This window comes from Paraburkholderia fungorum (assembly GCF_003610895.1).
GTDB lineage: Bacteria > Pseudomonadota > Gammaproteobacteria > Burkholderiales > Burkholderiaceae > Paraburkholderia > Paraburkholderia fungorum_B.
The window spans coordinates 114,452-197,443 of record NZ_MCAS01000009.1 but is presented as its reverse complement, the minus strand read 5'-3'; the positions used below and the strand labels follow the sequence as shown (position 1 = coordinate 197,443).

The 82,992-nt window shown below is 62.4% G+C and carries 69 protein-coding genes, 3 tRNA genes and 1 pseudogene (1 of these 73 running past the window's edge); 32 read left to right on the top strand and 41 right to left on the bottom strand.

The window, feature by feature from the left end; translation table 11 throughout:
• The first annotated feature begins 81 nt into the window (after positions 1–81).
• Entirely contained in the window at positions 82–1,221 is a 1,140-nt protein-coding gene (locus tag BCY88_RS11090) for an IS481 family transposase (protein ID WP_120344283.1), read from the top strand.
• Between the two features lie 188 nt (positions 1,222–1,409).
• Here the strand turns inward: BCY88_RS11090 and BCY88_RS11085 are convergent, their stop codons facing one another.
• From BCY88_RS11085 to BCY88_RS11075, 3 genes are read right to left on the bottom strand one after another with little or no spacing between them, the layout of a single operon-like run.
• On the bottom strand, positions 1,410–2,465 hold the full coding sequence (locus BCY88_RS11085) for a Gfo/Idh/MocA family oxidoreductase (protein WP_120344282.1): 1,056 nt from the start codon (positions 2,463–2,465) through the stop codon (positions 1,410–1,412).
• On the bottom strand, positions 2,465–3,481 hold the full coding sequence (iolG, locus tag BCY88_RS11080; RefSeq protein ID WP_120344281.1) for an inositol 2-dehydrogenase: 1,017 nt from the start codon (positions 3,479–3,481) through the stop codon (positions 2,465–2,467). The genes BCY88_RS11085 and iolG overlap by 1 nt, the downstream gene beginning before the upstream one ends.
• Positions 3,474–4,355 carry a MurR/RpiR family transcriptional regulator gene (locus BCY88_RS11075; RefSeq protein WP_120344280.1) on the bottom strand — a complete coding sequence of 294 codons (882 nt, stop codon included), beginning with the start codon at positions 4,353–4,355 and terminating at the stop codon, positions 3,474–3,476. Before BCY88_RS11075 ends, iolG begins: the two co-directional genes overlap by 8 nt.
• Before the next feature lie 277 nt (positions 4,356–4,632).
• Between BCY88_RS11075 and BCY88_RS11070 the strand changes: the two genes are divergently transcribed.
• The 8 genes from BCY88_RS11070 (at position 4,633) to BCY88_RS39530 (ending at position 14,690) form a co-directional block, all read left to right on the top strand.
• On the top strand, positions 4,633–5,679 hold the full coding sequence (locus BCY88_RS11070; protein WP_120344279.1) for a sugar ABC transporter substrate-binding protein: 1,047 nt from the start codon (positions 4,633–4,635) through the stop codon (positions 5,677–5,679).
• A 281-nt stretch (positions 5,680–5,960) separates the two neighbouring features.
• Positions 5,961–7,136, top strand: a complete 1,176-nt coding sequence (locus tag BCY88_RS11065; protein WP_120344278.1) for an ABC transporter permease — start codon at positions 5,961–5,963, stop codon at positions 7,134–7,136.
• 13 nt (positions 7,137–7,149) lie between these two features.
• Positions 7,150–7,974, top strand: a complete 825-nt coding sequence (locus BCY88_RS11060; RefSeq protein WP_120344277.1) for an ATP-binding cassette domain-containing protein — start codon at positions 7,150–7,152, stop codon at positions 7,972–7,974.
• 66 nt (positions 7,975–8,040) lie between these two features.
• Positions 8,041–10,110, top strand: a complete 2,070-nt coding sequence (locus tag BCY88_RS11055; RefSeq protein WP_259461365.1) for a bifunctional 5-dehydro-2-deoxygluconokinase/5-dehydro-2-deoxyphosphogluconate aldolase — start codon at positions 8,041–8,043, stop codon at positions 10,108–10,110.
• Positions 10,107–12,080: a 3D-(3,5/4)-trihydroxycyclohexane-1,2-dione acylhydrolase (decyclizing) gene (gene iolD, locus BCY88_RS11050; protein WP_120344276.1), complete on the top strand. Its 1,974-nt coding sequence runs from the start codon at positions 10,107–10,109 to the stop codon at positions 12,078–12,080. The genes BCY88_RS11055 and iolD overlap by 4 nt, the downstream gene beginning before the upstream one ends.
• A 24-nt stretch (positions 12,081–12,104) precedes the next feature.
• Positions 12,105–13,031, top strand: a complete 927-nt coding sequence (gene iolE, locus BCY88_RS11045) for a myo-inosose-2 dehydratase (protein WP_120344275.1) — start codon at positions 12,105–12,107, stop codon at positions 13,029–13,031.
• The gene (gene iolB, locus BCY88_RS11040; protein ID WP_120344274.1) at positions 13,028–13,828 is read left to right on the top strand and encodes a 5-deoxy-glucuronate isomerase; all 801 of its coding nucleotides are present in this window, start codon (positions 13,028–13,030) and stop codon (positions 13,826–13,828) included. Before iolE ends, iolB begins: the two co-directional genes overlap by 4 nt.
• A gap of 649 nt (positions 13,829–14,477) precedes the next feature.
• A complete protein-coding gene (locus tag BCY88_RS39530; RefSeq protein WP_147408510.1) occupies positions 14,478–14,690 on the top strand; it encodes a hypothetical protein in 213 nt (70 codons plus the stop codon).
• Here BCY88_RS39530 and BCY88_RS11035 read toward each other — a convergent pair.
• From BCY88_RS11035 to BCY88_RS10995, 9 genes and pseudogenes are all read right to left on the bottom strand, one after another.
• A complete protein-coding gene (locus BCY88_RS11035) occupies positions 14,680–17,106 on the bottom strand; it encodes a hypothetical protein (RefSeq protein WP_404935685.1) in 2,427 nt (808 codons plus the stop codon). The two genes, BCY88_RS39530 and BCY88_RS11035, sit on opposite strands and share 11 nt — an antisense overlap.
• Positions 17,107–17,585: 479 nt before the next feature.
• Entirely contained in the window at positions 17,586–18,299 is a 714-nt protein-coding gene (locus tag BCY88_RS11030; RefSeq protein ID WP_120344272.1) for an ABC transporter ATP-binding protein, read from the bottom strand.
• A complete protein-coding gene (locus BCY88_RS11025) occupies positions 18,296–19,048 on the bottom strand; it encodes an ABC transporter ATP-binding protein (RefSeq protein ID WP_120344271.1) in 753 nt (250 codons plus the stop codon). The genes BCY88_RS11030 and BCY88_RS11025 overlap by 4 nt, the downstream gene beginning before the upstream one ends.
• Positions 19,045–20,283 carry a branched-chain amino acid ABC transporter permease gene (locus BCY88_RS11020; protein WP_259461366.1) on the bottom strand — a complete coding sequence of 413 codons (1,239 nt, stop codon included), beginning with the start codon at positions 20,281–20,283 and terminating at the stop codon, positions 19,045–19,047. Before BCY88_RS11020 ends, BCY88_RS11025 begins: the two co-directional genes overlap by 4 nt.
• A 43-nt stretch (positions 20,284–20,326) precedes the next feature.
• Positions 20,327–21,265 (bottom strand): branched-chain amino acid ABC transporter permease, encoded by a 939-nt coding sequence (locus BCY88_RS11015; RefSeq protein ID WP_120344269.1) that lies wholly within the window; start codon positions 21,263–21,265, stop codon positions 20,327–20,329.
• A 4-nt stretch (positions 21,266–21,269) separates the two neighbouring features.
• On the bottom strand, positions 21,270–21,719 hold the full coding sequence (locus BCY88_RS11010; protein WP_120344268.1) for an acyl-CoA thioesterase: 450 nt from the start codon (positions 21,717–21,719) through the stop codon (positions 21,270–21,272).
• A 3-nt stretch (positions 21,720–21,722) separates the two neighbouring features.
• A complete protein-coding gene (locus BCY88_RS11005; protein WP_120344267.1) occupies positions 21,723–22,253 on the bottom strand; it encodes an NUDIX domain-containing protein in 531 nt (176 codons plus the stop codon).
• 66 nt (positions 22,254–22,319) lie between these two features.
• Positions 22,320–22,430, bottom strand: a pseudogene (locus tag BCY88_RS11000) (threonine aldolase); the annotation flags it as partial.
• 174 nt (positions 22,431–22,604) lie between these two features.
• Positions 22,605–23,900, bottom strand: a complete 1,296-nt coding sequence (locus tag BCY88_RS10995) for a YbfB/YjiJ family MFS transporter (RefSeq protein ID WP_120344298.1) — start codon at positions 23,898–23,900, stop codon at positions 22,605–22,607.
• A gap of 119 nt (positions 23,901–24,019) precedes the next feature.
• Between BCY88_RS10995 and BCY88_RS10990 the strand changes: the two genes are divergently transcribed.
• Positions 24,020–24,931, top strand: a complete 912-nt coding sequence (locus BCY88_RS10990) for a LysR family transcriptional regulator (RefSeq protein WP_120344266.1) — start codon at positions 24,020–24,022, stop codon at positions 24,929–24,931.
• A gap of 86 nt (positions 24,932–25,017) precedes the next feature.
• Here BCY88_RS10990 and alaS read toward each other — a convergent pair whose 3' ends face one another.
• Positions 25,018–27,642: an alanine--tRNA ligase gene (gene alaS, locus BCY88_RS10985; protein ID WP_120344265.1), complete on the bottom strand. Its 2,625-nt coding sequence runs from the start codon at positions 27,640–27,642 to the stop codon at positions 25,018–25,020.
• Positions 27,643–27,946: 304 nt separating this feature from the next.
• On the opposite strand from alaS, the gene BCY88_RS10980 reads away from it, so the two are divergent.
• The gene (locus BCY88_RS10980) at positions 27,947–29,167 is read left to right on the top strand and encodes a CaiB/BaiF CoA transferase family protein (RefSeq protein WP_120344264.1); all 1,221 of its coding nucleotides are present in this window, start codon (positions 27,947–27,949) and stop codon (positions 29,165–29,167) included.
• Between the two features lie 193 nt (positions 29,168–29,360).
• Here the strand turns inward: BCY88_RS10980 and BCY88_RS10975 are convergent, their stop codons facing one another.
• Entirely contained in the window at positions 29,361–29,921 is a 561-nt protein-coding gene (locus tag BCY88_RS10975) for an RBBP9/YdeN family alpha/beta hydrolase (protein ID WP_120344263.1), read from the bottom strand.
• 156 nt (positions 29,922–30,077) lie between these two features.
• Positions 30,078–31,847 (bottom strand): gamma-glutamyltransferase, encoded by a 1,770-nt coding sequence (ggt, locus tag BCY88_RS10970; protein ID WP_120344262.1) that lies wholly within the window; start codon positions 31,845–31,847, stop codon positions 30,078–30,080.
• 409 nt (positions 31,848–32,256) lie between these two features.
• Between ggt and BCY88_RS10965 the strand changes: the two genes are divergently transcribed.
• Entirely contained in the window at positions 32,257–33,966 is a 1,710-nt protein-coding gene (locus BCY88_RS10965) for a glutamine--tRNA ligase/YqeY domain fusion protein (RefSeq protein ID WP_120344261.1), read from the top strand.
• A 329-nt stretch (positions 33,967–34,295) separates the two neighbouring features.
• Positions 34,296–35,189: a transporter substrate-binding domain-containing protein gene (locus BCY88_RS10960; protein ID WP_259461364.1), complete on the top strand. Its 894-nt coding sequence runs from the start codon at positions 34,296–34,298 to the stop codon at positions 35,187–35,189.
• A gap of 71 nt (positions 35,190–35,260) precedes the next feature.
• On the opposite strand, the gene BCY88_RS10955 is transcribed toward BCY88_RS10960, so the two are convergent.
• Positions 35,261–35,710, bottom strand: a complete 450-nt coding sequence (locus BCY88_RS10955; protein ID WP_120344259.1) for an NUDIX hydrolase — start codon at positions 35,708–35,710, stop codon at positions 35,261–35,263.
• Positions 35,711–35,792: 82 nt separating this feature from the next.
• Positions 35,793–36,182 (bottom strand): RT0821/Lpp0805 family surface protein, encoded by a 390-nt coding sequence (locus BCY88_RS10950; protein ID WP_120344258.1) that lies wholly within the window; start codon positions 36,180–36,182, stop codon positions 35,793–35,795.
• A gap of 280 nt (positions 36,183–36,462) precedes the next feature.
• On the opposite strand from BCY88_RS10950, the gene BCY88_RS10945 reads away from it, so the two are divergent.
• Positions 36,463–36,702, top strand: coding sequence for a hypothetical protein (locus BCY88_RS10945; protein ID WP_120344257.1), 240 nt, complete (start codon positions 36,463–36,465; stop codon positions 36,700–36,702).
• 34 nt (positions 36,703–36,736) lie between these two features.
• Here BCY88_RS10945 and BCY88_RS10940 read toward each other — a convergent pair whose 3' ends face one another.
• Positions 36,737–38,143 carry a cytochrome-c peroxidase gene (locus BCY88_RS10940; protein ID WP_404935686.1) on the bottom strand — a complete coding sequence of 469 codons (1,407 nt, stop codon included), beginning with the start codon at positions 38,141–38,143 and terminating at the stop codon, positions 36,737–36,739.
• A 330-nt stretch (positions 38,144–38,473) separates the two neighbouring features.
• Here BCY88_RS10940 and BCY88_RS10935 point away from each other — a divergent pair, with 330 nt between their 5' ends.
• Both BCY88_RS10935 and BCY88_RS10930 read left to right on the top strand, forming a co-directional pair.
• Positions 38,474–40,057 carry an acid phosphatase gene (locus tag BCY88_RS10935; RefSeq protein ID WP_120344255.1) on the top strand — a complete coding sequence of 528 codons (1,584 nt, stop codon included), beginning with the start codon at positions 38,474–38,476 and terminating at the stop codon, positions 40,055–40,057.
• A 347-nt stretch (positions 40,058–40,404) separates the two neighbouring features.
• Positions 40,405–40,788, top strand: coding sequence for a DUF427 domain-containing protein (locus BCY88_RS10930; RefSeq protein WP_120344297.1), 384 nt, complete (start codon positions 40,405–40,407; stop codon positions 40,786–40,788).
• 68 nt (positions 40,789–40,856) lie between these two features.
• On the opposite strand, the gene BCY88_RS10925 is transcribed toward BCY88_RS10930, so the two are convergent.
• Both BCY88_RS10925 and BCY88_RS10920 read right to left on the bottom strand, forming a co-directional pair.
• Positions 40,857–40,930: transfer RNA gene (locus tag BCY88_RS10925), tRNA-Arg, on the bottom strand.
• 313 nt (positions 40,931–41,243) lie between these two features.
• On the bottom strand, positions 41,244–42,074 hold the full coding sequence (locus BCY88_RS10920) for an undecaprenyl-diphosphate phosphatase (protein ID WP_120344254.1): 831 nt from the start codon (positions 42,072–42,074) through the stop codon (positions 41,244–41,246).
• Positions 42,075–42,728: 654 nt separating this feature from the next.
• Here BCY88_RS10920 and BCY88_RS10915 point away from each other — a divergent pair.
• The 3 genes from BCY88_RS10915 (at position 42,729) to BCY88_RS10905 (ending at position 45,017) form a co-directional block, all read left to right on the top strand.
• On the top strand, positions 42,729–43,661 hold the full coding sequence (locus tag BCY88_RS10915; protein WP_120344253.1) for an aldose epimerase family protein: 933 nt from the start codon (positions 42,729–42,731) through the stop codon (positions 43,659–43,661).
• Between the two features lie 181 nt (positions 43,662–43,842).
• Positions 43,843–44,562 (top strand): peptidoglycan DD-metalloendopeptidase family protein, encoded by a 720-nt coding sequence (locus BCY88_RS10910; protein ID WP_120344252.1) that lies wholly within the window; start codon positions 43,843–43,845, stop codon positions 44,560–44,562.
• A gap of 128 nt (positions 44,563–44,690) precedes the next feature.
• Positions 44,691–45,017, top strand: a complete 327-nt coding sequence (locus BCY88_RS10905) for a hypothetical protein (RefSeq protein ID WP_120344251.1) — start codon at positions 44,691–44,693, stop codon at positions 45,015–45,017.
• Between the two features lie 856 nt (positions 45,018–45,873).
• Here BCY88_RS10905 and BCY88_RS10895 read toward each other — a convergent pair.
• The gene (locus tag BCY88_RS10895) at positions 45,874–46,602 is read right to left on the bottom strand and encodes a pentapeptide repeat-containing protein (protein WP_120344249.1); all 729 of its coding nucleotides are present in this window, start codon (positions 46,600–46,602) and stop codon (positions 45,874–45,876) included.
• Positions 46,603–46,710: 108 nt separating this feature from the next.
• On the opposite strand from BCY88_RS10895, the gene BCY88_RS10890 reads away from it, so the two are divergent.
• Positions 46,711–47,019 carry a DUF2288 domain-containing protein gene (locus BCY88_RS10890; RefSeq protein WP_120344248.1) on the top strand — a complete coding sequence of 103 codons (309 nt, stop codon included), beginning with the start codon at positions 46,711–46,713 and terminating at the stop codon, positions 47,017–47,019.
• A 50-nt stretch (positions 47,020–47,069) separates the two neighbouring features.
• Positions 47,070–48,419: an MATE family efflux transporter gene (locus tag BCY88_RS10885; RefSeq protein WP_120344247.1), complete on the top strand. Its 1,350-nt coding sequence runs from the start codon at positions 47,070–47,072 to the stop codon at positions 48,417–48,419.
• A gap of 201 nt (positions 48,420–48,620) precedes the next feature.
• On the opposite strand, the gene BCY88_RS39825 is transcribed toward BCY88_RS10885, so the two are convergent.
• Positions 48,621–48,782, bottom strand: a complete 162-nt coding sequence (locus tag BCY88_RS39825) for a hypothetical protein (RefSeq protein ID WP_183081335.1) — start codon at positions 48,780–48,782, stop codon at positions 48,621–48,623.
• Between the two features lie 154 nt (positions 48,783–48,936).
• Between BCY88_RS39825 and BCY88_RS39820 the strand changes: the two genes are divergently transcribed.
• The 4 genes from BCY88_RS39820 (at position 48,937) to BCY88_RS10870 (ending at position 50,934) form a co-directional block, all read left to right on the top strand.
• Complete coding sequence (locus BCY88_RS39820) at positions 48,937–49,110, top strand: hypothetical protein (RefSeq protein WP_183081334.1); 174 nt, start codon at positions 48,937–48,939, stop codon at positions 49,108–49,110.
• A 94-nt stretch (positions 49,111–49,204) separates the two neighbouring features.
• A tRNA-Pro gene (locus BCY88_RS10880) sits at positions 49,205–49,281 on the top strand.
• A gap of 200 nt (positions 49,282–49,481) precedes the next feature.
• The gene (sixA, locus tag BCY88_RS10875; RefSeq protein ID WP_120344246.1) at positions 49,482–49,940 is read left to right on the top strand and encodes a phosphohistidine phosphatase SixA; all 459 of its coding nucleotides are present in this window, start codon (positions 49,482–49,484) and stop codon (positions 49,938–49,940) included.
• Between the two features lie 181 nt (positions 49,941–50,121).
• Positions 50,122–50,934, top strand: coding sequence for a GNAT family N-acetyltransferase (locus tag BCY88_RS10870; RefSeq protein ID WP_120344245.1), 813 nt, complete (start codon positions 50,122–50,124; stop codon positions 50,932–50,934).
• Between the two features lie 99 nt (positions 50,935–51,033).
• On the opposite strand, the gene ppx is transcribed toward BCY88_RS10870, so the two are convergent.
• Positions 51,034–52,659, bottom strand: coding sequence for an exopolyphosphatase (gene ppx, locus BCY88_RS10865; protein ID WP_120344244.1), 1,626 nt, complete (start codon positions 52,657–52,659; stop codon positions 51,034–51,036).
• A gap of 202 nt (positions 52,660–52,861) precedes the next feature.
• Here ppx and ppk1 point away from each other — a divergent pair, with 202 nt between their 5' ends.
• Positions 52,862–54,925: a polyphosphate kinase 1 gene (gene ppk1 / locus BCY88_RS10860; RefSeq protein ID WP_120344243.1), complete on the top strand. Its 2,064-nt coding sequence runs from the start codon at positions 52,862–52,864 to the stop codon at positions 54,923–54,925.
• A gap of 91 nt (positions 54,926–55,016) precedes the next feature.
• Here ppk1 and phoR read toward each other — a convergent pair whose 3' ends face one another.
• From phoR to BCY88_RS10800, 11 genes are all read right to left on the bottom strand, one after another.
• Positions 55,017–56,330 carry a phosphate regulon sensor histidine kinase PhoR gene (gene phoR / locus BCY88_RS10855; RefSeq protein WP_120344242.1) on the bottom strand — a complete coding sequence of 438 codons (1,314 nt, stop codon included), beginning with the start codon at positions 56,328–56,330 and terminating at the stop codon, positions 55,017–55,019.
• 36 nt (positions 56,331–56,366) lie between these two features.
• A complete protein-coding gene (phoB, locus tag BCY88_RS10850) occupies positions 56,367–57,068 on the bottom strand; it encodes a phosphate regulon transcriptional regulator PhoB (RefSeq protein ID WP_028199153.1) in 702 nt (233 codons plus the stop codon).
• Between the two features lie 26 nt (positions 57,069–57,094).
• Positions 57,095–57,799 (bottom strand): phosphate signaling complex protein PhoU, encoded by a 705-nt coding sequence (gene phoU / locus BCY88_RS10845; protein WP_028199154.1) that lies wholly within the window; start codon positions 57,797–57,799, stop codon positions 57,095–57,097.
• A gap of 28 nt (positions 57,800–57,827) precedes the next feature.
• Positions 57,828–58,676 (bottom strand): phosphate ABC transporter ATP-binding protein PstB, encoded by an 849-nt coding sequence (gene pstB / locus BCY88_RS10840; RefSeq protein WP_120344241.1) that lies wholly within the window; start codon positions 58,674–58,676, stop codon positions 57,828–57,830.
• Between the two features lie 17 nt (positions 58,677–58,693).
• A complete protein-coding gene (pstA, locus tag BCY88_RS10835) occupies positions 58,694–59,590 on the bottom strand; it encodes a phosphate ABC transporter permease PstA (RefSeq protein ID WP_120344240.1) in 897 nt (298 codons plus the stop codon).
• Positions 59,587–60,588, bottom strand: a complete 1,002-nt coding sequence (gene pstC, locus BCY88_RS10830) for a phosphate ABC transporter permease PstC (protein WP_120344239.1) — start codon at positions 60,586–60,588, stop codon at positions 59,587–59,589. The genes pstA and pstC overlap by 4 nt, the downstream gene beginning before the upstream one ends.
• 165 nt (positions 60,589–60,753) lie before the next feature.
• A complete protein-coding gene (pstS, locus tag BCY88_RS10825; RefSeq protein WP_120344238.1) occupies positions 60,754–61,785 on the bottom strand; it encodes a phosphate ABC transporter substrate-binding protein PstS in 1,032 nt (343 codons plus the stop codon).
• Between the two features lie 374 nt (positions 61,786–62,159).
• A complete protein-coding gene (glmM, locus tag BCY88_RS10815; protein WP_120344237.1) occupies positions 62,160–63,518 on the bottom strand; it encodes a phosphoglucosamine mutase in 1,359 nt (452 codons plus the stop codon).
• Between the two features lie 29 nt (positions 63,519–63,547).
• The gene (folP, locus tag BCY88_RS10810; RefSeq protein WP_120344296.1) at positions 63,548–64,447 is read right to left on the bottom strand and encodes a dihydropteroate synthase; all 900 of its coding nucleotides are present in this window, start codon (positions 64,445–64,447) and stop codon (positions 63,548–63,550) included.
• A gap of 83 nt (positions 64,448–64,530) precedes the next feature.
• Complete coding sequence (gene ftsH, locus BCY88_RS10805) at positions 64,531–66,420, bottom strand: ATP-dependent zinc metalloprotease FtsH (protein WP_054036261.1); 1,890 nt, start codon at positions 66,418–66,420, stop codon at positions 64,531–64,533.
• A gap of 189 nt (positions 66,421–66,609) precedes the next feature.
• A complete protein-coding gene (locus BCY88_RS10800) occupies positions 66,610–67,272 on the bottom strand; it encodes an RlmE family RNA methyltransferase (RefSeq protein WP_120344236.1) in 663 nt (220 codons plus the stop codon).
• Positions 67,273–67,454: 182 nt separating this feature from the next.
• Between BCY88_RS10800 and BCY88_RS10795 the strand changes: the two genes are divergently transcribed.
• Positions 67,455–67,985 (top strand): YhbY family RNA-binding protein, encoded by a 531-nt coding sequence (locus BCY88_RS10795; protein ID WP_120344235.1) that lies wholly within the window; start codon positions 67,455–67,457, stop codon positions 67,983–67,985.
• Between the two features lie 138 nt (positions 67,986–68,123).
• Here the strand turns inward: BCY88_RS10795 and BCY88_RS10790 are convergent, their stop codons facing one another.
• From BCY88_RS10790 to gloB, 7 genes are all read right to left on the bottom strand, one after another.
• Positions 68,124–68,633: a DUF4149 domain-containing protein gene (locus BCY88_RS10790; protein WP_120344295.1), complete on the bottom strand. Its 510-nt coding sequence runs from the start codon at positions 68,631–68,633 to the stop codon at positions 68,124–68,126.
• A 20-nt stretch (positions 68,634–68,653) separates the two neighbouring features.
• Positions 68,654–69,130: a transcription elongation factor GreA gene (gene greA / locus BCY88_RS10785; protein ID WP_120344234.1), complete on the bottom strand. Its 477-nt coding sequence runs from the start codon at positions 69,128–69,130 to the stop codon at positions 68,654–68,656.
• Positions 69,131–69,281: 151 nt separating this feature from the next.
• Complete coding sequence (gene carB / locus BCY88_RS10780) at positions 69,282–72,536, bottom strand: carbamoyl-phosphate synthase large subunit (protein ID WP_120344233.1); 3,255 nt, start codon at positions 72,534–72,536, stop codon at positions 69,282–69,284.
• A 164-nt stretch (positions 72,537–72,700) separates the two neighbouring features.
• A complete protein-coding gene (gene carA / locus BCY88_RS10775; protein WP_120344232.1) occupies positions 72,701–73,855 on the bottom strand; it encodes a glutamine-hydrolyzing carbamoyl-phosphate synthase small subunit in 1,155 nt (384 codons plus the stop codon).
• 428 nt (positions 73,856–74,283) lie between these two features.
• Complete coding sequence (locus tag BCY88_RS10770; RefSeq protein WP_120344231.1) at positions 74,284–75,525, bottom strand: MFS transporter; 1,242 nt, start codon at positions 75,523–75,525, stop codon at positions 74,284–74,286.
• 201 nt (positions 75,526–75,726) lie between these two features.
• The gene (locus BCY88_RS10765; protein WP_120344230.1) at positions 75,727–77,421 is read right to left on the bottom strand and encodes a transglycosylase SLT domain-containing protein; all 1,695 of its coding nucleotides are present in this window, start codon (positions 77,419–77,421) and stop codon (positions 75,727–75,729) included.
• Positions 77,422–77,578: 157 nt separating this feature from the next.
• Entirely contained in the window at positions 77,579–78,370 is a 792-nt protein-coding gene (gene gloB / locus BCY88_RS10760) for a hydroxyacylglutathione hydrolase (RefSeq protein WP_120344229.1), read from the bottom strand.
• Between the two features lie 19 nt (positions 78,371–78,389).
• On the opposite strand from gloB, the gene BCY88_RS10755 reads away from it, so the two are divergent.
• The 5 genes from BCY88_RS10755 to BCY88_RS10735 form a co-directional block, all read left to right on the top strand.
• Positions 78,390–79,250: a class I SAM-dependent methyltransferase gene (locus BCY88_RS10755; protein WP_120344228.1), complete on the top strand. Its 861-nt coding sequence runs from the start codon at positions 78,390–78,392 to the stop codon at positions 79,248–79,250.
• Positions 79,247–79,693 carry a ribonuclease HI gene (rnhA, locus tag BCY88_RS10750; protein ID WP_028199171.1) on the top strand — a complete coding sequence of 149 codons (447 nt, stop codon included), beginning with the start codon at positions 79,247–79,249 and terminating at the stop codon, positions 79,691–79,693. Before BCY88_RS10755 ends, rnhA begins: the two co-directional genes overlap by 4 nt.
• Before the next feature lie 78 nt (positions 79,694–79,771).
• Positions 79,772–80,506 carry a DNA polymerase III subunit epsilon gene (gene dnaQ, locus BCY88_RS10745; RefSeq protein ID WP_120344227.1) on the top strand — a complete coding sequence of 245 codons (735 nt, stop codon included), beginning with the start codon at positions 79,772–79,774 and terminating at the stop codon, positions 80,504–80,506.
• A gap of 48 nt (positions 80,507–80,554) precedes the next feature.
• Positions 80,555–80,629, top strand: a tRNA-Val gene (locus BCY88_RS10740).
• Positions 80,630–81,142: 513 nt separating this feature from the next.
• Positions 81,143–82,992, top strand: the 5' portion of a protein-coding gene (locus BCY88_RS10735) for an ABC transporter ATP-binding protein (protein ID WP_120344226.1). It continues 28 nt past the right edge of the window; 1,850 of the gene's 1,878 nt are visible here — the first part of the coding sequence; the start codon lies at positions 81,143–81,145; its stop codon lies beyond the right edge, outside the window.

Here is an 82,992-nt window from a genome sequence, read left to right as displayed (position 1 = left end):
GTGTATGGACCGGGGACATGGGTAACAGGTGTGCGGGGACATGGGTAACACTCTGGGCGAGTGAATCGCCTGGAGCCGGTCATGCCCTGGAACCCGAGAGACACCATGAATCTGCGTCTGGAATTCGTCCATCTGGCCTTGCAGGAAGGCGCCAACCGTCGTGAGCTGTGCCGACGCTTCGGCATCAGTCCGAAGACCGGCTACAAGTGGCTCGGGCGCTACGCGCAGGGCGACACGACGACGTTGACAGATCACTCACGCCGCCCCCAGCAGAGTCCGGCACGCACGCCCGCGTGCGTCGAGCAGCAGGTGCTCGAACTGCGGGGGGCGCATCCGGCCTGGGGCGGGCGCAAGATCAGCCGTCGCCTGCGCGACCAGGGTCACACGGGCGTACCCGCTCCCAGCACCGTGACGGACATCCTGCATCGTCATGGGCTGATCGATCCGTGCGCCTCCGACGCGGCCACGCCCTGGCAGCGCTTCGAACATGCGCAGCCCAACGACCTGTGGCAGATGGATTTCAAGGGCTGGTTCGACCTGCAGGATGGACGGCACTGTTCGCCCCTGACCCTGCTGGACGATCATTCGCGCTACAGCGTGACGCTCGATGCCTGCATCTGCACCGACACCCGGACCGTGCAGCATCATCTGGAGCGCACGTTCCGCCGCTACGGTCTGCCGTTGCGCATCAACGCGGACAACGGTTCGCCGTGGGGCAGCCCCAGCCAGCCGGGGCAACTGACCGAACTGGCCATCTGGCTCATCCGGCTGGGCGTGCGACTGTCCCACAGCCGGGTGGCCCATCCGCAGACCAATGGCAAGGAGGAGCGGTTTCACCGCACGCTGAAGGCCGAAGTGCTCACCGGCCACCATTTCAGGGACCTGAACAGCGCCCAGCAGGCGTTCGATGCGTGGCGCACGGTCTACAACCACCAGCGTCCACATCAGGCGCTGGACATGGCAACCCCGGTCACGCGATACCGGCCCAGCCCCCGGGCGTATCCCGAGATCCTGCCGCCCATCGAATATGGTGACAACGATCTCGTGCAGCGCGTGAAGTGGAACGGTGAGCTACGCTTCAGGAACCGGCGATTCAAGGTATCGAACGCCTTGCACAACCTGCCCGTGGCCATCCGCGAGCGCGCCGGTGAAGAGAACTGCTACGACCTGTTTTTTGCGCATTACCGTTTCGGAACCATCAACCTGAACCAGCAGGAATGAGCGGATCATGTGTTACCTATGTCCCCGCACACCTGTTACCTATGTGTCCGGCCTATACACGGCGGCAAAGAAAGTAAGTGCCGCCCCGCACAGGGGCAACGCTAATAGACCACTAACACAACAAGGAAAGGCCAACGCCACAAAAACCACACCCAAACCGCCGCCCAGGCAAAAAAAAACCTCAGTAATTACAAAACCACAGCCTCCCCACTCTGCAATGACAACCGCAACGCCATCCCAATACGAGTCGCTTCAAGCGCATCGGCGAGCGTCGCCCCGGCCTGCGCACCAGCACTGGCGCCAACCTGGCCTTGCACAGAGGCAACAAACTCCCGTGCCTCATACAAAAACGCCTCCTCGAACCGATCGAAGAAGCTCGGCGTGCATTCATTGCGAATACCCATCGCATCATAAATCTCGACACGATTCGACCGCGGATTGCGACCGATCGCCAGCGCACCCGCGGTACCTATCACTTCGCTATGCGTATCATTCCCATGCGCCTGCGTGCGCGACGCATAGAACATTGCGAGCTTGCCATCCTCGAATTCGCAGATCGCCACGCCGTTATCCACGTCGCCGAATTCACGCAGCCCTTCGTGCAACGCAACCGCGCCCGCCGCGAACACGCGTTTGGCACGCGGCCGCCCAAGCAGCCAGCGCGCCACGTCAATATCGTGCACGGTACAGTCCAGAAAAATCCCCCCCGACGTCGCGGCGAAACGCACGAAGAACCCGTCATCATCGTTCTTGTCGGTCGTTTGCGAACGCACCAGGAAAGGCCGGCCAATCGCGCCAGCCTGGATCTTGTCAAATGCGTCCTTGTAACTCGGGTCGAAGCGCCGCATGAACCCAATGGTCGCCCGCAGATGCGGATAGCGCTCAGCCTCCGCCAACACGCGCTGGCACTCGTCGAGATCCAGCGAGAGCGGCTTCTCGCAGAACACATGTTTGCCGGCGCGCAACGCATCGATAATCTGCTGCGCGTGCAACGACGACGGCGTCACGAGCCACACCGCGTCCACCTCGCGATCGGCCAGCAGGTCCGCATAATCGTCATAAAGACGCGGTTCGGGCAAGGTTTCGCGCGCCCATGCCCGCTCCTCTTCCAGCGGACTGCACGCAGCCACGAGCGCCGCCCCCGGCACGCGATACGCGAGATTTTCCGCATGCCGCTTGCCCAGCCGCCCCAAACCGACCACCCCCAGGCGAAGCCGCCCACTCCCAGACGAAGCCGCGCTCATCACAATGCCTCGCCAAGTTTCACCGCGCGGCCCTCGCGCCACGAGCGCGTCGCGGCGTCGGCGAGTTCAAGCGCTTTCAGACCGTCGGCAACCGTGGTTCGCACCGGTTTGCCGTGCGTGACCGCATCGAAGAAATGCGCGATTTCCAATGCGTACGCCGCGCGATAACGCTCAAGGAAAAACGCCTCGGGCACGTCGCTCGATACTTCGGTTCGCGAATAGGCGGTGACTTCCGTCGGCCGCACGTTGCCCGCCTGCAGCATGCCCGTGCTGCCGAGCACCTCGAAGCGCTGGTCGTAACCATAGGCTGCGCGACGCGCAGTGTTGATCTGGCACAGCCGCCCACGCTTCGTGCGAATCGTCACGGCGGTCGAGTCGATATCGCCCGCGTCAGCAATTGCCGGATCGGAAAGGCAACTGCCGGTGGCGTGCAACGTGTCGGCTTCGTCGTCGAGAATCCAGCGGAAGATGTCGAAGTCGTGAATCAGCATGTCCTTGAAAATGCCGCCCGAGTGTTTGATGTACTCGACCGGCGGCGCGCCCGGATCACGGCTTGTCACCACCAGCATCTCCGGCGTACCGATTTCGCCCGCATCGATGCGCGCTTTCAATGCGGAAAAAGTCGGATCGAAGCGGCGCTGAAAACCGATCATGCAAACGACGCCCGCACGCTCGACCGCCTCGGCGCACGCACGCGCGCGCTCCAAAGTCAGATCGACCGGTTTCTCGCAGAACACATGTTTCTTCTGCGCGGCCGACTTCATGATCAGATCCGCGTGCGTGTCCGTGCTCGAACAGATCACCGTCGCGCCGATCGACGCATCGCCCATCGCACCATCGATGTCCGCGACCTGCGCGCCGTGCTCGGCGGCGAGTGCCGCAGCCGCCTCGCGATTCACGTCGACCACATACTTGAGCCGCACGCCTGGCTGCCGTGCAAGATTCGCCGCATGAATCTTGCCGATACGTCCCGCACCGAATACCGCTACGTCGATCGTCTTTACCGCCTCAGTCATCGTATCCTCCAGTCTCTTTGGATTCTTCCACGTTCAGTTCGAGCTTGTACGCGAGCGCGATAAACAACGCCTGGCACAAACAGATCGTGCTGGTCAGCGAGCGGAACGCAAACGCGCTGCCCTCTTTTACATACAGTTGAGTGGTGGCGTAGCGCGCCAGCGGAGAAAGTTGGCTATCCGTAATAACCAGGGTCTTGGCCTGGTGATGATGCGCGACACGCAGGCAATACTGCGTTTCCTTGCCATAAGGCGCGAAACTGATCGCGATCACCACGTCGCCCTTCTTCACGCTGCGAATCTGTTCGCGGTACATCCCGCCGAAACCGGACACCAGGTGCACGCGCTTTGGCGTGTGCTGCAGGGCGTAGACGATATAACTCGCCACCGGAAACGAACGCCGCACGCCGATCACGTAGATGTTGTCGGCCTGCTGCAGCATCTTCACGGCTGCATCGAACTGCTGATCGTCGAGACCGGCTTCGAGTTCTTCGAGTCCGCCACGCGAGGCCGCGATGAATTCGCGCGCCACCGCGCCACCCGATAAGGCGCCGGGTTTCTCGTCGATCAGCTTGCGAATCCGCTGCTGATAGCTCGGCGAGGATGTTCCCTGCCCGGTATAGGCCTGGCGAAACACCGACTGCAAATCGGAGAAGCCAGAGAAACCGAAACGCTGTGCAAAGCGCACCACCGCGGACGGATGCACGCCGCAGCTCGCGGCGATATCACTGGTGCGATCCACCATCACGCTCGAACGATGCTGCTCGATATACGTCGCGACATTCTTCAACTGACGCGGCAGCGTCTCGTAGTTTTCCGCGATGCGCTGCATCAATTCTTCGACGCTCGGCAAGTCTTCGGTGCTCTCTTCCGCCATGGCTCTCTCTTCGTTGCTTTATTGCAGTGCGCAAAGGGTTTTCAACGCGCGCCGCACAGACTCCTGACGCTGCCGATTATAGGCAGGCGCCACGTCAAATGGAATGTATTTTCCATTTTTATTTGTCATGAAATTTTCATTGCAACGCTTCGGAAGATGGCCTAATCTTGATCGTGAGCGATGGTGCATCGGCTGACGCATGCCGCAACGCATGCAATTGGAAGGCCGCCCGCCAGACGCTCCCTTCAATAACGACAGACCGAGAAAGGTGGAGACAATGAGACTTTGCAAGGGCAAGGCTACGCTCAGGATTCTGGCGACGGCATTGACGTTGGCGATGGGATTCGGTGCGGCATCGGCCGCCCGCGCGGCTGACGCTCACTTCGTGCTGATCAGCCACGCGCCGGATTCGGATTCGTGGTGGAACACCATCAAGAACGCCATCAAACAGGCCGACGAGGATTTCAACGTCGAGACCGACTACCGCAATCCGCCGAACGGCGACATCGCCGACATGGCGCGCCTCATCGAACAGGCGGCCGCGCGCAACTACGACGGCGTGATCGTCTCGATCGCTGACTTCGACGTGCTCAAGAGCGCGATCTCCAAGGTCACGGAGAAACACATCCCGCTCGTCACGATCAACTCCGGTACGGAAGAGCAAAGCGCGCAGCTCGGCGCCATCATGCACGTCGGCCAGCCTGAATATGCGGCCGGCAAAGCGGCGGGCCAGAAGGCGAAGGCGGCGGGCATCAAGTCGTTCCTGTGCGTCAACCACTACGCAACCAACCCGGCTTCGTTCGAACGCTGCCGAGGCTTTGCCGACGCGATCGGCGTCGACTTCAAGACCTCCACGCTCGACGCCGGCCAGGACCCGACCGGTGTGCAATCGAAAGTGAGCGCGTATCTGCGCAATCACCCGAACACCCAGGCGGTGCTGACCCTCGGTCCGCTGTCGGCGGCGCCGACGATCAAGGCGCTGCAGCAGATGGGCCTCGCCGGCAAGGTCTGGTTCGCGACGTTCGATTTCGACAGTGACATCGCAAAGGGCATTCAGGACGGCACGATCCAGTTCGCGATCGACCAGCAACCCTACCTGCAAGGCTATATCCCGGTCGCCGTACTGGCGATCGTGAAAAAGGAGCACACCACAGATCCGGCGAAGATTCGCCAGATCCTGCAGGCCAATCCGAAGTTCCAGCAGCGTCTCACCACGTATGGCCTGCAGCCCGCCTATGGGCCGCGCAATATCGGTTCAGGCCCGGGCTTCATCACCAAGGCCAATATCGACAAGGTGATCAAGTACGCCGGGCAGTATCGCTAACCCGTTTCGCCGGAAGTGCGGATACGGGAGAACCGTTCCGGCAGGTATGAAGAAAGTGGATGCGGCCGGCCGCGACTGGCCCGGCCGCCCCACGCCCGCGTTCGTTACGTTTTACGCGCACGCTACGTGTGTTTTACGTGCGCTCTACGTGCGCTTTACGTGCGCTTTACGTGCCGCTTTTACGTGCCGCTTTTACGTGTATTACGCGCCATGGGCGTCCGATCCGGTCCACCGCGGGCCGATCGCGACTGCCATCCCCAGGCGCATCAAGGAGAGCTTCAATGGGCGTAGCCAACCCCTTCCATCCTCATCCCCGCAAGCAGCCCCCTTCCAGCAGTGACGGGGCGCCTACGTCCGGCGGTACGCCTGCGTCGGCCGATGAACGTGTGCGGCAGGAATCGTGGTTCCGGCATCTGCTGAACCGTCCAGAGTTCGCCGCCCTCGCGGGCACCGTGATGGTGTTCCTCGTGTTTGGCGTGGCGGCCGGCGGCTCCGGCATGTTCAACCTCGACGGCGTGATGAACTGGTCGCAAGTGGCCGCTTATCTCGGCCTGATCGCAGTCGGCGCATGCCTGCTGATGATTGCCGGCGAGTTCGATCTGTCGATCGGTTCGATGATCGGCTTCTCCGGCATGATGGTCGCGCTGCCCACGATGTATTTTCACTGGCCGATTGCGTTGTCGATCCTGTTTGCGTTCGCCGGATCGATGCTGCTCGGCGCTCTCAACGGCTATCTGGTGATGCGCACGCGCTTGCCGTCGTTCATCGTGACGCTGGCGTTTCTGTTCATCCTGCGTGGGCTCACCCTGGCGCTGTCGGTCATGTTCGCCGACCGCACGATCATCTCGGGCGTGGGCGACGTTGCCGCTCACGACTGGTTCGCTCATACCTTGTTCCAGGGTGTCGCGTTCAAGGGTCTGTTCGTCTGGCTCGGCCACATCGGCGTCGTGAAGCTGCTCGACAACGGCAATCCGCTCGTGCCGGGCATTCCGAAAGTGCTGCTCTGGTGGTTCGCGCTTGCCGCGGTCTGCGCGTTCACCCTCGCCAAGACCCGTTTCGGCAACTGGATTTTCGCAGTCGGCGGCGACGCCAACGCGGCAAAGAATGTCGGCGTGCCGGTACGGCGCGTGAAGATTTCGCTGTTCGTGCTGACCGCGTTCTGCGCGTGCCTGTTCGCCGTGCTGCAAGTGTGCGACATCGGCTCGGCTGCGGCCGACCGTGGGCTGCAAGCCGAATTCGAAGCCATCATCGCGGCGGTGATCGGCGGCACGCTGCTCACGGGCGGCTACGGTTCGGTGATCGGCGCCTGCTTCGGCGCGCTGATCTTCGGTGTCGTGCAGATCGGCATCACCTACACGAATGTCGACTCCGACTGGTTCCGCGTGTTCCTCGGCGTGATGCTGCTGATCGCCGTACTGTTCAATCACTACGTGCGCCGCCGCGTCGCGCAATCGTAACGGGGAGACGACCATGTCCGACATGAATACCGTGAGCGCCTCGGCGCAACCGCAGGACGACGTGATCCTCGCGCTCGAAAACGTCAGCAAGTATTTCGGCCAGGTCATCGCGCTGAGCGGCGTGACGTTGCGCCTGAAGCGCGGTGAGGTGCATTGCCTGCTCGGCGACAACGGCGCGGGCAAATCGACGCTGATCAAAACGCTGGCCGGGGTGCATCAACCCTCTTCCGGCCAGTATCTGGTCGACGGCAAACCCGTGCAGTTCGAATCGCCCAAAGACGCGCTCGATCTCGGCATCGCCACCGTCTATCAGGATCTCGCGCTGGTGCCGTTGCTTTCGGTTGCACGCAACTTCTTTATGGGCCGCGAGCCGCAGAAGAAACTGTTCGGCTTCATCAACGTGATGGACCTCGAAACCAGCGCGACCACCGCGCGCGACAAGCTTGCCGAGATGGGCATCAACGTGCGCGATCCGCATCAACCGATCGGCACGATGTCCGGCGGCGAGAAGCAATGTCTGGCGATCGCGCGGGCGATTCACTTCGGCGCGCGCGTGCTGATTCTCGACGAGCCGACCGCCGCCCTTGGCGTCAAACAGAGTTTCAACGTGTTGAAGCTGATTCACACCGCGCGCGCGAAAGGCATCTCGGTGATCTTCATCACGCACAACGTGCATCACGCGTATCCGATCGGCGACTCGTTCACGCTGCTCAATCGCGGCAAATCGCTCGGCACGTTCACGAAGGACACCATCAGCAAGGACGAAGTCCTCGACATGATGGCCGGCGGCGCCGAAATGCAGAAGATGATCGGCGAGCTCGACGGCGCGACGATCTGATTTATTCGCGCGGGTTGGCGGCGCTTACCGCGCCTCGGGCCCGCGCTCAGCTCTTCAGGAATATTCATGGCTCATTCCAGCACATCCAGCGGGACCGGAATCGGCAACGCGAACGGCATTGGCTCCACGTCCGCCTCGGCGGCGGCCAGCCGTTTCGCGCCGGACCGCGGCCGCGACATCATCTGTCTTGGCCGTCTCGCAGTCGATCTGTACGCGCAGCAGGTCGGCGCGCGGCTCGAAGACGTGTCGAGCTTCGCGAAGTATCTCGGCGGTTCGTCGGCGAATATCGCGTTCGGTTGCGCACGGCTCGGACTCGCGTCGGCGATGCTGGCGCGCGTCGGCAACGATCACATGGGCCGCTTTCTGACCGAAACCTTGACGAAGGAAGGCTGCGACGTCAGCCATGTACGCGTCGATCAGGAGCGCCTGACGGCGCTCGTTCTGCTCGGCCTGAAAGATCGCGATACGTTCCCGCTGATCTTCTATCGCGAGAACTGCGCGGATATGGCCGTGGATGAAGCGGACTTCGACGAGGCGTACGTGGCGTCATCGAAAGCACTGCTGATTACCGGCACGCACTTTTCGACCGAGCAGGTGAATCGAACCAGCCGCCGCGCACTGGATTACGCACGGCGCAATAACGTGCGCACCGTGCTCGATATTGATTATCGTCCTGTGCTGTGGGGTCTCACCGGCAAAGCGGACGGTGAAACCCGCTTCGTCGCGAGCGAAGGTGTGACAGCGCATCTGCAGCGCATTCTGCCTTTGTTCGATCTGGTGATCGGCACCGAGGAGGAGTTCCGCATCGCCGGCGGCAAAACCGAGCTTGTCGACGCACTCGCGATGGTGCGCGCCGTGACGCCGGCCACCCTGGTCCTGAAGCGCGGGCCGATGGGCTGCCAGATCATCGACGGCAACGTGCCCGCATCGCTTGACGATTTGCCGGTTCATGGCGGCGTCGAGGTGGAAGTGCTGAACGTGCTCGGCGCGGGCGACGCCTTCGCCTCCGGTTTTCTGTCCGGATGGTTGCGCGATCAACCGCTCGACGCGTGCGCGCGTGCGGCGAATGCCAGCGGCGCACTGGTCGTCTCGCGTCACGGCTGCGCCCCCGCGATGCCGACGCCCGCCGAACTCGACTACTTCCTGCGCGAAGCCAAGGCCGATCCGCAACGCATGCGCCGCCCCGACCGCGATGCGACGCTCGCACGGCTGCATCGTGTCTCCCCGGCCCGCAAGCAATGGGACGAAGTACTCGGTTTCGCGTTCGACCACCGCAACCAGTTCTTCGAACTCGCGCAACAGACCGGTGCCGATGAGGCACGTATCGCACAACTGAAGAGCCTGTTTGTCGAGGCCGTCGCGCAGACAGAGACCGCTCTGGACTTACAGGGCCGCATCGGCATATTGAGCGATGACCGCTACGGCCAGGACGCCCTGAATGCCGCCACCGGCCGCGGCTGGTGGATCGGCCGGCCGGTCGAGCTGCCCGGCTCCGTGCCGTTGGTATTCGACCACGGCCGCTCGATCGGCACCACGCTGATCGCCTGGCCGCAGGAACACATTGCCAAGTGCCTCGTGCAATTCCATCCCGACGAACCGGTCGAACAGCGTCTCGAACAGGAAGCCCAACTGCGTGCGCTTTACGACGCGACGCAGGCAAGCGGTCACGAATTGCTGCTCGAAGTGATTCCGCCGAAGCACGCGCATCTGCCGCAGGCGCCGGACATCGTCTATCGTGCCTTGAAGCGGCTGTACAACATCGGCATCTACCCGGAATGGTGGAAGCTCGAACCGATGGACGCCGCGCAATGGCAAGCCGTCGACGCGCTGATCGCCGAGCGCGATCCGTATTGCCGGGGCGTGGTGCTGCTCGGTTTGTCGGCGGGTGTCGAGCAGTTGGACGAGGGTTTTCGCGCGGCGGCGCAATCGGCCACATGCCGCGGCTTTACCGTGGGCCGCACGATCTTTCACGAGCCGAGTCACGCCTGGCTCGCCGGTGAGATCGGCGACGATGAACTGATTGCGCGCGTGCGCCACACCTTCGAAACACTGATCGCGTCGTGGCGCGCCACGCGCGGAGCGACACACGCGCAGCCCACCACGGCGAGCCACGCACATCAGGAGCAGGCGGCATGAACCAGCGTGTATTGCATCATGACGCGGCGTCCGCCAACGACGCCACCCAGACATCAGCACCGTCGGGCGGCACCGTGCGCCTGACGACCGCTCAGGCGCTGGTTCGCTACCTCGCGGCACAACGCGTCACGACCGAAGACGGCACCGGCACCGAGCCGCTTTTTGGCGGCGTGTTCGCGATCTTCGGACACGGCAATGTGGCCGGCATGGGCGAGGCCTTGTATCAGCATCGCGAAGCGTTGCCCACACTGCGAGCGCATAACGAGCAGGCGATGGCGCACAGCGCGATCGCCTATGCGAAAGCGCATTTCCGGCGCCGCATGATGGCCGTCACGACCTCGATCGGACCGGGCGCGACCAATCTGATCACTGCGGCCGCGCTCGCGCATGTGAACCGTCTGCCCGTGCTGCTGCTACCCGGCGATGTATTCATCTCGCGCGCGCCCGATCCGGTGTTGCAGCAGGTCGAGGATTTCCACGACGGCGGCGTCTCCGCTAACGATGCCTTCAAACCGGTGTCGCGCTACTTCGATCGCATCGTGCATCCGGCGCAATTGCTCAATGCGCTGCCGCGCGCGTTGCGTGTGCTCACCGACGCCGCGTTATGCGGTCCCGTCACGCTCGCGCTGCCCCAGGACGTGCAGGCCCAGGCATGGGACTTCCCGGCCGACTTCTTTGCGCCGCGCCTCGTCACATTTCACTCCCCCGCGCCGCGCGCCGAAGATATCGACGCAGCGGTTGCCCGTTTGCGCCGCGCGAGGCGTCCGCTGATCGTTGCAGGGGGCGGCGTACTTTATGGCCGCGCGACAGATGCGCTGCACCGCTTCGCCGCCGCACACGGCATTCCGGTGACGGAAACGCAGGCGGGCAAGGGTTCGCTCGCGTGGAACGATCCGCTGAACGCCGGCGCGTTGGGCGTGACCGGCTCGCCCGCCGCCAACGCGCTTGCTCATGATGCCGATTGCGTGCTCGCCATCGGCACACGCCTGCAGGACTTCACGACCGGTTCGAATACCCTGTTCACGCAGGCCGACGTCATCGGCATCAACGCGAATCCGTTCGACGGCCTCAAACATCGCGCGCGGGTGGTCGAAGCGGACGCACGTCTTGCGCTCGACGCGCTCACCGAATCCCTCCAGGGCTGGCACGCGGAGCGCACATGGACCGCGCGTGCGCACAAGCTCGCGGCGAGCTGGCGCGATACCGTGAGTACGCTCACGCATGCGCCACAACGCGACACCGTCCTGCCGTACGAAGGCGACGTGATCGGCGCGGTGCAGCGCTCGAACGCGCGTTCCGCGACTGACGACATCGTCGTTTGCGCAGCGGGCACCTTGCCGGCCGAATTGCACAAGCTATGGCGCGCGGCCAAACCGGGTGCCTATCACGTCGAGTACGGCTACTCGTGCATGGGCTACGAAATCGCCGGCGGCCTCGGCGTGAAACTTGCGCGGCCGGCACGTGAAGTGATCGTGATGCTCGGCGACGGCAGCTATCTGATGATGAACAGCGAGATCGCCACGTCGGTGATGATCGGTGCGAAGCTGATCGTGGTGGTGCTCGACAACCGCGGCTACGGCTGCATCAACCGTTTGCAGCAGGCCTGCGGCGGCGCGCCGTTCAACAACCTGCTCGACGACTGCATGCAGGGGCCGCTCGGCGCGCCGAAAATCGACTTCGCCGCGCACGCGCGCGCGCTCGGTGCGCAAGCTGAACATGTCGCGAACATCGCCGAACTCGAAAGCGCCCTGCAACGAGCTCGCGCGGCCGATCGCACCTACGTGATCAGTATCGACACCGACCCTGCCCGTACCACCAACGAAGGCGGCTGGTGGTGGGAAGTCGCCGTGCCCGAGGTATCGGCGCGCGACACCGTGCGCGCCGCGCGTTCGCAATACGACGCGCAGCTCGCCGCACGCACCGCACCGGCCGATCCCGGCGACCGCCCCCGCCATATCGACAATGAATGAGCGACAACGAATGAGGATGCTCGCATGACTGCTTTCGACGTACGTATCGGCATCAATCCCTTGTCGTGGATGAACGACGACCTGCCTTCGCTCGGCGGCGAGACACCGCTTGAGGTCGCGTTGACCGAAGGACGCCAGATCGGCTACCAGGGGTTCGAACTCGGCAACAAATTCCCGCGCGAACCGCAGGCATTGAAGGCGCTGCTCGCCCAATACGATCTGGCCTTGGTATCCGGCTGGTACTCCGGACGACTCGCGCGACGCAGCGTGGCAGAGGAAATCGCCTCGGTCGGCCCGCATCTCGAGCTGCTCGCGCAGAACGGCGCGACCGCGATGGTCTACGGCGAAGTGGCCGATTCGATCCAGGGCGCGCCGCAACCGCTGTATCAGCGTCCCCGTTTTTTCAGCGAAGCGCAGTGGGCCGCGTATGCCGCGCGCGTCGACGAATTCGCGCGTTATACGCTGAGCCGCGGCGTGCGGCTTGCGTACCACCACCACATGGGCGCCTACGTCGAAACACCGGCTGACGTCGATCAGTTGATGTCGCGCACGAGCGATGCCGTCGGCCTGCTGTTCGACGCAGGGCACATTACCTTCGCCGGCGGCGATCCGCTCGCGGTTCTGGACAAACACATTGGCCGCGTATGTCATGTGCACTGCAAGGACGTTCGACCGGCGGTGATGAAGTTGGCGCGCAATCGCAACTGGAGTTTTCTCGACGCCGTGATTAATGGCGCGTTCACGGTTCCGGGTGACGGCGCGGTGAACTTCCCGGCGATTATCGATCGATTGAAACGGCACGGCTATCGCGGCTGGCTGGTGGTTGAAGCGGAACAGGACCCGGTGGTTGCGCCATCGTTCGAATATGCGCAGAAAGGCTTCAGAACGCTGCGATCATTGGTCGATGCACCGCTCGACGCCACTGGCAAGACTGAGCAGGAGGCAGCATGAGTTTATTGGTGAAGGCACAGCGCGAGGGCCAGACGATCGCGCGGGTGACGCCCGAGTCGGCGTGTTGGCGGTATGTGGGATTTGCTGCTTACCGGTTGAGCACGAGCGAAGTTGTTCACGTGTTCGAGCCATCGCGGGAGGTTTGTATTGTGGTGCTAACGGGCGCAGTGGATATTGAAACTGCCGACGCCACATGGAGTTCACTGGGCTCGCGCGATAGCGTGTTCGAGGATGCCGCGCCGCATGCGTTGTATTTACCGCCTGGCGTGCGGGCGACGGTTCGCGCCTGTCGCGATGCCGAGATTGGCGTGGCGAGTGCGCCGGCCAAGGGTGAGTATCCGGCGAGGTTGATCGAGCCGTCTACGATGAAGCGCTCTACGCGCGGGAAGGGGCTGAATACGCGCTATGTATGCGATATTCTTCCGCAGACTGAGCTTGCGGAGTCGTTGCTGGTGGTTGAGGTTCGGACGCCGGGCGGGCATGCGTCAAGCTATCCGCCGCATAAGCACGATACGGACAATGTGCCTCATGAGAGCTCGCTCGAAGAGACTTACTATCATCGGCTCGATCCGCCGCAGGGGTTTGCGTTTCAGCGCGTGTACACGGATATGCGGGATATCGATGAGTCGATGGCCGTTGAGAATCACGACGTCGTGATGGTGCCGCGTGGGTATCATCCGGTTGTTGTTCCCTATGGGTATGAGTCTTATTATTTGAATGTTATGGCTGGAGGGCAGCGGGTTTGGCATTTTCGCAATGATCCTGCGCATGAGTGGATTATTGATAAGGATGGTTGATGGAGGGGGGGGTTTTTGCCTGCGCGGCGCTTTGGTTGTGCTTTTATGGCGTTGGCCTTTCCTTGTTGTGTTATTGGTCTATTGGTGTTGCCCCTGTGCGGGGCGGCACTTACTTTCTTTGCCGCCGCAAAGAAAGATAAGCAAAGAAAGCGGCTCACACCGCCAGCTCATAAGTGGGTCCCCTAGCTTGGAGGGGGCAGTGGTGCATCTGGAATCTGTGTTCTCGCACACTTCGCTCCGGTGACAAGGGCGTCATACTTCCGGCGGCGCTGCGCGCGCCGAACGGTCCTTCATGAAACCACCCGCCAAGCTTTTGTTCCCACGGGTTGCCTAGGTCCCTGATTCGTCGTTACGCCGTTGCTTCGCGCCGCGCGATAACTCAGTCGCCGCGGTGAATGCAGCGCATCGCCATTTCATTTCAAGCGGGGGGCGCCAATGAGTGCGGGAGGGTATCGCCGAGGCGAAGCCGATGGCTCCCACCGAACTCAACCGAAGCCTCCCGGTTTCCCATGCAGACCCATCCGCGACGCACGCAGTGCGGAGTGGGAGCGGATGAGCCCCGTGTCGCTAACGTGGAGTGTGCGAGAGCACGGATTCCAGATGCACCACTACCTTGGCTGTGCGGGGGATCCGCTTATGAGCTGGCGGGGTGAGCCGCTTTCTTTGCTTATCTTTCTTTGCGGCGGCAAAGAAAGTAAGTGCCGCCCCGCACAGGGGCAACGCCAATAGACCACTAACACAACAAGGAAAGGCCAAAGAAGTAAGCGCACAGCCAAAACAGACCAATAACAAATCAAGAAAAGGCCAACACCACAAAAACAACAACCAAAGCGCCGCCCAGGCAAAAAAAACTACTTCCTAACAGCCAGATCAACCTCCAACCCTCCATCCTCCCCCATCCTCACCGTCCCTTTAGAAACATCCCTCCGATACCCGTAAAGATCAAACCTCATCACCCCAGGATTAGAACTATCCTTAATAAAAGTCCTGGCATTCGTGACCAACGAATTAAACATCTTCACATCACCAGACTCGATCCACACAAAGCTCTTCGCCGCGCTGGCAGGCGGCCTCGCAGCCACAACCGAACTATCCCGCTTGAACTTCAACACCAACCCCTCATCCGTCACCGTCGCACTAGCCAGCCGCCCCTGCAAAACCGGCGGCGGAAACACGGTGTACTGATCGAACACCAGCTCGTTACCCTTTAACGCGACACCCTTGCGCGTAAAAGGCGTCAAGGACGCCAAAGGAATATCCAACGCCCGCAACAAACCCGCCTGCGGCACCCCCAGCACCTTCACCGAGGTCGGCTCATAGACGAGATGCCGCTCATCCTTCGCCATGATCGTGCCGCTCATCGTCGTGGGCAGCCACACGCCAGGAAAGTGATTCCACAACTTGATCCCGCCCGTGACCTCCAACTTGCCGTCCACCGGTTTCAGTTGCAAATCGTTCAGCGAACGCGGCTCGTAGTCGAGCAGGTAATCGTTGAACAACGCCGCCATCGCGGGCCACGGTTCGACCACTTCGCCGCCAATGATGCGAATGTCGTACTGGTCAGGATCGTCGAGATCGACCGGTTGGCCCGGCTTCTTCGGCACCATCTGCGCATCCAGCGAACGCACATGAAAACCAATCCGCCCCGATACGTAAAAGTCGACATTCTCGACGTGAATCAAGGGCGCAGGTCCCAGCGAGTGACGCTCGTCGCCGATCGCAGAACCGGGTGTCGCCATGCTCTGGCCGGAAAACGCCGCTCGTGTGCCGACCGGAATCGCGCGCGCAACGGAAGCGGTCCGCAAAGTCTGCGGCACGTGCTGCCACACAAGACGCGCCTGCGCGAGCGACGCCTGTTGCGCACGAATGAAGCTGTCGTTAAAACGCGCGCCCGCGCTGCCGATCTGCATGGGCGCATCCTTAGCAGCACTGGCTAACGTCGGATACGACGGCAGGTGCACGTCCAGAGCGCCCGCTTCGTCGAAGGTGAAGTAGCCGGCCGCCATCTGGTCGCGGTAGTGGTAAAGGTCGAGCACGAACGGCGCGTTCGTATCGAGCGGGGTCAGCGCCATGTCGATGTTCATCGGCATCGAACGCATGAACTTCACGTCGCCGCCTTGCACCAGCATGCCGCGCGGCGGCATCGTCGCGGGCCAGTCGATCTTCTGCACCGTATGGTCGTCGAGCGTGAAACGCACGCCCGCGGCACTCGTGTCGATCCGTGTGATCGTCATGCGCAATGCGGGCGGCGGCGTGAGCCTGGCCACCTGCATCACGACGTCGTCGCCGTCGAGACGCGCGATCGGCGTGTTCACTTTCAACAGGTCGGCCATCTTCACGTGAGCCGCCTGCATCAGCTTGTCGGCACCGACGCCGGCCACTTCGACGTGATCGGCATGGAACACGAGTTCGTCGGCGTTGCGCATCGACAGCGAGCCAGTCAGCACGATCGGCACCCAGCTGTCGCGATGCATTTCGCCGGTGATGCGCAACGTGCCGCCATCCTGAGGCACGACCCGCATATTGCGCAGCGGCGAGCCCTGATACTGGAACAGGTACCGGTCGAAAATCGCCGTGAGCCTGGCGCTGTCGAGCGTGACGTCGCCACGGTGGACGTTGATCGTCACGCTGGTCGGATCGTCGAACACGATCGGCTGGCCGGCGCGTGCGGGCGTCAGCGTCGCGGCCATATCGTGAATCAGAAAGCCGATATCGCCGGTCACGCGAAAATCGACGTCGCGCGCAAACATCAACGACCCGTCGATGCCGGAATCGCGCAGCGTCAACGGACGGCTACGCTTCTCGCTCATGCCGCTCGCAGACGGCACACGCGCGGCGACACGCTGTTCGGCGGCCAGTTGTCTGGCCTTGGCAAGTTCGAGCGAAGGACGCGACGCGGAAGCGGGCTGATCGGCGCTCGCGGTGGCAGCGCCGGTGGTGGTGCCGGTGAGGTTGGCGGCATTGGTGGCGACGCCCGCATCCGGCTGCGATTTTGCGGTCAGCGGACTATCGTTGTTGCTCACGGCGTTCGCGCTGCCGCTCGTTTGCGTCGACGGCGCGGATGCCGCGTCGCCGGTCGAAGAACTCGCATCGGCGCAGGCGGACATCAGCAGAGCGGCCGTCACCAGCGCGGCGCCCGTTCCCGCGCGCGTACGCCACGTTTCTCCAAGCCGCGCGCGCGCCATTCGAAGCGGCCACCTCCCTTGAAGCAATCGCGGCGAAGGCCCTTCCTCCACGCGATTAGCCGATGCTTCGCCCAATGCGCCTGTTCTTTTCATGATGTCTCCTCCTTGAGCCGCGGTGCGTCTTGCGCGCGTCCGGCATGGCATGGTTGGCCGCACATACGCCGGCTTTAAACACCATGCCGCCGTTGCGCGCCTTTAACCCGATTGTCTTGATTTGTCGGCGCGTTGCCGACAAGATTTCTGGAGGACGCTCACCAAACGATCAAGCGTTTGAATCGCTACAGCGAATCATTGAAGAGCCCCACGCACCGGGCTTGAGCGGGTGACGCGCAAACGGGATTCAAACGGCACCCCGGGAGCGATCTGGACGCGTGGCGAGGCGTGCGCGCCTTGCGCGGCACCTGATGTCTACGTCAGGACACCAAATCGCTCGCCATTTCGAATGCGGCGCTGCAATAAAACGCGATCCGATGCGCACAGGTTGATCTGACACGTGGCGCAGGCTGGCGCGCCAACAATACGCTAGCGGCATAGCGATCGGGACCCGTCACGCAAACTGCGGCAAGCCTCGGCTAACCCACGCCGAGCCATTCCTGCATCACATCCGGCCGCTTCACAAACGACGCGAGCGCGTCGTCGAAAACAATTTCGCCATGCCCCATCACCGCAACCCGGCTGGCGATGTCTTGCGCGATCACCAGCCGCTGTTCGATCAGCAGCATCGCCACGCCACGATCGCGCAGCGTCCGCAGGCACTGTGCGACCTGCCCCATCACCTGGCCGGCCAGACCCTCGCCGGGTTCGTCGATCACCAGCAAGTCGGGGTCGCCAAGCAGCGCCCGGGCGAGCGTCAGCATCTGCTGTTCGCCGCCGGATAACGCACCGGCGCGCGTGCGCCTTCTTTCGCGCAGGACGGGGAACAGTGCGTAGGCGTCATCAAAGCTAAAGCGCGGAATGCGGCCGCGCGCACGCGGTGCCACACCGAGTTGCAGATTCTCGTGGACACTCAGCGTCGGGAAAACGTCGCGATGTTCGGGTACGTAACCGAGCCCCAAGCAGGCGATCTCGAAGGTGCGCAGGCCGCCGAGGGCATGCCCCGCAAAACGCAACTGACCCTCGCTGCGCACGAGCCCCATGATCGCGCGCGCCAGCGTCGAACGCCCGGAACCGTTGCGCCCGACGAGAGCAACGACTTCCCCTGCCGCGATCTGCAACGTGACGCCATGCAGAGTCTGGCTTGCGCCATACCAGGCGTTCAGTTGCCGGATGTCGAGCAAGGCGGTCATGCAGGGAAGCCGTCGCCAAGATAAGCGACGCGCACCGCGCTGTCCGCGCGAATCGCCGCCGGCGTGCCGGTCGCGATGATGCGGCCTTGCACCAGCACCGAAATGCGGTCGGCGATCGCGAACACGGCGTCCATGTCGTGTTCGACCATCAGGAGCGTGCGCCCCGCGGTGGTCGCGCGAATCAGTTCAATGGCGCGCGCCGCCTCGGCGCGATTCATGCCGGCGGTGGGCTCATCGAGCAGCAAGGTGTGCGCGCCGCCCGCGAGCGCGAGACCGAGGTCGAGTGCACGCTGCCCGGCATAGCTCAGTGTGCCGGCGAGGCTCTCCCGCCGCGCGCTCAAGCCGACTGCTTCGAGCACCTGTTCGGCGCGCGCGTCGACCGTGCGAGAGCCGCTGAAACGCTGCCACCAGCGCGTGCGGTCGCGTTCAGCCAGCATGGCCGCACAGCGCAGATTGTCGAACACGCTGAGGCGAGCGAATACGCTGGTGGTCTGGAAGCTGCGCGCAAGACCCCGGCGGGTGATCGCGGCCGGCGCGAGACGCGTGATCTCCGCGCCGAACAGATCGATGCGCCCGGCGTTCGGCCGCGCCCCGCCAGCGATCAGATTGAAGAGCGTCGACTTGCCGGCGCCGTTCGGTCCGATCAATGCATGGCGCTCGCCCGGTTCGATCGCCAGGTCGACGCCGCGCAGAATCCGCGTGGCGCCGAAGCGTTTTTCGATGCCGTATACCGCGAGCGCCGGGATCATCGCGCGTCTCCGGTGATCGGCGTAATGCCGGTGCGAATGGCAAGGCGTGCTTGTGCGCGAATCGCGTAGCGCGCGGCGAGCGCTGCCGGTACGACCAACATGAACACCGCGATGCCGAGCCAAAGATGCGGCGAGCCCGTCTCCAGCGGTATGCCGGCGACGCTGAACAATGCACCGTCATCCGCACCGAATTGCACGGCATACGCCCATTGCACCGCGAGCACGACGGCGAGCGTCCACAGCGCCGCTGCGGCCGCGCCCCATAGATAAGCCTTGCCGCATATGCGCCAGCCGTAGGCCGCGACACGAGCGGTGTGCCGCTGCGCGAAGCCCGCCAGTCCATCCGGCGACGCCACTACGACGACGATGAAGAACAGCCCCAGGTAGAACAGCCACGCCCGCGTGACGCTCGCCACCGCGACGCTGAAAAACGTCAGGACGATCGCACCCGCGACCGGCCCGAAAAACGCCGCCGTGCCGCCGATCACCGTTGCGATCAGCACGGCGCCCGAGCGCATCATGCCGACACTTTCCGTCGATACCAATTCGACGTTGATCAGCCCCAGTGTGCCTGCGATGCCCGCAAAAAACGCCGACATCACCACCACGCCGTAGCGGATGCGGCGCGGATAGCAGCCGATCGCCGCAGCGCGCGCCGGGTTGTCGCGCACGGCATTGGCGAGCCGCATGAACGGTGTGCGCGACAGCGCGAACATCGCCACGCTCGCCAGCACGCACCACAGCGCGATCAGCGCATACGCCTCACGCGCCGGGCCGAAGCTCCAGCTTGCAAACATCGGCCCGCTCGCGCGATCGATCGGCACGCCGGCCTCGCCGCCGAACCAGTCGGGCAGCGTCCACGCGGCCGCGGCGACGAGTTCGCCGATACCGAGCGTGATCATCGCGAAGGCTGTCCCGGCACGCCGCGTCGACACGAAGCCGAACACCACCCCGCACAGCGCGCCGCCGATGCCGCCAATCAACGGCAGCAGCACCAACGGCACGCCGATGCGATTGAACACTTGCGCCGCGATGAGCGCGCCGAGGCCGGAATAAGCGGCATGGCCAAAGGACAGCAGACCGGTTTCGCCAAGCAGCAGGTTGTACGAGAGCGCGAACACGATCATCGTCGCGGTCTGCGCGAGATACGCGAGCAGCCAGCTTTGCGGCCAGACACAGGGCGGCACGGCGAGGAACAGGACCAGCGCAAGCCATGGCGTGAAGCTGCGCAACATCGAGCGAGGCGCGGCTGCCGGCGCGGCGAACTGTTCGAGCGGCTCACGCATGTTCGTCACGCCGCCCGAACAGTCCACGCGGGCGCAGCGCCAGCATGGCGACAAGCAGCAGATAGGGAATCAGCGGCGCGAGTTGCGCAAGCGTGAGCGTGTCCCATGCGGGCGGCAGCGTTTCGCCGAATACGGCCGTGAGGTCGCCGAGCGACACGTCGCTCGCCACCGCAAAGGTCTGCACGCAACCGACGATCAGCGACGCCGCCAGCGCCCCGCTCAACGAGCCCAGGCCGCCGATCACCACCACCACGAACACGATCGAGCCGAGCGACTCCGCCATCGCCGGTTCGATGACGAAAAGCGGCGCGCCGATCACGCCGGCCAGCGCGGCGAGTGCGGTGCCCGCCGCGAACACGCCGGTGAACACGCGCGGCACGTTGTGGCCAAGCGCCTCGACCGCGCTCGCATGCGTGAGCGCGGCGCGCACGATCAGCCCGGTCTTCGACACACGCAGCACCGCATAGAGCACGGCCAGCATCGCCAGCGACACCGCCATCATGAAGGCCCGATAGCGCGCGAAGGCCGCGCCGTAGACCGTGAACAGCGGCCCGTCGAGCGCGGCCGGAACCGTGGCGCCGAGCGGACTCAAGCCCCAGCCGAGCTTGACCAGTTCGCCGAGCAGATAGGCCGCGCCGAAAGTCAGCAGCAACTCGGGGAGATGGCCATGCACACGCACGCGGCGCAGCAGCCAGCGCTCCAGCGCCGCGCCGATCACGCCGACGATCAGCGGCGCGATCACCAGCGCACTCCAGAAACCCGCATGCGCCGCCACCGAAAAGCCGACGTACGCGCCGAGCATATAGAAGCTCGCGTGCGCGAAATTCAGCACGCCAAGCATGCTGAAAATCAGCGTCAGCCCTGCCGACAGCATGAACAGCAGCAGGCCGTAACTCACACCGTTGAGCAGATTGATGGCGAACGACTGCACGCGCCTATTCCGCCTGCACAGCGACGGTGAGCGGTTCAAGCGCCGCGCGCAGATCGGCGGGCAACGTCACCGGACGGCGCGTAACGCGATCCACATACACGTGCACGAAATGGCCCTGGGCAGCGGGTTGATCTTCGCCCGCCTTGAAGAGACCCACCTCGTAGCGCACGCTCGAGGTGCCGAGCCGCACGACCCGCAGGCCCGCTTCGACACGCTCCGGAAACACCAGCGGCGCGAAGTAATTGCAGTGCGTCTCGACCACGAGACCGATCGTCGCGCCATGCTCGAAGTCGAGCACACCGGCGCGGATCAGATATTCGTTCACCACCGTGTCGAAGTAGCTGTAATAGACAACATTGTTGACGTGGCCATAGACGTCGTTGTCCATCCAGCGCGTGGTGATCTGCAGAAAATGCGGGTAGGCGCCGCGCGCGGCGGGAGTCGGCTTGCTCATCGCTTATTGCCCCGGTTTTTCGACAAACTCGAACGGCAAGCCGCGCCGCCGCATCCATTCACCGAGCGCCTGACCGGTACCCGCCCGCCACGGACGCAGTTTGGCCGGTTCGATCAGCCGGTATTCGAGCAATTCCGGCGACAGCGCAATCGAGCCATACGCCTTCACGTGATACGCAATGATCAGTTCGTTTTTGCGGATGAATTCGTACACGCCGATCAACTCGACCGTCTCCGTGTGCAGCGAGGTTTCCTCCAGCACTTCGCGGGCAATGCCCTCTTCCGGAGTCTCGCCGTTTTCCAGAAAACCGGTGATCAGCGCGAACATGCCTTCGGGCCACGCGGCGTTGCGCGCAAGCAGGATCTTGCCATCGTATTCGACGATCGCGGCCACCACCGGCAGCGGATTGTTCCAGTGCACGTAGCCGCATTCCGTATCGGGGCAGCTCTGGCGAATCCGGCCGCCTTCGTGTTCAGGATCGGCGCGCTCGATCAAAGGCGTGGCGCAGCGCGGACAAAATTGGTATTCGGTCATGGCGAGTGGGTCGTTTCTTATGTTCTATGTCTGATTGTCTTGTTCCAGCGCGGACGCAACACGGTTTCAGGCCATGCGCAATTCGCGCACTTCGGCGGCGAAACGCTCGACGGTTTCCGGCTGCGTGCCAGAGGCGCACATCCGGCAGCAGCCGTCCGCGCCAATGAACTCGTAGAACGCCGAGATACCGGCCTGGTTATCAGACGCGAAATGCTGCATGGCTGGCGACGCACCCGGCGACAGGCGCACTAAGATGACGGGAAAGCGGTCATTTTAGTGCGCCGGGGGATTATTTGTTTTAGGCCGCGGAGATTGGCGGGGCGAGCGCCCCTGCGTCGAACGGAAAGGTGCCTAGTTGCAGCCGCATTCGGGCATACGGCCGCGGCCACGCGGCATGCGTGTCACGATGATCAGCCCGGCCGCGCCCAGCAGCAAAGCCCCCGTTGCCAGCCACAAAGCCGGCGAAAAAGACCCCGTGTATCCGGCAATCGGCGCGGCCACCAGTGGCCCGATGATCTGGCCCACGCCATACGCCGCAGTCGCATAGCCCATCAACCCGGCCGCGTTGTCGCCATGCAAACGCCGCGCTTCGCGCATGGCGAACAGGGTGATCGCAGTAAACGGCAAACCGATCAGTATGCTGCCCAGCGAGAAGCCGCCCGTCGTCGGCCAAACAATGCCAAGTGCGATGCCGCCCGCCTGCAGCACATAGCAGCCGGCCAGCAACGTACGGTTGTCCCAATGCACCGGCAGGCGCGCCGCGAGCAATGCCCCGACGATCAACGCCGCACCGAACATCGGCCAGAACAGGTCGGGCCAGGGCGAGCCCGGCAGCGCGTGGCGCGCGATCACCGGCAGGAACGTGGCCGTGATGATGTAGCCGAAACCGGGCACGCCATACAGCAGGACTAGCCAGAAAGCATCGGCGCGATGCCGGGAATGGTTTATGGGCGCGGGTTGGCCGGCTGCCGGGCCTGGGCTCGACTGACTGGCGGCGGTTGCCTTGCCCGCGGCAGCGGCTGCGGCTCCTGAGGCGCTATGAGTCACGCTCCTGAACACAGGCCAAACCACAGCCGACAGCATCGCGGCGATCAGTCCGAAGCCGATCCAACCCACCCTTGCGCCGTAGCCGCCCGCCGCGCTGACCAGCAAACCCGTCCCGACGATGCCCACGCCCGGGCCCGTATAGATCACCCCGCCCCAGCCATGCGCACCGAGTTCGGCAAGCCGCCGCAAGCCCCACTGCGAGGCAAACACAAAGGTCCAGGCACTGATCGCGCCGGCGACGAAGCGCACAAGGGCCCAGAGCCAGAACTGGCTTGTCACGCCCATCGCCAGCGTCAGCAAAGCCGTTACGACAAGCCCCATGCGCACCATGCGTGCCGGTTCGACCCGCAGCGCCGCACAGGTGAGCGCGCCGACGAAATAGCCCGCGTAATTGAACGACGCGAGCCAGCCGCCATGCTGGATATCGATCTGCGGCTGGCCGAAGGCGCTGCCGTGAAGCATCAACGGCAAGAGTGGCGTGAACGCGAAACGCCCGATGCCGAGCACCACGGCCAAGGTGACCATGCAGGCAAGCGCCGCGCGGCGGGCAGCGTGATGTTCAGCAGAAGTGTCGTGCGCGCTGGAAGCGAGATTGGTCATGAGCAGACTGGTAAATGGATTCGTGCCGGCTGTCGCCGGTTTATTCAATCCATACTAGCTTGACCTTTCAATCATGAAAAATGAATAATTGGGATACGAATCATCCTTGTGAGAGAACCATGGATCTGGCCGCCTTGACCATTTTTCGCGCTGTCGTGCGTGAAAACGGCGTGACGCGCGCCGCCGCCAAGCTCAATCGCGTGCAATCGAACGTCACGACGCGTATCAAGCAGCTCGAAGAGCAATTGGGGACCGACCTGTTCATCCGCGATGGCCGGCGCCTCGTTCTCACTCCCGCCGGCGAGACGCTGCTGCCCTACGCGGAGCGCCTGCTCGCGCTCGCCGACGAGGCGCGCCACGCGCTGCGCGAGGATCGCCCGAGTGGGCGCCTGCGGTTGGGCACGATGGAAAGCGTCGCGGCAACGCGTCTGCCTGGCCTGCTCGCGCGTTATCACCAGCAGTGGCCGGATGTCGCACTGGAACTCGAAACCGCCACGACCGGCAAGCTGATCGAGCGGGTTCGCGAATTCGAAGTGGATGCAGCATTGGCGGCCACGCCGCTGGATCCCGCTACGCTCGGTGAATTATTCGAGACGGTGCCGGTATTTCGCGAAGAGCTGGTGATGCTGTCACCGCGCGGTCATCGGCCGATTCACGAAGTGCGGGACATTGCTTTATCGACGCTGATCGCGTTCGAGCGTGGATGCGCTTACCGCTCGTATATCGAGAAATGGTATCTGGAACATGGGGTGAGGCCGGCTCGCGTGCTGGAGCTTGGCTCATATCATGCGATCGTGGCTTGTGTCGCCGCTGGCGCGGGCGTAGCCGTGGCACCGCGATCAGTGCTCGGCCGGCAAACCGACGCGAGCAATATCGCTGTTCATGAGCTTCCCGATATTGGCGTGATCGAGACGCTTCTCATCTGGCGACGAGGGCATTTTTCTTCTGCCTTAAATGCCCTGAAGCAGACGCTGACAGCACCGGGGGATGCCGCGGATTTGCCCGTGGCCGAAACCGTGGGCATATCTTGATGCTCGGTTGACGCTGTGTTGATTGTGCATTGAGAGCGGGACGCGAAAACCACTCACGCGCCCCGCCTGGCTCAATCAAAGTCAGATCAAAGTTGGGCTTCGACCCAGGCCTTCACGCCTGCCAGCGCCGCAGGCAGATTCGCCGGCTCGGTACCGCCGGCTTGCGCCATGTCCGGCCGACCGCCGCCCTTGCCGCCGACTTGCTGTGCCACGAAGTTGACCAGTTCACCGGCCTTGACCTTCTTGCTGGCGTCCGCCGTCACACCGGCGATCAGACTCACCTTGCCGCCTTCGACCGCGGCCAGCACGATCGCCGCGCTCTTCAGCTTGTCTTTCAGCTTGTCGACCGTCTCGCGCAGCGTTTTCACGTCCGCGCCCTCGAGCGTGGCAGCCAGCACATGCACGCCGGCCACTTCGATGGCCTGACCGGCAAGCTCATCGCCCTGGTTCGAAGCCATCTTCGACTTCAACGCGCTCAGTTCTTTCTCCAGCGACTTGACCTGATCCTGCACCTGCACGATCCGCTGCGTGAGTTCCGACGGTTGCGCCTTCAGCACGGCGGCAGCCGCATTGATCCGCGCGTCGAGCTCCTGCACGAAGCGCACGGCGTTGTCGCCCGTGATCGCTTCCACGCGACGGATACCGGCAGCCACGCCGCCTTCCATCACGATCTTGAACAGACCGATGTCACCCGTGCGATGCACGTGCGTACCGCCGCACAACTCGCGCGAGAAACCGAGGTCGAGCACGCGCACTTCGTCGCCGTACTTTTCGCCGAACAGCGCCATCGCGCCGCCCTTCACTGCTTCGTCGAACGGCATGACCCGCACGATGCCAGGTGCATTCGCCAGCACTTCCGCGTTGACGATTGCTTCGACCTGACGGATCTGCTCGTCGGTCATCGGCGAGTTATGCGCGAAGTCGAAACGGGTCTTGTCGGCATCGACCAGCGAGCCTTTCTGCTGCACGTGCGAGCCGAGCACTTCGCGCAGTGCCTTGTGCATCAGGTGAGTGGCCGAGTGGTTGCGCTCGGTGCGGGCACGACGCACCGCATCGATTTCCGCCTTCACCACGTCGCCGACCTTCAGCGTGCCCTGCTCGAGCGTGCCGTGATGGCCGACCACGTCGGCCTGCACCTTCAGCGTATCGGTCACCGCAAAACGCACGCTCGCGTTAGCCAGCAAGCCCTGGTCACCGACCTGGCCACCCGACTCCGCGTAGAACGGCGTGTGGTCGAGCACGACGACCGCCTGCTGGCCGTGATTCACTTCCTTCACCGACGCGCCGTCGACATACAGAGCGATCACTTTCGCGTCGTCGAAGATGATTTCTTCGTAGCCGTGGAACGTGGTCTTCGCGCCCGTGTATTCGAGGCCCTGCGCCATCTTGAACTTGCCGGCCGCGCGAGCCTGCTCGCGCTGACGCGCCATCGCTTCGTCGAAGGCGGCCTCGTCGACCGTCACTTCGCGCTCGCGGCAGACGTCCGCCGTCAGATCGAGCGGGAAGCCGTAGGTGTCGTGGAGCTTGAACGCCAGTTCGCCGTCGAGCGTCTTGACGCCCCTGGCTTCGAGGTCGACCAGCGCGCTCTCGAGAATCGACATGCCGTGCTCGATGGTCTCGAAGAAACGCTCTTCTTCCTGACGCAGCACGTCGGTCACGCGTTGCTCCGCGTCCTTCAGTTCCGGATAGGCGCCACCCATTTGCGCGACGAGGTCCGGCACCATGCGATGGAAGAACGAACCCTTCTTGCCCAGCTTGTAACCGTGGCGGATTGCGCGGCGCACGATACGGCGCAGCACGTAGCCGCGGCCTTCATTGCCCGGAATCACGCCGTCGACGATCAGGAACGAGCAGGCGCGGATGTGATCGGCGATCACCTTCAACGAGTTGTTCGTCAGATCGGTCACGCCGGTTTCGCGGCCCGCGGCCTTGATGAGCGCCTGGAACAGGTCGATCTCGTAGTTGCTGTGCACGTGTTGCAAGACGGCTGCGATACGCTCCAGACCCATGCCGGTGTCGACGCACTGCTTGGGCAGCGGCGTCATGTTGCCTTGGGCGTCGCGGCTGAACTGCATGAACACGAGATTCCAGATCTCGATGTAGCGGTCGCCGTCTTCTTCAGGCGATCCGGGGGGGCCGCCCCACACGTCCGGGCCGTGGTCGTAGAAGATTTCCGAGCACGGGCCGCATGGGCCGACGTCGGCCATCTGCCAGAAATTGTCCGACGCGTAGCGCGCGCCCTTGTTGTCGCCGATACGGATGATGCGCTCGAACGGCACGCCCACTTCCTTCGCCCAGATGTCGTGCGCTTCGTCGTCTTCGTGATAGACCGTGACCCACAGCTTGTCTTTCGGCAACTGGTACACGCCCGTCAGCAACTCCCACGCGTAGTGGATCGCGTCGCGCTTGAAGTAGTCGCCGAACGAGAAATTGCCCAGCATCTCGAAGAACGTGTGGTGACGCGCGGTGTAGCCGACGTTTTCCAGATCGTTGTGCTTGCCGCCGGCGCGCACGCTGCGCTGCGAGGTCGTGGCGCGCGCATACGGACGCGATTCCGCGCCGAGGAATACATCTTTGAACTGCACCATTCCCGAATTGGTGAAGAGCAGCGTCGGGTCGTTGCCGGGCACAAGGCTCGACGAGCGAACGATCGTATGGCCCTTCGATTCGAAGAACTTGAGGAATTTCTCGCGGATTTCGGCGGCTTTCATAGCGTGCGGGGGACGGGTTTGCCAGTTCCCTGGCTGTTACCGGCGGCATCAAGAGATGCGCCAACTGTTTGTTTCTTAAACGACTGATTATACGGGATCGGCGAGCGTGCGCGGCAGCGCCCCTGCCCCGGCCTCGTCGCGTTAGCCATTCGGCCAGGTTTGTGCGGACAGCGGGCGGCACGGCAACGCGTGCCACGCGTCCTATGACGTTCGGCTGAGTGCGCCGACGCGCGGGAATCGCTTAAGATTGCCCACATCCGCGGCGCCGTGCGCGCCGCTCTGGCTACCAGGAGACAATGAAAACATGGGCGCTCTCAGTCATATCCGCGTGCTGGATCTCACACGCGTGCTCGCCGGGCCCTGGTGCGCACAGACGCTCGCCGATTTCGGCGCTGACGTCATCAAGATCGAACGCCCCGAAGTCGGCGACGATACCCGCCATTGGGGGCCGCCGTACCTGAAAACCCCGGAGGGCACGGACACGCCCGAAGCCGCCTATTACCTCGCGGCAAATCGCAATAAACGCTCGGTCACCGTCGATATCGCCTCACCCGAAGGCCAGCGGATCATCCGCGAACTGGCCGCGCAAAGCGACGTGGTGCTGGAAAACTACAAGGTCGGGCAGTTGAAGAAATACGGCCTCGACTACGCGTCGCTCAAGGAAGTCAAACCCGATCTGATCTACTGCTCGGTAACCGGCTTCGGCCAAACCGGGCCGTATGCTCAGCGCGCCGGTTACGACTTTATCGTGCAAGGCATCGGCGGCTTCATGAGCATTACCGGCGAGCGCGACGGCCAACCGGGTGGCGGCCCGCAAAAAGCCGGCGTCGCGATCGCCGACCTGATGACCGGCATGTATTCGACCATCGCCGTGCTTACAGCGCTCACGCATCGCGACCGGACGGGCGAAGGCCAGTACATCGACATGGCGCTGCTCGACGTGCAGGTGGCGATGCTGGCCAACATGAACTCGAATTACCTGGCAAGCGGCCAGCCCCCCGTGCGCTGGGGCAACGCGCATCCGAACATCGTGCCCTACCAGACGTTCCAGACGAGCGACGGCTGGATCATCGTCGCGGTCGGCAACGACGGCCAGTTCCGCAAGTTCGTGGAAGCAGGCGGACGCGCCGAACTCGCCGACGACGAGCGATTCGCCACCAACCCGGCTCGCGTGCGCCATCGCGACGTGCTCGTGCCGATCCTTGCCGACATGGTGCGCCTGCAGGGCAAGCAGCAATGGATCGCGGCGCTGGAAGCGGCGGGTGTGCCGTGCGGGCCAATCAACGATCTGGGCGAAGTGTTCGAGAACGAGCAGGTGGTGGCGCGTGGCATGCGGGTCGGTCTGCCGCACCCGTCGGGCGGCACGGTCAAACTGGTGCGCAATCCGATCAACATGACCGGCACGCCACCCGAAGCCTTGACCCATCCGCCGACGCTCGGCGAGCACACCGACAGCATCCTGCGCGAGGTGCTCGGCTATGACGACGCCCGGATTGCCCAGCTGCGCGATCAATCAGTGATTTGAGGCAAGCTGGGAGGGTGCTGGTTTTCGGTGACGCTGGCGGCGATGACATCTCACTCGCCATGCAGTCGCTCCGGCGAAGCCGCTGGTGCACCGAAAGCGCAACATGGAACGGCAGCGCCGCACCGAACTGATCCCGTCATACGCCCGCGCCACGTGCGCGTAACCCGGGCGCCGGATCAGCGCAGAGAAAGGGTCACCGACGTTCGCCCAATGCGGCAAGCCAGCGCCGTGCTTCGTCCCAATCGCCGAGCCCACTGTCGGCATTGATGTGGCCGCGCGGCCCGATATCGATCCAGCGGCTGCCCCACGCGTTCGCGCATGTCTGCGAGAACGGCACGCCGCCGTACGGATCGTCGCTGCTCGCCACGACAATGCTCGCAAACGGCAGGTGCATCAGCGGCACTGGCGCGAAGCCGTGAGCGTCCCGCGGAAAATGTGCTTCCGACGGATCGGGCAGCGCCACCAGCAGCGCGCCCACCACCTTCTCCAACTGGGCCGCGCTCGCGTATTGCGTCGCCCAGAAGGCGGCCGTCAGACAGCCAAGGCTGTGCGCGGCGAACACCACGGGCGAGCCGGCAGCGGCCACCGCGGCATCGAGCGCGCGGCACCACGCGTCGCGCTCCACACGCTCCCAATCCGGCATCTGCACGCGCACGAAGGCGGGATCGAGGGCCTCCCAGCGGGTCTGCCAATGGCCCGGGCCGGAATTCTGGTAGCCCGGCAGCACGAGTACGTTGTATTTCTGTCCGCTCATTGCGTTTTTCCCCGTTGCATTTCGTTTTTCGAGCGCCGTCAGAACGCCCTCAAAGTGCGTTCATCACGTGTGTTCCTGCAAACCGCTTTCCGCCTGGCCGCCCGCTTCCTCAAAGGTCTGCTTCGCCGTGCCGCGCACGCCACACCACACCACACATCAAGGCATCACGCGGCCCACGCCTGCGCCGCGCGGATCGGCTGCCGGTTCGGGCTTCGTCCCTTCGACGCGAACCATCTGCACGTCGCCGTTGAACGACTGCCCTTCCAGGGTGTAGCCCAATGCTTTCAACTGATCGGCCAGCTCGCCCGTGATCGGATGATACGGCTCGAAATAGATCGTCTTCGGCGGCAGCAACTGATGATGGAAGCGCATCGCCGCCAAAGCGTCGGCTGGCGTCATGTTGAAATCGTACAGGTTGGTGATCACCTGGAAAATCGAGGTAAGGATTCGCGAGCCGCCGGGTGTGCCGAGCACGAGCGACACCTTGTTGTCCTTCAACAGGATAGTCGGCGTCATCGACGAAAGTGGCCGGCGTCCCGGCGCCACGGTGTTCAGGTCATTCGCCGTTGTGCCCGGCAGGCTGGCGGCACCCGGTTTGGTCTCGAAGTCGTCCATGGCGTCGTTGAGCAGGAAGCCGCCGCCGTCCACCACGACACCGGAACCGAAAGACCCGTTCAGCGTGTACGTGTTCGACACGGCATTGCCCCACTTGTCGACCACCGAGAAATGCGTGGTTTGCGCCTTCTCCGGCAGCGCGTCGCCGAGGCCGCCTTTAACGGGCGTGGCGCCCGGCACTTCGTCGGGTTTCACCTCGTCGGCGCGTTGCGCGAGATAGGCGTCGTCGGTCAATTTGCCGACCGGTATCGTGTACGAGTCAGGGTCGCCGATGTATTGCTGGCGATCGGCGAACACGCGGTCTTCAATCTGCGCGATCAGGTGAATATACGGCGCGGAATTCAGCTCAAGGCCGTCGAACGCCTGCTTCAGATCGGCTTTCATCTTCAGCATCTGGATCAAACCGATCCCCCCGGAGCTCGGCGGCGGCGCGGTCACGACGCTGTAGCCGTTCCAGTCGGCAGTGAGCGGTTGACGCCAAACGGCCTTGTACTGGATCAGGTCCTGCTTCGCGACCAGACCGTGGCCGTACATCTGCTGGGCGATCAGATCCGCGGTACGGCCTTCGTAGAATTCGCGGCCGCCGTCGCTGGCAATGCGCGAGAGGGTTTGCGCGAGTTCAGGCTGGCGAACCATCGCGCCCGCTTTCAGGTTCGAGAAATAGGCGTCGAAGTTGGTCTTGCCGGCGAAATTCTTCGCCGCCGCATCATGGCGCTGCTGCAACCCCGGCTCGACCTGGAAGCCGTCGGTGGCGTAATGGATTGCGGGAGCCAGCACCTGCTTCCATTTCAGCTTGCCGAAGCGCTGCTGCGCTTCCCACATGCCCTCGACGGTGCCAGGCACCGCCACCGCACGATGGCCGACGAGGCTCATACCCGGCACGGGGTTGCCTTTGTCGTCGAGATACATGTCACGGGTCGCCTGTTGCGGCGCGCGCTCGCGGTAGTCGAGAAAGTACGGTTTGCCGTCCATGAACAGCGTCATGAATCCACCGCCGCCGATATTTCCCGCGTCCGGACAGGTCACGGCCAGCGTGAAGGCGATCGCGACGGCGGCGTCCACCGCATTGCCGCCGGCGGCAAAGATCTGTTGCGCGGCGTCCGCGCTGTAACGATCCGGCACGGCGACTGCCGACGCATCCAGCACGGCCTTGGGCGGCGGCGCCTTCGCGAACGCGGGAGCCGGTGCGACGAAACCGCCGGTGAGCGCGGCGAACGCAAGCGTGGCCGTCACGATCCGGGCGAACGGTAAAGAGGCGGAAAACACAAAGGCGAAGGGCGCGCGAGGCGCGTCATGCGACGGAATGGACATCCGAGAAACTCCGGGAACTAAGGCGCCATATTGCTCGAACGGTGGAAGCTCGTGCAAAACGGCAAAGGGGAGCGAGACCTGGACAGACTGCACTGCACGGCGGCTGCGCGGGCACGCGCTGCGCGGCAGGACGTGGGCTGCGGCCCCCCGGACAAGATTGAGCGGCGCGCCGGTGGCGAGTGCGCCGCCCGCATCCTAAGTCGCCGGCGTGTGCGTCAACAAACCGTTTTACCTCCTGTTACAGCACCTTAAACGCAGCTTGCAGGAGCCCGCCCGACCCTAAAAAACGGTCGAAACCGCTCAAACGTTGGCCGCGCGCCGCACTCGCCTGCCGCGGGCGAGTGCGTCAGGTAGAATTGACGGATAAGTGGGCGTATTGCGCGCCCCCGACCGACTTTCACCTTCTCGCATGAATACCGAACGCAACGACGCGCCAGCGGCATCCAATTTCATCCGCAACACCATTGACGAAGACAACCGCACCGGCAAATGGGGTCAGCGCGTCGAAACGCGCTTTCCGCCTGAGCCGAACGGCTACCTGCACATTGGCCACGCCAAGAGCATTTGCCTGAACTTCGGCGTGGCGCGCAGCTACGGCGGCGTGTGCCATCTGCGCTTTGACGATACGAATCCGGAAAAGGAAAGTGTCGAGTACGTCGACTCGATCATTGATTCCGTGCGCTGGCTCGGTTTCGAATGGGAAAAAGACGGCAAGGAACAGCTTTATTTCGCAAGCGACTACTACGACAAACTGTACGAATTCGCCGAACTGCTGATCGAGCGCGGCAAGGCGTATGTCGATAGCCAGTCGGCCGAAGAAATCCGCGCGAACCGCGGCTCGGCTTCCGAAGTCGGCACGCCGTCGCGTTTCCGCGAGCGTTCGGTGCAGGAAAATCTCGACCTGTTCCGCCGCATGAAGGCCGGCGAGTTCAAGGAAGGCGAGCACGTGCTGCGCGCGAAGATCGACATGTCGTCGCCGAACTTCAACATGCGCGATCCGGTTATCTACCGTATCCGCTTTGCGCATCACTACCGCACCGGTGACACGTGGTGCGTGTACCCGATGTACGACTACACGCACTGCATCTCGGACGCGTTGGAAAACATCACGCATTCGCTGTGCACGCTCGAATTCGAAGACCACCGGCCGCTGTACGACTGGATTCTGAACGAGTTGGCCGAGGCCGGAATTTTCACGCGTCCGCTGCCGCAACAGATCGAGTTTTCACGCCTGAACCTGACCTATGCGATCACCAGCAAGCGCAAGCTGCTGCAACTCGTGACCGAAGGCCATGTCGAGGGCTGGGACGATCCGCGCATGCCGACCATCGTCGGGGTGCGCCGCCGCGGTTTCACGCCGGAAGCGATCCAGTTGTTCTGCGAGCGCATTGGCGTCACCAAGGTCGATTCGTGGATCGACATGAGCGTGTTCGAAGGCGCGCTGCGCGACGATCTGGACGACAAGGCGCCGCGCACCGCGGCCGTGCTCGATCCGGTCAAGCTGATCATCGACAACTTCCCTGAAGGCGTGAACGAGCCGTGCAGCGCACCGGTCCACCCGCATCATCCGGAACAGGGCGTGCGCGAATTCCCGATTTCGCGCGAACTGTGGATCGAGCGTGAAGACTTCAACGAAGCACCGCCGAAGGGCTACTTCCGCCTGTTCCCGGGTAACAAGGTGCGCCTGCGCTACGGCTATGTGATCGAATGCACCGGCGCGGACAAGGACGAAAACGGCAACATCGTCGCAGTCCATTGCAACTACTTCCCGGACAGCAAATCGGGCACCGAAGGCGCGAACAACTACAAGGTCAAGGGCAACATTCACTGGGTCAGCGCGGCCGCCGCGTGCCCGGCTGAAGTGCGCATCTACGACCGTCTGTTCAGGGAACCGCAGCCGGACGCCGGTGGCCGTGACTTCCTCGAGGCGCTGAATCCGGATTCGAAGCGCGTGGTCAACGCCTACCTGGAACCGGGCGCGCGCGACGCGCTGCCGGAACAACGTTACCAGTTCGAACGCCATGGCTATTTCGTCGCCGACCGCGTCGATTCGAAACCGGGCAAGCCCGTGTTCAATCGCATCGTCAGCTTGCGCGACAGTTGGGGCAAGCCGGCGTAAGCTGGAGCCACTAAGGCGGGAACGGGTCTGACGTGGCGCATTTGAAGTCGCGCATTTGAAGTCGCGCATTTGACCTGGCGCATTGACGTGGCTTATCTGACGTTGAACACGGCGTGCATTTCGCGAGCGGGATGCACGCCTTTTAGTTGCATCGATGTTCCATCGACATGTGACAGCGCGGCCTAGATAGCCGCGCCAGTCCGGGAGACACGATGAAAGTTGCAGCCTGCCGCGGGGCAAGAACATGGGCAAGCACAGTACAAGCTACGCGTCACGCGCGTACTGTCGCTGCTGCACGCATGAATCGCGTCGCACTCGTTGCAAAAAATATGCGTAGCGCATTCGTCGCGCTGGCCGCATTCGGTGCTGCGTCGCTCTTGAGCCCCGCTCAAGCGGAAGAACTCACCGGCACGCTCAAGAAAATCCACGACGACGGCGTCGTCGTGCTCGGCGTGCGTGAAGCGTCGATTCCCTTCTCGTACTTCGACGGCAAGCGCACGGTCGGCTACTCGCAAGCCATCGCGCTGCAGATCGTCGACGAAATCAAGAAAACGCTCGGCCTGCCGCAACTGAAGGTGCACGAGATCACCGTGACCTCGTCAAACCGCACGCCGATGTTGCTGAATAACCAGATCGATCTGGAATGCGGCTCGACCACGCACACGGTGGAACGCGAAAGCGTCGCCGCTTTCTCGAACAGCTTTTTCCAGTACGCGGTGCGCATGATCGCGCGCAAGAGCAACGGCATCACGGATTTTCCGGACCTGGCCGGCAAGGCGGTGGTGACAACCGCAGGCACCTCCGACGAACGCCTGCTGCGGCGTCTGAACACCGAGAAACACCTGAACATGCGCATTTCAAGCGCGCGCGATCATCAGGAAGCCTTCACCGCGCTCAAGGACGACCGCGCGGCCGCCTTCGTGATGGACGAACCGATCTTGTACGGTTTCAGGTCGACCGACCCGCACCCCGAAGACTTCGTGGTGACCGGCACGCCGCTCGGCTATGAGGTTTACGCCTGCATGTTTCGCAAGGGCGACGAGCCGCTTCGCACGCTTGTGAACGGGGTGATCGCGCGCGGCCAGACTTCCGGCGACGCGGAACGCCTGTACAACCAGTGGTTCACGCAGCCGATTCCTCCCCGTGGCATCAATCTGAATTTTCCGCTGTCGGAACAGAACCGCACGCTGTTCGCGCATCCGAACGACCGCGCGCTCGACTAAGCGTCTCGGCAACACGCAGTCGTTGGGATTGCCGGTGGGTACAGCCCGCGCTACGGCCAAAACGCCGCACGCTATAGCGTTCGATGCAACTCGGCTAGCGAAAGCGTGGTTTGAAAGAGCCTCGTGAGGCTACGGCTCGCGTACCGCTCGACTTCGTCTAGTGTGACCCAGCGGTATGCGTCCATTTCGGGAATCAGCGTGCCGTCAGAGCGGCGCGGAAACAGCGAGGTGCAGGTGCAGGTGCTGAGATCGAGTTCGTCGGCGGTTGCACGCGCGGCGAACAGATGCAGGTCCTTGTCGCGCCGGTAGACGAACAGTCCGAGATCCTTCAGACGCACGGGCTCGATCACGATACCGGTCTCCTCGACCATTTCGCGCAAGGCTGTGACGTGCGGCGCTTCGCCCTCTTCTCCGTGCCCTTTCGGAACGTCCCAGTGAGACGTTTCGGTGGCGTGTGCGAGCAGCACCCGCCCGTCCGGGTCGAGCAATACGACGCCACAGGAGACGACCCGCGCGCTCATCGACGCAACGCGCCGCAAGGACGCACGGCTTCAGTCCGCGCCAGCGACAAGCCGGCGCGCATTGTCATACCGGCCCGCACGTTTAATGCTTTTTCTGCAATTGCCAGTTGCCGCTGCCCTGTTTGCAGAACTGCGGACGCAGGTTCATCGACTGCCCTTTCGCATTCAATACGACACCGACGTCGCGGCAAGTGCGCTCGCCGTCTTTCGCGGTGCTGGCGATGGTGATCGTCGCGTCGATCTTGACGCTGTTGCCGGTGCCTTCGTTGACCCAGCTCGCACTTTCGCCGTCCTGCTTGTCGTTCAGCGCAGTAACCACTGCATTCTTGATCGAATCGATATCGCGTTGCTTCATGTAGCTAATCGGCGTGTCGTTCAGAAAACCGAGGTTCGCCGCTTGCGCGCCGATAGCGCCGCCAAGCAGCAGGCCACCGACGGTCAAGTGAAACAGGGCACGGGTTCGCATCGACATGAAGGGTTCTCCTCGAAGAGTATTCGGCTCTCTCGAGCGCGCTCGCGGCGGCTCGTGATCTGGACCCCAAAAGCATAGCATGTCCCCCTCAAAGTGGCCCTGCGGATGCGGCTTCGCAGCAACGCGCGGCAACGTGCAGCAGGCGGCTCCCGCCTGCCTGGGAACGCGCCAGTCGGCGACGTTCAGCACTTTTAAGACCAGTCTCATATTTTTTTATGAGACGTCTTCTTAAGATAGGTTTGTTGCGCTGCTGCGCCGATCAAGCTTCCAACGCCGCCCTATGAACCTCCCGTTTGCTCTCGAAACCGTCACTGTCGCGCTTGCGCTCTTTTGCGTAGCGCTGGTGCCGTTCGCTATCGCCCGTGATCCCGGTCTTGCGCGGCGCATCGTGCAGATGGACAACCTCCCCCGCGCACGCTGGCCCAATCTGCTGACTCGCGTTGGTATTGCATGCGTCATGGTGTCGTTCGCACTGCTGCTGGTCGGCTGCTATTACATCCTTGCCGACGCAGGCATCTAACCGCGCCCGCGGCGGCGCGGTCATCGCCCGGTGATCAGTTCGCGGCCGCTGTCTTTTCCGGCTTGGCTTCCGGCCTGGTGGCCAGCTTATCTTCCGGTTTGTATCCGTCCGTGAGCGTATTCAGAAACGCCACGATGTCCTTGATTTCGGCCTCATCGAGCGCCGGCTTGTCACCCGGCTTGCGATCGAACGGCGGCTCAGTGTTCAGGTTGGCCCAGTAGCGCTGCGGCAGATCGTCGAATTTCTGCACCTTGCCCTTCGAGGCCGGATAGAACTTTTCCGGATTCGTGTCGCGCTGCGCATAGAAGCGCACGACCTGATCGAGAGAATGATAGATGCCGTTGTGAAAGAAACTCTTCTTCAACGCGACGTTGCGCAGCGTCGGCGTGCGGAAGATGCCGCAAAACTCGGCACGGCCCTGCAGATCGGTACGCTCCGGCCCGCATGCGCCGAGGTCGTAGAAATGCGGATCGCGGTTCACCGGCAGTGCGCGGTTGCGCGGCACGCCGATCGCAATCAGACCGAAGTCGCTGAACTGCGGCGGCGCGCCGTCCATGGTGCGCTGGCTGATGTGGCAGCTCGCGCAATTGCCCTTCTTTTCGTCGTTGAAGACTTCCAGACCGTGTAGTTCGGCCTTGGTCAGCTGTGCTTTACCCGCCAGATACGCGTCGTACTTGCTGGTGTACGGGTAGAAAATCTCCGGGGTCTGCTCGAAGGTTTCCAGCGCCTGCAGCACGGCATTGAAGGTGGCTTCGTCACTATCGAAAATATGCTCGCCGAATGCCGCGCGAAAAGCGTCGGCATATGGTGCGCTCTTCACGGCCGCCGTGACCTTCGCCGGTGAGCTGCCCATTTCGAACGACGACAGCAGTGGAATGCGCGCCTGGTCCGAGCCGCGATCGACCCGGCCGTCCCACGTCAAACCGCCGGTCGGCCCGGCATCGACGCTTTCGTCGCCTTCGTCGTCCGACTCGTGATAGTGCTCGGCGAACGCCGGCACCGATTGCAGGTACTTGAGCGTCGGCGCGGCGCGCATGCCGGTGCGGTGCATGTCGTTGCCGCCCAGTTGCACTGACAGTGAATTTGCCGGCGAAAAGGCGTGCTCCGGACTGTGGCACGACGCGCACGCCAGCTTGCCCGAGCCGGACAGCGCCGGGTCGAAGAACAACTGCTTGCCCACCGCCGTCATCTTGCGCACGGATTCGTAGACTTGCGCGCGGGTCTGTCCGGCAACCGGGGCAGCCGCGTTGACGGCCGACGCGGCGAGAGAGCCGGATATAGCCGATGCACTCGCTTGAGCCTCAATGCCCCCATTTGTATTGGCGTCCGGATTCGCCTTGGTATTTACTTGTGCGCCAATTCTTTCATTAACATTACCATTACTTTCTATATTCTTACTATTATCTTTCGACGACCCGGCATCACACGCCGCCAGGCTCATGATTATTGCCGCGAGCGCGAGCGCCAGCCCGGCGCCTCTACCCGTCGACACCCCGCGCCGCCGCGCCCGCGGCTGAATCGCCGATTTCCGAATCCCCATGAGACCAAGCCGCATATGAATGATGTGAATTTGCGATATTGAAGTCCGCGATCGTATTTCATCTGCATGTCGCTTAAATGACATACAGCCGACGGAAATTTCAAAAACAAAGGCTATTCGTAATTATTTACATCTTTCTGTCAAATTCATTATTCAAACTTTCGCTCGCGGTCAGCCGTGTAAGTAATGCATGCGACCCATCCCCAACGCGAGAGAGAGAACACATACCCAATGAACAAAAAACTGATCTGCGCGACGCCTATCGCGATCGCAGCAGCGCTGACCCTATATGCGTGCGGTGGCGGCAGCGATCTCAACGCTCAACCGGACATCACGTCGATCAAGACGGTCGTGGTGATCTACGCGGAGAATCGCAGCTTCGACAATCTGTACGGCAACTTCCCGGGCGCCAACGGTCTGCAGAACGTGACGGCGGCAAGCGCCACGCAGGTCGACCGCAACGGCACGCCGCTCGCCACCCTGCCGCAAGTGTGGAACGGTCTGACGCAAACCGGCGTGACGCCGGCGGTGACGCAAGCGATGACGGCCAATCTGCCGAACAGCCCGTTCTCCATCGACGATCCGAAGGGCTTCAACACGCCGATCACGGCCACGACGCGCGATCTGTATCACCGCTTCTATGAAAACCAGATGCAGATCAACGGCGGCAAGAACGACAAGTTCGCCGCGTGGGCGGATTCCGGCGGTCTCGTGATGGGCAACTACGCGCTCAACGCCAACCAGCTGCCGCTGTGGAAGATCGCCCAGCAGTACACGCTGGCCGACAACTTCTTCATGGGCGCGTTTGGCGGCTCGTTCCTGAATCACCAGTGGCTGGTCTGCTCGTGCACGCCGACCTATCCGAATGCGGACAAGAGTCCGGCGGCCGGTTCTATCTCCGCGGTCGAAAGCGACGGCGTGACGCTGAAGCTCGCGACCAACTCGCCTGCTTCGGCGCTGAGCGGCCCGCCGAAGTACGTGCTCTCGGGCAACCTCACGCCTGACTTCTTTGCGATCAACACGATGCAGCCGCCGTATCAGCCGAGCGGCAACAAGCCGGCTTCGGGCGGCGATACCAATCTGGCCGATCCGGGCGCGGCGACGACCCTGCCGGGCCAGACGCAACAGCACATCGGCGATCTGCTGAACAACGCCAACGTGTCGTGGGCATGGTACGGCGGCGCATGGGGTGCGGCAGTCTCGGCGGCGCAAACCGGCACGTCGAACGTGATCTACGGCGCGAATCTGACGGCGCCGAACTTCCAGCCGCACCACCAGCCGTTCAACTATTTCGCCGACCTCGCGCCGGGTACCGCGAACCGTTCACAGCACTTGCTCGACGGCGGTCTCGCAGGCTCCGAGTTCATCAAGGCGATCGACAGCGGCACGCTGCCACAAGTGTCGTTCTACAAGCCGCAAGGCAACCTGAACGAGCACGCGGGTTACACCGACGTGGCGTCGGGCGACCAGCACATTGCCGACGTGATCTCGCATCTGCAGAAAAGCCCGCAGTGGGCCAACATGCTGGTGGTCGTGACGTATGACGAGAACGGCGGCTTCTGGGACCACGTTGCACCGCCCAAGGCCGACCGTTGGGGTCCGGGCTCGCGCATCCCGGCGCTGATCATCTCGCCGTACGCGAAGAAGGGTTTCGTCGATCACACGCAATATGACACGACGTCGATCCTGCGCTTCATCACGCGCCGCTACTCGCTGCCGAAACTGCCGGGTATCACCACGCGCGATGCCGCGCTGGTCAGCAACGGCAGCAAGCCGATGGGCGACCTGACAGCTGCGTTGAACATCAAGCAGTAAATGACTCGCGAATCGCGGACGGTAGTCCTCGCTCAACAGTTGAGCGGCGGAGCTCAAGCCGTCCGCGATTCGCGAATAGACACAGTCAGTCCGCAACAGCGCGGCAGATGACGGGACTTTGACAGGGCAGCTTCGGCTGCCCTTTTTCATTTTCGTCGCGCGGAGAACGCGGGGAACAGGACGGCGCGAAACGGCACACACTCCACGCCACCACTCAGATGGCAACACAACGCGTTTTCATGAGCGGCGTATGCTTCGACGCAGTACGCGAGCATTCGCGCCGGCGGCGGCTCGAAATCCTTAGCAACGTGTTGCCGGTTTGCCCACTCATCCAGGAGTTCGACAGCATGACTGAAAAAACCATCAAGGTCCCCGGGCCCGATCATCCGATCACAGTCGAGCCGGACCAGGCTCGCGTGGTGGTCACGGTAGCCGGCCGCGTGATCGCGGATACGCGCAATGCGCTCGTGCTGCGTGAGGCGTCGTATCCGGCCGTGTATTACATTCCGCGCAACGACGTCGAGATGACACTGCTGGAACGCACCGATCACGCGACTTATTGCCCGTACAAAGGCGATTGCGCGTACTACAGCATTCCGATTGGCGGCGAGCGGGCAGTGAATGCGGTTTGGACCTACGAGTCGCCCTACGCGCCCGTGAAAGAGATTGCGCAGCATCTGGCGTTCTACCCGAACCGGGTCGATTCCATCGATGTGCAAGCGGCGGGGTAAGGCGCAAAGCGGCGCAAAGTGCGCATCGCAGCTGAGAGGCGTCGATGCGCGGGGCCGGGCATTTGAAGTACGGCAGGAGGGACTCGAACCCCCCACCCTCGGCTTAGAAGGCCGATGCTCTATCCAGCTGAGCTACTGCCGTAATGATGTGAGGCGATGCTACACGAACGTGTACAACGTGCATCGCCCGCAATGGGAACCTGTACCGGACGTTGGAACCTGCGCTGTATCGTGATCACAGCGAACAACCACAACGTTCCTCGGATACCGAAATTCTAACTGACCGGGCCGCCGACTGTGGACATCCGATCCGGCTTAGCGACCTTGGACGCCCGCAACGTCACAAAACAAACGGGCCCAGCGAGTCAAGCCGGGCCCGGATTATAACCGATCGCTTCTTGCCCGCCAGCCGCACGTCGGCGTTCAGCGGACAACTGCAACCATATCGCGTGCAATCAGACCGGTTGCGGATGCAGCATGAACCAGCCGAGGAACACGATCCCCGCGATCACGCAATACACGCCGAACGACGCCAGACGTCCACGGCCTTCGAAGTAGCGCATCAGGAAACGCACGCTGAGATACGCGGCGATTGCGGTCAGCACGCCACCAAGCAATGCATCGGCAAGTTGGTCCGGCGCATGGAACAGTTTCGGCAATTCGAGAATGCCGGCCGCGAAGATGATCGGTGTGCCGAGCAGGAACGAAAACTCGGCGGCCTTCTCCGTCGTCAGGCCGGCCGCATTGCCGGCGATCATCGTCAAGCCGCTGCGTGAGAAACCCGGAATCAACGCGCCGACTTGAGCGAGGCCGACAAAAAACGCCTGGCGGAAGGTCAGCTTCTCTGGCGGCTGATGCGCACGCGAGCGTTGCAGACGATCGCCAAACCACAGCAGCACGCCGTTCACGATCAGCGCAATTGCGACGATGCGCAGATCGTGAAAAATCCGCTCGAGACGCTTCTCGAGGATCAGCCCGACGAGGCCCGCCGGGATCGTACCGATGATGAGCGCCCACATCATATGCGCGTTGTCATTGGGACGGCCGCCGAACGACGCGAAGAAGCCGCGCACCAGTTCGCACCAACGCTTGCGGAAGTACCACAGCAGCGCGAAAGCCGTACCGAGGTGCAACGCGACGAGGAACGGCAGCAACTGCGGCGCATGCTTGTCGACATGCATGCCGAACAACGCAGGCACGAGCAGCGTATGGCCAAGGCTGCTGACCGGGAACAGTTCGGTGACGCCTTGCAGTACGCTCAGGAAAATCAGAAACGACAGGTTCACGCGCGGTCCTTGTAAGGAAAATGTCGGGGAACAGCGCGCCGCAATAGAAAATCGACGGCACGTCAAAAGCGCACCGATTATGCCTGGCTGCAAAGTCAGCGCCAAGCGTTTGAGCCACATTCGGGGAAATATTGACGCAGCGCGTCACAACTGGAAACCGTTGTTACGCGGCAGAAAAGAAACCGGGCACCGCCGTCGACCGCCCTGCCATCATGAGGAATTCAATGCGCTGAACGCGTCTGACTCATACCAGGCCCACGGATGGCCCGGCAGAAAATAAGGCGGGTTACGACGGGAATCAGCGCTCGAGCTTGTAGAAGAAGTAGACAGTGCTTGCCGCGAACATGCCGAACAGCGCCACACCCATTGCCATTGCCAGATCCATAACACCTCCTGAGCCGGTCTCGCCCGATCGTCAAGATTACCGGGCAGTCAGCGGATTATCGGCAAGGTTAGGCCTTTTCCGACACCCGCAATTTCCCCAGAAGGGTTTCCCCGTAGCGCAAAGCAGCGCAAAATCGTTCCGTCGCGAGTCGCCGTGCGGCGCGTTCGACGGTCGCGAGCCCGCGTTCGAGCCATGCCCAGCTCACACCTATCGCACTTCCGAGCCGCCTTCGGAGCGCATTCCACTCTTCATCAACCCGCCCATTGACCATGCCCCTCTCCCCGCAACAGGACATTCTCGAGATCGCCCAGGACGCTTCGGTGCTCCGTTTCTCGTCGCAAGCCGGTGGCCGTCTTTTGTCGTGGATCATCGACGGCAAAGAGGTGATTCACTGGCCCGAGAACGCCGACTGGAGCCAACCCGCGAGAATCCGCGGCGGCAATCCGCTGCTGTTTCCGTTTCTCGGCAGGCATCGTGTCGACGGCAAGATCGGCTACTGGCGTGACGCACACGGCACGGTGCGCGAATTGCCGATGCACGGCTTTGCCCGCGATCTGCCCTTCGAAGCCCACGCGGACGTGCACGGCGCCGGCTTGCGCATGACCCTCACCGACAGCGACGCGACCCGCGGCGGCTACCCGTTCGGCTTCCGCTTCGAGGCGACCTATCGGCTTGTCGATACGCATACGCTGGACGTCACGCTAAGCACCACCAATACCGGCACCACGCGGCTACCCTATTATGCGGGCCATCACTTCTATTTCACGCTGCCGCACACGCAGCGCGCCGAGACCTCGCTGGAACTGCCGCGCACCGAACGGCGCTATCAGCAGGACGACGGTTCGATCAGCGCGGCCGAGCCGGGCCCGGCGCGCTACACGTTCGACGAGGCGCGCATTCAGGATCGCTTCCATTGTCTCGTCGGCGCGCCCGACCAGCCCGTGCGTCTGGTCGCGCCCGGCCTGAACCGACTCATCACGATCGATCTGCAACGGCCGGACTCGGTACCCTGGTACGCAGTCACGACATGGACCGAAGCCGCCGACTCGGACTTCTACTGCGTCGAGCCGTGGCTGGGTTTGCCGGATGCGATCCACAACGGCTTGGGACTGCGCTGGCTCGAAGCCGGACAAACCGAAACGGCAGCGCTGCGTATTACCGTCAGCGAGAACGTCACTGAGGACGCCGGCAAGCCGCGCTGATGGCAGGTTTTCCGCACATTGCGACATGACGGGTTACGCGCTTCGCCGCGTGACCCGCCGCGTGCGGCTGCCTTCGCACCCGTTTTTCGGATGCTGCAGCGCAAAACCGTTAGAATCGGACGCTTTGCATCTACCTGCCGCGTGATCAGGATCGGCGCGTGGCAGCGCTTTGCGAGGTCCAATGCTGAACAAAACAAGAATGGTGAAACGACTCGCCTGCGCGTCGTTATTGGCGGTGCTCGCCGCCTGCGGGTCCGCTCCGGTGGGGCCAGGCTTTTATCGCGTCGAACGGGGCGATACGCTATCGAAGATCGCACGCAGCAACCGGCAATCGGTGCAAAGCATCGTGCGCTGGAACAATCTGACCAACCCGGACAGCATCGAGGTCGGCCAGGTGCTGCGCGTCGCGCCGCCGGGCAATGCAGCGTCGTCCACAAGCGGCGCGGTTCGCAGCAGCGGCGCAGGCAGCGCGAGCGCTTCCGCCGCGCCGCGCCCGGCGCCCGCAGATAACACGCCGTCGCCCGCACCGGCTTCGACCATCTCGCTGGTATGGCCGGCCGACGGCACGGTGATCCGGCGCTTCGACGGCGGCAATTCGAAGGGCATCGACATCTCGGCGGCCGCGGGCACGCCGGTGGTCGCAGCGGCAGCCGGCACGGTGGTCTACGCGGGTAACGGGTTGCGTGGTTACGGTAACCTGCTGATCATCAAACACAACGCCGAGTATCTGACTGCCTACGCGCACAACCGCGTGCTGCTGGTGAAAGAGGGTCAATCCGTCACCCGCGGCGAAAAGATCGCCGAAATGGGCGACACCGACACCGATCGGACCATGCTGCACTTTGAACTGCGTTATCAGGGTCGCTCGATCGACCCGTCGCGGGCACTGCCGCCGCGTTAGCCGCCCGGGCTTGTTCAGGCACGCGCCCTGCAACTGCCGAGGGAACCCGGCGCGCCATAAAGCGCTCAATCCTATGCATGACGTGGCTTCGTGCCACGTCTACTCCCGTCATATGTAAGGAATTTGCAATGAAGAGCGCACTCGCGTCCTCAACAACGGCCGCGGCGATCGGTCTCGGTCTGGTGATGTTCGGCAGCCTCAGCGGCTGCTCCAGCACCACCACAATGACCTACCTGCCGAGCGGCGACACCGGCTTCGCGATCAACTGCAGCGGCAGCGATGCGAGCTCCAGCTGGGCCGAGTGCTACAAGCGCGCGGGCGAAGTCTGCGGCAACTATGGCTACGACGTCATTTCGAAAGACGTCGACAATGGCGCCACCTCGGGCGGCACGGTCGGCGGGATTTTTGGAGCGAACGTCAAGAACCGGTCGATGGTGATTCGCTGCAAGCAGTGACGGCAAGGTACGACGCAATAGCGTAAAACGCTGCGATGTGAGCGCGAGCGGCGCTGCCAGCGTCCGGAGCGCGGGTCGATGCGTGCCGCGAACGCGAACAGCAAACCGAGCGCGATCGGCCAAACGCCGAAAAAGATGGTCAACCAGGGCATGATCAATGAAAGCACAAAGTAATATTCAATGATCCGTACCGCGTATGAATCCGTAGTGACGCTGGCTTGAAACCGCTGTGACCGTGCAGAAAAAACGCCCGGCACGAGGCCGGGCGAACGGGGGTTCGGCGCATATCGGCAAAGGACCGGTTCACCATGCGCCAAAACGAAATCTAACAACCTGCTTTTACAAGCGCAATCTATTAATTTCGCGGAAAATGTGACGCGGCGTACGGAGTCCGCATTCCGTGAAGGAAAATGGCCGAAATAAGCGAGTTAAATACCCCAATCTGTTGCGGGCGAAGCGCCATAAAAACGGCCAATGAAAAAAGCCAGGCGCCGTTCGCAAAACCTTATGAATCAATCACCTGCCCGCACGGTACCGGAAAGACCTGACAAAAGCCCGCTGACCGGCTCCCGCCAGCGGCGCCCAGCATGATTCAGACGTTTTATGCATTGCGAACCTTTAGTGCGCCAACGCACCATTCGGATCTATTAGCGGATATTGTGCGGCGCGAATAATCAGCGGCACTTCATCCAATGCATTCGCGAATAGCGAACATATTTAAAATCTTCAGATCAACTGACAAATTGCGAAGTTTAAAATCGGCTGCGGTTAATGCGTCGATAAATCGGATGATAGGCGCGGGCGGCCATTCGTTCAAGCTGGCCGAATGGTTAAACCCGGCCAGCTTGAACAGCGCTCACATGACTCGCAGACCCAGTTCGGTCACGAGCACCGCCGCCTGCTGATGCGAAATCGTCGCGCCTTTGAAAAGCGCAGCATCGACGAGCCGCACGCCGCTCAGGTCGGCCTCGCGCAGGTCCGCGCCGTCAAAGCGCGCCCCTTTCAGATTGGCATCCTTCAGACTGCCGCCGTCGAAAACCGCCTCGCGGAAATCGACTCCGGCCAGATCGGCGTCGGAGAAATCGAGTTGCTGGAGCGTGGCCTTGCGAAACGACAGGCCGCGCAAATGCGCGCCCACCAGCAAGGTTTCGACGAAGCTCAAACCGAGCGCTGTGCAGGCTTCGAAATTGGCGCCGGTCAGCTTGCAGCTGTGAAACGACGCCGAGGCAAGCTTGGTGCGGCGCCAACTGGTGTTGTTCAGATCGCTCGACTGAAACGCCGCGTCGACCAGATCGGCCGACGCGAAATCCGCCTGGCGGCCACGACAGCGGACCCAGCGTGTGTGCGACAGCGTCGCGCCAAAAAATGACGTTTCGGCGATCGTGCAGCGATGAAATTCAGCACCGCGCAAATCGAGTCGCGACAGATCGGCGCCTTCGAAATCGCAGTCGGTGAAATGGAGCGGCTCTTTAGTCCCTGCCACGCTCGCGGCGATGAGGCGCTCCACGTCGGCGCGCGTGAGTGTGGCGCCGGTCAGCACATGAGCTTGCGCGGCCGAAGCCGGCACCGTTGAATCCAGTGACATGGAGGTTCAGAATGAATTTCGAAAGACCTCAAGCGTACCGGAACGCGCGCCGCCATGGCAGTCCGCGCCGATGGTTTATAGTAACGGCCCCGTCAGAACCCGCTCACGATGACTTCCAACGACGCCACCCATAGCCCGCTGTACGCCAAGCTGCTCGGCGAAACCGCCAAAATCGGCTGGGCCGAACTCGAACGCTTTTTTGCGCGCGGCATACTGCTGCGCGTTGCACGCGACATCGATCTGGTAAGCGTCGCCGAGGCCATCGCCAGCGACGACACCACGCAGGTCACGCAATGGCTATCGTCCGGCCTCGTCGAGCGCGTGCAGGCGGAGACCGCCGCCGATTTCGCGGCGCGCGATCCCGATCTGTGGGCAGTCGTCGTCTCGCCATGGGTGTGCGTGCAGGAACGTAATTGAGCGAGCCCGCGCACGCCCCGAAGGAAGTCCCCTTAGGTGATGCCTCCCCAGTGGGCGGCGCGCCCGCGACAGCCCCTTTGGTCCCTGTCCGCTGGCACCGCCGGGTGCTGACGCTGGCATTCCCGATTGTCCTCGCCAATCTGACCCAGCCGATACTTGGCGCGGTCGACACCGCCGTTGCCGGCCATCTGGACGGCGCGTCCTATCTCGGCGGCGTGGCGCTCGGTGGCCTGTTTTTCAACTTCGTATTCTGGGGTTTCGGCTTCCTGCGCATGGGCACCACCGGTCTCGTCGCGCAAGCGCACGGCGCGGGCGATCATGCCGGGTTGCGCGACAACGTCGTACGCGCACTGCTGCTGGCGGCAGTGATCGGTGCAGCGGTGCTTTTGCTGCAGATGCCGCTGATCGGCTACGCGTTGCGCGCGATCGGCGGTAGCGACGCGGTGCAGCGCCACGCGCAGATCTACTGTCACGCGCGCATCTGGGCCGCGCCGCTCGCGCTCGGCAATTATGTGGTGCTCGGCTGGCTGCTCGGTACGCAGAAGGTGCGGCTCGCGCTGCTCTCGCAAGTGTTCATCAACAGCGTGAACATCGCGGCGGTGCTCCTGTACGTGTACGTGTTCGACTGGGGCGTGGCCGGCATTGGCGCTGCCACGGCCACGGCCGACGCGCTCGGCTTCGTACTCGGGGCCGCATTGTTGTGGCACGGCAGACCGCGCGGCCTGCCGGCGCTGAACCGCGCCACCCTCTTCGACGCCGCCGCGCTCAAGCGTCTGGTGGTGCTGAATCGCGATATCTTTGTGCGCACGCTTTGTCTGCTTTCGTCGTTCGGCTGGTTCGCTCACCTCGGCGCGCGGCAGGGCGACTCCACGCTGGCCGCCAACGCGCTGCTGCTCAATTTTCAGACCTTCATGGCCTATGGGCTCGACGGCTTCGCGCATGCTGCCGAAGCGCTGGTAGGCGCGGCGATCGGCGCGCGCGACCGGCACGCTTTCGCGCAGGCCATCAAGGTGACGGCGCTGTGGTCCGCGCTCGGCGCGCTGGGCTTCTCACTCGTGTACTGGTGGGCGGGACCATGGATCATCGAGGCGCTGACCAATCAGGCTGCAGTGCGCGCCACGGCCGCGACTTATCTGCCATGGGCCGCGCTGTTGCCAGTGATCTCCGTGTGGGGGTTTCTGCTCGACGGCGTGTTCATCGGCGCCACGCGTACGCATGAGTTGATGACGTCGATGGTGACGTCGTTTGCGGTGTTCGTCGTGGCTTCGTGGATCCTGCTGACGCTGTATGGCAATCACGGTTTGTGGGCCGCGATGCTGATCTTCATGGCAGCGCGCGGCGTCACGCTCGCGCGTTATTTGCCGGGCGTGGTACGCGGCATGGCAGGCGCCGCCGCCTAGTCTTTGCTTCAGCGTCCGGCGTGCCGACGCCGCACACCCGCGCACACTCACTCCGTTACGGCTTGAAACAAGCGCATACATATCATGCGCGCCCTGCGCTCTAGAATAACTGCAGCCCGCGTCGTCCGCGCAAACAGTCTGCGCGGGTCAGAAGCGCCGACGTGCCCGCGCCGGTGCTTCGCTTCCACCCGGAACGGGTGCTCAGGGCGCAGGCGCCATCACCGGCGGCCGGTCATCGGTCGGTACGCCGTGGTAGTCGACGGGATCTTTCGGCGGCGGGCCGCCATGATGTCCAGCAGGATCGTTGGCACAGCCGGCGAGTCCAGCAGCCAGCATCAACGCAATCAATAAAACGCGATTCATAGACTCTCGATACAGAATGACAATAACGACGGCAAAGCGCCGAGAGTCTACCTGCAAATCACATTCGACGAGCTCGCGTTAAGCAGTCTCCTCCCTCCCATTTTGTTACGCGTGACCTACTATAGAGGCACAGTGCATGTCATAGGAGGCTGCCATGGACGCTGAATCGATCGCAGGTCTGATCGGACTTGCTATAGGTCTGCTCGTGTTACTCGCTCTGTCGATTTTTGAAGCGAGAACCTACCGGCGCGAACATGACGGCGAAGGGATGCTGCACCACTGGATAGCGCACCAGCACATGCCGCACTGGATGCGTCGCCGGCACTGAGGGGGCCAACCCCGCCCACAGCAACCTTTTTTGGGCTCCGGCGTAATTCGTGGTTGACTCTGGCACCTAATGCCCCGTAGAATCTCGGATTCGTCGGAGCGTAGCGCAGCCTGGTAGCGCATCTGATTTGGGATCAGAGGGTCGAAGGTTCGAATCCTTTCGCTCCGACCATAGATACAAGGGTTTGAAGTCTTCGGACTTCAAACCCTTTTTCTTTTTTTGCTCCTTCCTGACCTCCAAACGGGCAGCAGCAAATTGCTGCGCCCGACTCCACCCGGCGCCGCGCCGCCTTGCCGCCGCACATACCGTCATGCGACAGTGGTACAAAGCAAGGTCGGCTTCCCCGCTGCCGTAAAGACAAGGAGCTCAACATGAATCTGATCCTCTGGCGTCACGCCGAAGCCGAAGATTTCGCCGCGAGCGATCTGGCCCGCGCGTTGACCACGAAGGGCCGCAAGCAGGCGCAAAACGTCGCCAAGTGGCTGCGCGCACGCCTGCCCGACGACGCCGTGATTCTCGCGAGTCCCGCTGTGCGCACCATCCAGACCGCGGAAACGCTGAGCGACCAGTATCGCGTGGTGCGCGAACTCGCGCCTAACGCGAGCGCGGACGACGTGCTCACAGCCGCCGGCTGGTCAAAAGGCATCGCGCCGACCGTCGTGATCGTCGGTCATCAGCCGACCCTCGGTCATGTTGCGGCGCGTCTGCTCGGTAACAGCCCGGCAAGCTGGCCCTTGAAAAAAGCCGGCCTGTGGTGGATCGAAAGCCGCGAACGCGACGGCGACGACCAGGCCGTGCTGCGCGCCGCGATGAGCCCGGATCTGGTCTAGGCCGGTCGCGCGGAAACAACACCTACCGCGAGCGCCGCTCGCCCGGTCCCCGACATTACAAGCCACGCGCGCACAGCTTACGGGCAGTCATCTAATCGTCATGGCTTTGCCATGCGAGCGTCACCAGGCGTTACTACATTGGCGAAAAAAGAAATCTCCCTCTTTTCGACCAGGACGCCACATGCGAGAACTGCCGACGCCCACCCTGCCCCTGGCTTCCCTCTTCGAAACGCGCCGTCTGCCACGCGCCGAAGAGACGGTCACCGCCCAGCATCGCCTGCAAGTCACATGGGCACGTACCGACGAAGAACTGCGCGAGGCACAGCGTCTGCGCTATCGCGTGTTCGCCGATGAAATGGGTGCACGTCTGACGGGTCCGGCCGGCCTCGACGTCGATTCGTTCGATTCATACTGCGATCACCTGTTGGTGCGCGATCTCGACACACTGAAGGTGGTCGGCACCTATCGCGCGCTGCCGCCGCACCAGGCCGCCCGTATCGGACGCCTGTATGCCGAAAGCGAATTCGATGTGTCGCGTCTTACGCACCTGCGCGCGAAAATGGTCGAAGTGGGCCGCTCATGCGTGCACCCGGACTATCGCAGCGGCTCGGTGATCATGTCGCTGTGGGCAGGGCTTGCGGCGTACATGAAACACAACAACTACGAGACGATGCTCGGTTGCGCGAGCGTCGCGATGGTCGACGGTGGCCACTATGCAGCCAATCTTTACTGCTCGCTGCGCGACAACGCGCTGACCGCGCCGGAATATCGTGCGTTCCCGCATACGCCGCTGCCAGTCGAAGAATTGCAAACCGGCGCCGATGTCGCCCCGCCGCCGCTGGTGAAAGGCTATCTGCGCCTCGGTGCGAAGATTTGCGGCGCGCCGGCCTGGGACCCCGACTTCAACACTGCCGACTTCCTGACACTGTTGCGTCTGACGGATATCAACGCGCGTTACGCACGGCACTTCTTGGGCGACGCGTCGCCGCGCTGAACGGCCTACAAACAACCCCCCGGCACATCCAGTCGGGGGCGATGCAAATAAAAAAAGCCCGGCAAATCTGCCGGGCTTTTCATTTGCAACGCATGAATTTCAATCGTCGGTGTAGACCACGCGATACGGAATGCCAACCTTCTCCCACTCCGCAGCCTCCTGAATCAGGCTGTAATCGGTCAGCGGATTGTTAGCGACCCATTCGTTCGGCAAACGCACCTCATAACCACCGTTGACCTGAGCAACCGCGATACCCGGCAAACCGACATCCGCACGCCGGCGGCACAGCAGCGCCGCGAGCCGCAGACAGAACAACAGCGGCCATTCCACTTCACGCGTTTGCGACAGCTTGCCGAGCTTTCCTGCGTGGCCGAGCACCAGCGCGGCGAGCCGTGCCTGATCGGTACGCGAGAAACCCGGCATGTCGGCGTTACTGGCGATATAGGCCGAATGCTTGTGATAGGCGCTGTGAGAAATCGACAAGCCGATTTCGTGCAAGGCCGCGGCCCAGCCGAGGAACATGCGGTTCTCGGTGCGGCGCTCCTCATCCGGCTCGGCAAACTGGTCATAAAAGCGCACCGCGAGTTCGCCGATACGCCCGGCCTGCGCGCGGTCCACGCCATAACGGCGCATGAAGCCTTCCACCGTCAGCGTGCGCATGTCCTCGTGCTGCGCACGGCCCAGCAAGTCGTACAGCACACCGAGGCGCAGCGCGCCATCTGTTGTATCGACGTAATCGACGCCCAGTTCGTCGAACACCGCGATCATGATCGACAGGCCGCCCGCCAGCACCGGGATGCGGTCCGCTTTCAACGCGATCAACTTCAGACGATTGACGTTTTCCGCCTTGATCAGCGCGCGCTTCAAACGCTCGAGGCCGCCGCGCGAAATGCCGTGCGTGACGCCCGGATCATTGAAGCCGTTTGCCTCGACCAGTTCGGCGAGCGCCCGTGCGGTGCCGGATGAACCGATGGCCTGTTCCCACCCGGTTTTCTTGTACTCGGCGGAAATGATCTGGATTTCACGGCTCGCGGCAAGTTCGGCCTGGCGCATCGTGTATTCGTCGACATTGCCCGCCGGGAAGAATGCGCGGCTGTGGCTCACGCAACCGATGTACAGGCTCTCCATTTTGATCGGCGTGTAATGCGAGCCGATGATGAATTCCGTCGAGCCACCGCCGATATCCACCACAAGGCGCTTGCCCGCGCTCGCAGGCACGGAGTGTGCAGCGCCTGCATAGATCAGACGCGCTTCTTCACGTCCGGCGATCACTTCGATCGGGAAGCCGAGCGCGGCTTGCGCTTCGCCGAGAAACTCGCCGGCGTTCTTGGCAATACGCAGCGTATTGGTGGCGACGGCGCGAACGTGATCAGGATGGAAATCGCGCAAGCGCTCGCCGAAGCGCTTGAGCGCGTCCCAGCCACGCACTTGCGAGGCGCGGTCGAGCATCTTGTCGCGCGACAGACCGGCGGCAAGACGCACCGGCTCACGCAATGCGTCGACCTGATAGATCTGGCTGCCCGCCTCAGTTTCTTCGACCCGGCCGACGATCAGCCGGAAGCTGTTCGAGCCGAGGTCGACGGCGGCAAGCAGTTGTGGAGTATTGACCATCGAGTAAGCGAACTCCGTGCGCGCATGTGCGGCGACGTTGGATGCGGAAGGTGCCGGATGTCCATTCGGTGCCTTGGGCGCCTTATGGCCGGCCGCGCGGTTGAAAGACGCCATTCTAAGCGTACCGGGCCTCACGATGTCGCCTCGCAATGATGGGGGTGCCCTATGGTCCCACACACACTGCGTCACAATTACGACACGCGACGAATACGGCGTAGAATTTATAACATTCCGAATGTCATAACAACGTCATCATACTGTGAGAATTTCCGAGCGTCTTTTCGTCTCCCCTCCTGACATTCCATTCTCGCTGCCGATGTCCATCCGCTACCCCCTATTGAATCGCGAGCTGGGCATTCTGGGTTTCAACGAGCGTGTGTTGGCGCAAGCCGCCGACCCCGCCGTCCCTTTGCTCGAACGCCTGCGCTTCATCTGCATCACCAGTAGCAATCTCGACGAATTCTTCGAAGTCCGCATGGCCGGACTGCAGGAACAGATGCGCGACAACCCCGGCGCGATGTCGCCGGACGGCATGTCGTTGCAGCACGTGTATGACCTCGTGGTCGAGCGCGCGCAGCGGCTCGTGCATCGTCAGTACACCATGCTGAATGACACGGTGTTCCCGGCGCTCGAAACAGAAGGCATCTATTTTCACGGCACTGAAGCGTGGAACGAAGCGCAGACCGAATGGGCGCGCAACTACTTCTTCGACGAATTGCTGCCGGTGCTCACGCCGATCGGTCTCGATCCGGCTCACCCGTTTCCCCGTGTGCTCAACAAGAGCCTGAACTTCGTGGTCGAACTCGAAGGCAAGGATGCGTTCGGCCGCCAGGCGATGATGGGCATCGTGCAGGCCCCGCGTGCCCTGCCGCGGCTCGTGCGCATGCCGCAGGACCTGTCGGGCTATCCGCATGGTTTCGTGCTGCTGAGCTCGTTGCTGCAGCGCTTTGTGGGCGAGTTGTTCCCGAATCTGGTGGTGCGCACCTGCAACCAGTTTCGCATCACCCGCAATAGCGAACTGTTCGTCGACGAAGACGAAATCACCAATCTGCGGGTTGCGTTGCAGGGTGAACTGCCGGCGCGGCACCTGGGTAACGCGGTGCGGCTCGAAGTGTCGGCGGACACGCCTACGCACGTCGTGCGGCGCCTGCTCGACGAAAGCAGCCTGTCCACCAAGGACTGCTACTTCGCCCACGGCCCCGTCAATCTGGTGCGCCTGATGCAATTGCCGGAAATGGTGGACCGGCCCGATCTGAAATTCGTGCCGCATATTCCCGCAATTCCGGCGCAGATCACCAACAGTGCGAGCATGTTCGACGTAATCGATCAGGGCGACGTGCTGCTCCATCATCCTTACGAGAGCTTTCAGCCGGTGCTCGAATTGCTGCTGCAGGCAGCGAAAGACCCGAACGTGATGGCCATCAAGCAGACCATCTATCGCACCGGCACCGACTCCCCGCTGATGGACGCGCTGATGCAAGCGGCGCGCAACGGCAAGGAAGTGACGGTGGTGGTGGAACTGCTCGCGCGCTTCGACGAGGAAACCAATATCAATTGGGCGTCGCAGCTCGAAGCGGTGGGTGCGCACGTCGTGTACGGCGTGGTGGGCCACAAGTGCCACGCGAAGATGATGCTGATCGTGCGGCGCGTATCGTCGGGCGGCAAGACCACGCTCAAGCGTTACGTGCATCTGGGCACCGGCAACTATCATCCGCGCACCGCGCGTCTTTACACCGACTTCGCCCTGATGACCGCCGATCAGAAAATCTGCGAGGACGTGCACCACGTGTTCCAGCAACTGACCGGCATCGGCGGCGAACTGAGGCTGCACGAGTTGTGGCAGTCGCCGTTCACGCTGCATCCGAAACTGGTCGAAGCGATTCGCGCGGAAGCGGCTCACGCGCGCGCCGGCAAGAAGGCACGCATCGTCGCGAAGATGAACGCGCTGCTCGAACCCACCGTGATTGCCGAGTTGTACGAAGCCTCGCAGGCTGGCGTGAAGATCGATCTGATCGTGCGCGGCGTATGTTCGTTGCAACCGGGTGTGCCGGGTTTGTCGGAGAACATCACGGTACGTTCGATTGTTGGACGCTTCCTCGAACATCATCGTATTTTCTATTTCTACGACGACGGCAAGGAACAGGTGTATCTGTCGAGCGCCGACTGGATGGACCGCAACTTCTTCCGGCGTGTGGAAGTGGCATTCCCGATCAACAATCGCCGCCTGAAGCGGCGCGTGATCGCTGAAGGCCTGTCAGCGTTTCTCGGCGACAACCAGTCCGCATGGCTCATGCAAAGCGACGGCCACTACCGGCGCCGGCGCCCGGGCAAATCCTCGCGCAATGCGCAGATGAGTCTGCTGGGGAAATTCTGTTCGTGAGCTCCTGATCGTGTTCGTCGCCGCTGCAGCGGCGACGCGCATAAAAAAGCCCGCCTTTGCTACAGGCGGGCTTTTTTTCAGGCCGACATTTTCAAGCCGGCGCCGGTTGCCGACGCGCCGTGCGGTATACCGGGAAGCGCACGGTGAACGTGCTGCCGCGCCCCTCTTCGCTCTTCACGTCGAGCTGCGCATCGTGCCGTTGCAGCACGTGCTTGACGATGGCGAGTCCGAGGCCCGTGCCGCCCGTGTCCCGCGAACGGCTGCGGTCGACGCGATAGAAGCGTTCGGTCAGACGTGGAATGTCCGCGGCAGGAATCCCCAGACCGCTGTCCGTGACCGAAAAAACCGCGCTGCCGCCGTTACTGAGCCAGGTCACCGTGATCGCACCGCCGTCCGGCGTATAGCGGATCGCATTGGTCACGAGGTTGCCAAGCGCGCTGAGTATTTCTGTTTCCACGCCGGTGACGGTGAGTCCTTCGTCGGCATCGAACACGATCTTGTGATGATCGCTCGACAGGCTTTGCGCATCGTCTTTCAGATGGCGCAGCACCGCGCGCATGTCGATCATCTGATCGCTCGGCGGCTTGTTGTCGCCTTCGAGCTTCGCGAGCACCAGCAGGTCGTTGACGATATGACGCATCCGCGAGGCCTGCTGCTCCATCAGTTCGAGGTAGCGCCCGCGCTCGGCTTCGCCCAACGGCAGTTCCCGCATCGTCTCGAGAAAACCGGAAAGCACGGTCAGCGGCGTCTTCAGTTCGTGCGAAACGTTGGCGACGAAGTCGCGCCGCATCGCGTCGGTACGCTCCAGCTCCGTGATGTCCTGCGACAGCACCAGCTTGCGATTTTCACCGTACGGGAATACCTGCACCGACAGCACGTTCTGCCGCTTGTCGCCCATGCCGCGCATGATCAGCATCTGTTCATAGCGCTGCGAATTCAGATAACGCACGAAGTCCGGCTGGCGCACCAGATGCGTGATGTGCTGGCGCAGATCGCGTTTCGCATCGAGTCCGAAATGAAGTTCGGAGATCGCATTGCACCACTCGATCTGATCGTGATCGTCGAGCATCGCCACGCCGTTCGGCGAAGCCTGGATCGCCTGAATGAAACGCGAATGCTGTTGTTCGACCTGCCGCACCTGCGCATGCCAGCGCTTCGCGAGCTTATGCAGACGGTAGTAGATTTCGCCCCAGATGCCGGGAGCGCTCGGCACTTCGCCGTAGACCGGCGCGTCGAGCAAACGCCACAAACGCTGTTTGTGGAAGGTGCTAAAGAGGCTCTGCGCGAGCAGCATGAGAATCGCGAGAACCAGCCCTGCCTTGACGTTCACGAGTGCGCCGACCACCACGCACAGAACAGCCAGCAGCACGACCGACACGATGGAGCGTGCCCAGATGATGTTCATGTTCTAGCGATCGAAGAGAAAGGTGCTACCGCAAACTCAGGCGCTCTTCGCGAGCCGGTAGCCGCTGCCGCGTACCGTCTCAATCATAGCATCGCATCCGGCCGGCTTGAGCGCCGCGCGCAAACGCTTGATGTGTACGTCGACCGTGCGCTCTTCGACGAACACATGGTCGCCCCACACCTGATCGAGCAGTTGCGTGCGGCTATGCACGCGCTCCGGGTGCGTCATGAAGAAATGCAGCAGACGAAACTCGGTCGGGCCGAGATCGAGTTTGATCTCGCTGCCTTCCGCGTGGGCGGCGACGCGATGCGTTGCCGGATCGAGCTTCAAACCGTTGATCGCCACCAGGTCTTCGGTCAACTGCGGCGCGCGGCGGCGCAACACCGCCTTGATCCGCGCCATCAGTTCCTTCGGCGAAAACGGCTTGGTGACGTAGTCGTCCGCACCGATTTCGAGGCCGAGCACCTTGTCCTGTTCATCGCCACGCGCGGTCAGCATGATGATCGGAATGTGCTTGGTCCGCTCGTTGTTACGCAGATCGCGAGCGAACGCAATACCTGACTTGCCCGGCAACATCCAGTCGAGCAGGACGAGGTCGGGCAGTACGTCGCTGATCAGGTTCTGCGCCTGCTCCGCGTTGTACGCACGAATCGGGCAGTGTCCGGCGTGTTGAAGATTGACCGAAATCAGTTCGGAAATGGCGGGCTCATCTTCAATGACGAGAATGCTGCTGGGCATCGGCACCTCTGGTCCTTATATCTGGATTAACTGAGTGCTTCGCGTTCGAGGGCGTCGCGCGACTTGTGCCGCACGTCGGTGCCCTTGACGATGTAAATGATGAATTCGGCGATGTTCTTCGCGTGGTCGCCGATCCGTTCGATCGCCTTGGCGATGAACAGGAAATCCAGGCCCACCGAAATCGAACGCGGATCTTCAGTCATGTACGAAATCAGCTTGCGAACGAAAGCCCGGAATTCTTCGTCGATCGCCTTGTCGTCGCGCACGATCTGCGCGGCGGCGACCGTGTCCAGACGCGCAAATGCGTCCAGCGCGCGGCGCAGGATCGACACCGCCATTTCGCCCGACAATTTGATCTCGGCGATGTTGATGGTGCGCGAGGCACCGTCTTCCATCAGACGCTTGGTGCGCTTGGCGATTTTTTCAGCTTCGTCGCCGGCGCGTTCGAGATTCGTAATGGTCTTCGAAATCGCGATCAGGAGGCGCAAGTCGCGCGCGGCCGGCTGACGGCGCGCGATGATGTTGCTGCACTCTTCGTCGATTTCGACTTCCATCGTGTTCAGGCGTTCTTCGGCCGCGATCACCTGTTCGGCGACGTCGAGGTCGAAGTTGTTGAGCGCGATCATCGCGTTGACGATCTGCGACTCGACGAGGCCGCCCATTTCGAGCACCTTCGAGGAAACGAGGTTCAGGTCGGCGTCGAACTGGCTGGACAGATGCTTATCGGACATGTCGTACTCCGTTGTTTTGCTCGGCGGCTTAACCGAAGCGGCCAGTGATGTAGTCCTCGGTTTCCTTGCGGACCGGCTTGATGAAGATCTTTTCGGTGTCGCCGAATTCGATCAGTTCACCGAGGTACATATAGGCAGTGTAGTCCGAACAGCGCGCGGCCTGTTGCATGTTGTGAGTGACGATCACCACCGTGTAGTCGCTCTTCAACTCGGCGATCAGCTCTTCGATACGTCCCGTGGAAATCGGGTCCAGCGCGGAGCACGGCTCGTCGAGCAGCAGCACTTCGGGGCGGATCGCGATACCGCGGGCGATGCACAGACGCTGCTGCTGCCCGCCGGACAAGCCGTAGCCGCTCTGGCCCAGTTTGTCCTTCACCTCGTTCCACAGCGCGGCCTTCGTCAGCGCCCATTCCACGCGGTCGTCCATTTCCGAGCGCGGCAGCGTTTCGAACATCTTCACGCCGAACGCGATGTTGTCGTAGATCGACATCGGAAACGGCGTCGGCTTCTGGAACACCATGCCGATCCGCGCACGCAGCAGCGAAATATCGCGCTTGGAGGTCAGCAGGTTTTCGCCGTCCATCAGGATCTCGCCTTCGGCGCGTTGCTCCGGATAGAGCGCGTACATCTTGTTCAGGGTGCGCAGCAAGGTGGACTTGCCGCAACCCGACGGGCCGATGAACGCGGTCACCTTGCCTTCGGGAATGCGCAGATTGATGTTCTTCAGCGCGTGATACTTGCCGTAGAAGAAATTCAGGTCGTTGATTTCAATCTTCGGACGCGACGGCGCTTGCGCCTGGCCGCTTTGGGCGGGATCGAAACCGGCGGGCGCCGTCGGACGCGTGGTCGGATTGAGTTGAGTTTCTGCCATATTCATCGGATTACACTCCGCCCTTACTTATTCGAAAAGATCGATCGCGCGAGGATGTTCAATCCCAGCACTGCGAGCGTGATCAGGAAGACACCGGCCCATGCAAGCGATTGCCATTGCGCAAACGGGCTCATCGCGAACTTGTAGATCGTGACCGGCAGGTTCGCGACCGGCTGGTTCATGTCCATCGAGAAGAACTGATTCGACAATGCCGTGAACAACAGCGGCGCGGTTTCGCCGGCAATGCGCGCAACGCCCAGCAGGACACCGGTGATAATGCCTGCGATCGACGCCTTTAGCGTGATCGACATCACCATCTTCCACTTCGGCGTGCCAAGTGCGAAAGCGGCTTCACGCAGCGCGTTCGGCACGAGTTTCAGCATGTTCTCCGTGGTGCGGATCACGATCGGAATCTGCAACAGCGCGAGCGCGAACACGCCGGCCCAACCGCTGAAGTGCCCCATCTTCGCGACAACCAGCGCATAGACGAACAGACCGACCACGATCGACGGCGCCGACAACAGGATGTCGTTGATGAAACGCGTGATGCTGGCAAGCCAGCCCTTCTGACCGTACTCGGCGAGATAGACGCCTGCCAGAATGCCGATCGGCGTGCCGACGAAAGTTGCGAGCGCAACCAGCATCAGGCTGCCGACAATCGCGTTGGCGAGACCGCCGCCATCGGTGTTCGGCGGCGGCGTGGACTGCGTGAACAATTCGATCGACAGGCCGCCGATACCGAGGCGCAGCGTCGTATAAAGAATCCACACCAGCCACAACAGGCCGAACGCCATGGCCGCGAGCGACATGGTCAGCGCCAGCGCATTCTTCGCGCGGCGGCGGCCTTGCAGACGCACGCGCATTGCTTCGAGCGCGTCGGCATCGTGCGAACCCGGCATATTCAAGGTGGGCTGGCTCATTTCGCGCCCTCCCCTTTTTCGAGGCGAAGCAGCATGATCTTCGAGATTGCCAGCACGATGAAAGTAATCACAAACAGGATCAAGCCGAGCTCCATCAGCGCCGACGTATGCAGACCAGGATCCGCTTCCGCGAATTCGTTGGCGAGCGCCGAGGTAATACTGTTGCCCGGCGAAAACAGCGAGACGTTATCGAGCAGATTGGTGTTGCCGATCACGAACGTGACGGCCATCGTTTCGCCGAGCGCGCGACCGAGGCCGAGCATGACGCCGCCGATCACACCACTCTTGGTGAAGGGCAGCACGATCTTCCACATCACTTCCCAGGTCGTGCAGCCGATGCCGTAGGCCGATTCCTTGAGCAGAACAGGCGTGACTTCGAACACGTCGCGCATCACCGAGGCGATGTACGGAATGATCATGATCGCGAGAATGACCCCGGCGCACAGGATGCCAATGCCGATCGGCGCCCCCTGAAACAGCGCGCCGACGAACGGGATGCCGCCCAGCACGGCGCCGAGGGGCTTCTCGAACCAGGTCGCGAAAATCGGCGCGAACACCAGCAGGCCCCACATGCCGTAGACGATCGACGGGATCGCGGCGAGCAGCTCGATGGCGATGCCAAGCGGCCGGCGCAGCCACGCGGGCGCGAGTTCCGTCAGGAAAAGCGCGATGCCGAAGCTGACAGGCACCGCGATGATGAGTGCAATGAGCGAGGTCGCGATCGTGCCGTAAATGGGCACCAGTGCGCCGAATTGCTTGCTAGGTGGATCCCAGTCGGCGGTCCACAGGAACGAGAGCCCGAACTGCTTGATCGACGGCATGGACGCGACGACCAGTGAAACGATGATGCCGCCGAGCAGCAGCAGGGTGATGATGGCGGCGAGACGGGCAAGGCCGCCGAAAATGACGTCGCCGGCGCGGCTGGGAGCTTTCTGCTGCGACGCGCTGCCGGGCGGTGTCGACCTCGACGCGCCAGACGCTAATTGGATATCGGACATGAGAGCCTGATGGACCTGTTTCCAGTTGCCGCATGACACTTGTCGTGCGGCCGGTGTTGCTGGCTAATGTTCGCTAATGCTGGCTAGTGCCGGGGTAATGCCATTGGCCGTCCTCGACTGAGGACGGCCAATGTCTTGCGCAATGCCTACTGCTTACGGCGTCGCTTAGTCAGCGATAGCCTTGCCAGCCGCGTCCTTCACCTGCGCCTTCCACTTCGTGCGGATTTCCGACACAACCGATTCCGGCAGCGAGATGTAGTCCAGATCGTTCGCAGCCTGCGAGCCATTCTTGAACGCCCAGTCGAAGAACTTCAGCGTTTCCGTGCCTTGCGCCGGCTTGTCCTGCGCCGTGTGCAGCAGCACGAACGTTGCGCCGACGATCGGCCATGCGTTCTTGCCCGGCTCGTTCGTCAGGATCTGGTAGAACGACTTCGACCAGTCCGCGCCCGCTGCCGCTGCCTTGAACGTGTCCGTCTTCGGCTCGACCACCGTGCCCGACGAATTCTTCAGGCCGACGTACGTCATCTTGTTCTGCTTCGCGTACGCCCATTCCACGTAGCCGATTGCGCCCGGCAGACGTTGCACGAAGGCTGCGACGCCGTCGTTGCCCTTGCCGCCCGTACCCGTCGGCCAGTTGACCGTCGAACCTTCACCGACCTTCGACTTCCAGTCAGCGTTGACCTTCGACAGGTAGTTCGTCCAGATGAAGCTGGTGCCCGAACCGTCGGCGCGGCGAACCACGGCGATGTCGGTATCCGGCAGCTTAGCCTTCGGGTTCAGCGCAACGATCGCCGGATCGTTCCACTTCTTGATCTTGCCCAGGTAGATGTCGCCGAGCACTTCGCCCGACAGGGTCAGTTCGCCCGCCGCCACGCCCGGCACGTTGACAACCGGCACCACGCCGCCGACAACCGTCGGGAACTGGAACAGGCCTTCCTTGGCGAGTTCGTCGTCCTTCAGCGGAGCGTCCGAACCGGCGAAGTCGACCGTCTTCGCGATGATCTGCTTGATACCACCCGACGAACCAATACCTTGATAGTTGACCTTGCCGCCACCCGACTTCTGGTAGGCATCAGCCCACTTCGTGTAGATCGGAGCTGCGAAGGTGCTGCCCGCGCCGGTGATGTCTGCGGCTTGCGCTGCCATCGCGAAAAGCGCGCCAGCGACGCCAGCGAACACGGTTTGCATCAATTTCATGAGACCTCCAAGGGTGTGAGCGGTGTGAGCAAATAACACGAACACCGCGAAGCTTAGGGTCTCTTTGTGACAGTAACGTGACTAACCGTGAAACGGATGTGACAGTGGGATTACTAAGGTGAAAGGCGTTTACGCGGAAAAAGCGTCGATTTCGCAGAGTTGCGAGCGTCGCATTACAGATTAGACGAAAAAAATGAGGCGCGAACGTTTGCGCGCGGGTTGGGGTGCGGACATAGGCCGCTTTGCGGGTCGGTTGGCCGAAGGAGCGCCCGGAATATTGGCAGCCCGGCTCGCGCAGGGAGCGGCCAGATGACGGGGCGGCTGACGGGGCGACTCATTGGGAGCCGCCCCGCCACCCCGTGGGCATGCGCAGTTCAGACGGTCGCCTGCTTGACGGCCTCGGCAATCGTTTCGGCATGCCGGACCGCGTCGTTGACGTTTTCCGCTTCGACCATCACACGCAGCACCGGCTCGGTGCCGGATGCGCGGATCAACACGCGGCCGCGTCCATTCAGCGCTTCCTCGGCTTTGCTGATCGCGCCCCGAATCGCAGCGCTGCCCTTCCAGTCCGCGCCCGGCTGCATCCGCACGTTGATCAGCTTCTGCGGGAACAGCGTGACACCTTGGAGCAACTCGGCGAGCGTTTTGTCGCTGCGCTTCATCGCGGCCAGCACCAGCAGGGCCGACACAATGCCGTCGCCGGTCGAATGGCGGTCAAGGGAGAGAATATGGCCGGAGCCTTCCGCCCCCAGCTGCCAGCCGTGCTCGCGTAGCTGCTCGAGCACGTAGCGGTCGCCCACCGCCGCGCGGACAAATTTCACCCCGGATTCCTGCAGCGCGACTTCAACCGCCATATTGGTCATCAAGGTGCCGACCGCGCCTTCCACTTTGCCGTCGGTCGCCATGCGGTCCTTGACCAGCACATACAACAGTTCGTCGCCGTTATACAGGCGGCCTGCCGCATCCACGATCTGCAGCCGGTCGGCGTCGCCGTCGAGCGCGATGCCGAGATCCGCGTGGTTCGCACGCACCGCGCGCACCAGGGCGTCCGGAGCGGTCGCGCCAAAGCCGTCATTGATGTTGAAACCGTTCGGCGCAACGCCGATCGGGATGACATCGGCACCGAGTTCGTGGAACACGTGCGGCGCGACGTCGTACGCGGCGCCGTGCGCGCAGTCGACCACCAGCTTCAGGCCGCGCAAGTCGAACGCTGCCGGAAAAGTGCTCTTGCAAAATTCGATGTAGCGGCCGGCTGCGTCGTCGAGGCGGCGCGCCTTACCGAGCTGCTCGGAGGCGGCGCATGCGAGCGGCAGATCGAGTTGTTCCTCGATCTGCAATTCCACCTCGTCGGGCAGCTTGTTGCCGTCGGCGGAGAAAAATTTGATGCCGTTGTCGTAATAAGGGTTGTGCGACGCGCTGATCACGACGCCCGCGGCAAGCCGCAATGCGCGCGTCAGATACGCGATACCCGGGGTCGGCATCGGGCCGGCCAGCATGACGTCGACGCCGGCTGCGGAAAAACCTGCTTCGAGCGCAGCTTCGAGCATATAGCCGGACACCCGTGTGTCTTTGCCGATCAGCACCGTGGGCCGCGCGCCCGTTCTCGCCCAGCGATCCGCGCCCGCGAGCACCTTACCGGCGGCGTAGCCAAGCCGGAGCACAAACTCCGGCGTAATGGGCCCTTCGCCGACCTTGCCTCGAATCCCGTCCGTTCCGAAATAACGACGTGCCATCTTTTATGTTCCTCCTTGGCTTTTTGGGGTCAGGCACGCGCGCGGCTGTGGTTCGCCGCGTCGCGCATGGCTGCCCATACTTTCAATGCATCCACTGTTTGCGCGACATCGTGCACGCGCAGAATGGCCGCGCCGCGCCCGGCGGCGCACACTGCCGCGGCAATGCTGCCGGCGACGCGCTCCGGCGCCGGACGTCCAACGACCGCGCCGACCATCGACTTGCGTGACATGCCCGCGAGAATCGGATACGGCGACTCGGCGCGCGGCGCCGCATCGGGCAGATGCGCAAGCAGTGCGTAATTGTGTTCAACCACCGACTTGCCGAAGCCGAAGCCCGGATCCACGCTGATACGCGCACGGGCAATGCCCGCCTGCTGCAGTGTTGCCACCCGTGCTTCGAGAAACTGCCGCACCTCGCTCACCACGTCCTGATAGTCGGGTTCACGAAGCTGCATGGTCTGCGGCTCACCCAACATATGCATCACGCACAAACCGCACTCGCTGTCGCGCACTGCATCGACGGCGCCGGGCATCCGGAAGCCCCAGACGTCATTGATCAGATCGGCGCCAGCGGCCAGCGCGCGGCGCATCACTTCCGGCTTGTACGTGTCGACTGACAGCGGCACATTCGCGCCGTGCAGCAGTTCAACCAGTGGGATCACCCGCTCCAGTTCTTCCTCGAGCGGCACGGGCGGTGCGCCCGGGCGGGTCGACTCGCCGCCGATATCGATGATGTCCGCGCCGTCGAGCAGCATGCGTTCGGCCTGGCGCAATGCATCGCCGCGCATCGCGTACTGACCGCCATCGGAAAAAGAATCAGGCGTGACGTTCAGGATGCCCATGACCAGGGGGCGTTCAAAGGTCAGCTTGAAGCGGCCGCATTGCAGCGGTTCGGGAATGGGAAGAGAAGGAAATTCGACTTTCGGCACGTAGCGTTCAATCACGTAAAACAGATAAATGCAAAACGGGCCGGTGTGAAACACACCGGCCCGCACTTTCTACTGGTCGCCTATCAGGCCGGCGCGGTCGCGCTGCCCGGCTTGACCTCGGTGCCCGGGCTACCGCCCGACGAGGCGTCGCTTGCCGACGGCGGCGAGCTCTTCGGCGAACGCGGCGGACGGCCTGCCATGATGTCGTTGATCTGATCGGCGTCGATCGTTTCCCACTCCATCAGTGCGGCGGTCATCGCTTCGACCTTGTCGCGGTTCTCGTCCAGCAGGCGCTTGGCGAGGTTGTACTGCTCGTCCAGCACGCGGCGGATTTCCGCGTCGACCTTTTGCTGCGTCGCTTCCGAAATGGTCCGCGTGAAGCCGCGGCCAAACGGCGTTGCGTCGTTTTCGTCGTCCACGTAGACCATCGGTCCGAGCGCGTCCGTCATGCCGAAGCGAGCCACCATGGCGCGGGCGGTCGCCGTTGCCTTGTTGAAGTCATCCGATGCGCCGGTGCTGATCAGGTTCAGGAACAGCTCTTCCGCGACGCGGCCACCGAACAGGATCGCGAGGCGGTCCAGCAGGTAGTCCTTCGAATACGTTTCGTTGTCATGCTCCGGCAACTGCCACGTGACGCCCAGCGCACGGCCGCGCGGGATGATCGTGACCTTGTGCACCGGATCGGCCTTCGGCAACAGCTTGGCAATGACTGCGTGACCCGATTCGTGATACGCGGTGGCACGCTTCGATTCTTCGCGAATCACGGCCGACTTGCGCTCCGGACCCATGAAAATCTTGTCTTTCGCGTCTTCGAAGTCGTTCATTTCGACGATGCGCTTGCCACGGCGAGCCGCGAACAATGCAGCCTCGTTGACCAGGTTCGCCAGATCGGCGCCGGAGAAGCCCGGCGTGCCGCGTGCGATGACCGCTGCGTCGACGTCGTTCGAAATCGGCACCTTGCGCAGGTGAACCTTCATGATGTGTTCGCGGCCGCGGATGTCCGGCAGACCGACGTACACCTGACGGTCGAAACGGCCCGGACGCAGCAGCGCCTTGTCCAGCACGTCAGAACGGTTCGTGGCAGCGATCACGATCACGCCCGAGTTCGCTTCGAAGCCGTCCATCTCGACCAGCATCTGGTTCAAGGTCTGTTCGCGTTCGTCGTTACCGCCGCCCATGCCGGCGCCGCGATGACGGCCAACCGCGTCGATTTCGTCGATGAACACGATACACGGTGCGTGCTTCTTGGCCTGCTCGAACATGTCGCGCACACGAGCCGCGCCGACACCCACGAACATTTCCACGAAGTCCGAACCCGAGATGCTGAAGAACGGCACCTTCGCCTCACCGGCGATAGCACGCGCCAGCAGCGTCTTACCGGTTCCCGGCGGGCCGACCAGCAGCACGCCGCGCGGAATGCGGCCACCCAGCTTCTGGAACTTCTGCGGATCGCGCAGGAAGTCGACCAGTTCGGAGACTTCTTCCTTGGCTTCGTCGCAACCGGCGACGTCGGTGAAATTGATTGCGTTGTTGTTTTCGTCGATCAGACGTGCACGGGATTTACCGAACGAGAACGCACCGCCTTTCCCACCCCCCTGCATCTGTCGCATCATGTAGAACCAGAACCCGATGATCAGGATCGTCGGTCCGAGGTAATACAGCGCGGACACCAGCGCATTGGGTTCGTCGTCAGCCTTGCCGCTCACCTGAACGCCATACTTCATCAGATCGCCGACCATCCAGATGTCGCCAGGTGACACGATCTGGTACTTCTGGCCGTCTGCTGGAGTGACCGTGAGGTTCCGCCCCTGGACAATGACGTTCTTGACTTTGCCGTTCTTCGCGTCGTCCATGAACTGCGAATAGGAGACACCTTCCTGGACACGGGGCTTGTCGAACTGCTTGAACACCGTAAATAGCACCAGTGCGATAACCAGCCACACTGCTGCTTTCGAAAACATATTGTTGTTCAAAGCACCACTCCTTCACTTAGACGGGCGCCTACATTTGCCTTGCGGCACCACGAAAGCATTCTAATCCAGTCCGCAGACCCCTGCCATAAGGTTTCGCTACCACATAAATAGTGTAGCGGACCATCGGCGCAGCAATTTCCAGCGCCTCGGGCACATTATCGGCAGATGCGGAACCTTCCTGCAGCGCGCCTATGCGGGCCGCTTGAGATGCTTACCCAAAATAAATGTTTCTGACGACTTATCCCGCGAGGCTTTCGGCTTGCGGGCCGCCACCACCTTGAACTGACGCTTGAACTTTTCGACAATCTGGCTATAACCGCTGCCGTGAAAACATTTGACTAAAAGGGCGCCATCCGGCTTCAGGTGGTTTTGCGAGAATTCCATCGCGATATCGCACAGATGCTCGATTCGCGCGGCATCCGCGACCGCCACTCCCGACAGGTTGGGCGCCATATCCGAAATTACAAGATCAACCTGGCGCTCTCCGACTAATTCTTCGAGTTGTTCGAGAACCGAGTCTTCGCGGAAGTCGCCCTGAATGAAGTGGACGTCGGCGATCGGCTCCATCGGCAGAATGTCCAGCGCGATGATCGTGCCGTCGATACCGCCTTCGCGCTCGGCGTCGCGCTGCGCGCCTTTGGCGAGTTTGTTACGGGCGTACTGGCTCCAGCTGCCCGGCACCGAACCGAGGTCGACAATCACCTGACCCGGACGGATCAGCTTGTCCTGCTCGTCGATTTCCTTCAGCTTGTAGGCTGCACGGGCGCGATAGCCCTCCCGCTGCGCCATTTTGACGTACGGGTCGTTGATGTGATCATGCAACCACGCCGTGTTGAACTTGTTTTTTGCCATTAAAGGTGAACTCTTGCTGCGAAATGTGGCGCTTTAGGGGATAATACGCGGTTAATTCGCGCGGCCACCGCCAAAACTGGCAGTCATCCGCGATTCTGTTGTTCTGACGCGCCGCCCTGCGCTATTGGCCGAATCTCTCGGAAATGCAGGTGCCGCCATTTTAGTCGAGTCTCCCACTTTCCATGCCAGCCCTTAAAGTCTCTTCCGACCAACGCGCCGAGTTGCGCTCCCAGGCACATGCGCTCAAACCGGTCGTGCTCGTCGGCGCCGAAGGCTTGACCGACGCTGTGCTGTCGGAAATCAAGGTTCACCTTGGCGCGCATCAACTGATCAAAATCCGCGTATTCGGCGACGAGCGCGAAGAGCGCATCGCCATCTACGAACAAATCTGCGACAAGCTGAACGCCGCGCCGATCCAGCATATCGGCAAGCTGCTGGTGATCTGGAAGCCGGAAGCAGCCGTGCAACCTGCCACCAAGGCCAAGCGCGGCGCCCTGCCGAGCGCTCGCGAAGCGGCTGTCGAAGCCAAACCGGGTAAAGGCCGCGCACCGCGCGTGGTCACGGTGGTAAAGCCCAGCGAAGTCTCGATGCGCAAGCCGAAGGCAAAGGCGGTCGTGGTGCGCGGCAATGAACGTGTCACGCAAGGCGGCAACATCAAGCGCGCCAAGAAGCGCCAGACCAGCGCGAAGCGCGCGCATCAGTCGTCGAAGTAAGCGAATGATGATGGGTGCGGGCGGTGTCCGCACCTTGGCGTGAAGTACTTGGGCAAAACTGCCTGAGTAGCGTCACAAACCAACGCTACAAACCACCGCTACAGACAAAGCCGCTTCAGCAGGCCGCAGCTGAATCACTCAGCTGGTTACTTTCCCCGCGGCGCCACGTGCGCCCTGCTCCGCTGTCACGACGCCCAAGCTTGCCGGCAGCTTCCACACCAGCGCCACGCCCAGCAGGCTTTCGATCAGGTAAAACAGACTCGACACGCCATGCAGGATGCCGAAGCGCGTCGCATAAGCCGAGTGTCCGACATCACTGCCCGCTTCCAGCGCGGCGATGCGCATGGCATTCATGAAAGGCTGCAAGGCAAAGTACCCCACCAGCACGCACACCAGCATACCGGCGATCAACCAGCGCAACCGGCGATAAGCATCGCTGCCGCGACGAACCAGGATGTTCGCCAGAACCAGCAGCAAAATGCCGCACACCGCGCCCAACAGACCCTCGATGCGGAACAGCTGCGCCGCCACGGCGCCTGCCGTCATGCGGTCGAGCGACGTAAACAGCACCGGCGCGACGGCATAGCCAATAGTCAACAGACTACCGACCCACGCCACCGTCAGCAGGCGGAACACACGATGCGGCATCAAGGATACCGGAGCCGCCTTCAAACGTAGCTCACCGCAATGATTTCGTATTCGCGCACGCCGCCCGGCGCCTGCACCGACGCAACGTCGCCTTCCGACTTGCCGATCAAAGCGCGCGCGATAGGCGAGCTGATCGAGATCAAACCGTGGTCGATGTCCGCTTCGTCGTCGCCGACGATCTGATACTTGACCGGTGCGCCCGAATCCAGATCTTCCAGTTCGACAGTCGCGCCGAACACCACGCGCCCGTCCGCTTCGACCGCCGAGGGATCGATCACCTGCGCCCCGGCCAGCTTCGATTCGATTTCGGCAATACGGCCTTCGATAAAGCCCTGCTTTTCCTTCGCCGCGTCGTATTCCGCGTTTTCCGACAGATCGCCCTGGGCACGCGCTTCCGCGATCGAATTGATCACCGAGGGACGCTCAACCGATTTCAGGCGCTGCAATTCATCGCGCAACATTTCCGCGCCGCGCTTCGTCAATGGAACAGTGCTCATAAACAACTCTATGCAAAAAACAGCCGTAAAAAAAATCACCGCGGTTAAGTGCATTCCGCGGGGCTGACGTTCCGGGCAAAAACCCGGGCCACAGCACCTGCGGAACGCCGCTTAACCGCGGCACTTACATCTTGGACAGGTATTCGAAGCCTTAGTTTAGGCGAGCGTGGAGTCCTTGTAAATCATAGACTTCCAGGTTCTTCAAATAGCGCAGACCTTCCACGGCCGCCCGTGCGCCAGACATTGTCGTGTAGTACGTGACCTTGTTCGCCTGGGCGCTCATGCGGATCGAGCGCGAGTCGGCGATCGCCGCACGGGTTTCGTCGACGGTCGTGAAGACCAGCGCGATTTCGCCGTTCTTGATCATGTCGACGATGTGCGGACGCCCGTCCTTCACCTTGTTGACCACCTTGACCGGCACCCCGGCCGCTTCGATCGCGGCAGCCGTACCCTTGGTCGCGACGATCGGGTAGCCGAGTTCGTGCAGCATGCGCGCGACTTCGACGGCCTTCGGCTTGTCGGCGTCCATTACGGTCAGCAGCACCGTGCCCGACTCCGGCAGACGCGAACCTGCCGCGAGTTGCGACTTGAACAGCGCTTCGCCGAACGTCTGACCCACGCCCATCACTTCGCCGGTCGAACGCATTTCCGGTCCGAGCACCGGATCGACCGCCGGGAACTTGACGAACGGGAACACCGCTTCCTTCACGCTGAAGTACGGCGGATCGATTTCTTTCGTCACGCCCTGATCGGCGAGCTTCTGGCCGACCATCGCGCGCGCGGCGATCTTCGCGAGCGGCAGGCTGGTCGCCTTCGACACGTACGGCACCGTACGCGATGCACGCGGATTCACTTCCAGCACGTAGATGACGTCTTCCTTCGACCCATCTGCCTGCGGCACTTGCTGGATCGCGAACTGCACGTTCATCAGGCCGATCACGTTCAGCGCCTTCGCCATTGCGCCGGTCTGGCGCTTCAGCTCAGCAATGGTTTCCTTCGACAGCGAATACGGCGGCAGCGAGCAAGCCGAATCGCCCGAGTGGACGCCCGCCTGTTCGATGTGCTCCATAACGCCGCCGATGAACACGGCTTCGCCATCGGAGATGCAATCCACGTCGCATTCGATTGCGTCGTTGAGGAAGCGGTCGAGCAGCACCGGCGAATCGTTCGACACCTTCACGGCCTCGCGCATGTAGCGCTCGAGGTCACGCGGCTCGTGGACGATTTCCATGGCGCGGCCGCCCAGCACGTACGACGGACGCACCACCAGCGGGTAACCGATTTCTTCGGCGAGCTTGAGCGCTTCGTCTTCAGCACGCGCGGTGCGGTTCGGCGGCTGGCGCAAACCGAGGTCTTGCAGCAGCTTCTGGAAACGCTCGCGGTCTTCCGCGGCGTCGATCATGTCCGGCGACGTGCCGACGATCGGCACACCGTTCGCTTCGAGATCGAGCGCGAGCTTCAGCGGAGTTTGACCGCCGTATTGCACGATCACGCCGACCGGTTTTTCCTTGTCGACGATTTCGAGCACGTCTTCGAGCGTCAGCGATTCGAAGTACAGACGATCGGACGTGTCGTAGTCGGTCGAAACGGTTTCAGGGTTGCAGTTGACCATGATCGTTTCGTAGCCGTCTTCGCGCATGGCGAGCGCGGCGTGCACGCAGCAGTAGTCGAACTCGATACCCTGGCCGATCCGGTTCGGGCCGCCACCCAGCACCATGATCTTCTTGTTGTTCGTGGGGTTCGCTTCGCACTCTTCCTCGTAGGTCGAGTACATGTAGGCGGTTTTCGTGGCGAACTCGGCCGCGCAGGTGTCGACGCGCTTGTAGACCGGGCGCACGTTCAACTCGATACGGCGCTGACGCACTTCCGCCGGCTTCGCGCCGAGCAGCTTCGCGAGACGCCGGTCCGAGAACCCGCTCTGCTTCAGATACTTGAGTTCTTCCTTCGACAGGCTCGCCAGCGTACGGCCAGCCAGCGCCTTTTCCTTCAGGATGATCTGTTCAATCTGCGCGAGGAACCACGGGTCGATCGACGTTTCTTCGAAAATCTCTTCGGCCGTCATGCCGATACGGAACGCGTCGCCGACGTACCAGATGCGATCCGGACCGGCTTCGCCGATCTCGCGGATGATCTCGTCGCGGTTGTCGGTCTTTTCGTCCAGACCGTCCACACCGACTTCCAGACCACGCAGCGCCTTCTGGAACGATTCCTGGAACGTGCGGCCAATGGCCATCACTTCGCCGACCGACTTCATCTGCGTGGTGAGGCGCGAATCGGCTTCGCGGAATTTCTCGAACGCGAAACGCGGGATCTTGGTGACGACGTAGTCGATCGTCGGTTCGAACGATGCCGGGGTCTGGCCGCCGGTGATTTCGTTCTTCAGTTCGTCGAGCGAGTAGCCGACCGCGAGCTTCGCCGCGATCTTGGCGATCGGGAAGCCCGTGGCTTTCGACGCCAATGCCGACGAACGCGACACGCGCGGATTCATTTCGATCACGACCATGCGGCCGTCTTTCGGATTGATCGAGAACTGCACGTTCGAACCGCCCGTATCCACGCCGATTTCGCGCAGCACGGCGAGCGACGCGTTACGCAGGATCTGATATTCCTTGTCCGTGAGCGTTTGCGCCGGCGCGACGGTAATCGAGTCGCCGGTGTGGATGCCCATCGGGTCCAGGTTTTCGATCGAGCAAACGATAATGCAGTTGTCCTTTTTGTCGCGGACCACTTCCATCTCGTACTCTTTCCAGCCGAGCAGCGATTCTTCGATCAGCAGTTCGCGCGTAGGCGACAGATCGAGACCGCGCTTGCAGATCTCTTCGAATTCGTCGCGGTTGTACGCGATGCCGCCGCCCGAACCGCCCAGCGTGAACGATGGACGGATCACAACCGGATAACCGCCGCTGCCCGTTTGCACCGCGATGTCGGCCTGCACCTGCAGCGCTTCTTCCATCGAATGCGCGGTGCCCGATTTGGCCGAACCGAGGCCAATCTTGGTCATCGCGTCTTTGAACTTCTGGCGGTCTTCGGCCTTGTCGATCGCTTCCGGCGACGCGCCGATCAGCTCGACCTTGTACTTCTCCAGCACGCCGTGCGCATGGAGATCCAGCGCGCAGTTCAGCGCGGTCTGGCCACCCATCGTCGGCAGGATCGCGTCCGGGCGCTCCTTGGCGATGATGCGTTCAACCACTTCCCACGTGATCGGCTCGATGTAGGTCACGTCGGCCGTGTTCGGGTCGGTCATGATCGTCGCCGGATTGCTGTTGACGAGAATGACCTTGTAGCCTTCCTCACGCAGCGCCTTGCATGCCTGCGCGCCCGAGTAGTCGAACTCGCACGCCTGGCCGATGATGATCGGACCCGCGCCGATGATGAGGATGCTCTTGATGTCTGTCCGCTTGGGCATAACGCTCTCGCTAATGTATTCCTGAATTCTTTCCGTCGGCGCGCTGCGTTGATACGTTGCGCGCTCTGCTCTGTGTTGTGCGGCTCGCCGTGCTTCGCGTCGATCGCATTGATCGCGCTGCTTGCATGACGAGCCGCGCGCCGCCGGGGCGCTTCACAAGCTATTTATGCCGCTGCGGTCTTACCGGCCTTCTTCGCGTCCATCAACGCAGTGAAGCGGTCGAACAGATAGGCGATGTCGTGCGGACCGGGCGACGCTTCCGGGTGGCCCTGGAAGCAGAACGCCGGCTTGTCGGTCAACGCGAAGCCTTGCAGCGTGCCGTCGAACAGCGAGATGTGCGTGGCCTTGGCATTGGCCGGCAGCGTGTCGGCGTCGACCGCAAAACCGTGGTTCTGCGACGTGATGACCACGCGGCCGTCGTCAAGATCCTTCACCGGATGGTTCGCGCCGTGATGGCCCGTCTTCATCTTCATGGTCTTCGCGCCGACGGCGAGGCCCATGATCTGGTGGCCGAGGCAGATGCCGAAGGTCGGGATGCCGCGTTCGATCAGTTCTTTGGTGGCCTGAATCGCATAATCGCACGGCTCCGGGTCGCCAGGGCCGTTCGACAGGAAGATGCCGTCCGGGTTGAGCGCCAGCGCGTCAGCCGCCGAGGCTTGCGCCGGCAGCACGGTGACGTGGCAGCCGCGCTCGGCCAGCATGCGCAGAATGTTGTACTTCACGCCGTAATCGAACGCGACCACGCGATACTTCGGTGCGTTCTGCGTACCGTAGCCGGAGCCCAGACGCCATTCGGTCTGGTTCCATTCGTAGGTTTCCTTCGTCGACACGACCTTCGCGAGGTCCATACCCGACAAACCCGGGAACGAACGCGCGAGTTCGATTGCCTTCGCTTCGTCATCCGAACCGGCCAGAATGGCGCCGTTCTGCGCACCCTTGTCGCGCAGCACGCGCGTCAGCATGCGGGTGTCGAGACCGGCGATGGCAACCACGCCTTCGTCCTTCAGGTATTGCGGGAGCGTGCGCTCCATGCGGAAGTTCGACGCGAGAACCGGCAGATCACGGATGATCAGGCCGGCGGCATGGACTTTCGTGGCTTCGACGTCTTCGGCATTCACGCCGACGTTACCGATATGCGGATACGTGAGGGTCACGATCTGGCGCGCGTAGCTCGGGTCAGTCAGGATTTCCTGATAGCCGGTGATAGCGGTGTTGAACACGACTTCGCCGATCGTATGCCCGGGGGCGCCGATCGAGTAACCACGAAAGACCGTGCCGTCGGCGAGTGCGAGCAAAGCGGGAGAAAATGACGGCAACACGGGAGACTCCTTGGGGAACACCCTGTTGCCGACCTGTCTATCCGACTGCGAGCCGCAGCGAAACGCATCGAGAGGATGCGCGCGCAGACTCGCTCGCGTACTGCTGGTGACGTCGCAAGGGGCGCGATGGGTCCATTGTGTGGACGGATCGGCTGGGTGCGGGGCGTCAAAAGCGCGCGGCGGATGAACGGTATGGGAGAGGTAGGCGCTAGGGTGCGGGTTGATAAGCTCAAACCTTGGAATTATAGCGCGAAACTACCCTTCCCTCCAAATCCGAGATGGGGAGCCGGCGTAGCCGGGTACGGCCTGAAACGGGTCGAAGCCTTACGGAACGTGGCGCCGAAGCCGCCGGACAAAGTTTGCACGGGCCAGAATCGGGATAGAAGCGGTAAATATGACACCGCCTTCGCAAACCCTGCACAACCGCCTTAGGCCTGCTGTTCCGCGGACACCTGTGCGGGCTGAAGTCGTGCGCGGCCGGGCAATACGTACCAAAGCGCGCTCAACACCTGCAACGCCACCAGAATGCCCCAGGCGCTCAGATGCGCGGCCGCCGGATAATGCCCTTCATTGGCCGGCCAGCGCGACAGCACCGCCCCAACGCCGATCTGGAAGCCGAAAATCAGCAGAAAGATGATCAGCGTCAGCGTGGTATTCACCCGGCCGATCATCTGCGCCGGGAAATGGCGAGCCATGACCGCGTAACTGAGAATGCCGGTGCCGCCGAAAACCCCGTATGCCGCCCACAGCAGGCTCGCTGGCAGCGGCACGTTGAACATGATCAGCAACTGGGTCAACACGTAAAGCGCCATGCCGATACCGCAAAACACATATAACGAAATTCCGCGCCGCTCCAGCCCGCGCGCGGCCGCGCCGAATCCGACGCAACCGGCCATCATCGCAAAGCCGAGAATCGACACCAGCGACGCGGCTTCACGAGGCGCAAAACCCTGTACGTCGCGCAGCCAGGCGCCGACCCATAGCGACTGCATCGCGTAGAACACGCCTTGCGTGACGATGGAGAACGACCCGATCTTCCAGAACGCCGCGCTTCTCAGGATCTGCAGGGTGCCTTTGAACTGCGCGCCGATGCCGGCCTGGCGGTGGGTTTCCCTGGCGTCAGGTGCAAGCGTCCACTGCGCGAGCGCCACCACCACCGTCATCAGGCCCAGACCGACACAAACCGCGCGCCAACTGGCGAAGCTCAGCACCCACGTGAGCGGCGAGCCGACCATCACGCCGCCGAAGCCGCCGATCGCCATCACGAGCCCGTTCATCAACGGCAGACGCCCTGGCTCGAAATGCTGCGCCAACGCCTTGAAGGCTGCACCAAGACATACCGAGACGCCGACGCCGATCAGCAGCCGCCCGACCATCATCATGCCGACGCTGTGCGCCGCGCCGAACACCCATATTCCGAGCGCGGCAAACATCATGGTGGCCGCCGTCACCCGACGCGCGCCGTAATGATCGAGCAGTACTCCGGCCGGGATCTGCGCGCCCGCGAAACCGAGGAAATACAGACTGGTCAGCAAACCGAGATCCGTGGCCGACAAACCGAGATCGTGCGTGATGAAGGGCGCAAAGCCGAGATTCACGCCGCGAAATACGTAAGAAACGAAGTAGCCGGCGGAGAACAGGAGAAAAACGCGCAACTGGGTCGACGACATAACGTTTGAAATGAGCGACCGACTTTGGCCTAAGCACGCAAGATAAATGAAACGGGCGAACTTCGCCTGAATTGATCTGCAGAATGAAAAACGCCGTCACCACTGGTGACGGCGTCGGAATAACACGGTGCGTGATCGGAGCGCAATTCACGCGTTGCCCCCGCAACGCATGTGGTCACTACCGTGGTGGCCGCTTTTGGTCTACTTACCCTTCTTCGCGTTGGCCGCGGTCTTCGGGCGGCTATCTGCCGCGGCCTTCGACGCCTTGCTGGACGTGGAAGCCGACACCTTCGTCACCTTGCCCTTGCTGGCACTGGACGTTGTCGGCTTGCTGACTTTACCTACCGGCTCGGACACCTTGACCACGGCGGCACGGCCACGACCCTTCTTCTTATCGTAGCGCGAATCGCCCCTCGTGTCTGCGACGCGGGTGCCGATCTTCTCGACGCCGCCGCCTTGCACGTCGGTTGCGATGCGCTCAGGGCCCGGCTCGCTCGGCATGGCCTTGCCAACCGGCACGTGCAGCACGATCACCTGCCCACGCGAAACCTGATCGCGATGCGTGCGATTCCACGCCTTCAACTGACCGATCGAGACGCCGTAACGCACTGCGATGGCAGCCATGGACTGATTGCGGCGCACGCGGATCAACATCTTGCGGGTGTCGGGGACATCCGGCTCCATGGCCAGCACCGCGGTTTCAGCGACGTCGGCGCTAATGTCTTCGTCGTCGTCCGAACCACGCGGCACCACGATCGTCGAGCCCGGTTTCAGACGCATGCCGGCCGGAATCTTGTTCACTTCCATCAACGTGTCGGCGTCGACACCGATCTTTTGCGCAATCGCCGCCGGTGCGGCACGCTCGGTGACGGTGTACGTGGTCCACGACGACAGCGAACCGGAGTACGCCTTCAGATTGCGTTCGAACGCGCTTGCATTGTCGAACGGCAGCAGGATCTGCGGCTGGGTAGCACCGAGAATCACCGGTTTTCTGAACGACGGGTTCAGCGAGCGGAATTCATCCGGAGAGAGATTCGCGAGCTTCGCCGCCGTGTCCACGTCGATGTCGTGCGAGGTCGTGACCGTGACGAAATACGGGTGGTTCGGGATCGACGGCAGCGTGAGCCCGTACATCTGCGGGTTCATTACGATGTTCTTCACCGCCTGCAGCTTGGGTACGTAGTTGCGCGTCTCGTTCGGCATGCGCAGGCTGAGGTAGTCGGTAGGCAGTCCCGCCGCCTCGTTGCGCGCGATCGCGCGCTGCACGTTGCCCTCACCCCAGTTGTAGGCGGCAAGCGCCAGTTGCCAGTCGCCGAACATGTCATGCAGGCGCGACAGATAGTCGAGCGCGGCGCTGGTCGAAGCCAGCACGTCGCGGCGCTCGTCCTGCCACATGTTCTGCTTGAGGTTGTACGTGCGGCCCGTGCCCGGCATGAACTGCCACATGCCTGCAGCCTTCGCCACCGACAAAGCCTGCGGGCTATACGCGGATTCGATGAACGGCAGCAACGCGAGCTCGGTCGGCATGTGGCGCGCTTCGAGCTCTTCGACGATGTGGTACAGATATTTCTGCGAGCGCTCGGTCATGCGCTGCACGTAGTCCGGGCGCTGCGCATACCAGTTGACCTGCATGTCGACGAGGTCGGTTTGCAGATCCGGCATTTGAAAACCACGGCGAATACGGCCCCAAAGATCGGCGTCCGCGCTCGTCAGTTGATTGACCGAACCCTGGTCGACATTGATCGTTTCTTTGGCGGTGGCTGTCTTGCGAAGGGCGTCAGCTACGGCTTGCTGACTGGCGGGATTAGTTGCGGTGGTGGGGCTATTCGTTGTCGGTCCCTGACTCGCGCAAGCGGCGAGTGTCAGGACCAATAACGCACTAAAGATAAATCGCATGAACGTCTCGGCTTCCACAAGGGCTGGAATTTGCAGCCGATAGTACGAAACGGCAACGTTTACGTCAATCGGAAAATGACGAAAAAAATCAAGGAAATCTAGGGCTTGGCGAATTTTTCCGATTCTTCGCGTGAGGAATACCCTGATGGCCGTCGGGTCAACGGAAGCGATTTTTCCACTCGCGCATTAGCGTAAATGCCGTCAAACGATCGGGCACTTTTTCATGCAACTGCTCTTGCAAGCATGCCTGAATCGCCGGATTGTCAGCGCGCAAAAACGGATTCACGGCGCGTTCATGGGCGATCGTGGTCGGCAGTGTCGGCACATGGCGTGCGCGCAATTCGCTCGCCTTGTCACGCCAGGCTTGCAGTTCGGCGTTGCCCGGCTCGCAGGCGAGCGCGAAGCGGATGTTCGACAAGGTGTATTCGTGCGCGCAATGCACTTCGGTCGCGCCCGGGAGCGCGGCCAGCGAATCCAGCGAGGCCAGCATCTGCGTGGGCGTACCTTCGAACAGCCGGCCACAGCCACACGCGAACAGCGTGTCGCCGCAAAACACGTGCGGCGTGCCGCGCGGATCGGCCGCCTGAAAATAGGCGATATGACCGCTCGTGTGACCGGGCACGTCGAGCACATCGAACTCGAGTGCGGGCGCCGCAATCGTCACATGATCGCCGTTTTCAAGACGGTGCGTGAGATGCTGGATCGCTTCACCGGCGGGGCCGTACACGGGAACGGCCTGGCCGTTCAGCAGATCGGCCACCCCACCGACATGGTCTTGATGATGGTGCGTGAGTAAAATAGCGCTCAGCCGCCAACCCCGTTTCGCCAGATATGCGCGCACGGGGGCGGCCTCACCCGGATCGACGACCGCCGCATGATGCCCGTCGGAAACGACCCAGATGTAATTGTCTTCAAACGCCGGGACCGGTACGTACTCGAGCGCATTCATAGGCGACGCATTCTCTGATATGACTGATCGAGCGATTATAGACTGGCCTGCCTGGACCGATTCGCCCCCCGGCCGCTACGTACTCGAGTGGGAACAGACCCAGCTCGATCGCGTGGTGTCCGACGTATTCGGCTACCATGCGCTGCAACTCGGCCTGCCGCAGCTCGACGCCTTGCGCGAAAACCGCATGCCGTGCCGCGGGCTCGTGCTCGACGCAGCGAGCGGCGCGAGTGCGCCCTATACGTTGCCGCGCGGCCCGGGGCATGCCGGGCATGGCGCTGGGAATGGCCTGAGGAGCGGCGCCGCGCAAGGTCTGCCCGCGGGCCTGCCGGCACCGGCGGGGCGCAGCGCGGTCTGGTGCGATCTGCTCGATCTGCCGTTCGAAGCACAGAGCGTCGATCTGATCGTCATGCCGCACACGCTGGAATTCACGAGCGACCCGCACCGCCTGCTGCGCGAAGCCGAACGCGTGCTGATGCCCGAAGGCCAGTTGATCATTCTCGGCTTCAATTCGCTGTCGCTGTGGGGCGCGCGCCAATCGGTCGGCAAGGTGACCGGGCGGCCGTTCGTGCCCGCGGCCGTCGACCTGATCGCCTTCACGCGCCTGAAAGACTGGATCAAACTGCTGGGCTTCGACCTTGAACGCGGGCGCTTCGGCTGCTATCGTCCGCCGCTCGCCAGCGATCAATGGCTGTCCCGCTATGGTTTCATGGAAGCCGCCGGCGACCGCTGGTGGCCGATTTTCGGCGCTACCTACATGATCAAGGCGATCAAGCGCGTGCGCGGCATGCGCCTCGTCGGCCCGCTGAAAGTGAAGAAACCCGTCCTTGCCGCGGGCCTTGCGCCCGCCACCCCGAACACACGCAACCACACTCAATGACTTCCGACATCATCGATATTTATACCGACGGCGCCTGCAAGGGCAACCCCGGCCCCGGCGGCTGGGGCGCGCTGCTGCGCTTCGGCGACCAGGAAAAAGAACTGTTCGGCGGTGAACCCAACACCACCAACAACCGCATGGAACTGATGGGCGTGATCGCCGCGCTCGAGGCGCTCAAGCGTCCTTGCAAAGCCGTCGTGCACACCGACTCGCAGTATGTGCAGAAAGGCATCAGCGAATGGATTCATGGCTGGAAGAAAAAAGGCTGGATCACCGCCGCGAAGCAGCCGGTGAAGAACGCCGATCTCTGGAAGCGGCTCGATGCACTCGTCGCGCAGCACGAGATCGAATGGCGCTGGGTGCGCGGTCACAACGGACACCCGGAAAACGAGCGCGCGGATCAACTGGCCAATCGCGGCGTCGCGTCGCTCGCGCAGGTGTGATGCGTGCCGTCATGCCCGCTGCAACACTGGCGCGCGCCCTCCTTCTTTTGCTGATTTTTTAGAGCAGGCTAATCCGACATGCGTCAACTCATCCTCGACACCGAAACCACCGGCCTGAATGCACGAACCGGCGACCGGATTCTTGAACTCGGTTGCGTCGAAATGGTGAATCGCCGGCTCACCGGCAACAACCTGCATTTCTACATCAACCCGGAGCGCGACAGCGATCCGGGCGCTTTGGCCGTTCACGGGCTGACCACCGAGTTCCTGAGCGACAAGCCGAAGTTTGCCGAGATCGCCGATCAGATTCGCGACTTCATTCAGGACGCGGATCTGATCATTCACAACGCGCCGTTCGACATCGGCTTTCTCGATGCCGAATTTGCACTGCTGGGTTTGCCGCCGGTGAAAACCTACTGCGGCGAGATCATCGATACCCTGGCGCGCGCCAAGCAGATGTTCCCGGGCAAGCGCAATTCACTCGACGCGCTGTGCGACCGCTTCGGCATCAGCAACGCACACCGCACCCTGCACGGCGCACTGCTCGACTCGGAACTGCTCGCCGAGGTGTATCTGGCGATGACACGCGGCCAGGAAAGCCTCGTCATCGACATGCTCGGCGATTCACACGGTGGCGGCGACGCGCACGCGCCGCGCATCGCAATCGATTCGCTGAATCTGGTCGTGATTGCCGCGAGCGACGACGAAGTCGCCGAACATCAGGCCGTGCTCGACGGCCTCGACAAAGCGGTCAAGGGCACGAGCGTGTGGCGCCTTGCTCCATCGCCGGCTGCGGATGAGCAAACCGCTTAAAAAACACTAGACGACTCGGAAAATCCCTGACATAATTCGGCTCTCTTCGGGTGGTTAGCTCAGCGGTAGAGCACTGCCTTCACACGGCAGGGGTCACAGGTTCAATCCCTGTACCACCCACCAGAATTTACTGGGTTCCGAAGAACCACAAAAGAAAGCCCTCGAACTTGAGTCGAGGGCTTTTTTGTTTTTGCCTCGTTTTTGCCTGTGCACGGCAGAACGATCACTCAGGTGTACGCACGTTAATACGTGCCCTCATGCGCGCTAGCGCATGCTTCAATTCGAAGTCAACACCGAACTTTCGTACGATTGCGGCCGCCAAATACTGCTGATATAGTCAGTTTTCGGGCACTCGCCCCGTCTATTTTTCCACCTCTTTCGACTACAGGGAGGCGTCACATGTTCACAGTGCATATCGCCGTCCCTGGGATGTCCTCACGGCCATTCTCGCGACCTTAACTCCGTCGCGTTGTCGCTCACGCGGTTCTGCCTGAACAGGCCGTCCGCGAAAATCCCAGACAGTCCGTAGTCCCATTGCCGGCGTCGTCATCGACATTTTCCGGCTTGCTTGACTGTCTCTTCCTTTCGCTTCTGACTGGAACCTCGGTCCGCTCGCGCGTCACCGAGTCGTGGCAAATGACCAGAAAAAAACTCGACCTTCGCGGACACGCCTTCAGGAATGTCCTCGGCTTCACCTTCCGTCACTGGGTCAAACAACCCTGGCGCATCTTCGCGATTGCCGCGCTGGTGCTGCTCTCGGCATTGGCCGACGTACTCACGCCGCTGTTCGCCGGACGGCTCGTCGATGCCATCGCGTCCGGCTCGGCCGGCGACGCCGTCGCATGGAACGCGGCCATCACGGCCTTCGGCGTGCTGAGCGCGCTGGGGCTCGGCGCCGAGCTGCTTCGCCAGGGCACGTACTTCAACCTCATCAGGCTGACGCTCAAAATGATGAGCGAGATCGCGTCGAACGCGTTTCATCGCGTGCAACGCTTTTCGACCGACTGGCACGCCAACAGCTTTGCCGGATCCACGGTGCGCAAGATCACGCGCGGCATGTGGGCGCTCGATCTGCTCAACGACACGCTGCTGGTCGCGCTGTTGCCGTCGCTGGTGATGCTGCTCGGCTCAACGGTGCTGCTCGGCTGGCGCTGGCCGATGATGGGCGCGGTCGTCGGTATCGGTTCCGTGCTGTATATCGCGATAACCGTGATCGTGTCGCTCGGTTTCGTGGCGCCCGCCGCGCGCCTCGCCAACGCATGGGACACCCGCATGGGCGGCGCCCTCGCCGACGCAGTCAGCTGCAATGGCGTGGTAAAAGCGTTCGGCGCCGAAGAGCGCGAAGAAGCCCTGCTCGACCGCGTGATCGTCAAGTGGCGTCATCGCACGCGCCGCACATGGATTCGCGGCACGATCAACGGCGGCTTGCAAGGCGGCATGCTGGTGGCAATCCAGGCCGCCATTCTCGGCGCCGCGTTGCTGTTGTGGGTGCGCGGCGAAGCGAGTGTCGGCGACATCACGTTCGCGTTGACGATGTTCTTCATGCTGCAAGGCTATCTGCGCGATGTCGGCATGCACATCCGCAATCTGCAGCGTTCGGTCAACGACATGGAAGAACTGGTATCGCTGGAGAATCAGCCGCTGGGCATCGAGGATCGGCCCGGCGCGGGCCCGATCGCGATCGGCAAAGGCGAAATTCGCTTCGAGCACGTCACCTTCCATTACGGTGCGAAGGCCACGCCGCTCTACGAGAATTTCTCCGTGCGCATCGCGCCGGGAGAACGCGTGGGGCTGGTCGGGCACTCGGGTTCCGGGAAGACGACCTTCATCAAGCTGATCCAGCGGCTGTACGACATTTCGGAAGGCCGGATCACGATCGACGGTCAGGACATCGCCCGTGTGCGGCAGGCTTCGTTGCGCAGCCAGATCGCGATCGTTCAGCAGGAGCCGTTGCTGTTTCACCGCTCGCTGGCGGAGAACATCGCCTATGCGCGGCCCGATGCGAGCCGTGCCGAGATCGAGCGCGCTGCGAGGCTCGCCAATGCGCACGACTTTATCGCGACGCTGCCTCAAGGTTACGACACGCTGGTGGGCGAACGCGGCATCAAGCTTTCCGGTGGCGAGCGTCAGCGCGTGGCGATCGCACGGGCGTTCCTCGCAGACGCGCCGATCCTGATTCTGGACGAAGCGACCTCGAGCCTCGACAGCGAAAGCGAAGTGCTGATCCAGCAAGCCATGGAGCGGCTGATGATGGGCCGCACGACGCTGGTGGTGGCACACCGCCTTTCCACCGTGCGGGCGCTCGACAGGCTGCTGGTGCTGGACAAGGGCAAAGTCATCGAGGAAGGCAGTCACGACGCCTTGATCAGACTCGAGGGCGGCCTTTACCGGCGGTTATTCGAACGTCAGGCGCTGGAGTTGATCAAGGGACTAGGCGATCCGGAGGTCACGCGCAAGACCGATGGCGCAAAGGCGAATCGGCTCGA

Coding starts and splice junctions, on each gene's coding strand:
- BCY88_RS11090 (WP_120344283.1), top strand. CDS start 82: ATGCCCTGGAACCCGAGAGACACCATGAATCTGCGTCTGGAATTCGTC.
- BCY88_RS11085 (WP_120344282.1), bottom strand. CDS start 2,465: ATGAGCGCGGCTTCGTCTGGGAGTGGGCGGCTTCGCCTGGGGGTGGTC.
- iolG (WP_120344281.1), bottom strand. CDS start 3,481: ATGACTGAGGCGGTAAAGACGATCGACGTAGCGGTATTCGGTGCGGGA.
- BCY88_RS11075 (WP_120344280.1), bottom strand. CDS start 4,355: ATGGCGGAAGAGAGCACCGAAGACTTGCCGAGCGTCGAAGAATTGATG.
- BCY88_RS11070 (WP_120344279.1), top strand. CDS start 4,633: ATGAGACTTTGCAAGGGCAAGGCTACGCTCAGGATTCTGGCGACGGCA.
- BCY88_RS11065 (WP_120344278.1), top strand. CDS start 5,961: ATGGGCGTAGCCAACCCCTTCCATCCTCATCCCCGCAAGCAGCCCCCT.
- BCY88_RS11060 (WP_120344277.1), top strand. CDS start 7,150: ATGTCCGACATGAATACCGTGAGCGCCTCGGCGCAACCGCAGGACGAC.
- BCY88_RS11055 (WP_259461365.1), top strand. CDS start 8,041: ATGGCTCATTCCAGCACATCCAGCGGGACCGGAATCGGCAACGCGAAC.
- iolD (WP_120344276.1), top strand. CDS start 10,107: ATGAACCAGCGTGTATTGCATCATGACGCGGCGTCCGCCAACGACGCC.
- iolE (WP_120344275.1), top strand. CDS start 12,105: ATGACTGCTTTCGACGTACGTATCGGCATCAATCCCTTGTCGTGGATG.
- iolB (WP_120344274.1), top strand. CDS start 13,028: ATGAGTTTATTGGTGAAGGCACAGCGCGAGGGCCAGACGATCGCGCGG.
- BCY88_RS11035 (WP_404935685.1), bottom strand. CDS start 17,106: ATGAAAAGAACAGGCGCATTGGGCGAAGCATCGGCTAATCGCGTGGAG.
- BCY88_RS11030 (WP_120344272.1), bottom strand. CDS start 18,299: ATGACCGCCTTGCTCGACATCCGGCAACTGAACGCCTGGTATGGCGCA.
- BCY88_RS11025 (WP_120344271.1), bottom strand. CDS start 19,048: ATGATCCCGGCGCTCGCGGTATACGGCATCGAAAAACGCTTCGGCGCC.
- BCY88_RS11020 (WP_259461366.1), bottom strand. CDS start 20,283: ATGTTGCGCAGCTTCACGCCATGGCTTGCGCTGGTCCTGTTCCTCGCC.
- BCY88_RS11010 (WP_120344268.1), bottom strand. CDS start 21,719: ATGAGCAAGCCGACTCCCGCCGCGCGCGGCGCCTACCCGCATTTTCTG.
- BCY88_RS11005 (WP_120344267.1), bottom strand. CDS start 22,253: ATGACCGAATACCAATTTTGTCCGCGCTGCGCCACGCCTTTGATCGAG.
- BCY88_RS10995 (WP_120344298.1), bottom strand. CDS start 23,900: ATGACCAATCTCGCTTCCAGCGCGCACGACACTTCTGCTGAACATCAC.
- BCY88_RS10990 (WP_120344266.1), top strand. CDS start 24,020: ATGGATCTGGCCGCCTTGACCATTTTTCGCGCTGTCGTGCGTGAAAAC.
- alaS (WP_120344265.1), bottom strand. CDS start 27,642: ATGAAAGCCGCCGAAATCCGCGAGAAATTCCTCAAGTTCTTCGAATCG.
- BCY88_RS10980 (WP_120344264.1), top strand. CDS start 27,947: ATGGGCGCTCTCAGTCATATCCGCGTGCTGGATCTCACACGCGTGCTC.
- BCY88_RS10975 (WP_120344263.1), bottom strand. CDS start 29,921: ATGAGCGGACAGAAATACAACGTACTCGTGCTGCCGGGCTACCAGAAT.
- ggt (WP_120344262.1), bottom strand. CDS start 31,847: ATGTCCATTCCGTCGCATGACGCGCCTCGCGCGCCCTTCGCCTTTGTG.
- BCY88_RS10965 (WP_120344261.1), top strand. CDS start 32,257: ATGAATACCGAACGCAACGACGCGCCAGCGGCATCCAATTTCATCCGC.
- BCY88_RS10960 (WP_259461364.1), top strand. CDS start 34,296: ATGCGTAGCGCATTCGTCGCGCTGGCCGCATTCGGTGCTGCGTCGCTC.
- BCY88_RS10955 (WP_120344259.1), bottom strand. CDS start 35,710: ATGAGCGCGCGGGTCGTCTCCTGTGGCGTCGTATTGCTCGACCCGGAC.
- BCY88_RS10950 (WP_120344258.1), bottom strand. CDS start 36,182: ATGTCGATGCGAACCCGTGCCCTGTTTCACTTGACCGTCGGTGGCCTG.
- BCY88_RS10945 (WP_120344257.1), top strand. CDS start 36,463: ATGAACCTCCCGTTTGCTCTCGAAACCGTCACTGTCGCGCTTGCGCTC.
- BCY88_RS10940 (WP_404935686.1), bottom strand. CDS start 38,143: ATGAGCCTGGCGGCGTGTGATGCCGGGTCGTCGAAAGATAATAGTAAG.
- BCY88_RS10935 (WP_120344255.1), top strand. CDS start 38,474: ATGAACAAAAAACTGATCTGCGCGACGCCTATCGCGATCGCAGCAGCG.
- BCY88_RS10930 (WP_120344297.1), top strand. CDS start 40,405: ATGACTGAAAAAACCATCAAGGTCCCCGGGCCCGATCATCCGATCACA.
- BCY88_RS10915 (WP_120344253.1), top strand. CDS start 42,729: ATGCCCCTCTCCCCGCAACAGGACATTCTCGAGATCGCCCAGGACGCT.
- BCY88_RS10910 (WP_120344252.1), top strand. CDS start 43,843: ATGCTGAACAAAACAAGAATGGTGAAACGACTCGCCTGCGCGTCGTTA.
- BCY88_RS10905 (WP_120344251.1), top strand. CDS start 44,691: ATGAAGAGCGCACTCGCGTCCTCAACAACGGCCGCGGCGATCGGTCTC.
- BCY88_RS10895 (WP_120344249.1), bottom strand. CDS start 46,602: ATGTCACTGGATTCAACGGTGCCGGCTTCGGCCGCGCAAGCTCATGTG.
- BCY88_RS10890 (WP_120344248.1), top strand. CDS start 46,711: ATGACTTCCAACGACGCCACCCATAGCCCGCTGTACGCCAAGCTGCTC.
- BCY88_RS39825 (WP_183081335.1), bottom strand. CDS start 48,782: ATGAATCGCGTTTTATTGATTGCGTTGATGCTGGCTGCTGGACTCGCC.
- BCY88_RS39820 (WP_183081334.1), top strand. CDS start 48,937: ATGGACGCTGAATCGATCGCAGGTCTGATCGGACTTGCTATAGGTCTG.
- sixA (WP_120344246.1), top strand. CDS start 49,482: ATGAATCTGATCCTCTGGCGTCACGCCGAAGCCGAAGATTTCGCCGCG.
- BCY88_RS10870 (WP_120344245.1), top strand. CDS start 50,122: ATGCGAGAACTGCCGACGCCCACCCTGCCCCTGGCTTCCCTCTTCGAA.
- ppx (WP_120344244.1), bottom strand. CDS start 52,659: ATGGCGTCTTTCAACCGCGCGGCCGGCCATAAGGCGCCCAAGGCACCG.
- ppk1 (WP_120344243.1), top strand. CDS start 52,862: ATGTCCATCCGCTACCCCCTATTGAATCGCGAGCTGGGCATTCTGGGT.
- phoR (WP_120344242.1), bottom strand. CDS start 56,330: ATGAACATCATCTGGGCACGCTCCATCGTGTCGGTCGTGCTGCTGGCT.
- phoB (WP_028199153.1), bottom strand. CDS start 57,068: ATGCCCAGCAGCATTCTCGTCATTGAAGATGAGCCCGCCATTTCCGAA.
- phoU (WP_028199154.1), bottom strand. CDS start 57,799: ATGTCCGATAAGCATCTGTCCAGCCAGTTCGACGCCGACCTGAACCTC.
- pstB (WP_120344241.1), bottom strand. CDS start 58,676: ATGAATATGGCAGAAACTCAACTCAATCCGACCACGCGTCCGACGGCG.
- pstA (WP_120344240.1), bottom strand. CDS start 59,590: ATGAGCCAGCCCACCTTGAATATGCCGGGTTCGCACGATGCCGACGCG.
- pstC (WP_120344239.1), bottom strand. CDS start 60,588: ATGTCCGATATCCAATTAGCGTCTGGCGCGTCGAGGTCGACACCGCCC.
- pstS (WP_120344238.1), bottom strand. CDS start 61,785: ATGAAATTGATGCAAACCGTGTTCGCTGGCGTCGCTGGCGCGCTTTTC.
- glmM (WP_120344237.1), bottom strand. CDS start 63,518: ATGGCACGTCGTTATTTCGGAACGGACGGGATTCGAGGCAAGGTCGGC.
- BCY88_RS10800 (WP_120344236.1), bottom strand. CDS start 67,272: ATGGCAAAAAACAAGTTCAACACGGCGTGGTTGCATGATCACATCAAC.
- BCY88_RS10795 (WP_120344235.1), top strand. CDS start 67,455: ATGCCAGCCCTTAAAGTCTCTTCCGACCAACGCGCCGAGTTGCGCTCC.
- BCY88_RS10790 (WP_120344295.1), bottom strand. CDS start 68,633: ATGCCGCATCGTGTGTTCCGCCTGCTGACGGTGGCGTGGGTCGGTAGT.
- greA (WP_120344234.1), bottom strand. CDS start 69,130: ATGAGCACTGTTCCATTGACGAAGCGCGGCGCGGAAATGTTGCGCGAT.
- carB (WP_120344233.1), bottom strand. CDS start 72,536: ATGCCCAAGCGGACAGACATCAAGAGCATCCTCATCATCGGCGCGGGT.
- BCY88_RS10770 (WP_120344231.1), bottom strand. CDS start 75,525: ATGTCGTCGACCCAGTTGCGCGTTTTTCTCCTGTTCTCCGCCGGCTAC.
- BCY88_RS10765 (WP_120344230.1), bottom strand. CDS start 77,421: ATGCGATTTATCTTTAGTGCGTTATTGGTCCTGACACTCGCCGCTTGC.
- gloB (WP_120344229.1), bottom strand. CDS start 78,370: ATGAATGCGCTCGAGTACGTACCGGTCCCGGCGTTTGAAGACAATTAC.
- BCY88_RS10755 (WP_120344228.1), top strand. CDS start 78,390: ATGACTGATCGAGCGATTATAGACTGGCCTGCCTGGACCGATTCGCCC.
- rnhA (WP_028199171.1), top strand. CDS start 79,247: ATGACTTCCGACATCATCGATATTTATACCGACGGCGCCTGCAAGGGC.
- dnaQ (WP_120344227.1), top strand. CDS start 79,772: ATGCGTCAACTCATCCTCGACACCGAAACCACCGGCCTGAATGCACGA.